Below are 115,343 nucleotides of genomic sequence, written 5' to 3'. Positions count from 1 at the left end.
TGACCTAGACATAGCAACACTTACAATACTCGAAGATTTTTTAGATGATTTTAATGGACCTGTGATAACAGTGTCTCACGATAGATATTTCTTAGACAGAGTATGTAATAAGATATTTGCATATGAAGGTAATGGATTTATAGAGAGGTATAACGGAAACTATGGGGATTACTTATTAATAGTTGAGGAAAAAAATTTATCTACAGTTGTGGATAAAACTCCTAAAAAAGAAAGGCCTCAGCAAAAGAATGAAGAGAAAAAGCAAAAGCAGCTTAAATTTTCTTATAAAGAGCAAAAAGAGTTTGATGAGATTGATGAGGTCATAGAGTCTTTAGAAAACAAGATTCAAGAACTAGATGAGTCTATAGACAGATATAGTTCAGATTTTAGCAAACTTCAAGAACTGTTAGCGGAAAAAGAGGCGACGGAAGCAAAGCTGGAAGAAAAGTATGATAGATGGACTTATCTAAATGAACTGAATGAAGAAATTCAGAGAAATAAGAGCATGAAATAAAGACATATAGTTTGCTATTTAAAGATAAATAAAGATGTTAAATCAAATTATTTATATAATTTAAGAGATGAAAGCACTATTCGTAGATGGACGGTGCTTTTTCTTTTTACCATCAACTTTTATATAAATTCCAAGAAATTCAAGATATTACTTTAGAATTATACCATATTTAGGTACAATATATATATATGAGAAATAAATGATAGTTTATTGGTAAATAAGAATTTGTAGTGCAAATTATGAATATTTTGTGGGGGGATAAAAATGCCGACTTTAAAAAAGATAAGAGACACAATGAAGAAGCAGAAAATCAATGACGAGATTATGGAACAAATGGACTTTGAAGCTGACTGCAATAATCCGCATAACATTATTTCTCTAATTGACAAAATGGATAAATTACTGACAAAGGAACAATGCCTTTCAATTATGGAAGAACAAGGTTGTTGCAAGGGAGGTCAGCGTGACAAGGACTGTAAGGCGTTTGCCTTGGAATACACGGACAAACCTTTTTCTGAAAAACTTGCATTGATGTCAAGTATTCAACATATGATGTCGCCTTGTCTGAATGATGATGGTACATTTACTATTACATTTGGAGGCTATCAAAACGGTGTTCACACTGGCAAAAACACTTGTTCTTGTATTTCGATTAAAAAATTGAAACAGCCTTTTTCTGTTTCACCTACATACTGCGGTTGTTGTGCTGGGCACTTTTTATATCACTATCAAAACGCTTTGGGAGTAAAGTTAAAATTGAAAGAAATCAATTCATCACCACTTAATACAAACGGTGAAAAGCCTTGCAAATTTACCTTTGAAGTTCTTGATTAACTCGGCATTACTAAGCATAATGTGAAGCTTTCAAATTCCAATTTATATAGTAGTTAAAAAGTTATTTGTAGTTTCAAACAGTCTGCAGCTTATAGCTTTAAGGGGGAATTAGCATGAGTGATATAAAATTAATTAATATTACATCAGATAATTGGGAGAAGATATGCTGTCTTTATCCAGGAAAAGAAGGTGCAGAGTATGTTGCATCAAATTCATTCTCTATTGCACAGTCAGTTTTTGAAAAGGGATGGAATATAAGGGGCATTGTAAAAAGTGATTTACTCATTGGATTTACTATGTATGGATTTAGTCAGGAACTACAGGAATATGAATTATGTCGTTTTATGATTGACCATAAATATCAAGGAAATGGATATGGAAAGCAGTCGCTTAAGATTATTATAGATGAGATGTTTAATCAATATAGATGCAAGGAAATATATCTGAGCACGTCTCCAGATAATAAGAAAGGGAAACATATCTATAGGGATGCTGGCTTTGTATTTACCGGGAAGACCTGTGGCGAGGAAGACGATTTTGAAGAAATATTCTGCCTGAAACATTAATATAGATATATTAAAAAAGATGCTACTCCTTTAGAAGATAGCATCTTTTTTATTAGAATATTATATTCGCAAATAAAACTATAATTGGTAAAGTTACTAAAGTTCTCTCAACAAATATTATAAGCAAATTCTTTAACGATACTGGTATCTTAGAGCCTAGAAGGACTCCTCCAACCTCTGACATGTATATTAGCTGAGTGACAGATGTACACGCTATTATGAACTTAGTCATTTCACTTGTTATTGTTGCAGAAGCTAAAACTGAAGGAAGAAGCATATCTGCAAAACCAACTATTAAAGTTTGAGAGGCAGCTACAGCTTCAGGAACTTGTAATAACTTTAATACAGGAATAAATGGTGTTCCTAAGAACTGAAATATTGGAGTGTATTCAGCTATTATAAGAGCTAATGTAGCCATTCCCATAACTACAGGAAGTACTCCAAGCCACATGTCTAAAACATTCTTTAAACCATCTCTACAGAAACTTTGTACATCAGAATTTTTATCCGCTCTTTCTAATGCGTTTTCAAATGCCCAAGAAAATGATGAATGACCCTCTGGAATTACCTCTTGATTTTGATTCTTTTGATTATTGTAGTAGTTATCAGGAATTTTTGATAGTGGAGGTATACGAGGGATTATTATAGCTGCAACGATTCCTGCAAATGACACTGTAAGGTAAAAAGGTATAAATAAATGACTTAATCCAACTTGAGATATTACAACTAAACTGAAAGTTATAGAGACAGCAGAAAAAGTTGTACTAACTATAGCAGCTTCTCTCTCAGAGTAAAAACCATCTTCGTATTGTTTGCTAGTAAGCATTACCCCTAGTGTACCATCTCCAAGCCAAGATGTTATACAGTCTATTGATGAACGTCCTGGAAGGGTGAATATAGGTCTCATAACTTTAGTTAATAAGATTCCACAGAATTCTAATAAACCAAAGTTAAGAAGAAGAGGTAGTAATAATCCAGCAAAGAAAAAGATTGAAAATAGCAGTGTAATTAATTCATCTAAAACAAATCTTCCAGTGGAATCTGACCATATGAATTCTGGACCAACACCTAAAAGTGAAGATATACAGAATACTGTTCCAAGAATTCTCACCATAAGCCAAATGTTATTTACATTGAATATAGAGTTTAAAAATTCATTTTCAACTATGAATTTTGGCTTCATAGCTTTGGTTATGATACTTCCAATAGTAGATATACATATGAGCCCAGTAACTATGTAAACTAAACTTTCGCCCAAAGCATTAGTTAATAAGTTAGATAATATAGCAACGACTATAGTGATATCCCCTTCAGCATTTTTAACTGGAATCATAAATAGCAAGACTCCAATTATAGATGGTATGAGAAATTTTAGAGTTTTATTTAAAGATCTATTAGATAATTTCGCTTCCACGTTTACTCTCCTTTATTTATAAAAATTAATATTTATACAATAATGATTATTTTAATGCATAAAATGAATAAAATCAATAGAAATTTATAGAAAAATGCATATAATTATGCATAATTATAAGAATAGGTTTGAAATTATGCATCAAAGATAAAAGTATTAACCTAAAAATAGGGGTGGCAAAGAGCTTAAAAAAATATTAAACTTAAAAGAGTACCTAAACTAAAAAAGGTATATAAGGAGGAAAAGTATGATATTAATTAAGAACGGTAGGGTTGTTGACCCATATACCAAACGGAACGAGATTCTAGATATCATAGTTGAAGATGAAAAGATAAAGTCCTTAGGGAAATTCTCAGAAGATGATAACTATGATGAAATTATAGATGCTGGTGGGATGATAGCAGCACCTGGACTTATAGACGTTCACGTGCATTTTAGAACACCGGGATTTTCTCATAAGGAAGACTTTGCGACAGGAGCTGCATCTGCAGCAAGAGGCGGATTTACCACCGTAGTATGTATGGCGAATACTAGACCAGTCATTGACTCAGAGGACATATATAAAGAAGTCCAAAAACAGATTGAAAAACTTCCTATAAATGTAGTGCAAGCTGCTGCTATAACTAAGGGATTAAAGGGAAAAGAAATCGTTGATATGAAAGCTCTGAAAGGGGAAGGGGTATTAGGATTTACTGATGACGGACTTCCACTTATGGATGAGAAGGTTCTGTTTGAAGCTATGAAGATGGCAAAGGAACTTAATGTGCCTTTAAGCTTCCATGAAGAAAATCCAGCTTTCATAAATTCTCCAGGAGTAAACCAAGGGAAGATTTCAGAACAGCTTGGATTAGGAGGAGCATCATCTCTTGCAGAAGAAGCTATGGTAGCTAGGGACTGTATGATAGCATTAAACACTGGAGCTAAAGTAAATATTCAGCACATAAGCTCAGGAGCTACAGTGGACATAATAAGAATGTCTAAAGCTCAAGGTGCCGATGTATGGGCAGAAGTTACACCACACCATTTTTCTCTAAATGAAGAGGCAGTTCTAAAGTATGGCACTAATGCAAAGATGAATCCACCTCTTAGAGCAGAAGAGGATAGGATGAAGCTTATAGAGGGACTCAAGGATAACACTATAGAATTAATTGCAACTGACCATGCACCTCATACAGAGGAAGAGAAAAATGTAAGTTTTGGAAAAGCACCAAGTGGTATCATTGGACTTGAGACGTCACTGGCTCTAGGAGTAACCAATCTGGTTAAGGCTAGACATCTAACAATGATGGAGCTTATAGAAAAGATGACTTTAAATCCAGCGAAACTTTACAACATGCCTTATGGAACCTTAAAAGAAGGAGCTAGAGCAGATATAGTTCTTTTCAATGAGGATGAGTTGTGGACTGTAGAGGACTTCAGCTCAAAATCTAAAAATTCTCCATTCATAGGACATGAACTTTACGGGAAAGTAAAGTATACAATATGTAGAGGTAAAGTGGTTTATAGGGACTAGATAGCTAGAATTTTTAAGATACTTAGGAGGTAATAACTGTGGCAAAGGTAATTTATAATAATAAACTTTCAAAAGATATGTACTTAATGAAATTAGAGGGGATCTCTAAGGGAGAAATGGGACAATTTGCAATGCTTAGAGCTTGGGATACATATCCTGTATTATCAAGACCTATAAGCATATATGATATAGATGAAGAAGGAATATCATTCTTATACAAGGTTGTTGGACAGGGAACAGAAATATTCTCAACACTACATGAAGGTGACGATGTAGATGTGCAAGGACCTTACGGAAATGGATTTCCAAAGGTAGAAGGAAAGATAGCATTAGTAGGAGGGGGAGTAGGTGTTGCTCCACTATATTTAACTGCTAAGAAACTAAAGGAATACAATAAAGACAGCATAGTTGACATATACCTAGGATTCAGCGACGAAGCTATACTTATAGATGAGTACGAGAAGGTTTCAGATAAGGTAGTTACAAATGTGGGAGGATTCATAACAGATGATATAGATCCAAATGAGTATGACTACATTCTAACATGTGGACCAGAAATAATGATGAAGATTTTGTGTAAGAAAGCTGCTTCATCAAAGGCAAAGGTTTATGTGTCTATGGAAAACAGAATGGCTTGTGGAGTAGGAGCTTGCCTTGTTTGTACTTGTAAGACTCATACAGGAAATAAAAAGGCATGTAAAGATGGTCCTGTATTCTTAGCTGAGGAGGTATTTGAAAATGAGCAATAGATTAAAGGTAGATTTTGCAGGAGTAGAATTCAAAAATCCAGTGATATTAGCATCAGGAACCTGTGGATTTGGTAGAGAGTATAATGAAATTTTTGATATAGAAAAGTTAGGTGGAATATCCTCAAAAGGATTAACCTTAAACCCTAAGCCAGGAAATGATGGCATAAGAATTTGGGAAACACCTAGTGGAATAATGAACAGTGTAGGATTGGAAAATCCAGGGGTTGAAGGCTTCATAGAAAAGGATCTAGATTGGGTAAACAGCTTAGACCTTGTAAATGTAGTAAACCTAGGTGGAAACACTATAGAAGATTATCTTAAGGGTGTGGAGCTTTTAAATGACCAAAAGCTTGATATACTTGAACTTAACATATCATGCCCTAATGTAAAGCATGGCGGAATGGCATTTGGAACTAATACAGCCTTAGCTAGAGAAGTTGTTAGAGAGATAAGAAAAGTTTGCAAACATAAGCTTGTTATCAAACTTTCTCCTAATGCAGAAAACATAGTAGATATAGCTAAAGCCTGTGAAGAAGAGGGAGCAGATGGAATCTCTTTAGTAAATACATTTTTAGCACTAGCTATAGATATAAACAAGAGAAAACCAGTATTCAACAACGGTTATGCAGGATTGTCAGGTCCAGCTATAAAACCTATAGCACTTAGAATGGTAAACCAAGTTAGCAAAGCAGTATCTATCCCAGTTATGGGAATGGGGGGAATAACTACTTGGCAGGATGCTATAGAGTTCATAATGGCAGGAGCAACTACAATTCAAATTGGAACAGCTTCTTTCATGAGACCAAACATATCATTAGATATAATAGATGGTATGGAAAAGTATATGGAAGAAAATAATATTGAGAGTCTTGATGAAATAAGAGGGATTATTTAAGAAGAGTTAAGAGTGACGTAGTGAAGAGTGAAGAGTTGGACTGATCTGAGGTCAGGGGAAATATAATAAATAGAGAGAGGCAGTGATTGGGTTTTTGCGAATCACTGCCTCTTGTTTTTTATATACTTTTCAAAACATAAAATTGTAATACTATTTGCTAGCTTCTATAAGCTCAACGATTTTGTTTTTGCATCTTGCTCCGCAGCATCCACCTTTAGCTGCACCAGTTGCTTCTTTTACTTTTTCTAAAGTGTCAGCACCTTCTGCTATAGCATTTTTTATAGTTTGGCGTGATATAGCTTTGCATAAACACACCTTAGTAACTTTATCTAATATTTCTTCGTTTAATCCATTGTTCTCCATAGTTATCTCCTTAATCAATATCTATTATTAATTAGTAATAATTATATTTAATCATAAAACTAAAATTAAATCAATGGTAAAATAAAGGTAAATGCTATTTTTCATATAGGCTTTCTTCAGGTAGTTCCTTTAAAGCTAGGTGAACTCTTTTAGAAGGAAGCATATCTTTAAAGGGTGGACTCATAAGCTGTTTCCAACGTCTGCTTCCTGCTGCACCATGAAATAGTTCTAATGCATGTTTTAAGATAGAATAAGAAGATAAACCTTTGGATTCTAAATTTTCCATATAAGGAAGGATGCCATTTAAAATATCGGCTCTTGATACATTATTTTCTTCTTTATCTTCAAAAAAATTATCAATTTTTCTAAGCATGAATGGATTTTCATAGGAGGCTCTTCCTATCATGACACCATCAACATGGTTTAGGTGATGAGTTATTTCTTCAGGAGTTTTTATACCACCATTGATCTCTATATTTAAATGAGGAAAGTCTTCTTTAAGTCTATACACCACATCATAATCTAGAGGAGGGACCTCTCTATTTTCTTTTGGACTTAAGCCTTTTAGAATAGCTGAACGGGCATGAATAGTGAATCTGTCAACTTTTGCACCTTCTATAGTAGTTACAAAATTAACTAAATCATCATAACTATTTAGAACTTCTTTATTGCAAGTTCCTGGAACTAAAATACCACCACCGTCTATGCCGATTCTATGTTTTATGGTTATTGGTTTTGAGGTAGCTTCTCTCATAGCTAGAAGCATTTCTTTTACAAGCTCAGGATAAGCCATAAGGTATGCCCCCATGGCATTTCCAGAAACTCTATCAGAGGGACAACCTACATTTAGATTTATTTCGCTATAATTCCAAGGTTCAGCATTTTTTACAGCTTTATATATATCCTCTGGTTTACATCCTGCAATTTGAAGTGCTACTGGACCTTCTTTAGGGCTAAAGCTTAAAAGTTTCTCTAAATCACCATATATTAAAGCTTGGGCTGTTATCATTTCCGTATATAATAAAGATTTTTTTGTTATTTGCCTTAAAAAAAACCTAAAGTGCTTATCGGTTCTATCTACCATAGGAGCGATACTGACCTTAGGAGTTTTTATGTTTGATATGTATCTCATAGTTACCTCCTTAAAGGGTTTAGAATTATATTTTTTAATATATCATATCAAAGTAGAGTAAAGAAAGGGGAGGAAAATATAATTGCACAAAAACTGTAACATATTGGTAAGGAGTAGTATAAAATGAAATATGGTAGAAATTAAATTGGAGGACTGTATGCAAGATAAAAATCCAAATAGCCTTTTTGGAGCAGATATAAATGAGTATAGCCAAAATGTAAACTTTCCAATACTAGCAACATCTGTAGATTTTTTGTATTTGAGAGCATCAGGGTCAGCAAGCGGAAGATTTAGGATAGATAAAAAATTTATAGACTTTGCAAAACAATCTAGGGAATATGGAATTCCTGTAGGTGCATATCATTATGCTGTTCCTTCAGCAAATCTTACAACTGCTGATTCTCAATGCGATGATTTTATAGCTACGTTGCAAAAAGGATTTGGCGATGGAGATTATGGAGACTTATTTCCAGTTGTAGATGTAGAAGCACCAGTAGATAGATCCATAACAACTGCACAGCTTTTGAACTGGGTTGATAGATTTAGGAAGAGATTTGAGAAACGTACAAGAAGAAGACTTATGCTATACACAGGAGCATTTTTCATAGATATTTATGATAATTTCCTTTATCCAGGAAAGGGATATATATTATCTGACATGCCATTATGGATAGCTATGTACACAAGTATAAAAGGAAACCCTCCTTATCCTATGAATCAAGGTGGATGGACAAGGTGGAGAATATGGCAGTTTAGCGAATCAGGAAAGGTTAATGGTGTTTCATCTCCAGTAGATTTGAACTGGGGGCCAAATGATCTTTCACTTTTGATGCCTCCGCAAAAAGTAAGCAATTTAAATGCAACTAAAATTGGAAATGTTATAACTGCTACATGGACAAAATCTAAAGAAAAAGATATATCAGGATATAATCTTTATTTGAATAATGCATATGCAGGAACTGCTTCAAAGGATGCTACTACTTTTAAAATAGATGCAAGCAAATTCAAGATACCAGCTGGAACACCTCTTATAGTATCCATAGAACCTTTTGATTTAGATAATGATTTTGCAACTAAGAGAACTGAAACTCGTGTAAAAGAAGCAAGATGATATAAAAATAAGGTGCTGCAAATATTTAGTACATTTGCAGCACCTTATTTTTATTGAATGATTAGTTTTTCTGGTACATATCTCATCATTAGGATTCTAAATATATCAAACTCATCTTTATGTAGAGTAAAAGTTATAAGCTTTTTTTCACTTAAGACATTAGTGATTATTATATACACTTTTAAGGGTTTGTTTTTGTCAAAATACCATTGATAAATAGAGGACCAAGAAAAATAAGAATTCACTTCATTGAAACTATTTAATATGGCTAATCCTTTTTTGTATATACAAAAATAAGGAGAAAGTAACTTTACATGTATAGATACATTAAGTATTGTTAAACATGATATAAAGAGAATGCCTAAGCTATAGTTGGTAACTATTGAAAATACCATACATATAAATAGAATTATATAAATGAAGGAAAATAATACTGAAGTACCTAGTGATTTTTTAAAAAGAATTTCATTTTTCCGTAGCTTGAAATTTTTGCTTCTATAAGAATTTAATGACATTACTAATATAAAAACAATAGCAAGTATATTTATAAATGTTGCAAGTATTTCCATGAGTCTCCTGACATTATATTATTTCACTATTACATTATATTCAGGCCATGAAATTAATATCATGATTTTAAAAAAACTTAATGGAATTGACAATATTCACTATATATAATATAATACAACTTAATGAAAAACTGTGATTAGGAAAAGTACTTAAGTCTTGACCTCTCAGAGAGTGGCGATTGGTGGAAAGTCATAGGAATATAGATTAGGGAATATCACCTAGGAGTTGAAAGCTGAACTTATAGTAAGCTGTTCCGTAGTTCTGCGTTAAAGAATAGAGCATGATGGTGCTTGAAATTAGACTTTAGTATACTTAAAGTCAGCCAATGGTGGTATAGCGAGTTTTAACTTCGTCCTTTGGGATGGAGTTTTTTTATTTATCTAAATATAGAATTTACTAAACAGAAAGGAGAATTAAGTTATGTACAAAAAAATAGATTCTTCCAAATCATTCGTAGATATAGAAAAAGATATATTGAACCTTTGGAAGGAAGAAGACGTAATTCAAAAGAATTTTGATTTAAATGAAGGCGGAGAATATTTCACATTTTATGATGGACCTCCAACTGCAAATGGAAAGCCTCACATAGGACACGTACTTACTAGAGTTATGAAGGACCTTATACCAAGATACAAGGTAATGAAAGGTTTCAAAGTTTTAAGAAAAGCTGGGTGGGATACTCACGGATTACCAGTTGAGCTTGAAATAGAAAAGAAACTTGGAATATCAGGTAAAGACCAGATAGAGGGATATGGAGTTGAGAAGTTCATAGGAGAATGTAAGGACAGTGTATTTACATATTCTTCTATGTGGAAGAATATGTCTGAGCAGATAGGATACTGGATAGACATGGATAATCCATATGTTACTTACCATAATGAGTATATAGAGTCAGTATGGTGGGCTTTAAAACAGATGTGGGATAAGGGTCTTTTATATGAAGGACACAAAGTAATGCCATACTGTCCAAGATGTGGAACAGCTTTATCTTCTCACGAAGTTGCACAAGGATACAAGGACGTTAAAGATATTACTTGCATTGCAAAGTTTAAGGTTGTTGGAGAGGAAAACAAGTATATACTAGCTTGGACAACAACTCCTTGGACATTACCATCAAACTTAGCTCTTTGTATAAACAAAGCATACACTTATATAGAAGCTAAGGTCGGAGAAGAAGTTTATGTTATAGCTAAAGATCTTGCTACTAAGGTTCTTGGAGAAGACTATGAGATAGTTAAGGAATTTAAAGGTTCTGAATTACTTGGAACAAAGTATGAGCAGTTAATGCCATTTGGAAAAGTTGAAGGAAAAGCATTTGAAGTAATACATGGTGACTATGTAACTTTATCAGATGGTACTGGTATCGTTCATATAGCTCCAGCTTATGGTGAAGATGACAGTCTTGTAGCTAAGGCTAATGGAATAGCTTTCATTAACTTAGTTGACAGAGAAGGTAAATTCGTAGAAGAAGTTACTCCATGGGCAGGAAAATTCGTTAAGAAGTGTGACGAAAGTATCTGTAAATGGCTTGAAGAAAACAACAAATTATTCAAGACAGAAAAGCACCTTCACTCATATCCTCATTGTTGGAGATGTGACACACCACTTCTTTACTATCCAAAGGAGAGCTGGTTTGTAAGAATGACTCAGCTTAGAGATAAACTTTTGGGAAATAATAACAAGATAAATTGGTTGCCAGACAACGTTAAGACTGGTAGATTTGGAAAGTTCCTTGAAAATGTTATAGACTGGGGAATCTCAAGAGATAGATACTGGGGAACTCCACTTCCAATATGGGAATGTGAATGTGGACATAAAGAATGTATAGGAAGCATAGAAGAGCTTAAGAAGAAAGGTATAAATGTACCTAACGATATAGAACTTCATAAACCATATATAGACAATGTTCATTTACATTGTGAAAAGTGCGGAAAGGAAATGAAGAGAACTGGAGAAGTTATAGACTGCTGGTTTGACTCAGGATCAATGCCTTTTGCTCAATATCACTATCCATTTGAAAATAAAGAAGTCTTTGAAGCTAACTTCCCAGCACAATTTATATCAGAAGCTGTTGACCAGACAAGAGGATGGTTCTATACTCTTCTAGCTATATCTACAGCTATATTTGATACAAATCCATTTGAGAACTGTGTAGTTCTAGGACACGTATTAGATAAGCACGGAATAAAGATGTCAAAGCATAAAGGAAATGTTGTTGATCCTATAGAAGTAATAGAAAGTCAAGGAGCAGATGCTACAAGATGGCATTTCTACACTGCTAGTGCACCATGGCTTCCAACAAGATTCTCTAAAGACGATGTTGCAGAAGCACAAAGAAGCTTCCTAAGCACATTATGGAATGTTTATTCATTTTATATTTTATATGCAGACCTTGACAAATTTGATCCAACAAAATACGAGGATTTTGTATCTGATAATGTAATGGATAAATGGGAAATGTCAAGATTAAACACTTTAGTTAAGACTGTAGATGAAGATTTATCAAACTACAGAATAACTCAAGCTGCTTTAAGCATCCAAGACTTTGTAGATGAATTATCTAACTGGTATGTAAGAAGAAACAGATCTAGATATTGGAGTGAAACTCTAACAGATGATAAGATAGGAGCATACGTTACTCTATACAGAGTTCTTGTGACTTTAACTAAAGTAGCTGCACCATTCATACCATTTGTAACAGAGGAAATATATCAAAATCTAGTTGTTTCATTAGATAAGAAGGCTCCTGAAAGCGTACACCTTTGCAGCTGGCCAGAATATAAGGCTGAAGAAGTTGACAGTGCATTAGAAGCTGATATGGATATGGCATACAAGATAGTTAAGCTTGGAAGAAGTGCTAGAAATAGTGCTAATATCAAGAATAGACAGCCGTTATCAGAAATGCTTGTAAGTATAAGTTCACTTCCAGAGTATTATGGAGCTATAATAAAAGATGAACTTAATATAAAATCAGTACAGTTTGGAGCAGATCTTTCTAAGTATGTTAACTTTGAAATAAAACCAAACCTTCCTGTATTAGGAAAGGCCTATGGTAAGATGATACCTAAGATAAGACAAGAAATAGGAAAGAGAAACCAGATGGAATTAGCTCAAACTGTTCAAAATGGTAGAACTGTTACTATAGATGTTGACGGAACTGAAATAGAATTAAATTCTGAAAATCTTCTTGTAACAATGCAGGGGCTAGAAGGCTATGCATTTGCTGGAGCTGGAGAAGTAGGAGTAGTTTTAGATACTACAATTACTGAAGAGCTTAGAGAAGAAGGGCATGTAAGAGAAATGGTAAGCAAAATCCAAAACATGAGAAAAGAAAGCGGATTTGAAGTTGCAGATAAGATAAACTTATATATAGCAAATAATGATAAGCTTATAGAAGTAGTTAAGAAGTATGCTGATGTAATAAAGAAAGAAACTCTAACTGTAGAAATTGTATACAATGGAGAGGTAGAGTACACTAACTTTAATATCAATGGAGAAAGCCTAGACATGGCTGTTGAAGTAGTAAAATAGCACACATTTAATTTTATGACTTGTGGGATGAAGCGGAATTTTATAGCTTCATCCCTTGTCTATTGTGAATAATAAGGTTTTATGATAAAATATTTAGCTAATGAGAATAATAATAATTAAGAAATAGAGGTGAGGATTATGGCAGCTTCAATAAAGGACGTAGCTAAGGAAGCAGGAGTTTCAATAGCAACAGTATCTAGAGTTTTAAATGACGTTGACGTAGTAAATGAAGACACCAAGAAAAAAGTAAAAGAGGCTATAAAAAAATTAGGATACAGACCTAATATAGTAGCTAGAAGTTTAAAGACTCAAAGAACAAGAACTATAGGAATACTAGTACCAGATATATCAAGCCAATTTTATCCAGAAGTAGTTAGAGGAGCAGAAGACGTTGCAAACATATATGGATACAATATTATGCTATGTAACTCAGATTTGGATATCGAAAAGGAAAAAGAATATCTTAGAGTTATGAAAGAAAAAATGGTTGATGGAGTTATATATATGAGTAGTTCTCTTCAAGAAGAGATACTTGAACTTATAAATGAACTTCAAGTTACAACTGTGCTTGTTGAGTCTAAGGATGAAAAGGGTATAATCCCTAGTGTAACCATAGACAATGAGCTTGCTACTTATGAAAGTACAAAATACTTAATAGGAAAGCAAAATAAAGATATAGCATTTATAGGCGTTCATAAGGACGGAGCAAATGCTTGGTCGGACAGATTTACTGGTTATGAAAAGGCTATTAAAGAAAGCGGACTAAAATTAAACGAAGACATAATTTATTTTGATGACTTAAGACCAAGATCAGGATATGAAGGCATTAAAGCTATGTTAGAAAATGGATCAAAATTTGATTCACTTGTATGTGCTTCAGATGAAGTAGCGATGGGTGCTATTAATGCATTAAGAGATAGTGGAATAAATGTTCCTGGAGATGTAGATGTAGTTGGATTCAATGATATATACGCAGCTTCACTATTCTATCCAAGACTTACGACAATATCTCAACCTATGTATGACATGGGATCAGTAGCTATGAGAATGCTTATAAAGCTTGTCAACCATCAAGAGTTAGAACAAACTCAATTTGTACTTCCTCATGATTTAGTTGAAAGAGATTCTTGTAAATAATAATTTAAAAAGAGTGGATTGTAGAATGTTTTATACATTTTGCAATCCTTTTTTGTTTAAAAAAGTTTAAATCCATAGTAACTTTCTTCTTCATTATAAGAGAAATGAAGATTTTAAATGTAAAGAAAGAGGAAATAAAAGTATAAAAGAGTATATAATTAAAGAGACGATAGTAAGGAGATGATTAAAGTGCATAAAATCCTTGTGGTAGAAGATGACAATATTATAGCAAGTGCTATAAAAAATCATCTGGAGATATGGGGGTACAATGTGGAGTGCATAACAGATTTTAAGGATATCATACCCACGTTTGTAACCTATGATCCTCAGCTTGTGCTCATGGACATATCTCTGCCTTTTTATAATGGATATCATTGGTGCTCTGAAATACGTAAACTTTCAAAAGTACCCATAATATTTATATCTTCAGCAAATGACAGTATGAATATAGTTATGGCGGTAAATATGGGCGGAGATGATTTTATAGCTAAACCTTTTGATTTCAATGTTCTTGTAGCGAAGGTGCAGGCTATTCTTAGAAGAACTTATGATTTTGCTGGTAAAACTAATATTATGGAACATGATGGTGTGATTCTGAATATAAGTGATGCTACACTTCACTATAATGGTGAAAAGATTGATCTTACTAAAAATGACAACAAGATAATGCAGATTTTAATGAATAATGCTGGGAGGGCAGTTTCTCGTGATACAATAATGACAAAATTATGGGAAACAGACAGCTATATAGATGATAATACTCTTACGGTGAATATGACACGTTTACGTAAGAAATTAGAGCAGATAGAAATTACTGATTTTATAATCACTAAAAAGGGAGTAGGATATATGGTGAAGTAAGATGGGTGAGATAAATGGATTTAAACTTATAATTTTTTATATAAAGAGCAGAGTGAAAATTATAATAGCTTTTACACTAATTTCATTGATATTTGCATCAGTTTTTTATCTCTATAGAATTCCGGTGGAAATTGTAGGATATGCTTCGTTGCTCAGTATTTTTGTATGTGCTATTTTTGTTGTTTTAGACTATATTAATTTTTATAAGAAACATAGAAAATTAACTTGGTTTTTTAAAACTATAGTACATGATGCAGAAAATATGCCATATGCAAAGGATATAATCGAGGAGGATTATCAGAGGCTTGTAGAGCTTCTCTATAATGAAAAGATGAGAATTATTTCAGAAGAAAATATAAAGAGAAGTGAACTTGTAGATTATTATACTATGTGGGCTCATCAAATAAAAACACCTATATCTGCCATGAGACTTCTTCTTCAATCGGAAGATAGTAGCCAAAGTTCTACTCTATCTATAGAATTATTTAAGATTGAACAGTACGTTGAAATGGTACTTCAGTACCTTAGAATAGATAGTATGTCTCAGGATTTATTATTAAAATATTATAGTCTTGATGAAATAGTAAGAAAGGCTATTAGGAAATACGCAAAGATTTTTGTAATGAAAAAGATAGCTCTTGATTTTTCAGAATTAGATTGTGATGTACTTACTGATGAAAAGTGGCTGATTTTTGTAGTAGAGCAGGTGCTATCAAATGCTCTTAAGTATACAAAAAAAGGAAATATAAAAATCTATATGGATAAAACTGCTGAAAAGACCCTGGTTATTGAAGACACTGGCATAGGTATTAAGGAAGAAGATATAAATAGAGTTTTTGAAAAAGGATTTACTGGATATAATGGAAGACTTTATATAAAATCAACAGGTATAGGATTATATCTATGCAAACAAATAATGAATAAGTTATCTCACGGAATATCCATTGAATCAGAGATAGACAAGGGAACTAAAGTAAAATTAGATCTTGATACAATAGATTTAAAGATAGAATAGAAACGAGTTTAGTAGAAATTAAAAATTGAACATTACATAAGTGTAAGGTAAAGAGGGGAAGTGTAAGGGCTATCTAAGGCAGTACACTTCCCTTTATTGTTATAATGAACATGATGAATGAGAAGGAGGATTATAACACATGTCAATATTAGAAGTTAAAAATTTAAAGAAGATATATACAACACGCTTTGGAGGTAATCATGTTCAGGCACTATCAAACGTATCATTCTCAGTTGAAGAAGGAGAATACGTAGCAATAATGGGAGAGTCAGGATCAGGAAAAACCACACTCCTTAATATACTTGCATCTTTGGATAAACCAACTAGCGGAGAGGTGTGCTTAGAAGGTAAAAACATAGTTTCCATAAAGGAAAAGGAGATTTCTGCATTTAGAAGAGATAATCTAGGATTTGTATTTCAAGATTTTAATTTGTTAGATACATTTTCAATTCAGGATAATATATTTTTGCCACTTGTACTTTCGGGTAAATCTTTCAAAGATATGGAGCAAAAACTACAACCTATAGCAAAGAAATTAAAGATAGATAAGATATTAAAAAAATATCCATATGAAGTATCAGGAGGACAAAAGCAGAGGGCAGCTGTGGCTAGAGCTTTAATAACAAATCCTAAACTTATTCTTGCTGATGAACCAACAGGAGCTTTAGATTCTCGCACTACAGATGAGCTTCTTAAGCTATTTGCTGAAATAAATGAAGAAGGTCAGACTATACTTATGGTAACTCATAGTACAAAAGCAGCAAGTCATGCAAAGAGAGTTTTATTTATAAAAGATGGAGAGGTGTTTCATCAGATATACAGAGCCTCAAATACATATGAGGAGATGTACCAAAAAATATCAGACACTCTAACTAGTTTAGCAACAGGTGGTGTCAGAAATGAATAAATTTTTCTATCCCAAGCTTGCTGCAACAACTATAAAGAAGAACGGTAAAGTCTATATTCCATATATATTAACATGTATTGGATCTATAGCAATGTTTTATATAATACATTCTATCAGTATCAACACAGGCCTCGATATTATGAATGGAGGAAAGCAGCTGAAGATGCTTCTAAACCTAGGGAAATGGGTCATAGGCATATTTTCTGTAATCTTTCTTTTATATACAAATAGCTTTTTAATAAAAAGAAGAAAAAAGGAGCTTGGGCTTTATAATATCCTTGGAATGGAAAAAAAGCATATATCAAAGCTTATGCTTTATGAAACTTTAATAATAGCAGTACTCACATTAGTAAGTGGTATTGCTATAGGAGCATTATTAAGCAAGTTTATGTTTTTACTGCTTTTGAAGATATTGAATTTTGATGTGACTTTAAAATTTTATATATCAAAAGAGTCAATTTTAAGTACAATGCTTCTATTTATAAGTATTTATGCGGTAATGCTTTTAAATAATTTGAGGCAGATACATCTTTCTAATCCAGTAGAACTTTTAAAAGGAGGGAACGCAGGAGAAAGAGAACCTAAAACAAAATGGATTTTGACATTAATAGGAGTTGTAAGCCTTGGAGCTGGATATTATATAGCTGTAACTACTGAAAATCCATTAAGTGCATTAAATTTATTTTTTATAGCAGTTTTACTTGTTATTGTGGGAACCTATGCTTTATTTACAGCAGGAAGTATCGCTATTCTAAAAGCTCTAAAAAAGAACAAGAACTTCTATTATAAATCAAGGAATTTTATAAATGTTTCAAACATGATATACAGAATGAAGCAAAATGCAGTTGGGCTTGCTAATATATGCATCTTGTCTACAGCAATATTGGTGGTTTTATCTACTACAGTATCATTATATATAGGAATGGATGATATACTTAAAACTAGATATCCAGATGATATTATGATTAGTATTAGCGAAGTTCAGCCAGAAAATATAGAAAAAGTAAATAGCATAATAGAAACTGAAATGCAAAAAAGCGGATTAACTAAAACAGGTGCGTTAAAACATGGATATATAAGTGAAATAGCAATGCAGGAAGATAATAAATTTATTGTAGCAAATAGAGAAGAATCATCTATCACTAATATGAACATATTGCTCTTTATCACAGCAGATGATTATAATCAGCTAGAAGGTAAATCTGTTCAGCTGGAACAAGGTGAAGTCTTAATATGTGCAGATAATAATACGCTTCAAGGAAATAGTGTGGAAATTTTTAATAAGCAGTTCAATATTAAAGGATATATAGAAGACTTAAAAATAAAAAGGGAAATGGAAAATATTGTTAATGGATATTACATTATAGTTTCAGATATAGATTCGATAAATGAAATTAAAGTGGCAGCAGGAGATGAAGAGAAAGGGATAAATTATTATTATGGTTTGGATGTTGAAGGAAGTATGGAAGAGCAATTAGAGCTTACAAATGCTATACAAAGTTCTTTAAACAATAATTCAATAAAGTCAAGTGTGGAAGGAATAGCTACTGCTAGAGAATCATTTTTCTCAATTTATGGAGGATTATTTTTCATAGGGCTTTTCTTAGGATTATTATTTATAATGGCTACAGTTTTGATTATATATTACAAACAGATTTCAGAAGGATATGATGACAAAGAACGTTTTGAGATAATGCAGAAGGTAGGAATGGACAAGAGAGAAGTTAAAAAGTCTATAAATAGCCAAATATTAATGGTGTTTTTCTTGCCTCTTGTTATGGCAGTAATTCATCTAGCATTTGCTTTTAAGATAATTACTAGCCTTTTAAAGATATTTAATTTAACTAATATAAATTTATTTGTGATATGCACAACTAGTACTATATTAGTATTTGCGATATTTTATATAGTAGTTTACTATGCTACGTCAAAGGTGTATTATAGAATAGTTCAGTAAAAAACAAGTCACTACAAAGAAATACTTTGTGGTGACTTGTTTTTTTAATTCATCTAACATTATAGTTTAGAATATATTTGAAAATATAAACTGATTTCTAACCTTAAGATAGAAATCTATAGAATACCTTCTTGTTTTAATAATTCCTCTAGATGCTCAACTTTTGAAGAAAGAAGCATGAAGTTCTTTTTTACTGTGTCTTTGCATAGAGATTCATTATCTAAACCATCCTCCATAGCTTTGATAGCTTCTAAAGCTTCGTCTACTTCCCTTTGAGCGAGTTTTAAAGAGTTTTCATTCATATGTATTTCTCCTTTAATTTAATCTGTTTTTTAGTTCTTCATTATCTAAAGATGGTATAAAAGGTGCTGTAAATGAAAAACTCCTCTTATGACCACAATATTCACATGTACAGTTACAAACATCAAATGGCACATCATCTATAAGTGCTAACAGTTTCTTTTCAGCTATAAAGCTTCCACTGCAAATCTCACAGGGAGTGCTATTTATTATATTATACTCACTTTCGATAAATTCCATTATATCGTTTATTGTCATTAGTGCCATATAAACCTCCAAAATTATGGGATAAAACCATATTTAATATGGTAGCACTGTATTAATTTAAATGCAACCTTAATAAGTTTAAAACCTTCATCATATTATTTAAAGAATAAATGATTTAGGAGGATGTAATATGATAAATTACATATGGTTTTTTATGATTCTTATCGGAGTAATATTCGGCATTTTCACAGGACAAGGACAAGCGCTTTCGGAAGGAATAGTAGGGGCTGCTACTTCTACGGTGGAATTGATTTTTGGGATGATAGGACTTATGTGTATGTGGTGCGGGGTTATGAAGATTGCAGAGAAAAGCGGTCTTATGGACAAACTAGCAAATGTACTTAAGCCTTTTTTAAAACTCATATTTAAAGATGCAGCAAAAGATTCTAAAGCTTTAGGAGCTATTGTTATGAATCTAACTGCAAATATGATGGGGCTTTCAAATGCGGCTACCCCCTTTGGAATAAAAGCTATGGAAGAGATGGATAGGATAAATCCTAAAAAGGGAGAAGCAAGTGATGATATGATTTTGTTCCTTGTGCTTAATGCTGCATGTATACAACTTGTGCCATCAACAGTTATATCTCTTAGAGCAGCTCAAGGGTCTAATGCTCCAGGCATAATAATAATACCTGCAATGATTGCTACGGGGACAGCTGCTTTAGTGGGGATTGTGGCTTGTAAAGTAATGGAAAGGCACTTTTAGGAGGGAAGAATATGAAAGATATATTTCAATATTTATTGTCATCCATAATACCACTAATAATAGTTTTCATAGTAGTTTATGGAATCATAAAAAAGGTTAAGGTATATGAAGTTTTTGTAGAAGGAGCAAAGGATGGGATAAAGATATGCGTGAAAATATTTCCATCACTTCTTGCAATCCTTATAGGAATAAGAATTTTTAGAGACTCTAAAATGCTTGAATATCTCATAAATTTTTTGAATCCTTTAGTTTATAGAATGGGAATTCCTCCAGAAGTTATGCCACTTATTTTGATAAAGCCACTATCAGGAAGCGGAGCTCTTGGGATTTTTACAGATATAATAAAGCAGTATGGTCCTGATACTGTTATAGGACTTATAGCATCAATAATAATGGGTTCTACAGAAACAATATTCTATACACTTACAGTTTATTATGGCTCAGTAAAGGTGAAAAAGATAAGACATACTCTTTTGGCGGCAATAACTGCAGATATTGTTGCTATATTAATGGCTGTAACTTTAGTTAATTTATGATTTAGATAAACAGTATAAAATAACTCTTTTTATGATAAAATATACTTGATTATGAAGAGGATTTATATTATAATAAGTTCAATATAAATTAACAATTAAGAAATATTTAATTTATATTTTTAATAATAAGTTGTAAAATTATACTATAATTAACTAAAATGAGGGGGCTAGTAGCAATGATAGAATTAAATAATGTTACTAAAAGCTATAATGGAACTTACAAGGCAGTAGACGATTTAAGTTTAGAAATAAGAGACGGAGAAATTTTTGGTTTCTTAGGGCCCAATGGTGCAGGAAAGACTACAACTATAAAAATGATTACTGGCATAGCATCCCAAGACAGTGGTGTTATAAAAATAAATGGAATTGATACAAAGGAGAACCCTTTAGAAACTAAGAAGGAGTTTGGATATGTGCCAGATAGTCCTGATATGTTTTTGAGATTAAAAGGAATAGAATATTTAAACTTTATGGCTGATATATATGAAGTAAACTCTAAAACAAGAAAAGAGAGAATTAGGGATTTAGCAAAGAGATTTGATATGGATAATGCACTTAAGGATAAAATTCAAAGCTATTCTCATGGTATGAGGCAGAAAATAGTTCTTATTGGAGCACTTCTTCATAATCCTAATGTATGGATATTGGATGAGCCTATGACAGGACTAGATCCTAAATCATCTTTCTTATTGAAAGAAATGATGAGGGAGCATGCTGATAATGGAAATACTGTGTTTTTCTCTACACATGTTCTCGAAGTTGCAGAAAAGGTGTGTGATAGGGTAGCTATAATAAATAAAGGTAAAATCTTATTCTGTGGAACTTTAGAGGAGATGAAGAATCATTTCAAAGAGAATCAATCTCTAGAAAATATGTTCTTGGAGATGACAAGCAATGAGTAAGATGATATCACTTATAAAAGTATTTTTAAAAACCACAGGAGAAGAAGAAATTTCAATAGGAAAGAAAAAGATACCTCCTATGCTGTTTATGGCACTTATGGTTATAATTATGGTGTTTGCTTTAGGATTCCCGTTTGCTATGATGATTTCTGAGTTATATGATACAGCTTCTCAAATTGGGCAGGAAGGTGTGATTATAGGTCTTTTGGTGTCAATGGCAAGTGTTATGACTTTTATTTTTGGTATAGTCTATGCAATGGCAACATTATACTTTTCAAGGGACATAGAATACCTTTTACCACTTCCATTGAAGCCATTTGAAATTTTAGGAGCAAAATTTAGTACAGTTTTAGTATATGAATATATAACAGAACTAATGATACTTCTTTTGCCATTAGGAGTATATGGTGTAAAATCTAATGCCCCAGTTATGTATTGGATTGTAATGATAGTAGTTTTGCTATTACTTCCTGTACTTCCTTTAGTATTAGCATGCATTATAAATATGATAGTCATGACTTTCACTAATTTAGGAAAGCATAAGGATTTACTTAAAACTATTGGAGCTATAGTTGCAATAGGAATGGGATTAGGCTTCAGCATGTTGATGCAAAAGATGGAAAGCATGATGGTCACGGAAGCTGATGTTATAGAAAAAATTGTTAGTGGAAATAATTCAATGGTTTCAATAGTTACAGCTATATTCCCAACAAGCAAGTTTGCGGCAGAAGCTATGGTGGCAAAGGATCCTTTAAATATACTTGGAAATTTGGCTGTATTTCTAACAATAACAGGAGCAGCTATAGCTATATTCTTTTTTATAGGAAATAAGATTTACTTTAAAGGGGCACTGGGAGCATCAGAAACTTTTTCGAAAAGGGAAAAGCTTAGTGAAGAGCAGCTTTCAAAGTCAACAAATTCAACATCACCTATGAAAGCATATATTTTAAAAGAAATAAGAATGCTTGTAAGAACTCCAATATACTTTTTAAACTGTGTGATTATGAACTTTATATGGCCTCTTTTCTTTATAATACCTTTAATCACTCAGCCTGATATATTCGGCTTAATTGGAGAAAGCACTAATATAATATTTAATAGTGAAATTCAAGGTATTATAATTGGGATGATTGTAAGCGTGATGATTTTCATATGCAATACAAATATGATAGCATGCACCGCAATCTCTAGAGAGGGAAAAAATTTATTTTTTACAAAGTATATTCCAATGTCATACTCTCAGCAGCTTATTGCAAAGGCTTCAGTTGGAATGATATTTGATTTAATCAATATAGTATTTTTGATAGTTTTAGGAATAGTTATGAAAGCGCCTATAAGTTTTGTGATTTTAGCTGTGATATTAAGTTTAATGGTTATAATTGCATCAAATCTTTTAGGAATAATGCTGGATTTAAAGAAGCCTAAGCTAAATTGGGATAATGAGGCTGCTGCAGTTAAGCAGAACTTTACTTCCATGATAGCCATGTTTGGGGCAATGATAATAGCAGTATTGAATGGCATTTTAGTATTTAATTTGTCATGGTCGTTTATGCAAATGTTTATACTTGAGTTTGTAATATTAGCTTTGCTTATCATATTCTCCTTGAAATACATAATGACAAAAGGAGAGATAGTTTATCAGAATCTTTCTTAAGAAATTCTTAAATAAAGAAAATTACGATGTATTTTTAGTGTTTCAAACGTCTAATATATAAAGAAGTAATTTTAAGAGGGAGATTGTATGAAGAAACACAGTGATGTAAGAGTAAAAAAAGATAATACAAAAGAAGTTGCCATGGGAATTGCTTTTGGATCAGGAGTAGGAATTGTTTTGGGTGCTTTGATGAATAATGTTATGTTGGGAATGACAATAGGGGGGACACTTGGCATAATAATTGGAGGAATAATAGGCCTCAGATAGAACGGAATATATATAAAGGATAGAAATGAGTTTTCATATCTATCCTTTTTTATTAATGTAGTATAAAAAGAGATTCTATTCTTCTATTTTATGTATGAGATTTACCATTTCTATTGCTGAAACAGCACAATCAAAACCCTTATTTCCTGCTTTGGTACCAGCGCGTTCAATAGCTTGTTCTATGTTTTCGGTAGTAAGTACACCAAACATAACAGGTATGTCACTTTTTAGGGCAACAGTGGCGATACCCTTAGATACCTCGCTACACGCATAATCATAATGAGTTGTATTGCCACGAATGACAGCACCTAAACATATTACAGCGTCGTACTTTTTACTTTTGGCCATTTTTGAAGCTATAAGTGGAATTTCAAAGGCACCAGGAACCCAGGCTATATCTATGTTTTCTTCGTCTAAATCATGACGTTTTAAGGCATCTAGTGCTCCACCTACAAGCTTAGAAACTATAAATTCATTAAACCTTGCAGCAACTATACCAATCTTTAAATCTTTTGCTATTAAATTTCCTTCAAAAATCTTCATAATAATACTCTCCTTTATAATTAATAATTTAAAATATGACCCATTTTTTCTTGTTTTGTTTTTAAGTAGAACAAATCTTGAGAAGTAGCATTCATCTGAATAGGTACACGGCTTATAATCTCTATACCAAAATCGTTAAGCTCATAAACTTTTTGGGGATTGTTGGTGAGTAAACGCAAGGTTTTAACGCCTAAATCTTTTAAAATTTGAGCTCCTATATAATATTCGCGAAGATCACCATCAAAGCCAAGGGCAATATTTGCTTCTAAAGTATCCATACCATTATCTTGAAGCTCATAAGCTTTTAGCTTGTTTATTAGTCCTATGCCTCTGCCTTCTTGACGCATATATAGAAGAACTCCACGTCCTTCTTTTTCTATCTGCTTCATAGCATAAGCAAACTGTTGTCCACAATCACAGCGCATAGAGCCAAAAGCATCTCCTGTTAAGCATTCGGAGTGTACTCTACACAGTATGTCCTTGCCATCCCCGATATCACCTTTAACTAATGCTACGTGGTGCTCACCATTTAGCTTATTTATATAACCATAGGCTGTAAAATCACCATATTTTGTAGGCATTTTAGTTTTAGCAACTCTTTGAACTAATACATCATGTGTCTTTCTATAGTTTTGAAGATCTTTTATGGTGATGAACTTCAAATTATGCTTTTTAGCTATTTTTATGAGCTCGGGGGTTCGCATCATAGTGCCATCTTGAGCCATGATCTCACAACATAAACCACATTCCTTTAAACCAGCCAATCTCATAAGGTCAACAGTAGCTTCAGTGTGTCCGTTACGCTCTAGAACACCATTGTTTTTCGCAACTAAAGGAAACATGTGGCCAGGTCTTCTGAAGTCCTCGGCCTTTGCATCTTGACTGACACATTTCATTGCAGTTATGGAACGCTCCATTGCAGAGATTCCTGTGGTGGTATCAATGTGATCAATTGATACGGTGAAGGCTGTACAGTGGTTATCTGTGTTATTAGTTACCATTTGTGGAAATTGAAGTTTTGCTGCAATGGTTTGGCTCATAGGCATGCATATAAGACCCTTACCATGAACTGCCATGAAATTTATATTTTCAGTGGTTGCAAATTCAGCGGCACAGATAAAGTCTCCTTCGTTTTCTCTATTCTCATCATCTGTAACAAGAATAATTTCACCTTTATTAAGAGCTTTTAGAGCATCTTCAATAGAATCGTATTTAAACATATTTATCCTCCTTAATATCCAAATTTAATTAAAAAATCTTTTGTTATATTACTTTTATCAATAGTTATAAGCTTTTCTATATATTTTCCTATGATGTCATTTTCTAAGTTGACTGTGTCTCCAACGGACTTTTGAGAGAGTATAGTTTCTTTTGATGTATGTGGTATTACCCCCACTGTAAAATCATTAAGACTAAGTTTTGATACTGTGAGACTGATACCATCTATAGCTATAGAACCTTTTTCTATTATGTAGTTCATAAGCTTAGGAGAGGTTTTTATTGTATACAAAGTTGAATTATCATCTTTCTGTATTCTTGAAATAACACCTGTGCCATCTATATGCCCAGATACAATATGACCACCTAAGCGAGAGTTTACCTTAAGAGCTCTCTCTAAATTCACACAGGAGCCTGACTTTAGATTACCAAGAGATGAACGGAAAAGTGTTTCATTCATAACATCTGCTGTGAAGGTATTAGATGAGAAACCAGTAACAGTCAGACATACACCGTTTACTGATACACTGTCACCTATGTGCAAATCGTTAAAAATTATCTTACCTTCTATGGTAAGAATAGAAGAATGCAAACTTTTCACAACAGATTTTACTGTGCCAATTTCTTCAATTATTCCTGTGAACATCTATTACAAACCTCGCATTCTATAAGAATATCATCACCTAGAATAGTAATATTACTATCTTTAAGGGTGAAAGCCTCCTGAGTAGTTTTAACTCCAGAGCCGCTTAATGGAGTAGCAGCAGTAGAGCCACCAAAAATCTTTGGAGCAATATAGGCTTGGATCTTATTTACTATTCCACATTCAATGGCAGAATAATTTAAAGTACTACCGCCTTCTAGAAAAACGCTATCTACCCCCATAGAGCCAAGTTTAATCATGAGTTCATTTAGATCAACATGATTATGTTTTTTATTAATGTGAATTAGGTTACAACCCATATCAATAAAAGGTTTTTGCTTTTCTTCGTCATAGCAACAGGTAGCTATATATGTTGGAGTATCTTTTGCTGTAGATACTACTTTCGATTCTAAGGGAGTCCTAAGATTTGTGTCACAAATAATTCTTATAGGATTTATACCACTACTTATTCTGCAAGTAAGCAGTGGATCATCATTAATGATTGTATTTACTCCAACCATAATTGAGGAGTATTTACTACGGTCTTTATGGACATTAAGTCTCGCTAAATCACTTGTAATCCATTTAGACTTACCTGTTACGGTGGCAATTTTACCATCCATAGTCATGGCGTATTTCATCACCACAAATGGTTTCTTTGTTGAAATATAATGAAAAAATATTTGATTAAGTTTGTTGCATTGGGGTTCTAAAATATTTTCTTTTACCTCTATGTTGTTTTCCTGGAGAATTTGAATGCCTTTACCTGATACTAGAGGGTTAGGATCTTTAGAACCTATTACAACCTTCTTTATACCACTTTTTATAATGGCTTCAGTACAAGGTGACGTTTTTCCCCAGTGACAGCAAGGTTCTAATGTTACATAGAGGGTAGAATCAATGGGAGAAGTTGTGCAACTGTTGATAGCGTTACGCTCAGCATGGAGTCCGCCAAATTTTTCGTGATAGCCTTGACCTATAATTTGGTCATCCTTTACTATAACAGCTCCTACCATAGGGTTAGGGTTCACTAAGCCACAGCCCTTTTCTGCAAGAGCTAGTGCTATAGACATGTAATATTCATCATTCATATTAAACCTCCTAAAACAAAAATGCCTTGAACAAAAAAAGTTCAAGGCATTCTATAAGCTTATAGATTTCTGTTAAAATAAAAAACCCTGAAATGTAAAACATTTCAGAGCAAATAAAACAAAAGAAATCACACTAATTAAGTGCTTTAGCAATACTGTATCTTCTTTCATCCAGACTTTACTGTCGGCTTCGGAATCTCACCGAATCATGCCATAAAGGCTCGTGGGCTATACCACCGGTAGGGAATTTCACCCTGCCCTGAAGATTATTATTTAATTGATACATATAATATACCAAATTTTTGGTTTTGTCAATTATTTGGCTTTAAATTTCTTATGAAGTGTCTTATTAAATAAATAGCATATAACGATACCGTCAAAGGCCCATTGAATAGCTGTGATAACCCATACAAGGACAACTGAGTATTTTTTAATATATATGAAATAGAACATAAGAGGAAATCTTATAAACCAACTGGATATGAAGGAAACCATAAATGGAGTTTTAGTATCTCCTACACCTTTAAGTGCTCCACCAACTACCATAGATAATCCCATAACTGGCTGTTCTATGGCAGCTACCATAAGACATTGAGTTCCCAATTTTATAACTTCTACTTCCGAACTGGTGATAAACAGTTTAATTAGTACATTAGGTATAAAAAGGAACAGGAAGGAACATACGAACATGAGAGCTGTACCTAAGAATATGGAGGCTTTAGCGTACTCCTTTGCCTTGTCAAAATTCTTTTCACCTATTTTATGACCGACCAAAGTAGTAGCCGCTACAGAGAATCCCCATCCAGGCATGAAAGATATAGATTCTATTGTAGTTGCTATCTGGTTTGAAGCAAATGATATAGTTCCCAAAGAGATTATCATAAAATTACAAAGTAGTCTGCTTATATTAAGAGAAGCTTCTTGTAATGATGATGGACCACTTAGCTTGAATAAATGTCTTAAAGCATCCCTGTTAACATTCTTCAAATAAGAAAAATTAAGTTTTATATCTGATTTATAGTACATATAAAGAGATATAAATACAAAACCTAAAAATTGTGCTATAGCTGTAGCTAAAGCAGCACCTATAACTCCAAGCTCAGGAAGACCAAAACGACCAAATATAAGGGACCAGTCTAAAAATATATTTGTCACATTAACTAAAGCTGATGCTATAAGAGGGGTTCTAGTATTTCCGAATGCCCTTAGTGTTGCATTTAAGGCATTCATAAGCATATTGAAAAAGATTCCTATTCCTGCAATACTCATGTAAGGGGAACCTAATGATACTACATTTTCATCAGCTCCAGCAAAAGTAAGTATATTCTTACTGAAGAATATAAGGCTTGTACTTAAAAGAAGAGCTAATATTCCAGCTACAACAAAACCAAGAGTTGCATATTCCTCTGCTTTTTTTAAGTCCTTTGCTCCAACACGTCGTGCAACAAGTGAAGTTATACCAACTGAAACGCCGACGCCTACAAAAATATTTGAAAATGTATAAATAATTTCGGAACTTAAACCAACACTGCTGACGGCTATATTTCCGCCATATTTTCCCACCATCATGGTATCGAATACACCTATCATCATATAGAGAATGTTTTCACCTACAGCGGGTAAGGCAAGATTCAATACATCCAATATAGTTTGTTTGTGAAGTTTCATTATAAATTCTCCTTTTATCAATAAAAATGTTCCTACAATAATAATATCATTAATTTACAATAATAATCCATAGCAAACAGTATAGATTATTCGTTTATATAAGACAGATTATTGTAAAAATTTAAGGAAAAAAATCTTATTAAATAGGTGGAATATAACATTAACATTTGCTATAATAAAAACATAAGTTAAAAAATGTTTATGATAGACATACATATCTTAATAAAGGGGGATTTTCAAATGGGAAGTAAAGCATTACAAAAGTATCTTACAGAAAATTTAAACGACTTAAAATCTAAAGGACTTTATAATGAAATAAATATACTACAAGGTGCAAATGGACCTATAATAAAGATTGATGGAAAAGAGCTTATAAACCTTTCTTCAAACAACTATTTAGGGCTTGCTACAAACGAAAGACTAATAAATGCATGCATAGAAGCTACAAAGAAATATGGAGCTGGTGCAGGGGCAGTTAGAACTATAAACGGAACATTAGATATCCACAGAGAACTTGAAGAGAAGATAGCTGAATTCAAACATACAGAAGCAGCTATAGCTTTCCAATCAGGATTTAACTGTAATGCAGGGGCTATATCAGCAGTTATGAGTAAAAAGGATGCTATACTTTCAGATGCATTAAATCATGCTTCTATAATAGATGGATGCAGACTATCAGGGGCAAAAATTATAAGATATGAACACAATGATATGGAAGACTTAAGAAAGCAAGCAAAGGCTGCTAAAGAAAGCGGACTTTATGAAAAGATAATGGTTATAAGTGATGGAGTTTTCTCTATGGATGGAGACGTAGTTGACCTTCCAGGAATGGTTAAAGTTGCTGAAGAGTTTGACCTTATAACTTATATAGACGATGCTCATGGTTCAGGGGTAATGGGAAATGGTGCTGGAACAGTTAAGCACTTTGGACTATCAGATAAGATCGATTTCCAAATAGGAACATTATCTAAAGCTATAGGTGTTGTAGGAGGATATGTTGCTGGTTCTAAAGATTTAATAGACTGGTTAAAGGTTAGAGCAAGACCATTCTTATTCTCAACTTCATTAACTCCAGGAGCAGCAGCTGCAGCAATGGAATCTTTCAATATAATGTCAGAAAGCACTGAATTAGTTGACAAGGTATGGGAAAATGGAAAATATCTTAAAGCTGAATTAAAGAAATTAGGATTCAATATTGGACATAGTGAAACACCTATAACTCCATGTATAATTGGAGATGAAAAGTTAACTCAAGAGTTCTCAAAGAGATTATATGAAGAGGGAGTATACGCAAAATCAATAGTATTCCCAACAGTACCTCTAGGAACTGGAAGAGTTAGAAATATGCCTACAGCAGCTCATACAAAAGAGATGTTAGATGATGCTATAGCTATTTATACTAAAGTAGGAAAAGAATTAGGCGTTATAAAATAGTTGAGTTTAACAAAAGATTAAATCTCCTAAAGAAAATGCTTGTGATCTTTAAGAGAAATATAATAAAATTTGTGGGGGTTTTGAAATGAAAAAGATATTAGTAACTGGATCTCTTGGACAAATAGGTTCAGAGCTTGTAACACATTTAAGAGATATATACGGCGATACAAATGTAATTGCTACTGATATAAGAAAGATAGATGGTAATCCAGTAGTGGAAGCTGGTCCATTTGAAACATTAGACGTTTTAGATCCACAAAAGATGTCAGATATCGTTAAGAAGTATAATTGTGATAGTATAATTCACCTTGCTGCACTCCTATCTGCTGTTGCTGAAGCTAAGCCAGCATTAGCGTGGAATATAAACATGGGAGGTTTATTTAACGCTTTAGAAGTAGCTCGTGAAAGCAAGTGCCAATTCTTCACTCCTAGTTCAATAGGAGCGTTTGGACCAAGTACTCCAAAGGATATGACACCACAAGATACACTTCAAAGACCTCAAACAATGTACGGGGTAACAAAGGTTTCAGGAGAACTTTTATGTGACTACTACTATCAAAGATTTGGAGTAGATACAAGAGGAGTTAGATTCCCTGGTCTTATATCTTACGTGGCGCCTCCAGGAGGTGGAACTACTGACTATGCAGTAGACATTTACTATAAAGCATTACAAGAAGGAAAATATACTTCTTATATAGCAGAAGGTACAAAGATGGATATGATGTATATGCCAGATGCTTTAAACGGAATAGTAAAACTAATGGAAGCAGACCCATCAAAGCTTGTTCATAGAAATGCATTTAATATAGCAGCTATGAGTTTCGAACCAAATGAAATTGCAGCAGAAATCAAGAAGCATATACCAAACTTTGAAATAAGCTACGATGTTGATCCTGTTAGACAGGCAATTGCTGATTCATGGCCAAATTCATTAGATGATTCTGCAGCACGTAATGAATGGGGATTTGAAAACAAATATGATTTAAGTTCTATGACAGAAGATATGTTAAACAAACTAAGAGTTAAGTTAAACATAAAGTAATACTAGAAGGCCGGCTCCCTTATGATTTTAAGGGAGCCTTAGTTTTAACATGGAGGATTTATGGAAGAAAAATTTCTAATAGTGAATAGCAAAGTATTGCCAGATATATTCGAAAAAGTAATCTTAGTAAAAGAATTGTTATATACGGGAGAAGTAAAAGATATTTCAGAAGGAGTGAAAACTGTAGGGATAAGCAGAAGTGCTTATTACAAATATAAGGATAATGTCTTTCTAGTTTCGGAAGCTTTAAAAGGCCAAAAAGCAACTATAGCATTATTATTAAACCATGAAGCAGGAGTTTTATCTAAAGTTTTGGATAAGATAGCAGAGAACGGTGGAAACATAATAACTATAAATCAAGATATTCCTATAAATAAGGCCGCAAATGTCACTATAACCTGCGATATAAGTGGACTTAAAATTGATATAAAAGAATTATTAAATAAGATAAATTTGGTAGATAATATACTAAAAAGCAAACTTATTGCAATGGAATAGTGTATTATTGCAAAGAAAGATTTTTTTATCATAGGTGGATAAAAGCATATCTAAGGAGTAAAATGAAAATTGTGAACTAATTATAGAAAGGGTGGGGAAAGATGAATAAAGAAGTTTTTATTTCAAACAGAAAAAGACTTATGGAGAGGTTAGAAGATAACAGCATATTAGTGATGTTTGCTGGACAGCCACCTAAAAAGAGTGCTGATGAATCGTATCCATTCACTCCAAATAGAAATTTTTATTACTTAACAGGAATTAATGAACCTGATGTAGTGCTTTTAGTTCTAAAAAGAGATGGCATAGTAGAAGAAACGGTATTTATAAAAAAAGCAGATCCAGTTATGGAAAGATGGGTTGGAAAAACTATTTCAAGGGAAGAAGCAAAAGCGTTTTCAGGAGTAGATGACATAAAGTATTTAGATGATCTTCAAGGAGAACTTCACAGACTTATATTTGCTAAGGGATTAAAAAACGTTTATTTAAATCTAGAAAAAGATAGTTTTACAAGTAGAACTACTCAAGAAGAAGAGTTTGCTGAAATATTAAAAAATAAATATCCATATGTGGTTATAGAAAATGTATTTAATCATATAAGTGCATTAAGACAAATAAAGTGCAAAGAAGAGATAGAAGCCATAAGAGAAGCTGGAAAGATAACTATAGAAGGCGTAGAAGCCCTTATGAAGAATGCAAAGCCTGGAATGATGGAATATCAACTTGAAGCTTATTTTGATTTCGTGCTTAAACAACATGGAGTTACGGACTATGCATTTAAAACAATAGCAGCAGCAGGAAAGAATGCAACAGTTCTTCATTACTCAGAAAACAACAGTGAAATAAAAGATGGAGATCTTATCCTTTTCGATTTAGGCGCTCAACTAAATTATTACAATTCAGATATAAGCAGAACTTTTCCTGTAAACGGAAAATTCACAGAAAGACAAAAGACTATATATAATATAGTATTAAAGGCTTATGAGGATACTATGAAGGTTATAAAACCAGGAGTACCTTTTGTTGAGCTAAATAAAGAAACAAGAAGATCTCTTGCAGCTAGCCTTAAAGAGATAGGACTTATAAAGAAAGACGAAGAGTTAAGCGAATACTATTTCCATGGAGTAAGTCATCATCTTGGACTTGATACTCATGACGTAGGATCAAGAGAATCTGTTCTAGAAGAAGGAGTAGTTTTAACTGTAGAGCCAGGTCTTTATATAGCAGAAGAAGGCATAGGCATAAGAATAGAAGACGACGTTGTAGTTACAAAGGATGGATGCGAAATTATAACAAGCGGAATGATGAAGACAGTAGAAGAAATAGAAGCATTCATGGCTAATAGATAGAAAAATTCACACTACTTATTGACAAGGTGAGGAATTTTCACTATGATGGAATTAATATTAATAATGCAGTGAAAAGAAGAGTAATAGGATGGTACTATTTACAGAGAGCCGTGGATGGTGAAAGGCGGCAGTAGAAAATCTTATGAAGATGGCCTTAGAGCAGACTTTTCGAGCTAGATTCTAGTTAGGGAAGTACGGGTGCGACCGTTATATTGCAGGGTAATAAAAGCTTATTTATTTAGTAAGTGGAGTTACTTAGTGAGATATTCTTTGGTGACAGAGAATATGAAGTAGAGTGGTAAAGCGTTTATAACGCCTCTATGATCTTTTTATGGATCATAGAGGCATTTTTTATTTTAGTTAAAAAATTCAATAAATATAAAACAGAAGGCAATAATAACTGTAAGAAGAGAGGAGAATTTTTATGTGCGATAAGAAAAAGTACTATATAACAACACCTATTTACTACCCATCTGCAAAGCTTCACATAGGAAATACTTATACTACAGTAGCAGCAGATGCTCTTGCAAGATTCAAGAGATTAACTGGATACGATGTAATGTTCTTAACTGGAACTGATGAGCATGGTCAAAAAATTCAAAGAATAGCTGAGGAAAATAACGTTACTCCAAAGGAGTATGTTGATGAAATCGTAGCAGGAATAAAGGATTTATGGAAGCTTATGAATATAAGCTATGATAAGTTCATAAGAACAACTGATGACTATCACGTAAACGCTGTTCAAGACATCTTCAAGAAACTATATGATCAAGGAGATATCTATAAGAGCTCTTATGAAGGATGGTATTGCACTCCATGTGAATCCTTCTGGACAGAAACTCAGCTTGTAAATGGAAACTGTCCTGACTGTGGAAGACCAGTTGAAAAGGCAAAAGAAGAAGCTTATTTCTTTAAGATGAGCAAATATGCTGATAGATTGATTGAGTATATAGAAACTCATCCGGATTTTATTCAGCCAGAGTCTAGAAAAAATGAAATGTTAAATAATTTCTTAAAACCAGGATTACAAGATTTATGTGTATCTAGAACATCATTTGACTGGGGAATTCCTGTTGAGTTTGATAAAGACCATGTAGTTTACGTTTGGATAGATGCATTATCAAACTATATAACTGCATTAGGTTATGGTTCAGGTAATACAGAACTTTATGACAAGTACTGGCCAGCAGACGTTCATTTAATAGGAAAAGATATATTAAGATTCCATACTATATATTGGCCAATCATGCTTATGGCTTTAGGCTTAGAGCTTCCAAAACAGGTATTTGGACACGGATGGCTTTTAGTTGATGGAGGAAAGATGTCAAAATCTAAGGGTAATGTAGTAGATCCAGTAATTTTAGCTGAACACTTTGGCGTTGATGCTATAAGATACTATCTTCTAAGAGAAATACCTTTTGGTGCTGATGGGTTATTTAACAACGAAACTTTCATTAAGAAGATAAACTCAGACCTTGCAAATGATCTTGGAAACCTTCTTTCAAGAACAGTAGCAATGGTTGAAAAGTATTTTGATGGAACTATTCAGGCTCCAACTGCAAAAGAAGCTATAGATGATGAACTTATATCACTAGCATTAAAGACTCCTAAGCTAGTTGAAAAATCTATAGATGACCTAAAGATTCCAGATGCTTTAGGACACATTTGGAATCTTATAGGAAGAGCAAACAAATATATAGATGAGACAACTCCTTGGATACTTGCAAAAGATGAAGAGAAGAAGGAAAGACTAGGAACAGTTCTATACAACTTAATAGAAACTTTAAGATTTGTAGCAGTGCTTGTAGGACCATTCCTTCCAGATACAGCTTCAGCTATAGAAAAACAAATAAACAGCGATGTTTTATCTTGGAACAGCTTAAGTGCATTTGATGGAACTTCAGCAGGAACAAAAGTTATTAAGGGTTCTGCAATATTTCCAAGAATAGATGTAGAAGCTAAGCTTAAAGAATTCGAGGAACTAAAGGCAGCAAAGGCTAAAGAAGAGGAAAAGAGAGAAATCATCCCTATAAAAGAAGAGATAACAATAGATGATTTTGACAAGATAGACCTTAGAGTTGTTAAAGTTTTAGAGTGCGAGCCAGTACCAAAGGCTAAGAAGCTTTTAAAACTTAAAGTTGATTTAGGCGGAGAGGAAAGACAAGTAATTTCAGGAATAGCTCAGTTCTATAAGCCTGAAGAATTAGTTGGAAAGTATGTTGTACTTGTAGCAAATCTTAAGTCTGTAAAATTAAGAGGAGAATTATCACAAGGAATGATACTTGCAGCATCTACTGATGATGATTCTAAATTATTTACAGTAAGCATACCAGGAGAACTTCCAACAGGAAGCCAAGTAAGATAAATGATTAGAGAGACTGCCATATTTTATGGCAGCCTCTTTTTTAAAATTTAATTTCTTTTGTATATAGGTATGTATTATAATAATAATTATGTGAATTGAGAGACTATAGAAGAAGGTGGAATAAAATATTATGAAATATGTTGTTGGAGCGATAATAGGAGCAGTAATAGGTTATTTAACTAATTGGCTGGCCATAAAAATGCTTTTTAGACCTCATGAGGAGAAAAGAATATTTGGTATAAAGGTGCCATTTACTCCTGGGCTTATACCAAAGGAGCAAAAGAGAATAGCAGCCAGTGTAGGAAGTGCAGTAGGAGAATATCTTCTTACAGAAGAAACTATAATTAATAATTTGAGAAGCGATAAGGTTCAAGAACACATAAGAACATCACTAAAAAGAAAAGTAAATGATATATGTGAGAGTAAAAGAACTATCGGTGATAGTTTTTCATTTATTTTAAAGGACAATTATGAGAAAGTTGCAGAATTCATAAAGGGTAAGATAGTAGCTAATGTAGAGAAAGAATTACATAAACCAGAAATTCAAAATAAAATTTTAGAAGTTTCAGAAGAACAGGTTAAAAGATTTTTAGAAAAGAATCCAAAAGAACTTGAGGAAAAACTTGATATAAATATTACAGATATTATTAGAGATAAGGCAATGGAGCTACTGAAAGTAGAGGATACGAAATCTAAGCTTCAAGAAAAAGTTGCAACAGCATTACAACAGCTTGAAGCAGAAAATATAACCTTAAGGCAGCTTTGTTCGGAAGAGATTATAAGTTATGCAAAGATGTATGCTTCTAATAACAAGGAGAAGATATCATCATACATACAGGAAGTTTTAAAAGAGCCTTGGGCACAAGAAAAATTAAGATCTGCAGTAAATGATGCCATAGGAAGTAATGTAAATCCATTGGTAGCAATGTTTATCAACAGCGAAACAATTTTTTACAAAGTTACGGGATTTCTTGACTCATATCTTCAAGATGAAGAGAAGCAGGATGATATAGTTATAATCCTTGAAAAAGTTATAGATCATATAGGAGATATGACAATATCAGAAATCTTAAATGGAGAAGAGGGTATATCTAAAGTAAGCAGAAGTTTATCAAGAATTATTGAGAATGATACTATAATATCAATGATAGTTGATGGAATAAGCGAATTTATAGATAAAGATAAATCTTTTGATGAAATTATCAATGAAATAAACTCTGATTACTATTCTAAGGTAAGGAAACTCATAAATGAAAAAATAACTAATATTCTTTATAGTTGCGATACTATTAACATGATATCTAATGCTATAAATAAAATAGCGAATAATATTTTAAATTTAAGGCTTAAGGATATACTAGCATCAAAAAAGGAATATATAGAATCTTCAGCAGTAGATGTGTGCCAAGAATTTATAAATGAATTTATACATAATGAAGGGAAAAATATCATAGAAATACTTGATGTTTCAAGTATAGTTGAGGAAGAGATAAATAAATTTCCAGTAGATATGGGAGAGAAGATTATAATTGGGATTGCAAGAAAAGAACTAAGTGCCATAACTTGGCTTGGAGGCTTACTTGGAGGTCTTATAGGAATACTTTCTCCTGTAATATCAACTCTTCTATAAAGACAACTGCCACTTTAAGATTTACTACTTAAAGTGGCAGTATGCTTTTGAATTCAACTATTATAATTTATATCAGACATATAATAATTTTAGTGTCTACAAGAAAAGAGACTATTCATTGCTGCCTTCAATAATTACATTAACAGCTTGCTCGCCTCTATCATTTTCAGTTAAATCAAAAGTAACAGCAGTACCTTCTTCTAAAGTTTTAAAGCCAGATCCCATTACTCCACTGTAATGAACGAAAACATCCTTTCCATCTTCTGTGGTTATGAAACCATAGCCTTTTTGATTGTTAAACCATTTTACGGTACCTTTCATACAAAAAACCTCCTATTACAAATATAACAGTGTATTACCACTATTTATTATTTTCTCATAAAATAATAAATATATGCATAGATATACAGTGAAGTTGTAAAAATTTATTTTATATGATATATAATAGTTATGCCACAGGTTTAAAAGTATAAAATTTGGTAAATAATTTAAGATAGCAAAGATTGCTTAAGGAGAGATTATATTATGAGTTTACATATATTTGATTCCCATGCTCACTATGATGATGAGGCTTTTGATGAGGATAGAGAGCTTGTAATAGGAGATATACATGAAAAAGGTGTAATAGGAGTTTTAAATTGTGGAGCTTCTTTAGAAGGGGCGAGGGAGTCTGTAAAACTTTCAGAGAAACATGACTTTATATATGCTGCAGTTGGTGTACATCCATCTTATGCAGATGTTGTGGATTCCAAAGTTATAGATGAGCTAGAAGAACTTACTAAATACCAAAAGGTTAGAGCTATTGGAGAAATAGGTTTGGATTACTATTGGGAAGAAAATCCATCAAGAGATGTACAGAAAGAGGCATTCAGAGCACAGATGAAGTTGGCTGAAAAGCTTAATATGCCAGTGATAATTCATGACAGAGATGCTCATGCTGATACTTTAGAGATACTAAAGGAATTTCCAAATGTAATAGGAGTCATACACTGCTTTTCAGGAAGCGTTGAGTTTGCTAGAGAGTGTTTGAAGTTAGGATATTATATAGGATTTACAGGAGTTGTTACCTTCAAGAATGCTAAAAAGATAATTGAGGTGGCAAAGGAAGTACCATTAGATAGAATATTGGTAGAGACTGATTGCCCTTATATGGCACCTACTCCATATAGAGGAAAGAGAAATCAATCCTCATACATAATACATATACTGGAAAAAATAGCGAAAATAAAAGATATTTCCATAGAAACTTTAAATAATCACACTATTTCTAACGTAAAAAACTTGCTTAAAATATAAAAATACTATAAAATAAGTACATAGGTTACAAAAAGATTAAATAAAGATTACTTAATTATTAAGAAAATCAGCACAAAAGAGTAACCTACATAAATAGGATATTTGTATACAATCCTCTGACCATATGAAAAACCGCAATCATAATATATTTTTATTAGTTATATGCTGATGCAAGCATTTTTGCACTAGTAGTCAAAAAATGCAAAGAAATTTGACAAGCTTTAAAAGTGCAAGTTATAATAACTCATATGCAATTGCCAGAGGGAGGTAAAATTTATGCTTGAAAAGTTAAAGAAAAATGTATTTAACTACTTTTCAAACGGTCCAAAGGCGGCATTCCTATTAACATTAGTAGTAATAGCTTTGCTTACTACTATATATTCCATGAGGAAAACTCTTGTGGTAGTTATAGATGGAAAAGAAAACAATGTAATAACTTACAAAAGGACCGTACAAGGGGCTCTAAGTGATAACAGTATTGTCTTAGGAGAAAAAGACAAGATTGAGCCTAGCTTGGACAGCCAAATAGGGAAAAATGACGTAATAAATATAAAAAGGGCCGTTAATGTGGCTGTAGCAGTTGACGATAAAGTTCTTAATGTTCTAACAGCTGAGGATTCAGTTGAGTCAATGCTAGAAGCTGAGGGAATAACATTCGAAGAAGATGATAAGATATTACCTTCAAGAGAAACAGCGATAAATGATGGTCTGCAAGTAAATGTGGTAAGAGTAGAAACCAAAACATTCACAGAAACTGAAGATATAGACTTTACTACTGTAGTAAAGAAAGATGACAACCTAACTCAAAGCACAAAGAAGGTTGTTCAAGAAGGACAAAAGGGACAAAAGACTATTACTACAAAAGTTGTTTATGAAGATGGGAAAGAAGTATCTAAAAAGGTAGTTAGTGAAGTTGTAGATAGGGAACCAGTTCAAAAAGTTGTACTCCAAGGTACTTTAGGAGTTTTAAACCTATCAAGAGGTGGGGAGGTTCCATATAGCAAATCCTTAAAAGTTAGAGCAACCGCTTATTCTAATAATGGCGGAGATGGAAATGGATATACAGCTTCGGGTAGAAAGACATTAAGAGATCCAAGTGGATACAGCACTATAGCTGTTGATCCAAGGATCATTCCCCTAGGAACTAGACTTTATGTAGAAGGCTATGGATATGCTATAGCAGCTGATACTGGAGGAGCAATAAAAGGTAATACGATAGATGTATTTTTTAACAGCTCTAGTGAAGTTTATAATTGGGGAGTTAAATATGTTAATATTTACGTATTAAAGTAAAGAAAAAGGAGAGGTTTCTCCTTTTTTTTCTGCCTGTTTTTATATAGTAAAAATAAGCTGGGTAGACTAAGAGAAGAATGTGTATTATTATAGTATAAGAACATTTTTAAAGAAAATGGAAAGGAAGTAGAACTTTGATTAAAGAAGTGATAGTTGTTGAAGGAAGAGACGATATAACAGCAGTAAAAAGAGCAGTAGAAGCTGAAATGATAGCAGTAGGCGGATTTGGAATAAATGAAAAAGTAATAAAGAGAATAAAAGAAGCGCAAAATAGACAGGGGGTAATCGTATTTACAGATCCTGATTTTGCGGGAGAAAAGATAAGAAGAATAATATCTAAGAGAGTCCAAGGAATAAAGCATGCATATATAACTCAAAGTGAGGGTAGAAAAGATGACGATATAGGAGTTGAAAATGCATCACCTGAAGCTATATTGAGAGCGCTCAAAAATGCAAAGTGCAGCGAAAAGCAAAGGGTAGATACTTTTACAATACAGGATATGATGATGTGTAGACTTACTATGGATGAAAGAGCTGCAGAGAGAAGAGACTTTTTAGGAAGAGAGCTTGGAATAGGATATTGTAATGCATCGCAGTTTTTATCTAGATTAAATAACTATGGAATAACAGAAGAAGAGTTTATAAAAGCTGTAGAAAAGATGAATAAGGAAATAGTATAGGAGAGAGAGTATGAATACACCAACAACCAAGGAGTTAGTACAAAAATATAATTTTAAGTTTTCTAAAGCATTGGGACAGAATTTTTTAATAGATGATAAAGTTATTACAGATATAGTTGATGGAGCGGAAATATGTAAAGATGATTATGTTATAGAAATCGGTCCTGGAGTAGGTACATTGACAAGAGTTTTGCTGCCTAGAGCGAAGAAAGTAACATCCATAGAGTTAGATAATGATTTAATACCTATACTTACAGAAGAACTTAAGGATTTTGATAATTTTGAGCTTATACATAAGGATGCTTTAAAAGTTGATATCAACGAGCTTATAGGTGAAGAAAAAAGTGTTAAGATGGCAGCGAATCTTCCTTATTATGTGACTACACCTATAATAACTAAAATGATAACATCAAATTATAACTTAAAATCTTTGACTATAATGATTCAAAAGGAGGTAGCTGAAAGAATAGATGCTGAACCTAATTGCAAGGAATATGGATCACTTTCTGTTTTAGTACAGTTTTATTGTGATACTAAAATAATAAGAAAAGTATCACCAGCTTCTTTTATACCAAGACCAAAAGTTGAGTCTATAGTAATACGATTAGATAAGTTAGCAGAACCAAGGATAAAAGTTAAGGATGAAAAGTTGTTTTTTACTGTTGTAAGAGATTCTTTCAACATGAGACGTAAAACTTTATGGAATGCCTTAAAGCCAATAGGACTTCCAAAAGAAAAGATGGAGAAAGCATTTGAAATAAGTGGGATAGATCAAAAGCGTAGAGGAGAGACTTTATCTATCGAAGAGTTTGGAAAATTGAGTGATGCGATATATGATATGAGAAAAGCTGATTAAACATCGGCTTTTTTCTAATTTTAGTAAAGTTTTCCGTAAATCTACATATAATATAAATGAATAAATATAAAGTGGAGGGAAAACAGTTGGCAAATAAAAAGTCCTACAGTAGATACTTTATAATACTACAAGAGGATGAAAAAGGTCATTCTATATCCCCAGATAAGCAATCTTCTGGATATGCCAAAATTGAGATGAAGAATGATAAATGCAAGGTGTCCTTTTATGTTCAAAATATAAAAAGAGAAAAAATAAGTTGCTATATGTTTTTGATAGCAAACAAGAAGGATTGCAAAAAGATAGTCAATTTAGGGTTATTGAACATAGATGACAATGGTAGAGCAGATATAACCTATGAATGTACAGCAGATAATATAGGAGATTCTAATATTTCTATGGATAAAATCGGAGGAGCAGCTATAGGCAAATTTATAGGTGGAAGACCTATATTTGTAATGAGTGGCTTTGCGTCAACGGAAATTCCAGATAAATGGAAAGAGTATACTATATTAGACTGCAAGAAAAAGGAAGTAAAGGAAGAAGTTAAAAAGGAAGAAGTTAAAGAAAAGAAGGCTGAAGAGAAAGAGGAAGTTAAAGAAAAGAAGGCTGAAGAGAAAGAGGAAGTTATTGAAAAGAAGACTGAAGAGAAAAAAGAAATTATTGAAAAGAAGTATGAGGAGAAGAAAGAAGTTAAAGAAAAGAAGTCTGAGGAGATCAAGGAAAAGAAAGAAAATAAGTGTGACTCAGAAAATAAAGATAGAGCTGAAGATCCAGTAGAAGAGAAGAAAGAAGAAAAGGAAACAGTATCTAAAGAAGAAATTCTTGAGGCAGATGCTGGTGAGGAAAAATTAGTTAAAGAAGTAGAAGAAAACATCGTTGAAGAACAAGCTGAGAATGTTGTTGCTAAGATAGATAACCCTCCTATAGAAAGAGAAAAAACAGAAGAGAAAAATGAATTTGATGAGTATGAAAGAAGCATAGAGAAATCTAAACCAGATTCTGAGAGAAAAGAAAATGAATCTAACAAAGAAAAGGTAAAGGAAATAAAGGAAGAAGCGGATACTAGCAAGGAGATTCCAAAGGATACAGCTGGCGAATTTTTCAAGTCTATAATGGATGGATTTGAAGAAGTTAAGGGTGTATGTAGTGAAATTAAAAATTGCAGATGGTATAAGATACCTGTGAAAGACTTAGAAGCAATGTGTAATATTTCAAACTACAACAAATACACAGTAGTTTATTATCCAATGATCAATTATTATCCATATATAAAGAAATACGAATATTATATGATGGGATTAAAGTGTGACAGCGAAGGAAATCTCAAATATTTAGCTTATGGACTACCTGGAACTAAAAACAAAGAAGAGCAGCCATATGGCGGAAGAACAGGTTTTGTTACTTGGGCACCTATCTCAGTAGATGAAATGCATGAAAGTCATATAGGATATTGGATAATGTTCTACGATTTTAAGAACTCAATAATAGTTGTACCTATGAAATAAAATTTATTCCCTCTGAGATTGCAGGTCTTAGAGGGAGCTTTTATATAGTAATAATTAGGAGGTGTAATATGAAACACTTTCAAATAAATAAAAAAAGACTAGGAATAACTATAATAATAATAGGACTAATTATGATACTTTTAGGTTTTGAGTCTCTTTTTCACAAAAACATAAGAAATGCTGTATTTGTAGAGAATGACATGGGTAAGCTTCAAGAGCAGACTGTTTTAGATGGAGATGTAGCGTATTTTATGCCCAATAACTGGAAGGTAGAAGAAAAAGAATCAGAAAAAAATCATATATTGTATCACAGTGATTTTAGCTGGAATGATGATCAAATAAAGGGTTATATAGAAGTCTGGCAAAACAACATAGCATTAGATACTTTTATGACTAGCATAAAGAATACTGCACTTAAAAATAAAGAGTATAAAAATTATGATAGCAGAAAAACCCAAATAAGCAGTATGGATGCTTATGAGGTATCGTATATTCAGAGTGATAATGGAGAAAGCTATGATACTTATGAATACTATATGAATGGAAAAGATTATGTAGTAAAACTGATTTTCTTGACTCCAGAAAATACGACAAATAAAAGTTACACTTCAGTATTTAAAGCTTTATCTGAGAAAATAGTAATGAAAAATTAATTTGATTTACAATATATATAGTATTATAATTTTATTAGACAAATAAAGAGAAGCCTAGGCTTCTCTTATTATTTATATGGGATAAGGGGGAGAATATGAAACCTGTTATTTTTGAGATACTAGGAGTTGAAATTTACGGTTATGGACTTATGATAGCATTGGGGATAATTGCTGCATTAGGAATACTTTTTAAGCTTTCACGAGATAAAGGATATAATGAAGACAAAGTTTTTAATATGGCGTTAATATCTATAATATTAGGAGTCCTTGGAGGGAAAATTTTATTTATAATTACAGAATTCAAAAATATTATTAATAACCCATATATTTTAAAAGATTTTGGAGCTGGATTTGTTATATATGGAGCTATAATGGGTGGAGCGATTGGAGTATATGCATATTGCAGAAAACAAAGGTGGAATGTTCTAAAAGTATTAGATATAGTAGTTCCAGGAGTGGCTATAGCTCAAGGTTTTGGAAGAATAGGATGTCTTTTAGCAGGATGCTGTTATGGAGCACCAACTGCATTACCATGGGGAATAACATTTCATGAATCACCTTTTGCAGTAAATGAAGTGAGCCTTCATCCTACACAGGTATATTCAAGTTTATTTGATTTTGCATTAGGTATTTTTTTATTATGGTCATTAAAGAAATATAAGAAGCCAGGAAAGACATTTTCATTGTATGTTATACTATATAGTATAGGAAGATTTTTGGTTGAATTTTTAAGAAATGATCCAAGAGGAAATGTGGGAGTATTATCTACATCACAATTTATAGCTATATTTACGCTCATAATAGGAATAGTGGTTTTCAATATAGATAAACTTAAAGGGAGACGTGTTACTAATGAGGAAAAATAAATCTATAATCCTTCTTATGATATTTATTTTGGCACTAACTTTTAGTGGATGCTCAAAGATTGACAATCTCAAGATTAAGATGGGACTTAAAAATAATGATTTTGAGTATATATCAGAAAATAAAATTGAAAAAATAGTGATTCAAAGCACTAGAGACGAAGGATTTAGATGTGTTGTAACTGATAAAAAAACTATCAATAATATACATGATATATTATCCAGTGCTAAGGCGGTAGAAGGAAAGACAGATTTAGATTCTGACTACATATTCGAAATTTATGAATGGGGCAAAGAGCCTCATAGGTTTAACTACGTAGTAGGTGTACAGGATAAAAAAATGGGGAATTTCTATAATGATAATGAGTCATACGTTGTGTCTAAGAGAATAGATAATGACATAATAAGAAACTTATCAGTTCTTAGAAAACCTAGAGATTTCTCCGTACTTTATTATAGGATGATAATGCAGTTTTTAGATGAGAATAAGTATCTTTTTGAAAATAGCAGCAATATAGGAATAAATATAAAAGATGATATAGAAGTAGCAAAATATATATTATCTATAGATGTTGAAAATTTTAAAGATGATTTAAAAGCTGAATTTCCTAATGCGGAATTGGTTAAGGATAATAAGGAAGAATTTGATACTGTAGTTAATATAAAAACCTATGGTTACAAAGAAAAGGTATATAAATGTATCATCACTGTAAAATATAAAGGTTCCAACAAAGAGAGTAAATTTTATGCTCTATGCCAAGTAGAGGATAATTCTTGGAACATACAAATAAGTGACAAAAAGCAGGATGATTTTTAATGCTTTAGGAGGCGAATAAAAATGGGAAATTGTTCAACATGTCCAAGTAGACAAAGTTGCGGATCAAAAGATTCATCAAAAAGCCAAAACTGTGGAGGAAAACAAACTCCTAAGTATGGTAAGGTATCAAATATAATAGGAGTTATAAGCGGAAAAGGTGGGGTTGGAAAGTCAACTGTAACAGGAATAATGGCTATAGAGCTTGCTAAAAAGGGCTTTAAGGTCGGTGTTCTTGATGCTGATATAACAGGTCCATCAATGCCAAGATTCTTTGGAGTAAACGAAGAACGTGCTATGATGATGCCTACAGGAATAGGAGATGAAACAAAGTTCATTCCTGTAGAAACTGAACTTGGAATAAAGGTTATTTCAATAAATCTTCTTACAGAAAAAGAAGAGCAGCCAGTTATATGGAGAGGACCGGTTATAAATGGTGTACTTAATCAGATGTTCATGGAAACTGCATGGGAAGATCTAGATTATCTTCTAATAGATATGCCTCCAGGAACAGGTGATATTGCGCTTACAGTTATGCAGAGTTTTCCACTTACATCAATGGTTATAGTAGCTACACCACAGGATATGGTATCTATGATAGTTAAGAAGGTTGTAATAATGGCTGAAAAGCTTGGAGTGCCAGTTAAAGGCGTAGTTGAAAACATGTCTTACATAAGATGTGGAAAGTGCAATGAAAAGATAAGGATCTTCTCTAAGAAGAGTGCAGAGGAACATGCAGAATATTTAGGAATTCCTCTTATAGCAGAACTTCCAATAAATCTAGATTTATCAGAAAGTTTGGAAGCTGGCAAAGCAGAAGAATATATAAAGAATAATTTAGAATACGAAAGTTTAATAAAGAGTCTTCTATAATTAAAATAAAAAATGCATCATGGGAAACTGTGATGCATTTTTTATTTGCAGATACATAAAATCTAGATATATGAAAATAATATTAAATGTAATTTAGTTTAAGGAGGTTTTGACATGAAAGCTAATGTTGATAAGGATACATGTATAGGATGTGGACTATGTCCTTCAATATGCGGTGCTGTATTTGAAATGGATGATGATGGAAAGGCAAAAGTCATAGTTGATGAGGTGCCAGAAGGACATGAAGATGATGCTAAGGAAGCAGAAGCAAGCTGTCCAGTTAATGCTATATCAGTAGAATAACATTAAAATAGAGAGATCATAAAAATGATCTCTCTTTTTTTATCTATAATGTTTTAATTTTTCATTAATAGTTAGGCCTGTATTCTTTTCATCAATTCTTATAACAGTTATGACTCTTTCTATACCCAGCTTGAAAGGTATTCTGTGAATGATTTTGATTAGATCAAAAACTTCATCATATTGACCTTCTATAGTAGTGCTCATAGCTCCTACTTCATACTTTAATCCACTACATTTTATATACTCTATAACCTCATCGACAACCTTGTACATCTCTTCTTCAGAAACAGCAGGAATTAGAGGCATTACAGCTACATCGGCAATAACCATTTCAATTATACCTCCTTAATTAAAGTTGATTTTAATCTTTTTATAGGAAGCATTTTTAATATTATTATACATATAAGTCCTTCAACAGATATGAATACTCCATTAACTAAAAGGGAATAAGGAATTGGAGTCATTCCAGCATCTATGGCATAGCTTCCAAAAAAGATTACACCTGATAAGAAGTGACATAAAAATCTTCCGAATAATGCTACGACAGTTCCTTTTATATAGTTGTTTTTAAAGAAACCAACTAAGCCTAATGACATATAAGCTAAAGGATAATCCAAAAGCATTTGAACAGGTGTAAGTATAAATGGATCTAAAATAAGATTTAATAGACCAAATATAAAACCTGTAAGAAGCCCTATGGATGGTCCATAAACTATTCCCATAAACAATATTGGTACCATGCTTCCTAGAGTTACACTACCACCTTGAGGCCAGCGATAAACTCTTAGAACTTGAAGTACACATGCTAATGCAATAGCTAGTCCTATTTGAGCTATAAGTTTAGCACTAAATTTTATCTTTTTTACTTTAGCAAATACTATACATAAAACTAGTATAGCTATTAAAAGAATTACAGTTGATGGACGAGCTAACACATAAAAAAAGCTTTCTTTAAGGTTTCCTAACTGTCCGACAAATTTGTTGATACTTTCTAACATTAATATTAACCTCCTATTTTAGCTAGGACGTAGAAATAAAAAGAACTTCATTCTCTAGGAATGAAGTTCTTTATAATTAGTAAACTAACTACAAGTCACTTTGCTTTCCTACGCTGGCATTATCCAGTTCAGGTACGAGGGTCAATGATGAACTCATCTCTCAGCCTAAAGGCACCCCTAGCTCTTTATATTTTATTTATAAATTTATAATATACGTATAGTTACAAAAAGTCAATTATTGGATTAGAGGTAAAGATCATTGTAGACAACTTTAAACACTTCTAAAGCTTCTTCTATTTTATTTTTGAGAAGCTTTTTCTTCTTTAAATACTCAGCTTCACCTTCATCCGTAAGAGTGTAAATTTTTTGGAATTTTTTCTTTGGGTCGTCCCATTCACCTTTCACTAAATCATTTTTCTCTAGTTTTTTTAAAATAGGATATATACCTCCTGTACTAGGAATCCATAAACCGTTAGTATGACTTCCTATTTGATGAGCTATCTCATTACCATTGGATGGTCCTAAACTTAATATATATAGAACATACAATGGAAGAAGACCCTTAGTAAAAACTTGACCTACAGCTTCATTTTCTTTTTTTACTTTTTTTAGTTCAGCAAGCTTTTTTTTGTATTCTTCATACAGCTTCTCTTCTTCGGACTTAATGTTTTTATTATCTATCATAATTAATAACTTTCAGCTATAGCAACTCCAACTAAACCAGCTCCAGTATGAACACCAGCAGTAGGGCTTATGTCGGAGAAGTAAGTTCCTTTTAAATTTGGATCATCTTTTATTTGAGAATACACAAACTTTGCTTGATCTTCAGCACCACCATGCATAACACATACAAAACAAGGACCTTTAGCAAGTGATTCTTTAGCAATTGATATAAGCTTGTTTAAGCCTTGTTTTTTGCCGCGAGCTTTGCTATAGATATAATAAACTCCATCTTCATTAACAGAAATTATGGGCTTTATATTTAGAAGCTCTCCTAAAGTTCCGGCAACTTTTCCTATTCGACCTCCAGCTTTTAAATAAACTAAAGTGTCTATTACGAAAAACATTGATGTATGAGACTGATATATAGGAAGTTCTTTTACAATAGTATCAAAGTCAAATCCTTTTTCTATCATTTCAGCACATTTAAGAACTGTAAGACCAGTTCCTATTGATAGAGTTCTTGAGTCAAATACATGAATTTTTAGTTTAGGATGATTTTCTGCAACTAAATTTATTGCATTAAAAGTTCCAGACAGTCCACTAGATATAGATATAACAATAGCATGAGTGAAGCCTTCTTTTTCCACTTCACTAAATGTATCGTCTATTGTCTGTAAATCTGGAAGAGATGTTGTTGGGATCTCTTCTGGCAACCTAGAATATACTTCAGATGGCTCTATGCTTATTCTATCTAGATATTCTTCGTTTTTATATATTATTTTAAATGGTAACATTTTTATATTATATTTTGAGTAAGTTTCGGATTTTAAGTCGCTAGTGCTATCACATATTAAAGCAATTTTATCCATAGATTTAAAATTCCTCCTATATTTAATATAAGATAATTATATCACAATTGATAACTATATCAATAGTGATATAGTTGTGAAATTATATTTCAATTTAATTTAACAACTAAGTTATTTTTAATAACTGATTATAAAAAATATGATATAATATTATTATAAGGAAAGACAATAAAATAAAGTGTTGTGGTAAAATATGTTATAAGAAAAAGCAAAACAATATTTGGGAGAGTGAAATTAAATTTCAAAAAATGGTCTAAAAATTGAATGAAAATTCTAATTAGAGTGGAGGATAAGTTGTGTTAACTTATGAAATTATAGCTAGATTAATTATGGCGGTAATAATCGGAGGAGTAATCGGATATGAACGTCAGAACAAAAATAGACCAGCAGGCTTTAGAACTCATATTTTAGTATGTTTAGGAGCCACTGTTATATCGCTTATTCAATGTTTTAATGTAAATGATGCAATTAGAATGATACAGGCAGATCCAGCTTTGGCTAATGTAGTAAAGGTGGACATGCAAAGGCTTGGGGCTCAAGTTATATCAGGAATAGGTTTTTTAGGAGCAGGTACTATAATACACGAAAAAGGATCTATAAAGGGACTTACAACAGCTGCATCATTATGGGTAGTTGCATGTATAGGACTTGGCATAGGAATGGGATACTATTTCTTAGCTGGAGCATCTACTATAACCGCTGTTTTGGTATTGGGAATATTAAAGAAATTTGAAAAAAAATATATGATGACTTACAATGAATTAACTCTTCAAATTGAGCATTTAAATGATAAAGTAGTTTATCACGATATATCTCAATTTTTTAACAACAAAAATATAAAGATTTTAAGAGTTGATTTTTCTATAAATGAAGAAGATGATGATGCTAGGTATACTGAAAGTGAGTACACTATAAGACTGAATAAAGGGCTTAGCCCATCTAAACTTGCTGAAGAATTAGTATCAGCAGATGTAGGGGTAAAAAGAATTGTTAGATGTGAATATGCATAAACCTATGTACGGGTTTATGTTGTAAATATAAAATAAATGGGTGTTGAATGAGAACATACAACACCCTATTTTTATATTAATTTTTAGCTATTTTAGTAGAAGAGTCTATTATGTTCCATATAGTATTGCCGGGATTTAAAGGGATCGTATTACCATTGTCATCCTTTAAGACTGTAGAATCCTTTTCTTTGTACCATTTTGCAGATTTAATTTTTCCATTTGATAAAACAAAGCTGTTTCCAGAACCATTTAGATCAATATCTACGTGTTTACCATCCTTATTTAAGGTTATTTTAGTAAGTTGAATTACCACGTTCTTAAAACCTATAGGGGATCCAGTCTCTCTATCAATTGCAGCTTCATCATCCATGACTTTATAATATTTTCCGTTATTAAAGGTGTATGAGGTTTTATAGTATCGATTTATTGGAAGTTCTATATAGTTACATTCTTCTAAAGAATCTTTTGACCAGTAATCTTTATCGAATTTTAAATTACAAGTTGGAATATTAGAAAAACTTTTTTTATTTATTGTACTTGTAATTTTTGATGATGATGTATAAAGATTATGAGGAGCTTTGCGCACAGAGTCTCTCCAATAAGAGCTGCTGTTAGCCATTTCATCCATAGACATAAGATTTTCTGACTTGACACAGGCTAATGCCTCATCGCTACCGCCACAGTGAGCAAATGGAAGGTTGTATTCTTCTGATATATCTATGAAATACGGTCTAAGACTTCTTACAGGACCAATAACTTTTGCATCATTCTTTTGAAAAAGAGCAATAAATCTAGAAATACCTCCTTCTGCCATAGTCTCATAAACTATATCGGCATCATTTAAGCCACTTTGAGGACGTGAAGCTTTAGAATTTTCTATGACAACCATAAACGGAGTTTGATTTTTGACGGTAGAACTTATTTCTTCACCAGTAAATAGGCTTTTGACTGATGACGAAGGATTTCTTTCATTATGTAACATTGCAGAAGTTTCTGCAGTAGCTTCCTTAGTATTAGATGGTTCTTTTTTTTCAGCCAATGAACAACCGAATAAATTTATTGAAATGCCTAAGGTTAATGCTAAAATTAAAGTTTTATTCATATTAAAAACCTCCCTTAAATTTATGATATATTTAGTATTTATATGAAAGATGAGTTTGATTTATGAATAGGTGAGAAAACTTTGTATTGTCAACAGGAGGTAATGTGCAAGAAATCTATGTAGAGAAAGCTACAGACGATTAAAGAGAGAATTTCAAAAAAAAATATGTTTATATGAATTGCTATGAGAAAGTATGTTTAGTATAATGTATCAAGTTGATACTAGATATTGTGTTTGGAGGGATACTTTAATGCTACATGTTGTGAAAAGAGATGGACGTAAGGTTGAATTTAACTCTCAAAAGATAGCTGATGCTATAAAGGGAGCATCAGAGGAAATTGCTTATGGGTTGAAAGAAAGCGAAATAATAGAGATAACTAAAGACGTAATAAAAGAAATTGAAAATCGTGAATTAGATGAGATAACAGTGGAAACTATACAAAATATTGTTGAAGATACTTTGGCTTCTTTAAATTATGGTGAAGTCAGCAGGACTTATAGTAATTATAGACAAGAAAGAACAATGGTTAGAGAAATCAAATCAGATCTTATGAAAGCTATAGAAAAGATTGGTGTTGAAACTGATAGGGATAATGCTAATGTAGGAAATAACTTTAGTTCAAAATTATTAAGAATAGCAAGTGAATCAAATAAGTGGCATAACTTAGCTTCTATGCCTAAAAATTTAGCAAAAGCTCATGAAAATGGGGATTTATATTATCATGACTTAGATAGCTACAATTTGACTACAAATTGTTTACATATACCAACTAGAGAAATTTTAGAAAGAGGCTTCAATACAGGATATGGAACTATAAATCCTCCTAAAAGAATAGAGTCAGCTGCAGAACTTTCATGTATACTTCTTCAGTCAACTCAAAATGATATGTTTGGTGGACAGTCACATCCGGATTTTGATAATGACATGGGTATTTTTGTAGAGCCTACTAGAAAAGAAATAAGATGTGAATTAGAAGGGTATGGACTTACAGGAAGTCAGCTTGAGGAATTAACTGAGAAGAAGCTTAAAAAACAAATTCATCAGGCTATGCAGGGAATAGTATACAATCTAAACACTATGCATTCAAGAGCCGGTTCTCAGGTACCATTTAGTTCAGTAAATGTAGGAATACCTGAAAACCATGATAGTGCTATGATATGTGAGATATTCCTTTTAGAATATGAAAAGGGACTAGGAAAGGGAGAGCAACCTATATTCCCTAACATAATCTTTAGAGTTAAGGAAGGTGTCAATAGAGAAGTAAGCGATCCATATTATTATCTATATGAGCTAGCATGTAGAGTAGCAAGCAAGCGTATGAATCCGACTTTTATGAATATAGATGCTGATTTTAATAAAGATTATTATGATAAAGGTGTGGTTCCAGCAACTATGGGATGCAGAACATACATCATGTCTAATGTGAATGGAGAGCCAGGAACTAAGGGAAGAGGAAATATAGCTCCAACAACTATAAATCTTCCAAGAATAGGCTTGTTAGCAAAAGGTAATGTAGATAAATTTTTTGAGATGCTTGATGTAAGATTGAATCTAGCTAAGGAAGCTTTAATGCATAGATATGAAGTTCTTAAAAACTTAAGGGTTAAAGATCTTCCATTTGTTGCAGGACAAGGACTTATGAAGGGTTCAGAAGGATTAGAGCCAAATGATTCAATAGAACCAATATTAAAGCAAGGGAGCTGGAGTATAGGCTTCATTGGTCTTGCAGAGACTCTTACAGCTCTTACAGGAAAACATCACGGTGAGGATGAAAAATCTAGAGAATTAGGAGTTAAGATTATATCTCATATGAGAGATTACACTGATAAGCTTATTGAAGAAACAAAGCTTAATTGGAGTACTTATGCAACTCCAGCAGAGGGATTAAGCGGAAAGTTTATTCTTCAAGATAAAAAGGTATTTGGAGAGGTAGCAGGTATTACGAATAAAGATTACTACACAAATAGCTATCACATACCAGTAGGATTCCCTATTTCTATAAAGGATAAAATAGATATAGAAGCTCCATATCATAAGCTATGCAATGCAGGCCATATAACTTATATAGAAGTAGATGACCGTCCAGATGGAGAAACTATAATGGATATATTAAATTATGCATATAAAAACACTAATATAAGTTATATGGGAATAAACTTTCACATAAGATACTGCAAATCCTGCGGAACATATTTAGATACAGGAGATATAAAGTGCCCTAAGTGTGGAAGTAATGACATACAGGGAGTATCTAGAGTTACAGGATATTTAAGCCTTGATGAGAGATTTGGTCCTGGGAAGCATGCAGAAAGACATGATAGACTAACTCATACAACAAAAGAGAGCGGATATAGAGATTGTGAATAGATTAAAGTTAAGAAGTCTTTATCTAAGAATGTGAATTTTGTTATCTCATACTTAAAAAGATGTAAGGGATGACAACTGTTAACTATTAGATAAACGAATTAGCCCTTGCTGATGCGATATAATTCAGCAAGGGCTAATTTTTATATGAACTTATCCTTTGGCATTTTTGCCATAAGAGTTAAGACTAAATCAACCAATAGATATATAGATAAGATTATAGAGATGGAATTAGAGATATATATGCTTCTCATATATATATTGTTTATTATAGGCTGAAGTATATATATGGCTGCAAATACTAGAATAATCCAAAAAGCTGAAAAAAGAAGACATACATATCCATTTATGTTTAAAGGAAGATCAGCATAATCCCAATATTTTAGTCCTAATAGATGATCTAATAAAAATCCGGATATGTACTCTACAGTGCTTGGAACAATAATGCTCATAATTCCCAAAAACCATAGGCTTGAATTGTACCTTTGAAGCACTATTATTATAGTCATAGCAAAACCGTACATGGGTTTAAAAGGTCCTATAAGAAATCCATTTTTAGAAAAACTGCCACACATAACAAGGCTATATAGGCCCTCTACTATCCAACCTAAAAATGAATATAGAACAAAATAAAAAAGCAGAGAATAAATGTTTATAGCAGGAAATTCTCTGTTTAATAATTCCATAAGTACTCCTCCCTATACTAAAATTGAGTATAAGGTTAGTATTTCCCAGCTATTATTATTTATTCTCTGATTATAAATTTATATCATATTATTTTAGGTATTTTTCAAACCAGTTAGTGATTTCAGTAAGTCTTCTTATTCTGTGCTTTGGCTTACCACTTCTTGAAAGTTCATGATTTTCTCCTCTAAACATGCATAGTCGAGAATCAATTCCATGATACTTGAGTGCTGTGAACATTTGTATTCCTTCAGCTAGCCAGCATCTATAATCTTCTTCTGAATGTATGAACAGTGTTGGCGTTGTAACCTTATCTGCATACTTAAGAGGAGAATGGAACCAAAGTTTCTCATAATCATTCCAAGGGGTAGCCCCTTGCTGATCATCTACGAAATAATATCCTATATCTGTAGTACAGAATTTAGAAATCCAATTTGATATGCTTCTTTGAGAAGCAGCAGCCTTAAATCGATTTGTATGACCTATTATCCAGTTAGTCATAAATCCACCATAAGAACCACCAGTAACACCTACATTTGAACTATCTATATTAGGATATTTCTTTAGAACTTCATCAGTAAATCTCATAAGATCATCATAATCAATAGTGCCATATTTTCCTCTTATATCAGCAAATGCTCCACCATGGGCATCACCGCCTCTAGGATTACAGAAGAATACAAAATAGCCTTCATTTGCCCAGAACTGCATTTCATGATAAAATACATCGCCATAAATACCCTTAGGACCGCCATGAATATCAAAAATAGCTGGATATTTTTTAGTTTCATCAAAGTCAGCAGGCTTAAGAACCCATCCTTCTATATTGATACCAGGAACAGTTTCAAATGTAATACTTTCAGGTTTTATTACCTTAAGTTCGTCTTGTACCCATTGATTAAAGCTTGAAAGTTGAGTTTCCTTTCCACAATCCATTTTGTAAAGTTCTTGAAGTTTTTGATCTCTAAGAGCTATCATTAAAATTTTTCCGTTTTTAACATCGTAACAGTCAACAGAGCCTTTATTAGAACTTACTTTTTCAATGTTTCCATTTATATCTATTCTATTAATGTAAGAACTGTCTATTTCAGTTGTTATAAAATAAAGATATTCCCCATCCATCACCATGGTCTTCCCGCCGCCATAACGACAATCAGTGCCTACAGAATTCCATGTACTTTTATCAAGATCATCTGTTAAGAGTACTTTTGAGAAATCTCTTAAACTTATCAAATAGAATTTGCCATCCTCATTGATTCCATATTTTTTCATGTCACTTCCTAAAACTATTAAAGTATCATCATTTATGAAGTCAACATAGCTGTAAGAGAAGTATTCATCTTTATTTATATGATTAAGAGAATTTTTAGTTAAATCATAAAGGTATAAGTTATCATTTAAAGGAGCTTTATCCTTGAAAGAGCTGCCAGTAAAAACAATCTTGTCCTTATTTTTATTTAAATGAAGGGCTCCTATAGAAGTATATTCATCTGTTATAGCAGTAACTTTATTTGAACTAACTACATATTTATATAGTCTATGTCTTTGCTTGTTTATAAAACCGCTTCCATTGCTCCAGAAAGGAATTTCATCTAAAACTTCATAATCTTTTTCATCTTTCCTTAGCTTAAGTTCGTCTTCTTTTTCATCATCAGATAACTTGGATAGATCATTGGAACCTATTTTATGCATTGAAGTGAAAATGAAAGTATCTTCATCTATTTCATATATGGAAGATACAAGTTTTGGAATTTTAAAAGCTTTTACAGCTTCTCCTCCATGTATGTTTATTTTGTAAAATTGAGTAAACTCATGACCGCTTTCAAGCTTCTTTTTATCCCTTGCATCTCTAGATGATGGAAAAAGAATGGTTTGATTATCAGAAAGCCATATGTAGCTTCTTTCATTATCGCAGGCAGTAAGTTGAGAGCATGTCTCGTTTTCGGAATTATAAAGCCATAAATTAGAATTATAGCTGTTATCCTCTACATTAGCATTTGAAACTACGAAACATGCACTATCTCCTTTTGGTGAAAAATTCAATGAAGAAAGAAATTTGTATTTTATAAAGTCCTCTAGTTGTATATTTCTCATTTTTACTTAACCCCCTTTAAAAGCATAATAATTTAGAAAATTCTAATTATAATTATACATTAAATATATAGAAATAGACTACAGGAAAATATTATCTATACTAGTCTGTGTAAAAAGTGTACTGATAGAAATTAAATTATCTGAAGTGTATAATATAAGAATGAAATACATGGAGGGAATAAATATGAAGAAAGATAAGACTGTTAGGCTTTCAGGCATTCTTCCAGAAAGCCTTGTGAATGGTCCTGGAATAAGAAGAGTATTTTTTGCTCAAGGATGCTTACATAACTGTAAAGGCTGTTTTAATTCTGAAACTCATGATTTTAATGGTGGAGAAGAATTTGATATGGACAAACTTATAGATGAAGTTAAAGTTAACCCTATGCTTAAAGGAGTAACTTTTTCAGGCGGTGACCCTTGGGAGCAGGCGGATAAATTTGCATATATGGCAAAACAATTTAAAGATCATGGATTGAATGTATGGTGTTATACAGGATATAGCTATGAATATATATTAGATCATATGGATAAGAGAGAGGGTTGGAGAGAGCTTTTAAATAATATTGATGTTTTAGTTGACGGAAAATTTGATGAAACGAAAAAAATAGAGGGATTGAAATTTAAAGGTTCTAGCAATCAGAGAATAATAGATATAAAAAATAGCGATAAGGAACATATAATTTTAAAGTACTAAATGAAAATATTCTTATGTCATAAAAATTAAAATTTAGCACAATCTAAGGATATATAGATGGTAAGGAGGAATTTTTATGAATAAGAGAGTTATAAAATTAGTTGCTATAGCTATAATATTAACTTTAACACTTACAGCCTTGCTTAATAGCAATATACGTTTAGGAGAGGCAATACCAACTTGGTTTATGAAATAAAGCTATTGGATTAAATATAAAAATAAACTATACTAATGACTAGAGGGGAAATCTCTCTAGTTATTATTTTTTACAAAAGGGGGATGGGACATGGAATTTAAATTAAATGACAATGGCTGTTCATCAGCAGAATGCGTTATTGTTCCAGTATTTGAAAATCAAGAATTATGTGTTAGCTGCGAAGGCATAAAGAAGATGATAAATTCAGTGAGAAATAGTGAAGCTTTCAAAGCAGTAAAAGGAGATATATATCATTTTACTAACATTTCTGAAGAAACTATAAAGCATATACTTCTTGTGGGGCTTGGAAAGAATGAAGAGATAACTTCGGAAGATGTGAGAAAGATATTTTCTAAAGTTGTAAAAAAAGCTAGGGAATTAAAGATTGCTAGTGCATCAGTAAAATTTTTTACTACAGATGGATTGTGTAAAAAAGGTACAATCAAAGCTATAGCAGAAGGAATGGCTCTTGCTGATTATAGTTTTGATAAATATAAGACTAACAAGAGTGAGATCACTTTAAAAGAAGTTTCTATAGTTGATATTAATGATGAAGATAAAGAGATTCTAGAGTCTGCATTAAAAGAAGGACTTAGTCTTATCAAATCAACAGTATTTGCTAGAGATTTGGTGAATGAACCAGCGAATACAATCTACCCAGAGACTTTGGCTGAAAGATGCATAGATGCAGGAAAAGCATATGGTTTTGAAATTGAAGTACTAGATGAAAATCAAATAAGGGAATTGGGAATGGAAGCTTTCTTAGCAGTTGGAATGTCTGCTTTTAACAAACCAAGATTTATAATCATGAGATATTTTGGAAACAAAGAGGATAAAGAAAATATACTTGGATTGGTTGGAAAAGGTCTTACTTATGATGCAGGTGGATATTCACTTAAGCCTACTCAAGGTATGGTAGACATGAAGAGTGATATGGGAGGAGCTGCGGCTGTAATCGGAGCAATGTGTTCTATAGCTGAAATGAAATTAAAGAAAAATGTAGTTGCAGTAGTTGCTGCTTGCGAGAATTTAATTTCTAATGATGCCTACAAGCCAGGAGATATAATTTCATCTATGGCAGGAAAGACTATAGAAGTAGTTAATACTGATGCAGAGGGTAGGCTTACTTTAGCAGATGCTGTCTACTATATAACATCTAGGGAAAATGTAAATAAGGTTATAGATGTAGCAACTTTGACAGGGGCTGTTTTAGGAGCTCTTGGAACACTAACAACAGGAGTTATAACTAATGATGAAGCTTTCTATAATGACCTTTTAAGTGCAGGTAAGCGTTCAGGAGAAAAATTCTGGCAGCTTCCGGCTTTTGAAGAGTACAAAGAACTTCTTAAATCAAAAGTAGCAGATTACAAAAACTCTGGTGGAAGATTTGCTGGAACTATAACAGCTGGCCTATTTATTGGAGAATTTTTGTACAAACCAATGCCATGGCTTCATCTTGATATAGCAGGAACAAGTTTTGTAGATGGAGCTAAGGACTACTTAACAGCAGGAGGAACAGCTGCACCACTTAGAACACTTTACTACTTAGTAAGAGAAAACTAAAATTTAAAGAAAAGGAGAGCATTTTGGGCTCTCCTTTTTTATGCAATTATAATTTAAAAAAGTAAAAATATAAATTAATTAGAGCATAACTTTATTGACTATTTTTAAAAACCAATATATAATTGATAATAATAATCAATATCAATTATCGAAGGAGGCATTTATGCTATTTATAATTACACTTTTAGTTTTATTGGGATTAAGTTGTATTTTTTATAAACAAATAAATAAATACAGCAGTATAATTTACTTAGTTTCAATTATTATCACTACACTTTTAATTTTTATTAATAAAGGTAATTTTTCAGGGTATATTCCTGATTTTTTGAGAAGAAATTTCTTAAATATATTTACAAAAGGGACTTTTTCTTTAGCATTATTTACGATAGTTATGTTTACTGGTGTTATTAAAAATACTTCTCCTATAAAAGGAAGATTAATGAGAATAAGAGGAGAACTTTCTATAGTAGCTTGTATACTTGTTTTAGGACATAACATATTATATGGGATAAAATATTTCCCTGCTCTTTTTATTAATCCTAGTTCTTTATCTACATACAAATTGATGGCTACTATAGTTTCTTTAATAATGATTACTTTAATGATTCCTCTTATGATAACATCTTTTAAATGTGTAAGAAAAAAGATGCCTTATAAAAAGTGGAAAAATATTCAGAGAAGTGCATATGTCTTTTATGGGCTAATTTATGTACATATGATGCTTTTATATATTCCAAAGTTTGAGAAAAAGTATTTGGACATAATTCTTTATACAGTTATGTTCCTTATATATTTTATATTAAGAATAAATAAATATTTTAAAGATAAATCTAAAAAGAACAAAATATATTCTTAAAATATACCCCTTTCATTAATAAAAAAAGAACAGTAAGTATTATCAATACCTGCTGTTCTTTTTCATGTAACTTATACTTATATTATTTGAAGTTCCACTCATAGTAAAATTCATCTAAAAACTTCAGCATAAAGTCATGTCTTCTCTGTGCTAATTCTTTTGCTGTTTCCGTATTCATAAGATCTTTTAGCTTTAGGAGTTTCTCATAAAAGTGATTTATAGTATGATTTTTAGCATTTTTTACTTCATCTAAAGATGAAAAATCCATAGGTTTTATATTGGGATCATACATAGGTCGATTTTTATGACCACCGTAAGCAAAGGTTCTTGCTATTCCAATTGCACCAATGGCATCCAATCTATCAGCATCTTGAACAACCATACCTTCTATAGTCTTTTGAGTAGAATCAACTACACCACCCTTAAAAGACATAGTTCTGATTATGGTTAAAATATGATTTATTGAAGCTTCATCTATATTTTGTGATCTAAGAAAAGCTTCAGTTCTAGATGTATTTGTTTCAGTACCCTCAGAAAACTTCCAGTCATCTATATCATGAAGAAGAGCTGTCATCTCAACAATAAAACTGTCAGCCTTCTCTTTAGATGCTAAAAATTTTGAAGTGTTATAGACCCTTTCTATATGAAACCAATCATGACCGCTGCCTTCCCCATATAATTTATCATGCACAAACCTTTTTGTAGTTTCAATAATTAAAGCTTTATCCATAAGCAATCCTTTCTATGCAAATGTGCATTTAAAAATTTTATAAACAATCATATTGAGCTTATAAAAACAATTCTAACATAAAAGATTATCTCAGGATAATGTAATTTTGATTGTTAGAGATTTTAATACGCAAATCTTTCTTAAGAAAGTTTATCAATAAGCTTAAGATTATCTAAAAGTTAAGATATTTCTTGATTTGAAGTTATTTAAAAATTGTATGAGATAAATCTCTATGATAAAATATTAGCTATATTAATTTAGGGTTATCTAAAGGTTAGCCGTTATAGATTTCTCCACTGTAGGTGTAATATAACAATTGCTATGCTACTAGAAATCAGCTTATGAATTAATAAATTTATTGAGAATAGGATGGGAAACTTATGACAAGTAAATATTTCGCACAAAACTTATTTGGAATTAAGGGATTAAACATTGCTTGGTATGGAGTGATAATAGGGTGTGGTATATTAATAGGAACTATTATTGCTGGAAGAGAAGCGAACAAACAAAGGTTAAAGAGTGATTTAATATCTGATTTTCTACTTTTTGCATTGCCTATATCTATTATAGGTGCTAGAGCTTATTATGTAATATTCCAATGGGAACAATATCAATACAATCCTATAAAGATTTTTTCTATATGGGAAGGCGGAATAGCTATCTATGGAGGTGTCATAGGTGGGTTTATAGCTGCAGTATTATTTTGCAAATTCAATAAATTCCCGTTGATGCGTCTAATAGATATAGTTGTACCTAGTCTTATTCTTGGTCAAGCAATAGGACGTTGGGGGAACTTTGTCAATCAAGAAGCCTTTGGAAATCTCGTTACAAATCCTAATCTTCAATTTTTTCCATTTGCTGTGTACATAGATAAACTAGGAGAATGGCATCAAGCTACATTTTTTTATGAAAGTATGTGGAATTTAGGAGTGTTTTTAATTCTAATAGCATTTAGGTATCGTAAGAAGATTAAATTCCATGGACAACTTTTAGCTATGTATTTTGTTGGATATGGACTAGGCAGGCTATGGATAGAAGGTCTTAGAACTGATAGCTTATATCTTTTCCCTGGCTTTAGGGCTTCACAAGTACTTTCACTTATACTGATTATTATAGGAGCAATAATGTTGATATTCCATAAAAAATTAATGTTATCTTATTCTAATGATTATAAAGGCAAATATTCATTAGAGTAGATAATACTACAGTGAAAATATTTTTATAGATAAATAAAAAAATAACCTTAGTTTAAGGTTATCTTTTAGTGGTTAGTGTTAGGATAGCGTTATTTTTAAATAACGCTATCTTTTTAGAGTTTATAACCCATGTATTAAAACAAAATTTTGAACGTTTTTCTAGAATTCTGCAGTTCCAGTAGTTCTTGGGAATGGGATAACGTCTCTGATGTTGCTCATTCCTGTGATATACATGATAAGTCTTTCAAAGCCTAATCCAAAACCAGCGTGTTTTGTTCCGCCGTATTTTCTAAGCTCTAAATACCACCAGTAATCTTCCTTATGAAGTCCAAGCTCTTCGATTCTCTTTTCAAGAACGTCAAGTCTTTCTTCTCTCTGACTTCCACCGATGATTTCTCCTATACCAGGAACTAAGCAGTCAGTAGCAGCGACTGTCTTTCCATCATTATTCATTCTCATATAGAATGCTTTGATCTCTTTTGGATAGTCAGTTACAAAAACTGGTCTCTTAAACACTTCTTCTGTTAAATATCTTTCATGCTCAGTTTGTAGGTCAGAACCCCATGATACTGGATATTCAAACTTCTTGTCAGCCTTTTGTAAAAGCTCTACAGCTTCAGTATAAGTGACTCTTCCAAAATCAGAAGAAACTACATTAGTTAATCTATCTAATAATCCCTTATCAACAAATGAACTAAAGAATTGCATTTCCTCAGGACATTCGTCCATAACATACTTGATAACATATTTAAGCATATCTTCTGCAAGTTCCATATCATCTTGAAGATCAGCAAATGCTATCTCAGGCTCAATCATCCAGAACTCAGCAGCGTGTCTTGCGGTGTTTGAGTTTTCAGCTCTAAAAGTTGGTCCAAAAGTATAAACGTTCTTGAATGCTAAAGCGAAACACTCAGCGTTTAACTGACCAGAAACTGTAAGGTTGGTTTCCTTTCCGAAGAAATCTTCTTTAAAGTCTATAGATCCATCTTCAGTTTTTGGAACATCCTTAAGGTCTAAAGTTGTAAGCTGGAACATTTCTCCTGCACCCTCACAGTCGCTTCCAGTTATTATTGGAGTATGAGTATATACAAATCCTCTTTCTTGGAAGAATTTGTGTATAGCATAAGCTGCTACAGATCTTACTCTAAATACAGCAGAGAATGCGTTGCTTCTTGGTCTTAAGTGAGCTATTGATCTAAGATATTCAAAGCTGTGTCTCTTCTTTTGAAGAGGATAATCAGAGTTTGACAATCCTTCAACAACTATAGTAGTAGCTTTTATTTCAAAAGGCTGCTTTGCCTGTGGAGTAGCAACTACCTTTCCCACAACTGTTAATGATGAACTTATAGGAAGTTTTGCAATCTCCTTAAAGTTTTCTAGAGAGTCATCAAAAACTATTTGAAGGTTTTTAAAAAATGTACCATCATTTAATTCTATGAATCCAAAAGTCTTAGAATCTCTAAGTGTTCTAATCCAACCGCATATAGATATTTCGCTATCTATATATTTGTCACTGTTTCTATAAAGTTCTTTTATAGATATCTTTTCCATTGTAAAAACTCCTTTCGATATTTAATATAATAAAAAAACCTTTCATCCCTAAAAAATATAAGGGACGAAAGGTATAATTCCGTGGTACCACCCAATTTGCTGAAAACAGCCGCTCATATCTGCACAATGTAATGCAGCTCAACGTATAACGGGTTGACTCCGTCTAAGTCTACTCTCTAAAAAGATTTCGGTTAGAAGCTCCGAGATGTTCTTCAATATAAGTTTCATACAAGGCTTTCACCAACCCTTGCTCGCTAAGACTACCTCTTATATTTACTCTTCTCATCACAGCCATAATATATTATATACAATATATTATAACCATGTTATAAAAAAAATCAACTATTATTAACTGGGTGTTCAGCATTATTTGGACAAATTTAGAAATCATAAATCGAAATGAAGGATTAAGAAGATTCATATTTGTCTTTGTCTAATATTATTAAGGCTCTTGTAAGCTCTTCTGTATGTTCTTTTTCATCTTTTGTTATATGACGGATTAGGTTGATTAATTTTTCATCACTAAGGTGAGAAATAAGATCTTCATAAAGAATTATAGCTTCTAATTCTCCCTTTATAGCATCTCTAATATTTGTAAGCAAATTATTTTTAGTGTTTTTGAAGTGAATTTCATCTTTATACTTATCTTTCAAAGATATTTGAATGTGCTCAGAAGCTTCTTCTGATAATTTACATTCTTCTTCATCTACGGATCTTAGTGCATCTAGAAATTCCATATAATGATGTTTTTCTTCTTCTCTTATGTGGTGGAAGAGGTCTTTAACTTCCTTGTTATCAGTAGCACTTATAAAACTAGTATAATCATTAATCGCAACCAGCTCGGCAATCATTCCTTCTCTAAGAAGAGTTTGAATGTCTTTTAAAAGGCCTTGAGGCTGCCTATCAGTTGTATAACTCATAAAATCTCCTAAAAATTGTTAGTATATAATATTATATTCATTATATTATAATAGAGTTACATAAAATAAAGCTTAAAATATAAAAATAAAGTATTAAGTATGATGAAACTAAAAATACAAAAAAGTTACAAATAAAAATTATTTTACCAAAATTAGGTTGAAAAAAAAACAAAAATGTGAAATAATTTTAATATGCCATTTAACATGTATAAAATAATACATTCAATAGCTGGAGGCTTTTATGGATAAGAAAATTTCAGATGAAGTAAACAGTAAAATTGAACAAGTTGATAACATAATATACAAGGATTTAAATAAAGCATATGAAATAGCTAACGAAGCATATGAAATGTCAAAACAATATAATCTTCGCTTACAGCAGGGAAAATCATTGATGGCATTGTGTAAGGTGTTTAGGGCAGAAGGAAAGATAAGTCAGTGTTTAGAGTATGCTTATGAAGCTCTTGGAATTTTTAGTGATTTAGGCAATAAAGAAAAAAAAATTCAGGCTCTAAACATGATATCTATATGTTATTATTATAGCAATGTATATGATAAAGCTACTCAATACTTATTTGAGGCTTTAGAATTATGCGAAGATATAAGAGATGATTTCATGTTAAGCTATATTTTAAATAATATTGGGGATATATATAGAGAATCAAAAAAACTTGCTGATGCTTTAGAGTATTATAATAAATCTTATAAAATATGTGAGGGTTCAAAATTTAGTTGGAATAAAGGCTACATCTTAAAGAATATAGGAAAGGTTTATTTTGATATGGGAAAATTTGATGAAGCAATGGAGTGGTTTTCAAAGAGTTACTATATGGCAATAAAATGTAAGGATTATGTTGAACTAGGACAGATAGAAAGTCAGATGGGAAACGTTTATGTAAAATTAGAAGATTACAACAAAGCTAAAGCGTGTTACCAAAAATCCTTAGAAAGATTTAAAGCAACAGATGGAAGAAGGTATGAAATAGATTCCCTAATAGGTCTTGGAAGGATAGAATTAAAGAAAAAACCTAAGAATGCTATAAGCTATTTTGAGAAAGCTATTGAAGAATGTGATGAAATAAGTGATGATAGAAAATTAAGTTATATTTATTCTATACTTGCTAATTATTATGAAGAAAATGAGAATTATAAGCTTGCATTGGAGTATGAAAAAAAGCATTATAATATTAGTGAAAAAATAAATACAATAATGATTGGATATAAGCTTGAAATAATAAAGTTTGAGCTTGCAAAAATAAATATAAATTCTAAAATAGAATCATTTAAGACCATAAATGAGCAACTGGAGGAAGAAATACATAATCATGAGGAGAAATTAAAAGAATTAACTGCATTAAATGATTCTTTAAAGGAAAAAGCAAATTATGACCATCTTACAGGACTAGCAAATAGACATTTTATAGATACATACATGAATAACTTATGGGCTGAATGCAATGAGAAAAACCAAAGTATCTTTGTCATGATTATGGATATAGATGATTTTAAAAGATTTAATGACCATTGGGGTCATGCTGAAGGTGATGAATGCTTAAAGAAAGTAGCTGCTATACTTGATGAAAATAATTTATCATTAAAGTCTTTCACTGGAAGATATGGGGGAGAAGAATTTATATTCTTCAAGAAAGATATAACATATGAAGAGGCTTTAAATATAGGAGAATTTTTTAGAACAAAAGTTAGTGAATTGAATCTTAAGTATAACGAAAATTATGATGAAAATGTGACTTTAAGCATAGGCGGGGTTATAGGGTATACTTCTGATTTAAGGGATATAAAAACTGCAATAGATATGGCTGACAAACAGCTTTATGTTTCAAAAAATATGGGTAAAAATATAGTTAATATTGTTTCAACAACAATTAATAACTATTTATAAAATAGAGGAGGGTAGAAAGTAAACAAATTACTTTCTACCCTCTTGTGTATTTAATTTAAATTATTTTTATAAAGATACTCCAAATTGGTTTAAGCGCCTTCTTTTAAGAAACGGTATTGGGCCATATATAGATTATAGTAGTAACCTTTAAGTTTTAAAAGTTCATCGTGAGTACCGGCTTCAACTATTCTTCCATCATCTATAACCATGATTTTATCACAGTCACGGATGGTTGATAATCTGTGTGCTATTACAAAAGAAGTCCTTCCTTTTAATAGCTTATTTATACCATTTTGAACTAACATTTCCGTATAAGTATCAATATTAGAAGTAGCTTCATCTAATATTAATATTCTTGGATTAGCAAGAAGGGCTCTTGCAAAAGAAATAAGCTGTCTTTGTCCAACTGAAAGCCTAGAACCTCTTTCATTCACTTCAGTTTCGTAACCATCTTCTAGTTTCATTATAAAATCATGAGCATTTACAGCTTTAGCAGCAGCTATTACTTCGTCATCTGTTGCGTCAAGTCTTCCATATCGGATATTTTCTTTTATTGTATCAGAGAAGAGGAAAGTATCTTGAAGCATTATTCCCATCTGACCTCTCAAAGATTCCAATGTAACAGAACGCACGTCTATTCCATCAATCAATACTGAACCGTCGGTGACATCATAAAATCTGCTTAAAAGATTTATTATAGTAGTTTTACCAGCACCGGTAGCTCCAACTAAAGCTATGCTATCTCCAGGATTAACTTTAAAAGAAACATTTTTCAAGACTGTTACATCATCGTCATCATAAGCAAAGGAAACTTCCTTAAATTCTACAGTTCCTTTTATCTTTGGCATCTCACTAGCGCCATCTGATGATACGATATCAGGTTCAACAGACATTATCTCGAAAATTCTTTCAGCTGCAGCAAAGTTGGTTATTAATGTGTTATAGAAGTCTGAAATATTCATTATAGGACGCCAAAGCATAGTTATATACATCGAAAATGCTACCAAGGTTCCTATAGATATATCTGAAGATACAATGAGTTTTGCTCCAAGCCAGTAAACTAATATTGTTCCAACTCCCCAAGATAATTCGACTAAAGGCCAAAATAAATCGTTTAGCTTTACAGCGCTATTGAAGGAATCCATCATTTCAGAAACCATATTATGAAATCTTGATTCTGATTTTTTCTCTTCTGCGAATCCTTGAACAACCTTTATACCAGAAAAATCTTCATGAGTATAGGCATTAACATTTGAACGCTTTTGTCTGTAAGATAACCAACGGCTTCTAGATTTAGCTTCTATTGAGAATAAACCTAGACCTAATACAGGAAGTATTATCATTGCAGCCACAGCCAAATTAAAGTTTAGAGAAAACATTATAATTGTTACAAATACCAGACTTAAAAGTTGAGGTATAAAGCTGGTTATGCTTGTAGCAAATAAAGACTTTAATGCATTTACATCACCCATTACACGAGCTAAAACTTTTCCAACAGGTCTGTTATCAAAGAAAGAAAAGGAAAGCTTCTGAATGTGACTATAAAGATCATGTCTTATAGTTATTAGGATACTGTTTGTAACCTGAGACATCATTATTATTCTGATCCTTGCAGCAAATAATGAAATCAAGTTAACTACCATAAGCCCTAAAGCGATGACGACGAGGCCACCTATATTTGAGTTAGGAACAAAGTCATCAAGGGCCATTTTCAGCAGGTAAGGATTTATAAGACCACATGCTGTTACGAATATCATAAGAAGTATAACTATAGCTACTTTTCCTTTAAAAGGTTTTAAGTAGGAAGCTAGTTTTTTTAATATATATCTTCTAGAATGAAATTCTAGTTTTTCATCTTGATTTGTAGAATTTCTAGCCATTAAACCACCTCTTTCTCTTCAGCCTCTATGAAGTCCTTAAACTGTTCACAGTAAATTTCGTAGTATTTACCTTTTTGTTTTAAAAGCTCCTCATGAGTACCACGTTCTACTATAGTACCGTGGTCCATGAATATTATTAAATCTGCACTTTTAACAGCAGATATTCTATGAGCTATTATAAATGTTGTTGCTTTGGACTTATTTTCATTTAGATTTTTTAATAGTGTAAATTCTGTTTCCATATCTAAGGCTGAGGTTGAATCATCTAATATTAAGATTGAGGAATCCTTTACTAGGGATCTTGCTATACACAATCTTTGTTTTTGACCACCAGAAAGGCCTATTCCTCTTTCCCCGATTATGGTATCATAACCGTCTTCTAATTCATTTATAAATTCACTTGCACAGGAAAGAGAGCACGCTCTTTCGATTTCATACTTAGTTGCATCAGTTTTACTAAAACGTATATTTTCTTCTATTGTATCTGAAAACAAAAATGTATCTTGAGGTATGATAGACATAGTCTCTCTTAATTTTTGAAGATTATAGTTTTTTACATTAACTCCATCAATGTTAACTTCACCGCCACATACGTCGTAATATCTGCCAATTAAGTTAACTAAAGAAGATTTACCTGAACCTGTAGTTCCCATGATGGCTATAGTAGAACCAGCCTTTACATCAAGATTTATATCGTGAAGGATTATTTCATCATTATATTTAAATGAGACATCCTTAAATGATATATCTCCAGAGATTTTTTCGGGATTATATTGATTTACTTTAGGAGAATGAATATCAGGTTTTTCATCTAATATCTTGAATATTTTTTTGGCAGAAGCACTGTTTTCGGCAAGCATATTAGATAATTCTCCCAAGTTCCTCATAGGCCATATTAGGTTTCCTATATAACCGTTGAAGGCAACAAGGGTTCCAATAGAAACACCTTCACCCATAACTAGATAGCCTCCAAATGTTATCATAATTACGATCGAAAGATTGGTTAAAAACTCTATAGATGGAAGGTGATTTCCGACTATATGAGCTTGTTTCATATTCAAATTATAGTAAGATCTATTCATGTTTAGGAATTTTTCCTTTTCATAACCTTCTCTTGCAAAGGCTTTAACGAGTCTTACACCAGCTATATTTTCCTGAGCTGTAGTGTTCATAACAGCATTTTGGTCACTTATCTTGTCATATACAGCTGAGATTTTCTTTTCAAACTTCATTGCTATAAAAGCTATAGGAAACATGATAATTATACAGGCAACAGCTAGTTTAGCGTTGAGATAAAATAAAGCGGCTGAGCCTAAAACAAAGTAAATGATATTTTCAACGAACAATCTGAGTCCGAAAGAGACTGTTCTCCAAATAACTTCTACGTCTTCACCTATTCTAGACATTAATTCACCTGTATTTGTATTATCAAAATAAGTAAAGGGAAGACTTTGTATGTGATTAAACAATTCACATTTTATATCATGATTTACTTTAGTTGATAAATAGTCAAAAACAAATTCTTTAATATATCCAAGAATAGCTCTTCCTAGGGTTATGCCTAAAAGGGCAGCAAGTATAGGTGTAAGCAAGGAACCGTTTCCCCCTATGAGAACCTTGTCTACAATTTCTTTTGTAAGGTAAGGATTGAACATGTCCAATAGAATGTTTAAAAGCATTGCTATGGATGGAACAATCAGTAAGATTTTGTACTTTAGTACATACTTGAAAATTCTCTTCATTTAATTTCCCCCTTTTTGTCAAAAATAAAAGACCATGGTTATCCATGGTCTAAAATATGCATTTGAGCATAAAAAAGCCATGGATATTATAACCCATGGCTTCTAGAAGACTTTTTTTCAAATAATTAAAAATAAGTTCCACAAGAGATAGGGTTATATTTAAACTCTAAATTAATTGCACATGCTGATGCGTTCATTATAAATAACATTTTCCTACCTCCTTTTCTTATAAAATAAATACTACACTAATAGAATATTACCATAGACGAGCTATGTCAATTAATAATTTTAAAAATTAAGACAATTCTGTACTAATACAGAAGTTATAAAAAATAGGAAACCTTTTGATGAAGTGAAAATTGTATTAGTGAGAATAAATGGTTTCTAGAATTGTGGAGAAATTAATGATAAAAGCTACAAACCTATATGATTTTAGATATACAAAAAAGCACTGGAATCTAAAAATTACCAGTGCCTTTGAACTTTTCACTATTATCTCTTCACTCTTAACTATTCTTGAAGGAACATTTCTCCAACTTTAACCACATCTCCAGCGCCTACTGTCAAGAGAAGATCTCCCGCAGACAATTTTTGTTTTGCTATTTCAAGAGCTTCTTCATGAGAATGAACATTGATGCATTTTATACCATTTGCACGGATTTTATCTCCAAGCATATCAGAGTTTACGATACCACTATCTTTTTCTCTAGCAGCATAGATATCCATCAGTATAAGTTCATCAGCATCATTGAAAGACTCAGAGAATTCATCTAGTAGAGATATAGTTCTTGAATAAGTGTGTGGCTGGAATACGCATACAATTTTATTGTGTGGATATTCCTTGGAAGCCTTTAGGGTGGCTTTTATTTCTGTTGGATGATGAGCATAGTCGTCTATAACGGTTATTTCATCTTTAGAACCCTTTAATTCAAACCTCTTGTGAGCTCCTTTGAAGCTTTCAAGACCTTTTACTACAGCTTTAGCATCAATTCCTAAAACTATTGATGACGCAACTGCACTTAAGGCATTTAATACATTATGACTTCCAGGCACATGAAGGTGAATAGTATATAGCTCTTTTCCTTTATAGAAAACACTAAAAGAAGAACCTCTTCCATTAAAGTGTATATCCTTAGCAATAATATCACCTTCATTTAATCCGAAAGTTAAAGTATTGCAAGAAGCTGTTTCTAAAACTCTCTTTACCCTAAAGTCATCAGCATTTCCTATGGCATAGCCGTCTTTAGGAATTATAGAAACAAATTTCTTAAAAGTAGCTTCTATATCATCTATGTCTTTATAGAAATCTAAGTGATCTGCATCTATATTTAATATAACTCCTATATAAGGGAAGAATCTTAAAAATGATGCTTTGTACTCACAAGCTTCAGTTATGAAATATTCACTTTCTCCTGTTCTAAAGTTGCCTCCTATTATGTCTAAATCAGCACCAACTAATATTGTTGGGTCAAGTTCAGCGCTAAGAACTATATGAGAAAGCATAGATGTACTTGTAGTTTTTCCATGGGTTCCTGATATAGCAACGTTATACTTATGACCCTTCATTATATAACCTAGAAACTCTGCTCTATCCATTAATGCAATATTATTATTTCTAGCAAATAAAAGTTCAGGATTATCTGAAGGTACAGCCGCCGTATAAACAACTAAATCAGAATTTTTTACGTTATCTGCACTGTGACCTATATAGATATTTGCACCGTGCTCCTGTAATCTCATAGTTATTTCTGACTCTTTCATATCAGAACCAGAAACTTTAAATCCATTTTTAAGAAGTATAGCAGCAAGTCCACTCATGCTTATGCCGCCAATACCAATGAAATGAACTTTTTTATTAGTATCTTTTAAAAAGTCAAAAGGCAAAGTTCTCACTCCTTATGATAAAAATATCTTCTTCTAGATAATTATATACACATTTTCAAGAAAAAAACACAAAAATTATTTAAAACATTAGAAAATCAATATCATGTAACGGATTTTGGCAATAATAATATTAATAAATAAAAATTATGGTAATAAATCGAAGAATTTATTTATTTCCTTGATATATTTCAACATATGAAATAAAATAAGTAGTGAATAATAATTGAAATAAATAGAAAATAATTCGTTGATTAATAAATTATAGAAGGTGGTACTCATGGATAAGTTCTCAAGAAATGGAAGAGTTGTAGCTATAACAAAAATTTTGTCAGAAAACCCTAGCAAGATAGTAAGTTTAAATTCATTTTCAGGAAAGTTAAATGCAGCTAAATCTACTATAAGTGAAGACATGGTTATAGTGAGAGATACTTTAGAAAGGTTATCTTTAGGAAAAGTTAAGACTATATCTGGGGCTGCAGGTGGAATTAAATTTATAGGTGATATAAGCAATGAGAACAAAGTGACATTTGCTAATAAGCTTTGTGAGGCATTAGAAGATAAAGATAGAATAGTTGCTGGAACTTTTATATATATGACTGATATTATGTACAATCCAGAGGTTATAAGCAAGGCTGGATTAATTCTTTCGACTTTTTTTCAAGAAAAAGATATAGATTATGTAGTTACAGTAGAAACTAAAGGTATTCCCCTAGCCTATGAAGTAGCTAGAAACTTAGGAGTTCAGCTTGTTATAGTTAGAAGAGATAATAAGGTTACAGAGGGACCCACTGTCACTATAAACTATGCTTCAGGTTCCACAGGAATGATACAAAATATGTCGTTATCTAAGAAATCATTACATAAAGGCAGTAAATGCATATATATAGATGACTTTATGAAATCAGGAGGAACTGCCCTAGGAATAAAGGAGCTTCTTAAAGAGTTTGATAGTGAACTTTTAGGAATGGCTGTGCTTATAGATAATATAGAAACTAACAATAAATTGGTTGACGATTACGTTTCTATAATAGAATTTAAAGGATTGGATAAAGATAAAAAAGCAATATTAAGACCATCCATATTATTCCAAGAATAAATGTTCAAAAAATTTCCGCAAAAAAAGAGGGAATCTCGAAGAAATGCAGAAACTATATGGTATAAAGCATCTTGGAGGTGGATTTTATAATGCAAATTACAGACGTAAGAATTAGAAAGATAGCTGCAGAAGGGAAAATGAAGGCTATTGTTTCTGTAACTTTTGATAATGAATTTGTTGTTCATGACATTAAAGTTATAGAAGGCCAAAATGGACTGTTTATTGCTATGCCAAGTAGAAAGACTCCAGACGGAGAATTTAAGGACATAGCACATCCAATCAACACTCAAACTAGAGAAAAGATACAGATTGCAATCTTAACTGAATATGAGAAAGTTAAGAATGAGGATGTTGAAACTGTAGATGCGGTAGTAGAAGAATAGAAATAAAAAGGAGTTTTTTTTGCTCCTTTTTATTTTTTTGAGATTGTATATATTTACATAAATCTAATCTATTAAGCAATGAGGTTGAAAACATGCTGTTTATAAAATATAATATAACAAGGAAATTGATGAAATGATGTTTTTTACAAAGCGTCAAAATAATCCATAAAGAGGTGTAAGAATGTATAAATATGCTATTATATTAGCTGCAGGAGAAGGAAAGAGAATGAAATCTTCTACTCCAAAAGTGTTACATAAGGTTTGCGGAAAAGAAATGGTAAACCATGTCATAGATACTATGAGAAAGTCAGGTATTGATGAAGTTAATGTTGTTATCGGAAAAGGTGCTGACAAAGTTAAAGTTGGAACAGAAAGCAGAAATGTATCATACTCATTTCAAGATAAACAATTAGGAACAGGTCATGCAATAATGTGTGCGAAAGAATTTCTTAAAGATAAAGAAGGTGTAGTAGCTGTATTTGCAGGAGACGCTCCTCTTATCAAAGGAAGCACAGTAAAAAATCTTATGGAGTTACACAATGCAGAAGGAAATAAGGCTACAATTCTAACTTCATTAGTAAATGATCCAACAGGATATGGAAGGATTATTAGAAATAATGGGAGTGTAGAAAAGATAGTAGAGCATAAAGACTGTAATGAGAAAGAATTAAAAGTTAACGAAATAAATTCAGCTATATATACATTTGACATAAAGAGTCTTTTAGAATGTCTTGATGAACTAAAGAATGATAATGCTCAAGGTGAGTATTATTTGACAGATGTCATAGGAATACTAAAGAATAAAAATGAAAAAGTTGGAGCTATGGTTGTAGATTTTGAAGAAACTTTAGGAGTAAATTCAAAAGTTCAATTAGCTCAAGTAGAAAATATTTTAAAGAATAGAATAAATAAAGAACATATGGAAAATGGTGTTACAATAATAGATCCGAATAATACTTACATAGGTGCTGATGTAACAATAGAGCAGGATGTTATAATATATCCAAATAATATATTAGAGGGAGCTACAGTTATAAAGACTGGAGCTGTGATTTACCAAAATTGTAGAATAAAAGACAGTGTAATAGAAAAAGAAGCTACTATAGAGAGTTCGGTTATACTGGATAGTAAAGTAGGAGAAAAGACAACAGTAGGCCCATTTGCATATATTCGTCCAGAAAGCACTATTGGAAATCATGTGAAAATAGGAGATTTTGTTGAAATAAAGAAATCCTTTATAGGAGATAATACAAAAGTATCTCATTTAACATATATCGGAGATGCAGAGGTAGGAACTGGATGTAACTTTGGCTGTGGAACTGTAGTTGTTAACTATGATGGAAAGAAGAAAAATAAAACTATCATAGGCAACAATGCATTTATAGGATGTAATACAAATTTAGTTTCACCTGTTGAGATTAAGGATAATGCCTATACAGCTGCAGGATCTACAATAACTAAAGAAGTTCCTGAAGGAAGCTTATCTATTGCAAGAGCAAAACAGGTCAATATAGAGGGATGGGTAGATAGAAAAGGTCTAAGAAAATAACAAAAGATTTGAAATAATAAATATAATAATATTTTAGGAGGTCAAAGGATGATAACTCATGGTAAAAATATTAAGATTTTCACCGGAAATTCACATCCAGAATTAGCTAAAGATATAGCAAGCATAGTTGGTGTTAAAGTTGGAGATTCAAGGGTTGGAACTTTTAGTGATGGAGAGATTTCAGTAGATATAAATGAAACAGTAAGAGGAGCAGATGTATTTGTAGTTCAGTCAACAAGTTCACCTGTAAATAACAATCTAATGGAACTTCTTATAATGATTGATGCCTTTAAGAGAGCCTCAGCAGGAAGAATTACAGCTGTTATACCTTATTATGGATATGCTAGACAAGATAGGAAAGCTAAATCAAGAGATCCTATAACAGCAAAATTAGTTGCTGATTTGCTTACTACAGCAGGAGCAGATAGGGTACTTACAATGGATTTGCATGCATCACAAATTCAAGGATATTTTAATATACCTGTTGATAATTTAATGGGAGCGCCAATCCTATCAAAGTACTTCATAGATAAGGGATTTGCAGAAAAAGACGATGTAGTTGTTGTTTCTCCTGACCTTGGAAGCGTAACTAGAGCAAGAAAGTTTGCAGATAAGCTACATGCTCCAATAGCTATAATAGACAAGAGAAGACCAAGAGCAAATGTATCAGAAATAATGAATATCATAGGAGATATCAAGGATAAAACTTGCATACTTATAGATGACATGATAGATACAGCAGGAACCATCTCTAATGCAGCTAATGCATTAAGAGACCTAGGAGCGAAGGAAGTTTATGCATGTTGCACTCATGGCGTTTTATCAGGACCTGCTATAGAAAGAATAAATGATTCCGCTATAAAGGAATTAGTTATGCTTAATACAGTTAAAAATGATCAAGCAGAAGGAATAAATAAATTTAAATCTATATCTGTAGCCCCTATATTTGGGGAAGCTATAAAGAGAATATATGATGATGTATCTATAAGCAAACTGTTTGAGGGCTAATATATATTAATGAGCTATGTCATAATTTTTTATAGGCATAGCTCATTTTCTTATAAAAAATGAGTAAATGACGTAAAATATTTGTAACATTTAAAAAATATATGTTATATACACCGGATTTTGTGATAAATTAAATATAAAAGCACTATAAGGAGTGAATTAAAATGGATGGTACTATAGGTAAAATATTAGTTGTTGATGACGATGAAAATATATGTGAAGTTATAAAAATGTATCTTGAAAGTTCTGGTTATGACACTATGCTTTGTCATGATGGAAAAAAAGCTCAAGAAGTATATTTAGAATACAAACCAGACTTGGTATTATTAGACATAATGCTTCCTCATGTAGATGGTATTGACGTACTTAAATGGATAAGAAGAGATGGTGAAACTCCAGTTATAATGATAACTGCAAAAGGAGATACTTTTGACAAGGTTCTTGGGCTTGAACTAGGTGCTGATGACTACATGGTTAAGCCATTTGAACCAAAAGAAATGCTTGCAAGAGTTAAAGCTGTAATGAGAAGATACAACGTAGAAGGAAGTGGAAAGGAAACTTTGAACTTCCAAGAGCTTACTATAGATGTAAACTCATACACAGTTACTTATAAAGGTGAAGAGATAAAAATGCCTCCAAAGGAATTTGAACTTCTTCATTATTTGGCAAGTAACAAAAATAGAGTATTTACAAGAGAACAGCTTTTATGTGAAGTATGGGGATATGATTATCCAGGGGACTCAAGAACAGTAGACGTTCATATAAAGAGACTTAGAGAAAAGCTTAATGGCGGAATGAATTGGCAATTAGAAACTGTATGGGGTGTAGGGTATAAATTTGAGGTGAAATAGATGTTAGTGAAAAACAGCTTAGTTTCTAAGATGATAGTCACCTTTACTACTATAATAGCTGTAAGTTTTATAATAATGGCTAGCTTTCTATCAATATGGTTTGAAGGATATTATTTTGAAGAGAGAAAATCTCTTCTAGATAAGCAGGGGAAGACAATTGCGACTTCCGCTATGATATACATAGATGAACAACAGGAATCGGCTCTTAATAGGTTAAAGTCAGACTTGAGCTTTGCACAATCAACCTTAGGAGCAGATATAGTTCTAACAGATGCTATGGGGTATGTATATCAAGTTTCTTCAGATGAGTATAAAAATCTCATGTTTACCAATCTTAATATAAAAGAAATGGATGAACTTAGAGAGGGACGTTCTGTAGAAAAAAAAGGCAAGTTTGATGAACCTTTTAATTCGCCATGTTATATATATATAAAGCCTATTTTTGTATCAGATACTTTTAGAGGAGTAATATTCATGCATACTCCTTTAGATCAGATAAAAACACCTCTTACTAAGGTGTACGCAATCATATGGATGTGTGCGATTTTAGCTATTGTTTTTTCAAGTATAGTTATATATTACTTTGCTCAAAGGATACTAATAACACCTTTATCAAAGATAAATATAGCAGCTAGAAGAATAGCAAAGGGAGAAGTAGAAAGAAGAGCGTATATAAACTCTAATGATGAGATAGGAGAACTTGCCACATCATTTAATATAATGGCAGATTCTTTAGAGCAGGTTGAAAAAAATCGACGAGAATTTATGTCAAACGTATCGCACGAATTAAGATCACCGATAACTTCTATAAAAGGATTTATAGGTGGGGTTCTTGATGGAGTAATTCCTAAGGGAAAAGAAAACTACTATTTAAATATAGCCTATGATGAAATTCAAAGACTTGCAAGACTTGTAAATGATCTTTTAGATTTGGCATCTATGGAATCAGGAAAGTTTTCTCTTAGGATAGTAGAACTTGACATAATTGAAATAGTTAAAGTTTGTGTAATAAAATTTGAACAAAGAATAAATGAAAAAAAGCTAAAAGTGGATGTAATTTTTCCAGAAGACCACATTTATGTAGCTGGAGATAGAGATAGAATGACTCAAGTAGTAACCAATCTTTTAGATAACTCTCTTAAATATGCTAAGGAAAATGGGGTTATTAAGGTAACAATAAAAGATAAAGGCGATAAGATTCATGTATCTGTCTATAACGATGGACCTCCAATAAGGGATGAAGATATAACCCATATATGGGATCGATTCTATAAGGGGGATAAGTCTAGAACTTCTAAAATTAGCACAGGTTTAGGCCTTCCTATAGTTAGAAATATACTTACTCAGCTTGGAGAGGATATATGGATTGAGAATAAGAAGAAAGATAAGGAAGAAGGCGTAGTGTTTACATTCACCTTAACAAAGATATAGATAACAAATTTATATATAAATAATACATTGTTCATACTGAGTTTAAAGTAATAATGTATAATCTCTTTGAAATTATAGGAGGTGTGCTTTATGGATCAAGACGGCAATGAGATAGGGAAGATAACATTTAAAAAGCATGGGAAAAGAAGACAAATTCATAGAGCTATAAAATTAATTATAATAGTGGGAGTAGCATTTATATCAGGTGCTTGCGGAGCCTCTTATGTGATAGACATCAAACTCAGTGCCAATGGTATAACAAATAAATTGTTTTCTGATTTATCATCAGATACAGAAGATGACAAGACATTAAATAAACCTACAGATCAAAAATCTATCATCGATGAGATATCCCCCTATGTAGTTGGAATAAGTACATCAAGAGAAAATTTCACCGATATTGGAACAGGAAAAATAACTTCTGGAGTTATAATGGATAGTGAAGGCTATATAATAACTAATTATAGTAGCGTAGAAAAGGCAGTTGATATATACGTTAAGATAGCATCTCAAGGTATGAAGCCTATAAAATCAAAATTATTATATTACAATAAAGTTATGGATGTCGCTGTTTTAAAGGTAGATGTAATGGGACTTCCTGTCATTAAATTGGGAGATATAAGCAAGGTTAATATAGGCGATAAGGTTATAGCAGTAGGAAATCCTCTTGGTGAGGAAAATTCCCCTTTTGCTACTCAGGGTATAGTAAGCAGCTATTCTAAAATTACTATGAAAGATGAAACTGGAAATAATATCGAATACAAAGGGTTTAAAACTGATGCTAAAATAAATCAATATAACAGAGGCGGACTATTGTGCAATGAGAATGGCGAAGCTATAGGTATAATAGCCTCAAATGCTATTCAGGGCAGCTTTTCTGACAATATAGGGATTGCTATTGATATAAGAGAAATTTCAGAAGTCATAACCAAAAGTAAATCAGTAGAGAGTGGAGAAAAACCAGTTTTAGGATTGAAGGGCGGAGAGATAAAATCTAACAACAAGTCCATGGAAGGTGTTTATGTTCAAGAAGTTGCAAAAGATCAACCTTTGTATAATGCAGGAGTAAAGCCTACAGATGTGATATTAGAATTTGCTGGAAAAAAAGTTAGACAATTTTCTGATTTAACCTCCATACTAAAGGGCTATAATATAGGAGATGAGGTAGGAGTAAAAGTGTGGAGAAATGGTGAGTGCATGAATCTAAAAGTGAGATTAACTGAAAAAAAATAAAAAAATGATATGCTCCCCTTATGATAGACACATAAAATAATAAAATGTCTATCATAAGGAGGAGTATTTTTTATATCAAAAAGAATTTCTAATGAAGTAAAATTGATAACTGCTAAAAATATAAAGTATCTTACCAACAAGTCTATTCTTGGATAAAAAAGTATCAAACAAAAGGCATAGAGACTTTATAGGACGGCCGTGGTAAACGTAAAAAAGAAAGTGAGATGTCTGAGTTAGAAAAGTTAAAATCTAAAATGTATTACTTAAAAGATTCAATTCATATAATGAACTAGAATCTGCAATCACTGATTATATAGATTATTTTAAAAGGATTTAATTTATTAACATAAGCAATTAGTTTATGCAGCTAAGAGAATGAGTCTGTATTTTACAGGACTTATCCATCCTAGTTTCTCTTTAATTCGTTTTTCGTTATAATACTTTATGTATTTATTGTCTCTTTCCGTTCTTCATAGCTATATAACTCTACCACATGAAGTTTAAAATCGAAAGTATATGTTTCATGTTTTCTGAAACGCATTAAGCCTTCATCAGCAAAGGATTTAAAAGCATTTACTTTTTTATATTATATAATTATTATATAAATGATATAATATAAAGATAAACTTAATAGTTACGCAGGAGGATAATAAATGTATTTAATTGTTGGACTTGGAAATCCCGGAGAAGAATATAGAGGCACAAGACATAATGTGGGATTTGATGCTATAGATATTATTTCAAAAAAGTATAATATTGAGTTAAATAGGGTAAAATTTAAAGGTGTTTATGGAGAAGGTTTCATCGATGGTAAGAAGGTTATGCTTCTTAAACCCACTACATACATGAACTTAAGTGGAGAGAGCATTGGTGAAGTTGCAAATTTTTATAAGATTCCCCATGAAGACATAGTAGTTATATATGACGATATAAGTTTAGACATAGGAAAGCTTAGAATAAGGGTAAAGGGAAGTGCAGGAGGTCATAATGGCATTAAAAGCATAATAAGCTGTCTTGGCGGAGATATGTTCCCAAGAGTAAAGGTTGGAGTTGGAGCTCCAAAGGGGAACCTAGTTTCTCATGTTCTTGGGAAGTTTACGCCAGAAGAAAGAACAATTTTAAATAAAGCCTTAGAGGCATCTTCAGAAGCAGCAATAACAATTATGACAAAAGATACTAATGAAGCTATGAACAAATTTAATGGATTTAATGCAGCTGATACTGAGTAAATATTTAAAATAGAAATCATACTAGAACCTTACAAAATAAGGTTCGTTTTCTCATGTACAAGTTAAAATAGGGATTGAGTAAGGCGGTGATTATAGCATGAGACTTGAGGGGCTGATGAAGCCTTTTAAAACAGACAAAAAATATGAAGAATTAATGTTGCAGATAGAAAGAGAAAAATTTCCTATAGGAATATATGGAGTATCTGAGTCAGCGCGTTCATACATAATAAATGGTATATATGAGGGCATAGACAAGCCTTTATTTATATTTACCAGCAGTGATATGGAAGCTAAAAATCTTTATGAGGATTTAAGTTTTTATATAAGTGAAGTATATTACTTACCATCAAAAGATGTGGTTTTTTATAATATAGATGCTATATCAGGTGATTTAAGATGGGAAAGACTTAAAGTTATTAAAGAGATGGTATCTAAAGGTAAAAAGATAATAGTAACATCTATAGATGTACTTAGTTCAAGATACACACCTATAGAACTTTTTAAAGAGTATACAACCACCCTTAAAGTAGGAAAACAGATAGACCTTATTGAATTGTCTGAAAGATTGGTACAATGCGGATATGAGAGAATGGATATGGTTGATGGAAAAGGTCAATTTTCTATCAGGGGAGGCATATTAGATATATTCCCTACCATATCAGTTTATCCATATAGAATTGAGCTATTTGATGATGAGATAGATTCTATAAGGACATTTAATGTAGAATCTCAGAGGAGTATAGATAAGGTAAAAAGAATAGAAATTTTCCCTGCTAAGGAAGTTATATTAAAGAACCAGGATATTTTAAGAGGATATAATGCAATAGAAGAAGATTATCAAAAATTTATATCTCTAAAAGAAAATAAAAAGAATAAGTCTCTTGTAGATAAGATAAAAAAGATAGTAAAAAGAAATTTAGAAGAACTTAAAGAAATATGCTCCTTTGAAACAATTGAGAGCTATATACCGTATTTTTTTGAAAAAACCTCTACATTTTTTGATTATATAGGGGATAGTTACATAATAATTGATGATATTCAAAGATGTAATGGCAAACTTGAGAGTGTGTACACAGAATTTGAATACAGCTATAGTGCATTCCTTCAGAGAGGAGATATACTGCCAAGACAGGGTGAGTTAATGATTCCTAAAGAAATACTTATGGACACATTAGAACTTGGAAAAGTATTTACTATAGAATCTATAGCTAAAAGCACCAGCATACTGAAACCAAGAGCATTAAACAATTTTTCTCAGATAACTCCAAGTAGTTATCATGGACAGCTTGACCTTCTTATCGAAGATATAAAGGATAAGAAGCAAAATGGGTACAAGACACTTATACTTTCAGGCACAAGACCTAGAGGAGAAAGACTAGTAGATACTCTTAGGGATAGAGGACTAGAAGCCCGTTATAGTGATTCTGTAGATAATATAGGATTTGGAGAGGTTGTAGTAACTTTTGGAAACCTTTTAAAAGGATATGAATATCCTGAATTTAAAATCTGCGTTATATCAGACCAAGAGGTATTTGGGAAAGCAAAAAGAAAGACATCAAAGAGAGCATCTAAACAAAAAGGAACTTCAAAAATTAAGAGCTTTGCGGAACTTAAACCTGGTGATTATGTAGTTCATACAAACCATGGAATAGGTGTATATAAGGGGATAAAACAAATAGAAGTTCAAGGAAAGAAAAGGGATTATTTAGATATAACCTATGACAAAGGTGACCAGCTATATGTTCCTGTAGACCAGCTCGATTTGGTTCAAAAATATATTGGCAGCGAAGGCAAGGCACCAAAGGTAAATAAGCTTGGTGGAAGTGAATGGACAAAAGCAAAAGCAAAGGCTAAAAAGTCAATAAATGAGATAGCTGGAGATTTAGTTAAACTATATGCTTCAAGAGCTGCATTAAAGGGATATAAATTTTCAAAAGATACACCTTGGCAAAGGCAATTTGAAGATGAATTTCCATTCCAAGAGACACCAGATCAGCTTACATCCTTAGAAGAAATAAAAAAGGACATGGAATCTGATAAACCTATGGACAGACTTATATGTGGAGATGTTGGGTATGGCAAAACAGAAGTAGCATTAAGAGCTGCATTTAAAGCGGTCATGGAAGGAAAGCAAGTTGCATTTTTGGTGCCAACAACAATACTTGCTGAGCAGCATTATACAAATATGAAAAAGAGATTTTCGGATTTTCCTATAAGAATAGACATGATAAGCAGATTTAGGACGACAACTCAGCAAAAATCAACTTTAAAGTCTGTGAAAGAAGGAAATATAGACATACTTGTAGGAACTCACAGACTTGTATCAAAAGATATAGAGTTTAAAGATTTAGGACTTTTAATAATAGATGAAGAGCAGAGATTTGGAGTTGCTCAGAAAGAAAAGATAAAGAGTTTAAAGAAAAATATAGATGTAGTAACGTTAAGTGCAACCCCTATTCCAAGAACACTACATATGTCACTTACAGGGGTTAGGGATATAAGTGTAATTGAAACTCCCCCAGAGGAAAGATATCCTATTCAAACCTATGTGGTGGAGTATAATGATCAGCTTATAAAAGATGCAATTTTAAGAGAACTAAATAGAAAGGGGCAAGTGTACTTTGTTTATAATAGAGTAGAGGACATAAAGAACATGGCATCATATCTTCAAAAGCTTGTTCCAGAAGCTAATGTTGGTATAGCACATGGACAGATGACTGAAAGAGAACTAGAAAATGTCATGATGAAATTCATGGATAATGAAATAAATATATTAGTGTGTACAACTATTATAGAGACTGGAATAGATATACAGAATGTTAATACTATTATAATTTATGATTCTGATCGAATGGGATTATCTCAGCTTTACCAGCTTAGAGGAAGGGTTGGAAGATCTGATAGAATAGCCTATGCATATTTTACTTATAGAAAGGATAAAATTCTAACAGAGGTCGCTGAAAAAAGACTTAAGGCTTTGAAGGATTTTACAGAACTTGGATCGGGTTTCAAAATTGCAATGAGAGATTTGGAGATAAGAGGTGCAGGAAATATGATGGGTTCTGCACAGCATGGACATATGGCTACTATAGGTTATGATTTATATTGTAGAATGCTTGAAGACACAATAAAGTTAATAAAGGGTGATATAGAAAAGGAACCTATAGAAACAGTTATGGATGTAAAAGTTGATGCTTATATACCTGATAAATATATTGATGATGAAGTTCAAAAAATTGAAATATATAAGAAAATTGCAGCTATAGGCAGTTTTGATGACCTTATGGACATAAAAGAAGAATTAGAAGACAGGTTCTCAACGATTCCGGATCCTGTATACAACCTTATGAATATAGCGTATATAAGGAGTATGGCTAAGAACTTTGGTATCGAAGAGATCAGGGAGAAAGGTCAGGAAGTTGTATTCCAGTTTGATTCTAGAGATAGTTTTAATGATAAGCTTATGAAAGCAATCATGAAAAAGTATAATAAAAATATAATATTTAAGCTTGGAGAAAAGCCGGCTTTTGGTTTTAAACTTCAGACTATAAATAGAGAAGATATGCTTGGTATATTCAAAAATTTAATGGAATACTTAAAGTCGGAAATTGAGTAAAAAATTGTATTATCAGTAATATGATGATATAATTAAGCTGTTTATAAAAATTTAATTTGAAGAACTATATTAAAAACTTTATAATGAAATAAGTGCTTATAAATTAAAATATGAAGCGGGGGAAGTAAAGTGAAAAATACTAAAAAAATAATAGCTGTAGCTCTTGTAGCAATGCTATCAACAGCTGCTGTAGGATGTAATTTGATAGAAAAGACTCCAGAGGCTATAAACAAAAGCGTAGTTGCAAAAGTAGGTTCAGAAAAAATAACTTATGGAGATTTAGATAAAGAATTAGAATATCTAAAGGAGCAATTTACACAACAATATGGTGAAAACTATATGAAGGATAGTAAGACCAGCGAAGCATTCAATAAGCAAAAGAAGAGTATGCTAGATTCTATGGTTCTTGAAAAGGTATATTTAAAGAAAGCTGATGAATTAGGATTAATTTCTGATGAAGAAGAATTAAATAAGGAAATAGAAACTCAATTTGAAACTATGAAAGCTGCTTTTGGAGATGAAGATAAATTTAAGAGTGCGTTAGAGGATTCTAAGCTTACAGAAGATTCATTAAAAACTGCTATAAAGAACAGCTTAATAGCTAAAAAGGTTGAGAATTATATAATAAAAGATGTTACTGTAGAGGATAGTGACATTGAAGCATATTACAATGAAAATAAGGACAGTAAATTTACAACACATCCAGGTGCTACATTATATCACATACTAGTTGATAGCGAAGATAAGGCAAAAGAAATAAAGACAAAGCTAGATAATGGTGGAGATTTCAAAGCCTTAGCAGCAGAATATGGAACTGATGGAACTAAGGATAAAGGCGGCGAGTTAGGTTTTGTAGAATATACTAATACTAGTTATGATGCAGATTTTATGGCAGCAGCAAGCAAGCTTAAAGAGGGAGAGATATCAGGCCCAGTTAAGACTCAGTTTGGATATCATATAATCAAGGCAACTGATTTAAAAACAGATGCAGTAGTTAAACCTCTAGATGAAGTTAAAGATCAAATAAAAACTTATCTTCTTCAAACTAAACAAAACGAAGCGTATACTAAAACTGTAGATGAGTGGAAAAAAGAATTAAAAGTTGAAATAAATGAAAAAAATTTAAATCAATAAGATTTTAAGAAACGAGATCGTTTATAACGGTCTCGTTTTGTTTGTATAGAAGTTTATAGATAGCAAAGTGGAGAAATATAGATAAAAAAATAAAAAACAAACATATGTGTATAATATTCCATTCCTATACAAATAATATTATTACAGCTAAGAAGCTTATAAATTAGAAGGATTTCATAATATCCAAGGAGGTAAAATAATGAAAGCTACAGGCATAGTAAGAAGAATAGATGATCTTGGAAGAGTAGTTATACCAAAAGAAATAAGAAGAACTTTAAGAATCAGAGAAGGAGATCCTTTAGAGATTTTTACTGATAGAGAAGGAGGAGTTATACTAAAGAAATATTCTCCAATCGGCGAGCTTTCTGATTTCTCAAGAGAATATGCTGAGTCATTACAACAATCAATTGGACATATAGTTTTGATTGCAGATAAAGATGCATTTATATCAGTGAGCGGAGCTCCAAAGAAAGATTATCTAGAAAAGAAAATAAGCGATGATTTAGAAAAAGTAATGGATGATAGAAAAGCTATTATATTAGGAGAAGGAGGAAGTAGTAAGAGTATATCTCTTTATAGTGAAGAAGAAATTGCAGAAAAGTATTCAACTCAAGTAATAGCTCCTATAATAGCAGAAGGCGATGCTATTGGTGCAGTAGCAATCATATCCAAACAATCAGGGGAGAAGTTTGGAGAATTAGAATTGAAACTAGCAGAAACAGCATCAGCCTTCTTAGGAAAACAAATGGAACAATAAATGGCAGCATGCTGCCATTTATTTTTTCTTTTAAAATTATTGACATAAATATTAAATATATACCCTCCAAATAAAATTTAGTAATAATACATCAAATTTTAAAATAGAAATACTAATAGTATTATAGAAGAGGAGAAGGGTATATGAAAAAACAATCTTTGCTTAAGGGAACATTAATACTTGGGGCTGCTGGAATAATAGCAAAGTTCTTAGGACTTTTTTTTAGATGGCCGCTGATAATGCTCATAGGTGACGAAGGAATCGGGTATTACCAAATGTCATATCCTTTATATATGTTTTTTATAGGTATAGCATCAGGAGGACCGGTAGCTATATCAAAGCTAGTTTCTGAAAGAAATGCTATGAATGATAAAGAAGGTATAGGAAAGATATTAAAGTCATCTTTAATATTTATGGGCATGCTTGGAGTGGGAGGTACATTGTGTCTCTTATTATTAGCGAAACCTATAATAGGATTTTTAAAATGGGATCCTAAGGCTTACTATTCAATCATAGGAATAGCATTTGCACCTATGTTCATATCTATAGTCAGCTGCTACAGGGGATTCTTTCAAGGACTTCAAAACATGAATCCTACGGCTAAATCTCAAATAATAGAACAAATAGGAAGAGTAATAGTAGGAGTAGGATTAGCTTATTTACTTTTGCCAAATGGAATTGAATTTTCAGCAGGAGGGGGAGCCTTCGGAGCTGCTGCAGGAGGAATATTAGCCTGCATATACTTAACAAAAATGTTTAATAAAGAAAGACGTAGGTTATTTCCTAGAGGATATAAGTTTAAAAGTGACGTTGGAGTGATGGGCAAGCTTATTTATACAGCTATACCAATTTCATTAGGGGCAACTGTAGGAACTATAATGTCTCTTATTGACTCTTTACTAGTTCCACAAAAACTTTTAAGTGCAGGCTTTACTCATAAAGAAGCTACCATGCTATTTGGTCAGCTCTCAGGAAAGGCATCAGTGGTAGTAAATATTCCGTTAACTATATCTATAGCATTAGGAGCATCCCTTGTTCCTATAATATCAGAAGCGTTTATCCTAAGAAGAAAACAAGAAGTATTTGAGAAAATATCTTTGTCATTTAAGCTGTCATTTGCAATAGGGTTGCCATCAGTGTTAGGATTATATGCTTTAGCAAACCCTATAATGAACATGCTTTTCCCTGGACATGCAGATGGGTATGAGATATTAAAGTATTTATCATTTTCTATATTATTTATAATTTTAGCTCAGACTACAACATCAATACTACAAGGTACTGGTCATATCTACAGACCGGTTTTAAATCTTTTTATAGGATGTATAGTAAAAATAGTTCTAACATGGTTTTTGGTGCCTGTCAAATCACTTAATATATATGGAGCTGTAATTGCAACAGTTTCTGCTTATATTGTTGCAGCAATGCTTAATTATAGTTTTATGAAGAAGAAGCTTCAAGTTAAGGTGAATCTAAATGATGTTCTTATAAAACCAGCTTTTGCAAGCCTTGTTATGATAATTGGGGTCATAGCATCTTTCACATTTTTAAGGAATAATTATGTAGGAAGTAGCCTTGCTTGCTTGATATCTATATTTTTAGGTATTATTATATATGTAGTGCTTATTATAATTTTAGGCGTTTTTAGCTATAATTATATAAAAGAGAAACTTTTTAGAAATAAGGAGAAAACTTCATGATAAAAATACTTGGTTTAGGACCAGGTTCTCCTGAAGCTTTGACTTTGGGGACCATAAATATATTAAGGGATTCCTCTAAAAAATATTTTAGAACAGAAAAGCATCCAACCATAGATTATATAAAAGAAATGGGCATTGAATACAGTACTTATGACTTTGCCTATGAAAAGTTTGATAGCTTTGATGAAGTTTACAATTTCATAGCAGAAGATATAATCGAGAAAGCAAAGAGAGAAGAAGTTATATATGCTGTGCCAGGACACCCACTTGTAGCAGAAAAATCTGTAAAACTTATCATAGATAAATGCATTGAAAACGAGATAGAGTATAAAGTTTATCCAGCAGTGAGTTTTGTTGATGTTATGATGGAGACTCTAGCTGTAGACCCTGTAGATGGACTTAAGATAATAGATGCATTTGATATGAATTATCAGACCTTAGACAAGAGATGTGGTCTTATAATAACTCAAGTTTATGATAAATATATAGCATCGGAAGTAAAATTAAAATTAGGTGAATATTATAATGATGATATGGATATATATTTTGTTAGGGCAGCAGGTGTAAAGGAAATTGAATCTATACGAAAGATAAAGATATATGAGATAGATAGACAGGAAGATATAGATTATCTCACATCACTATACATACCTAAAGATGAGAATGCTACAGTTGACTTTAATGATCTTTTGAATATTACATCTATCCTTAGAGGGCCTGATGGGTGTCCATGGGATAGAGAACAAGATTTAGATTCTCTAAAAAGATATATTATTGATGAATGCTATGAAGTCATAGAGGCTATAAAAGATAAAGATGATGATGCTATAGCAGAAGAACTTGGAGATTTGTTATTCCAAATAGTATTTATAGCAGATATAGAAAAAGATGAAGGATTCTTTTCTATGAAGAATGTTATAGAAGGAATATGCAAAAAGATGGTTGATAGACATCCTCATGTATTTGGAGAAGACGACATAGATTCAACTGAAAAAGTTCTTGAGAAATGGGATGATATAAAGAAGAAGGAAAAAGAATACACTTCATACACAGAAGAGCTTAAGCATATTGCCAAATCATTACCTGCTCTTATGAGAGCGGAAGAAGTACAAAAGAAGGCTGCTAAAGTTGGTTTCGACTGGGATAATGTTGATGATGCTATGAAAAAGGTTGACGAAGAACTTTTTGAATTAAAAGAGGTATATAAAGGTAAAGAGGTGGCAAGAATATTAGAAGAACTAGGGGATTTGATTTTTGCTATAGTAAATGTTGCTAGATTTCTTAAGATTAACCCAGAAGAAGCTCTTACAAATACTACCGAAAAATTTATTAAAAGATTTGCTTACATAGAAGAAAATGCGGTATCTTTAAATAAAGATATTAGGCACATGACTCTAGAAGAAATGGATGAACTATGGAATAAAGCAAAAAAACTAGGAAAATAACTAATTTGAGAAGGATTTTTAAAATATATGCAGAATATAATTTAAATGAAACTTATCTCATGTTAAAAGTTATATATATGACATTTACTTGTAGACTATACACGCAAATAGATATATAATATGATAATGTGAGTTAATGAAAATAAAAAATGAGGGAGTTATATATATAATTCCTATATATACTCTAATTTTAAGGAGGAAAAACAAGTGAACAAGGCAGATTTAATTTCAAGAATGGCAGACAAAAGCGAGTTAAACAAGAAACAAACAGAGGCAGCTCTTAAAGCCTTCGTAGAAAGTGTTGAAGAAGCTTTAGAAAGCGGAGATAAAGTACAATTAGTTGGATTTGGAACTTTTGAAACAAGAGAAAGAGCAGAAAGAACTGGAAGAAATCCAAAGACTGGAGAAGAAATAAAGATTGCTGCATCTACAATGCCAGTATTCAAAGCAGGAAAAGAGTTCAAGGATAGAGTAAACAAATAATTTCTATCTATTTTAACCCGGGGGGAACCCTCGGGTTTTTGTTATATAAAGTTAAAGAAGGGAGAGATTTTATATGCGTTTGGATAAATATTTAAAAGTTTCTAGAATAATAAAGAGAAGAACAGTAGCAAAAGAGGCATGTGACAGCGGAAGAGTATCTATAAATGGAAAAGTTGCAAAAGCAGGAACAGATGTTAAGGAACAGGATATAATAGAAATAGCTTTTGCAAATAAATATATTAAAGCAAGAATATTAAATATAGCTGAGCACGTAAGAAAAGATGATGCTAAAGATATGTATGAGATACTTGAAGGCGAAGAAGATAAAGAAGAGTAATATATAAAGGTATTCTTTCATATACTGTATTGAAGTATGTTTGGAGGAATAGTTTTTATATGGAAGGAAAAAAAGAAGTAAAAATAGATGAGAAGAAGGGTAATTTAACATTAGAAAATAGAAAAAAGTTATCTATCACTGGAGTTGTAGAAGTAATAAGTTTTGATGATGAAAAAATTATATTGAATACAAATCATGGTGGACTTCATATAAAAGGTGAAGGGTTAAAGATGAATAAACTAGATGTCCAAAACGGTGAAGTGATTATAGTAGGAACGGTGAACTCATGCGTATATACAGGAGCAAATGAAAAGGTTGATAATAGATCAATATTAAAAAGGCTGTTTAAGTAGGTGATGATATGGTTTTAACTATGACATTACAAGTAAAAATAGTTATATTTAGTATATTAGCAGGGGTACTGACCGGTATCATGTTTGATTTATATAGATTATATAGAGGTTTTACAACTTCTAAAATAGTAATGATAATTGAGGATATATTGTTTTGGATTTTAGCAACAATAGTTGTGTTTATATTCCTACTTAACACAAACTATGCTTTCGTAAGTGCTTATGTATATATATCTATAGGTATGGGGATACTTTTGTATCTAAGACTATTTAGTAAAATTTTGAGAAAGTTTTATTATAAGACATTTAGAAGTATATATAAGGGGATAAGGGTTATAGGGAAGCAGATATCTTATCCCTTTAAGTTATTGTTTTATAATAGGGATTACCAGAAAAAAGATATATAATGATGAAAAATAACTTGAATAAAGTCTGAATAGAATTTACAATATAATTATAATAGATTTATTATAAAATAATCTCTTTTGGTGGGGGATTAAGATGAGAGAGAAATTTACTTTAAAGAAGTTAGTATTAACATTAGTTATTTTATATGCTATAGTTAGTGTTATTGCTCAACAAATAAAGATTACTAAGATTAATCAAGAGATTACAGCGCAAGAAAAACAATTAGAAGAGCTTAAGGATAAGAATGCACAATTGCAGGAAGAAGTAGAATTTTCAAAGACTGATGCTTATCTTGAAAGAATGACTAGAGAAAGACTTGGTTATATAAAGCCGGGAGAAGTGCCTGTACTCAATGATGATAGTTTAAAATCACCATAATTCAAGTCAAAAAATAAAATAATATATTATTAATATTTTAAGGAGGAGTCTTTTTAATATGACCTTAAAGGCAGGAAACATTTTAGAGGGAACAGTAGTTAACATTACCAATTTTGGAGCTTTTATAGAAATCGAAGGAAAGACTGGGCTGGTTCATATATCAGAAGTTGCAGACACATTTGTCAAGGATATCAGAGAGTATTTAAAAGAGCAAGATAAGGTAAGGGTAAAAGTCATTTCTATAGATGACAAGGGAAAGATAAGCTTATCAATAAAGCAAGCTAATATAAATAAAAAATCAGCAAGACCTGCTGAAATTGATTGGAGTGCTGAAAAGCCTAAGACTTCTACTAAAAATTTTGAAGATATCATGTCAAAATTTTTAAAGGATAGTGAAGAAAGATTTCAAGATATAAAGAAGCATCAAGAATCACGTGGCAAAAATTATAGTAGAAAAAGTATAGGCTAATATTATGGCTCTAAGCATTGCTTAGAGCTTTTGTAACATACGCTTTAAAAGTATATCAACAAAACAAATTTTTTTTTACAAAAGTTAAAAAAACATGTTGACACTATAAAAAACATGATATATAATAAAACATGTCGTAAGGCAACAGCAAGATAATAAACATGCTGGAGTGGCGGAACTGGCAGACGCACAGGACTTAAAATCCTGCGGTGCTAAAACACCGTACCGGTTCGATTCCGGTCTTCAGCACCATTATCTTAATATCGCGGAGTGGAGCAGCTGGTAGCTCGTCGGGCTCATAACCCGAAGGTCGTAGGTTCAAGTCCTGCCTCCGCAACCAACATGGCGGAATAGCTCAGCTGGCTAGAGCATTCGGTTCATACCCGAAGTGTCGTAGGTTCAAGTCCTATTTCCGCTACCAATTTTGTTAATAACCTAATAGCTATAGCTAAGTTTATTATATAAACATGCTGGAGTGGCGGAACTGGCAGACGCACAGGACTTAAAATCCTGCGGTGCTAAAACACCGTACCGGTTCGATTCCGGTCTTCAGCACCATTGTTTTAATATCGCGGAGTGGAGCAGCTGGTAGCTCGTCGGGCTCATAACCCGAAGGTCGTAGGTTCAAGTCCTGCCTCCGCAACCAACATGGCGGAATAGCTCAGCTGGCTAGAGCATTCGGTTCATACCCGAAGTGTCGTAGGTTCAAGTCCTATTTCCGCTACCAATTTTGTGTATAGACCTCAATTCTTGAGAAATCAAGTTTTGAGGTTTTTTTATTTTGTAAAGTATTTTAAAAGAAAAATATCTCTGAAACAAAATTCTAATTAGTTATCACAATAATTAATATATACATATAATAATTATTGGTTATAAACGCGTTTAAACTTACTAATTTTATATTAAGAGATTAATATGAAAATCTAAAAAGTTATCAACTTAATCAAAGAAAAATTAAACAATCAACAGTTTATGCTAAATTATTTAGAATGGGGATGTTTTCATGAATACTAAAGAATTTGAAGCTTCAGAAAATTGTTATTGCAATGAGTGCTGCGAAAAAGAACAATGTTCTAGTCGTAAAAGAGAACTTAACTGTGCTTATAGCGTTAGAAATGTATTGAGAGCGATTTTGTATGCGGTAAATCATATACAGATACCAGGCTTTGGAGTGACTGCGGAAATTACAACAGAAAATGGGATGACTTATCCTATAGAGTTTACGAATGGAAATGAAAATCCAATAAGGATAAGTGAAACATCATTGATAAGTAGTACTTTAAATATCTCTATATGTGATATAGCCAAAATTCATATTTTATCTAGTAACTTTGCAGAACCTAAATTTCAAAAATTATTTTTTTTAGCTTTAAATAAATTAATGAGTAATAATAATGGCTGTGGATGTAATAACGGTTGTGAATGTAATAACGGTTGTGGAGAATTTAATGAATCATACTGCATGGGATTTAATAAACAGAAACTATTAAAATGTGATAAAGGGATGCAGCAATATATTAAATGTAATAAGGGTAATATAACTAGTGTAAGTTATGAAGGTGGATTAGAAAAAACAGAATCTATAAATGGAATTTCTAATGTAAATTATGTTGATGTAGTAGGAACGACTTCAATATCTAGCAGTGCTAATTCTGTATTAAACTCTGCTGCATTAATTACAACACCTGCATCTGTAGTTTCATCAGTTATTCCTTCAAATACAACGGTTGTAAATAATGTAGAAGTAAGTGACGTAGACTTAGTATTATCTATAACGTCTGTTCCGGCAACAGTAAGTGCACCTATAAGTGTTACTCCAACAACAGTAGTAACGGGAGTATCTATAGAATCAGAGGATTTAGTAACAGGAATAACTAAGGCTTCTGCAATAGCAAGTGCACCTATAAGTGTTACTCCAACAACAGTAGTAACTGATGTGGACAAAGTTAGTGCACCTATATTGACAGGAATAACAAGTGCCCCAGCGACAGTAAGTGCCCCAATTACAGTAAATCCAACTACAGTGGTTTCTAATGTTACAAAGAATAGTGAAAATGTTTTAACAGGCGTAACAACTACACCAGTAACGGTAAGTGCTCCAATAACTACGACACCAATAACAGTATTGACTAAAGGTGCTGTAGAAAGTGAAGATGTAGTGACAGGGGTAACAAGTACGCTAACAACAGTAAGTGCTCCAATAACAACAACGCCAACTAAGGTAGTTACAGGAATACTTTCCACGAATACAGATGTAGTGACAGGAGTGACAAGCACTCCAGCAACAGTAAGTGCTCCAGTAACAACAACAGCAACTAAGGTGGTTACAGGCGTAACTAATGTAAGTGAAGATGTGGTAACAGGGATAACAAGCACTTCAGCAACAGTAAGTGCCCCAATAACAACAACACCAACAACAGTTGTCAATGGGGTAACTACTGCAAGTGAAAATGTATTGACAGGGATAACAAGCACTTCAGCAACAGTAAGTGCTCCAATAACAACAACACCAACAACAGTGGTAACAAGTGTTACACCAGCATCAACTGAAGTGGTAACAGAAATAACAAGTACCCCAGCAACGGTAAGTGGACCCATAACAACAACACCAACAACAGTTGTAACAAATGTCAATGAAGTAAATTTAACTAATGGTGCTATGACAGGAGTAACAACAACACCAGCAACAGTAGTGGAATCCTTAAATGTAACGACTGGTGCTGCAGTAACTTCTTTTACAAATCCTAAAACAATAAGTGGAGTTGTATCTGGTTTAACAGCGGTTAATAGTGTAACACCAATTTCGGCTCAGATACCATCAATAACATGTGAAAGTACGGGGCAATTACAGATAGTAGTACCAGCTGGAACTATAGATCCAGCAAAAAATTGGCCTGAACATGATGTAAATTTCAATGTTGTAGTAAATGGAAAACCTGTTGTTTTTAACGGAAATAATTTAAATTTTGTATTACCAACAGCTGGTAATATACTTGGAGATGTAACAGGGACTCCGACTGTTAGTGAAGTGAGTGATTTGGGAACGCCAGTTACTTCAAATTTTGTAGAAACAGCTACTGGAAATTCTGGAGAAGTGGTTAAGACGATAGCGCCAGTCTTTACTAAAGGAAGCCTTATAGGAAATGTGACAACAGGAACGGTAAATGATCCAGGAACTCCAACAACTGTAAATACAATTGGAACAGTAAGTGGAACAAAAAACTCAATAAATGCATTAGGAACGGTAAAGACAGGAGCTATAAACAATCCTAGCATCCCTACTACCGTAGAAGTAGTAGAAACTGCTACAGGGGTAGAAGGAAAGATTACTTCGGTAGGAAAAGTGACGGTAGGGACAATAAATGCTCCAGAGGTTCCAACAACAATAGATGTAGTAGAAATGGTAAGTGGTGTATCAGGAAAAGTTAATACTGTAGATACAGTTACAACGGGAATAATAAATAATCCGGCTACTCCAACTACATTAAAGGTAGTTGGAAATATAACAGAGACCACTGAACCAGTAACAATAGTAGATAAGGTAACAACAGGAACCATAAATGCTCCAGATATTCCAGCAACAGTAGATGTTGTAGGCAAGGTAACTGGGGATACAGGCAGTATTAATACAGTAACTTCATTAGCAACAGGAACTATAAATAATCCAGATGTTCCTAAGACGGTAAATGCAATAGGAACAGTAACAGCAGTGGAAGGAACAGTTGATACAGTAGGAGAAGTGACGACTTCAAGTATTAATAATCCAAAGACTCCGACAACAGTAGATGTAATAGGATCAGTAACTGGAGTAGAAGGAACTGTTAATACGGTAGGAAATGTAACAACAGGAAACATTAACAATCCGGAAGAGCCAACAAAGATTTCTGTATTGAGTGATATAACACCAGCGACATTACCTGTAAATGTTGTTGAGTCAGTCTTGATGGAGCAAATAAACAATCCTGATGTTCCAACATCGGTTCAGGTAGTAGGAAATATTACAGAAAAAACAGGGTCTATAAAATCTATCAATAGTATAAATAGTATGCCGGCTAATCAGTTGTTTAGTACAACATCAAAGAACGTAGTTGATTCTGCAAATCTTTCTACAACAAGTACCAATGCATTAACCAATGTAACTCTTAATACAACAAGTCAAAATGTTGTAGAAAGTATTGAGACTGAAATTAATACGTTATGTTCACCATGCCAAGAGCCTATTAACGGGAAGGTATTAGCGGCTTCTAAGGGGATTATGTTAGTAGATAATACTAATGGAGATATTACAGTTTATTCTATATGTGATATAGATACCGTTTCAGTAACAAATGACTAATTTTAAATACTAGAATAACTTTAAAAGGTCTGTATGCTTTAAGTTAAGCATGCAGATCTTTTTGCTTTGTAAGTATTATTGCTGCAACATTGAGAGAATGTATGGATTGATTTGTAATAATAAAAGAATTTTAAGAGGAAAAATTAAATAAATAGTTATTAAGAGTGAAATAAATGAAGAAACTTTGAAATAAAAGACATGTTCCTAAAACTTATCTTCAAAAAATATAAAGGTTTGATTTTTGACGACAATTTTGTTAAAAAAAATAAAAATCTCCAAATAAAAGTTATCCACAAGTATATCCACAATATGTAGATAAAAGTGAATGAAATATACCAATATATTGTGGATATAAAAATATTTTTCCACAAATATCCAAAATGCTTGTGGATAAAATAGTTGTGAATTAGTTGTTTAGTTTTTTACATATATATGAATTTCTGTCCAACGAAAGTTAGAATAAGAGGATAATAAGTGACATTTATTTCCAATCATGTTTGATATAATGAGTCTATGAAACATTAACTTCAGGGAGGGATTAGAAATGCAGATAGGAGCAGAAATTAATACCTATAAGAGAGAACAAGTCTTTAAAGAAGAGAATCAAGGAAGAAAAGCTACGTATTTATATAAAATTATAATATATTTTATATTGAGCATGTTTGTGAGCAGAGCCATATTAATTAATGAAACAGCACCTTTTGGAGTGGCATTAGCGCTAACTATAGTTAAGAGTAAAGATAATAGGCTTTCGCTTTCAATAATAGGTGGAAGCTTAATCGGATATTTAACTTTATTTTCTGCTGTTGATGAAGGAGCTCTTTATATAATGGGATTGATTACAATAGGAGTATTAAACTATGTTTTATCAAAGAGTACCCACAAAAAGAAACTCATTGCTATATTTTCACTTATGTTTTTAGAGATAATTGCTTATAGATATATAATGCATAGCTATAATTTGGGGATAAATGTTTTAATGACAACATTTAATTTAGGATGTATCTTTCCAATATATTTTATTATGGATTATGCTCTATTATGCAGTAAAGAATTAAAAACAAAACACTTATTTTCAAGTGAAGAGATAATAAGTATGACAATAATAGGATGTCTTGTTATTTCAGGTACATGGGGAATGAGCATTTTTGGAATGAGCCTTAGAAATATATTTGGGCTTATTTTTATAATGATTATAGCTTATATAAACGGTAGTGCTATAGGGGCGGCTGCAGGGGTTGCTATGGGAATAATAGTTGGAATGTCTTCTAATAACATGATGAATTTTATAAGTATATATGGAGTATGTGGTCTTATAGTAGGGGTGTTTAAAGAAACTGGAAAGTGGTTCACAGCCCTTGCATATATAGTTATATTTTCTATATTAAAATTTTATTCGGGTATAAATGAAGATGTAAAACTTCTAGAAGGTATTGTAAATATGGGGATGTTTCTTATGATACCAGAAAGAATTTATGATAGATGGTCTTTAGAATTTGATTGGGAAAGAAAACAAGAAGCTATAGGGAAAGATTATATAGATAAGATAAAAGAAACTTTCAATAAAAAGTTAAATAGTTTTTCGGATATATTAGGGTACATGTCTACAACATTAAATGATTTGGTTGATAATGATAAGATTTTCATGCAAAAGAAGAGTAGTGGACTTATAGAAAATTTGGCTGATAAGGTGTGTGGAAGCTGTGATATGAGGTCAACTTGTTGGAAAAGAGAATTTCACTACACCTATGCGGCTTTTGGTGAGCTTATACAAAACTACCAAGAAGATAATGATGTTATGCCTGTGGAGATTGAGAGAAAGTGTATAAAAAGAACAGCATTATCAAAGGTGACTGAGGAAATAGTGAACAGTTATATAATCAGTGAAATGTGGAGAAAGAGATTAAGTGAAGGAAGAGAACTTTTATCTGGACAGATTAGAAATATGGCTACAACTATAAATGGAATAATGGAGGATTTTGATAAAGAAGTTAATTTTGATATAGAGTTAGAAATGATTCTTAGGAAAGCATTAAATAAGAAGGATTTAGGAATAAAAGATATTTTATGCTATGAGGATAAATATAATAGGCTTCATATAAACATGGAAGCATGTCACTGTGGTGGAAATCAAAAATGTATAAAGCAAGTTCTACCTTTAGTAAATGAAGTTAGTGAAAGAATTATGTGCGTAGGAGATGATGGATGTAATATAGATGGAAAAACTGGAAGGTGTAAAATAGTTTTTGAAGAAACACCGAAGTATCATGTTGCAACTTATGTACAGCAATTAAATAAAGAAGGAGAAGCTTTTAATGGAGACAGCTATAGCTTTGAAAAGCTTGCTGATGGCACATATATGACGGTAATTAGTGATGGGATGGGATGTGGATATGACGCTTATAAGGAAAGTAAGGCTTCTGTAGAGTTAATCGAAAAATTTGCAGAATCAGGCTTTGGAAGAGAAGCTACTATAAATACTGTAAATTCTATAATGGGAATAAGATTTTCTGAAGAAGAAAAATTCTCTACATTAGACTTAAATAGTATAGATTTATATGATGGAAACGTAACCTTTATAAAAGTTGGAGCTGGAGAGAGCTTTATAAAATCAGGAGAAGATGTTGAGACTATAAGATGTAAGACACTGCCAATTGGAGTTCTTGATAAAGTTGATTTAGATATAATAGATAGAAAGATAGGTCATGGTGATATGATATTAACGCTCAGTGATGGAATTATAGATGCAGGAAGAAAAGATTGGGTCGCTGACTATTTGAAGAATATTCAATGTAATAATCCTAAAGAGTTAGCTGAGGATATATTAAATAAGGCTAAGGAACTAAGTGGCGCAAAGGTTAAGGATGATATGACTGTAATCGTATCAAAGATATATAGTTTATATTAAAAAGTCTTAGAACTAGTCTTTAGTCAGATTAGTTCTAAGACTTTAATTTTTTATTTTAATTTATGAATATATGATATAATATTTATCATGACGTTTTAGGATGTGAAAATATGAAAGAAAAAGTGTTTAGATATATAGAAGAAAACTCTATGATAGCTAAAGGTGATAGAGTGCTTGTAGCTCTTTCTGGAGGTCCGGACTCGGTATGCCTTTTAAGTATTTTAGAAGAACTTAAAGAAGATTTGAATATAGAAATCCTTGCAGCTCACTTAAATCACTGCATACGAGGTGAAGAAGCAGATAATGATGAGGAATACTCTAGACTTTTATGTGAAAAGCTAAATATTAGATTTTATTCTCAACGAGTTAAAGTTGAAGATATGGCTTCAGAATTGGGTATCTCAAGTGAGATGGCAGGAAGAAAAGCAAGGTATGATTTTTTTGATGATATAAAGAAAAAAGAAAATATAAATAAAATAGCACTTGCACACAATGCTAATGACCAAGCTGAAACTATTTTAATGAGACTTATGAGAGGCACAGGAATGGATGGTCTTGAAGGAATAAAACCAATAAGGGATGGTAAATATATACGACCGATTTTATGCTTAACAAGACCGGAAATAGAAAAGTATTGCAATTTAAAGAAACTTGATCCAAAGATAGATAAAACAAATTTAGAGCCTATTTATGCGAGAAATAAGGTTAGGCTGGAACTTATACCATATATTCAAAAGAATTTTAATGAAGATATAATAAATACATTAAATAGATTTTCAAGTATAACTTCTAGAGATAATAGTTATATGGATGAAATGACTGAAAAGGCATTTGAAAAATATGTATTACTTTCTAAAGAAAGAGCAGTAATAGGGAAAGAGTGTTTTAAAGAGCATAGTGCTATAGTTACTAGAGTAATTAGAAAAGCTATAGAGAACATAGTAAATAGCTTAAATAATTTTCAACAGATTCATATTTTGGATATAATAGATTTGCAAAAGACAAATGGAGGTAAATACATAAATTTACCTATGAATATTGTTGCGGAGAATGCATATGGGGATATAATTTTGAGATTGAAAAATGATGATACTATTGATTATTCTCCTTTGAAAATAGCTTTAAAGAATTTTGAAGAGAAACAATTACAAAAAGGTATATTCATGGGTAAAATATTTAATTATAATATATTTATTAGGCTTATTATGAAGAATAAAAGCATAAATATAAAAGGAAATGATTATACTAGATATTTTGAATTTCCAGTAGATAGTGATATAGTTATAAGACAGAGGGAACAAGGTGATAAATTTGTCCCATATGGCATGAAAGGAAATAAAAAACTTAAAGATCTATTCATGGATATGAAAATTTCAAAGGAAAAAAGAGACAAAACACCAATAGTGCTATTTGATAATGTTATTACATGGATTGTAGGATATAGAACTAGTAATAACTTTAAAATAGATAAAGATACAAAACAAATATTAGAGATTAAAGCTGAATGGGAGGATACCACTTATGATGAATAGTGATATTAAGGAAATTGTTTTTACTGAAGAAGAAATAGGAAAGAAAGTCGAAGAAATGGGGAATGCTATAAGCAGAGATTATGAAGGCAAGGAGTTAATGCTTGTTGGTGTTCTAAAAGGTTCTGTTATGTTCATGTCTGAAATAATGAAGAGAATAACAATTCCTTGTACTATAGATTTTATGGCAGTTTCAAGTTATGGAAATTCTACAAAGAGTTCAGGTGTTGTTAGAATTTTAAAGGATTTAGATCATTCAATTGAAGGGAAAAATATAGTTATAATAGAAGATATAATAGACTCAGGAAACACACTTCAATATCTTATAGACTATCTAAAAGGAAGGGGTGCTGCCAGCGTAGAAGTAGCTTGCTTATTAAATAAGCCTGCAAGAACAGTTGTAAAAATAGATGCTAAATATCTAGGCTTTGAAGTTCCAGATTACTTTTTAGTAGGATATGGATTAGACTATGCAGAAAAGTATAGGAATTTACCATATATAGGTATATTGAAAGAAGAAGTTTATAGATAATTCATACATATCATTATTGTAATGAAAAATCAACTATGATAGAATTTTATAGAATGAGATTTTACTAGAAAGAGAGGGGGGCAACCTATGAAAAAATTTTCAAGCCTAACCATATGGATAATAGTTCTTATGCTTATGGGTGTATCAGCTATGTTCCTATTGGAAACTAATAAATCAAACAATTCAATTGCTTTCAACGAATTTCAACAGGAATGGAAGCAAAATAATATAAAAAGTATAGAAGTTAAAGAAGATGGAATGACTGTAGAGGGAGTTCTTAATTCAGGAAAGACTTTTGTGACAATAGTTCCATCTACTAGATTATATCAATTTATTGGAGCTAACGAAAATACTGCTATTACAGAATCATATGAAGAACCAACTACTTTGCCAGGATGGATTAGCATAATTCCAACAGTAATCCTTATAATAATGTTATTTGGACTTTGGTTTATGTTTATGCAACAGGCACAAGGTGGCGGAGGTGGAAACCGAGGTGTAATGAACTTTGGTAAGAGCAAAGCTAAAATGGCCACCCCGGATAGCAGAAAGGTTACATTTAATGATGTAGCAGGAGCAGATGAAGAAAAAGAGGAGCTTGCTGAAATCGTAGATTTCTTAAAGAACTCTAAAAAGTATATAGACGTTGGAGCGAGAATTCCAAAGGGTGTCTTGCTTGTAGGACCTCCAGGTACAGGAAAAACACTTTTAGCAAAAGCAATAGCAGGAGAGGCAAATGTTCCGTTTTTCAGCCTTTCAGGTTCTGACTTTGTTGAAATGTTTGTAGGTGTAGGTGCATCAAGAGTAAGAGACTTATTTGAGCAGGCAAAGAAAAATGCGCCATGTATTATATTTATAGATGAGATAGACGCAGTAGGAAGACAAAGAGGTGCCGGACTTGGCGGTGGACATGATGAAAGAGAGCAGACTTTGAATCAGCTTCTTGTTGAAATGGATGGATTCGGAGTTAATGAGGGAATCATTATGATAGCTGCTACTAACAGACCTGACATTCTAGACCCAGCACTACTTAGACCAGGTAGATTTGACAGACAAATTCTAGTTGGAGCACCAGATGTTAAGGGAAGAGAAGAAATCTTAAAGGTTCACGTAAGAAACAAACCTCTTTCAGAAGATGTTCAATTAGATGTATTAGCAAAGAGAACTCCAGGATTTACTGGTGCAGATTTAGAAAACTTGGCTAATGAAGCAGCACTTTTAGCTGTTAGAAAAGATAAGAGAATAATTACAATGGAAGAAATGGAAGAGGCTATTACAAGAGTTATAGCTGGTACAGAAAAGAAGAGCAGAGTTATGAATGAAAATGAAAGAAAACTGACGGCTTATCACGAAGCTGGTCACGCAGTTGTAATGAAGCTTTTACCAAATTCTGACCCTATTCATGAAATAAGTATAATTCCAAGAGGAATGGCTGGCGGATATACTATGAGCCTTCCAAAAGAAGACAGAAGCTACACTTTAAAATCTAAACTTTTAGATGATATGGTAGGACTACTTGGTGGTAGAGTAGCAGAGAAATTAATTCTTGGAGATATAAGCACAGGTGCTAAAAATGATATAGATAGAGCAAGTAATATTGCAAGAAAAATGGTAACTGAATATGGAATGAGTGATGTCATAGGGCCTATATCCTTTGGTGAAGAACATTCGGAAGTATTCTTGGGACGTGACCTAGGTCATGGAAGAAACTTTGGCGAAGAGATAGCATCAGAAATAGATAAAGAGACAAGAAAGTTTATTGATGCGGCTTATGAAAAAGCTCAGGAACTATTAAGTGAAAATATATCAAAACTTCACGCTGTTGCAGGAACTCTTCTAGAAAAAGAAAAAATAGATGGTGCAGAGTTTGAAGAAATTTTCATGAACTCTTAAAAAGATAATCCGTAACTTGGTTTAAAACTAGGTTACGGATTTTTTAGAAAATTTACTATTATTAATCTAAAATCACCTTCTTTAATGGAATACTAAATGTTATAATAATCATAGGTTTAATGAAATTTAATAAAAAGGAGGTAAGTTGCTTATTAAGCAACTAATGGGGAATGAAGAGTGATATTGAAATAGCACAAAGTGCAAAGATGGAACCAATTATTAAGGTGGCAGAAAAACTTGGATTAAACGAAGAGCAGATTGAGTTTTACGGAAAATACAAATGTAAAATATCATTAGATGTACTTAAAAGTTTAAATGAAAAAGAAGATGGAAAGTTAATTTTAGTTACTGCTATTAACCCAACTCCAGCTGGTGAAGGAAAATCCACTGTTACAGTAGGCTTAGGGGATGCTTTACGTAAGATGGGGAAAAATTCAGTTATAGCTTTAAGAGAACCTTCTTTAGGACCTGTATTTGGAATTAAAGGGGGAGCTGCCGGCGGCGGATACGCTCAAGTAGTTCCAATGGAAGACATAAATCTTCATTTTACAGGAGATATGCATGCTATAACAGCTGCGAATAACCTTTTATCAGCAGCAATAGATAATCATATACATCAAGGTAATACATTAAAAATAGATTCGAGAAGAATAATATTTAAGAGAGTTTTAGATATGAATGATAGAGCTCTTAGAAATATAGTTGTTGGTTTAGGTGGAAAAGCTAATGGCTTCTTAAGGGAAGACGGATTTATGATTACAGTTGCATCAGAAATCATGGCTATATTATGCTTAGCTAAAGACCTACAAGATTTAAAAGAGAGAATGGGAAATATATTAGTGGCTTACAATTTAGATGGAGAGCCTGTATATTGTAAGGATTTAAAAGTACAAGGTGCTATGGCAATGCTTATGAAAGATGCTATAAAGCCAAATCTTGTACAAACATTAGAAAATACACCAGCATTAATTCATGGTGGACCATTTGCAAACATAGCTCATGGATGTAATAGCTTAACAGCCACAAAAATGGCTTTAAAACTAGGGGATTATGTTGTTACAGAAGCAGGTTTTGGAGCTGATCTAGGAGCTGAAAAATTCTTTGATATAAAATGTAGATTTGGAGGCTTAAAGCCACAATGTGTTGTAATAGTTGCTACAGTCAGAGCATTAAAACATCACGGTGGAGTTAAAAAAGAAGACTTAGGTACAGTAAATGTTGAAGCTTTAGCTAAGGGAATAAAGAACTTAGAGAAGCAAATAGAAAATGTAAAGAGTTTTGGAGTTCCAGTAGTTGTTGCTATTAATAGATTTGTTACAGACGGAGAAGAAGAACACAAGTATATTAAAGAATTCTGTGAATCTATGGGAGTAAAGGTGGCTTTAGCTGATGTATGGGCTAAAGGCGTCGAAGGTGGAATTGCTTTAGGAGAAGCTGTTTTAAAGACTATAGAAGAAGAAAAGAGCGATTTTCATCCAATATATAGCGAAGAACTTTCTATAAAGGAAAAGGTAGCAGCTATAGCTAAAAATATATATGGTGCAGATAGCGTTGCTTATTCTGCTCAAGCAAATAAACAAATAAAAGAATTAGAGCAGTTTGGATTAGATAAAAAGCCTATATGTATGGCTAAAACACAATATTCTTTATCGGATAATCCATCTTTACTTGCAAGACCATCAGGTTTTGAAGTATCAGTTCAAGAGGTTAGAGTATCTAATGGAGCTGGATTCATCGTAGTTCTTACAGGAAATATAATGACTATGCCAGGATTACCTAAAGTACCAGCAGCAGAAAAGATGGATATATTAGAAAATGGAGAAATAGTAGGTCTGTTCTAATAAAAAATAGTAAAACTTTCATGAGAAATAAAATCTCATGAAAGTTTTATTTTTGAATTAATACATCATTTTCTCTATACTCCTTGACAAAATACTGTAAATTGCTAAAATAATATTGTTAAATATTGAATAATTAAATGTTATAAGACTGCATAAATTAAAAAATGAGACTTAAATTTTATTATAAAAGCAGCATTATGCTGCTTTTATAATTATATAGGGGCGGTGTAAATATTATGATTTTACTTATAGATGTAGGGAATACAAATGTTGTTTTAGGAGTATATGACAACGAAAATCAAAGGCTTATAGGAGATTGGAGACTGGCTACAGACAGTAAGAAGACCTCTGATGAATATGGTATAGAAGTTATGCAGCTTTTTGCTCATAAACATTTTGAAGTAAGTGATATAAAGGGAGTTATATTATCATCTGTAGTTCCAAATGTAGTTTATACTTTGGAGCACATGATAAGAAAGTTTTTTGACAGAAATCCTATAATAGTAGGACCTGGAATAAAAACTGGTATAAATATAAAATATGATAATCCAAAAGAAGTAGGAGCTGATAGAATAGTTAATGCAGTTGCAGCTCATGATCTTTACAAAAGACCTGTAATAATAATTGATTTTGGAACAGCTACAACTTTTTGTGCTGTAAATAAAAATGGAGATTATTTAGGTGGAGCTATATGTCCTGGTGTTAAGATTTCATCAGATGCCCTATTTGAAAGAGCAGCAAAACTTCCAAGAGTAGAGCTTGCAAAGACAGAAACTATAATATGTAAGAACACTGTATCAAGTATGCAGGCTGGTATAGTATATGGATATATAGGACAGGTACAATACATAGTGAATAAAATGAAAAAAGAAATGATAGAAATGGGTACTGAGGAGCCTTATGTAATAGCAACGGGAGGATTGGCTAGACTTATATATGAAGAAACAGAATGTATAGATAAGATAGACCCTCTTTTGACATTAGAAGGATTGATTCGTATATATGAGAAAAACAAGGAGTAGATAAAGTGAACATAGGAAAAAATGAATTCCATGAAGGTGTTTTTCTAGCACCAATGGCTGGAGTTACAGATATAGCCTATAGAGGACTTTGCAAACTTATGGGCGCAGACCTTGTATACACAGAAATGGTAAGTGCTAAGGGTTTGCTTTATAATAATAAAAATACTATTGAACTTCTAAAGCTGTCACAGGAAGAAAAACCAGTGGCAGTTCAACTTTTTGGAAATGATCCTTATATATTGGCAAAAGCTGTAGAGGCATTTAATGATGATAATGATGTTTTGCTAATAGATATAAATATGGGATGTCCAGCACCAAAGATAGTGAAAAATGGGGAAGGATCTGCCCTTATGCTTGATCCGCACCTAGCAAGAGATATTATTAAAGAAATGAAAAGAGCATCTGTAAAGCCTATAACTGCAAAGTTCAGAAAGGGATTTTATAGAGAAGACAGCTTGGCATCTGACTTTGCTAAGTACCTAGAGGATGGTGGGGCTGATGCCTTAACCATTCATGGAAGAACTAGAGAACAGATGTATGAAGGAAAGGCAGATTGGAGCATAATAAGAGATGTAAAAAAATCTGTTTCAATACCTGTTATAGGAAATGGAGATGTATTTTCTCCAGAAGATGCCATTAAAATGAAACAAGTTACTGAATGTGATGGGATTATGGTAGCAAGAGGGGCCATGGGAAACCCGTGGATTTTTAGAGATATAAAAGATGCTTTAAATGGCAGTCCTCAAAATAAAGTGTCAGATGTAGAAAAGCTTGATATGTGTATGAAGCATTATAGATTAGCACTTGCTTATTATGATGAATATAGGGCAGTCAGAGAGATGAGAAAGCAAATTGGATGGTATTTAAAAGGAATACAAAATAGCACAGCTGTAAAAAATCAAATAAATATTGAGAATGACAGCAAAAAAGTTTTAGAGATCATAAGCGAATTTAGAAATAGTTTAATATAAGGTGTAAGAATTTTAATTAAGTACTTAACTACAAATGTGGTGAATAGATATATATCATATAAAATTCATTATTAAAGAAAAAATATAAGCATTAGTTAAGTTGACAATAATTATTTTACTGGTCTATAATGTTTTAAATATACAAATGAAACTAGTGAAATGAATTGTAAATAAATAAGCCATAATATATAATGGTTACTATGAAGATTAAAGGGGAGTTAGAAAAATGAGCGAGCAAAAAAAATATGTAATGACCTATGAGGGAATAAAAAAATTAGAGGATGAATTAGAGTTTTTAAAAACTGTAAAAAGAAAAGAGATAACTGAAAAGATAAAAGTTGCTCTAGGATATGGGGATTTAAGTGAAAACTCTGAGTATGATGAAGCTAAAAATGAGCAGGCATTTGTTGAAGGAAGAATAATTCAACTTGAAAATATGCTTAAAAATGCTAGTGTTATAGATGAAAGTGAGATATCTACGGATACAGTAAATATAGGATCTATAGTTAATGTTAAAGATTATGAATTTGATGAAGAAGTAGAGTATTCAATAGTTGGATCAGCAGAAGCTGATGTAATGAAAAATAAAATATCAAACGAATCACCAGTAGGAAAAGCTCTAATGGGCAAGAAAGTTGGAGACGTTGTAGATGTAGTAGTTCCAGGTGGAGTTTGTAAGTATGAAATACTAGGAATAAGAAGAAGTTAATAACGGAGGTAGTACAATGGCTAATGAAGAAATGAACATTAAGGCTGAAGAAGCTAAGTATAGTGAGCAGGAAGCCCTTAGAAGACAAAAACTTGAAGAGCTGCAGGCAGAAGGAAAGGATCCTTTTGACGTATATAAAGTAGAAAGAACTCATACATCAAAGGAAGTAAAAGATAACTACGAAGAGCTTGAAGGGAAAGTAGTAACTGTAGCTGGAAGACTTATGTCAAAGAGAGTTCAAGGTAAAATTGGATTTGCTGATATAAACGATAGAGATGGGAAGCTTCAACTATTCTTAAAAGTAAACAACTTAGGAGCAGAAAGGTTAAAAGAATTTAAAACTTTAGACCTTGGAGACTGGGTTAGTGTAACAGGAGAGATCTTTAAAACTAAGACTGAAGAGATAACAGTTATGGTTAATGAATATGAGCTTATCTCTAAGTCATTAAAGCCGCTTCCTGAAAAATGGCACGGATTAAAAGATCAAGATTTAAGATATAGACAAAGAGAAGTTGATATCATAACTAATCCAGAAGTTAAGGATACTTTTATAAAGAGATCAAAGATAATAAGAGCTATAAGAGAATTCTTAGACAACTTAGGATATATGGAAGTAGAAACTCCAATACTTTCTCCAATAGCAGGAGGAGCAGCTGCAAGACCATTCATTACACATCATAATGCATTAAACATAGACATGTATTTGAGAATAGCTACAGAGTTATACTTAAAGAGATGTATAGTTTCAGGTTTTGAAAAAGTATATGATATGGGTAAGAACTTTAGAAATGAAGGAGTATCTGTAAGACATAATCCGGAATTCACTATGATAGAATTATATGAAGCTTATGCTGATTACAATGATATGATGGTTATAATGGAAAACATGGTTGCATATGCTTGTGAAAAGGTTAATGGAACTACAAAGGTAGTTTATGAAGGAAAAGAAATAGACCTTACTCCACCATGGAGAAGAGCTACTATGGTTGATCTTGTAAAAGAATATGCTGGAGTAGATTTTGATACTATAGCTACACATGAAGAAGCAAGAGCGATAGCGAAGGAAAAACATCTTGAGTTCAAGAAAGATATAAATGACTGTACAAAGGGAGATATATTAAATGCTATGTTTGAAGAATATGCAGAAGAGCATTTAATTCAACCAACTTTTGTATGTGATTATCCTGTAGAAATTTCTCCTTTAACTAAGAAGAAGAGAGGTAAGGAAGAGTATACAGAAAGATTTGAAGGATTCATATATGGAAGAGAAGTTTGCAACGCTTACTCAGAGCTTAACGATCCAATAGTTCAAAGAGAGAGATTTGAACAACAAGCAAAAGAAAGAGAACTTGGAGATGATGAAGCTTACGTAATAGATGAAGACTTTATGAGTGCACTTGAAACAGGAATGCCTCCAACAGGAGGACTTGGAATGGGTGTAGATAGAATAGTTATGTTTTTGACTAACTCATCGTCAATAAGAGATGTAATCTTATTCCCAACAATGAAACCATTATAAGAAGAATATAAAAAGCTCATTAGATCGACAGAAAACCTAATGAGCTTTTCTGCATATTAGGGGGGATTATGTGATAAATATAAAAGAAGTTCATGAATTTATAAATTCAATATATGAAAATGCAGAAAATGCTTATAAAAAATTATCGGAAAGTGAAAAAATAAAATGCACATATACTATATGTAAAGGGAATTATATCAAGATAGGTTCTGAATATAGATATCAGCACTATGGAATACCAATAATAGTTATAGAAGGTGTTGGGGATATAGGATTTAACCTGGATGGGATTTTCTTTGAGTTTTTCTTAGATAGAGATGAACTTGCAAATATGGATTTCAATGAAATTAGTAATAGGCATGTTGAGATTTATGGAGCTGAAGATTGTTCTGTAGATTATTATAAAATTGGTGACAAACTAAGGAATGTTAAAAGAAAAATAGAAGGAAGTACAGAAAATAGTTTTGGAATAGCTTTTTATTATAATAGTTATGATGTAGATAGGGATATCATAGAGGAATTTATGATAGTTAAAAAGGCATTAAAAAAGTAAAAAAAAATACAAAAAAATTAAAAAAACTATTGAAATTATAAAAAAAACTGCTATAATAATATATGTAATAACGTTCCGCGATAGCTCAACGGTGGAGCACTCGGCTGTTAACCGATAGGTTGAAGGTTCGAATCCTTTTCGCGGAGCCATTTTTCTTTTTTGAAACCTAAATAGCGTTAAACATAGATTTAGAGATGATAAGAGTCATCTCTTTTTTTACGACTAATTGAGAATAATATAAATTTTAATGTAACATTTTTATGATTAGCATAGTATATAGTATAAATAGATATAAGTTGAAAATTTGACTTGGGGTGAGGGCATGATATTACTATTAAATGTTTTCGAAGCTATAGGAACTATAGCATTTGCAATATCGGGGGCACTAATAGGTATTGAAAAGAAATTAGACATATTTGGTATAAGTTTTTTATCTATAACTACAGCTTTAGGTGGAGGGATTTTTAGAGATATACTTATAGGGAACACTCCTCCAACAGCTTTTGTAAATCCACAATATATGATAGTAGCAATAATAGTGGCGCTAATAACGTATAAATTTAATAGTAAAGTGAGAAAACTACAAGGAATAATAAGTTTATGCGATAGCATAGGGTTAGCTGTTTTTACTGCAATTGGAGCTAATGCAGCATTTTCAAATGGATTTGATGCACCTTTAATAGTTGTTGCTATGGGAGTATTTACAGGCGTAGGTGGCGGAATATTAAGAGATGTATTTGTGAAAGATATTCCATTCGTATTCAGAAAAGAAGTTTATGCAGTGGCATGTCTCATAGGAGCATTAGCTTTTTATTTCGTAGAGGACATAATACCAAGAGAAGGAGCATTATATGTATGCTTTTTAATTACATTTATTACTAGAATTTTATCAATAAAATTTGATTTGAATTTGCCAGCAAAAAAAGAAGTTTTTGATAGGAAGGCAGTTTAATCTATTGACAATATAAAACTATTTGCTACAATAAGTTTATATAACTAAATATTCATGCGATGATAAAGAAAAGTACTTTATGTGAATCTTATAGAGAGATGATGGATGGTGTAAATCATTAGATTTTTTAAAGGAATGGAGCTTTTGAGCAATATTTTATGAAAGCAGGGCCTATGCCAATAAGGGTGGAACCGCGGATTTATCCGTCCCTTAATTGGTATAGCCTTTTTTATTATAAAAAATTAGGAGGTAGAAAAAATGGCAGTAGAAAAGACTATGGATAAGATAGTAGCTTTATGCAAAAATAGAGGATTTATATTCCCTGGATCAGACATATACGGTGGTCTTGCAAACTCTTGGGATTACGGTCCTTTAGGAGTTGAATTTAAAAATAATGTTAAGAAAGCTTGGTGGAAGAAATTCGTTCAAGAGAGTCCATATAATGTAGGTGTTGACTGTGCAATACTTATGAATAGAGAAGTTTGGGTGGCATCAGGACACGTAGGCGGATTCTCAGACCCACTTATGGACTGTAAGGATTGTAAAACTAGATATAGAGCAGATAAAATAGTTGAAGATCACATGACTGAAAACGGAGCAGAAGTTGCTACTGCTGATGGATGGACTAATGAGGAATTAAAGAAATATATAGATGATAATAACATCTGTTGTCCTAAATGTGGAAAGAAGAATTTCACTGACATAAGAAAGTTTAACCTTATGTTCAAGACTTTCCAAGGAGTAACAGAAGATGCTAAGTCAGAAATATATTTAAGACCAGAAACAGCTCAAGGTATATTTGTAAACTTTAAGAATGTTCAAAGATCATCGAGAAAGAAGATACCTTTTGGAATAGCTCAAATAGGTAAATCTTTCAGAAATGAAATAACTCCAGGAAACTTTACATTTAGAACTAGAGAGTTCGAACAAATGGAACTTGAATTCTTCTGTGAACCAGGAAAAGATTTAGAGTGGTTCGATTACTGGAGAAAGTATTGCTGGAACTTCTTATTAAATCTAGGAATGAATAATGAAAATATAAGAATGAGAGATCACGATAAGGAAGAGTTATCTTTCTACAGCAATGCTACATCTGATATAGAATATTTATTCCCATTTGGATGGGGAGAACTTTGGGGAATAGCTGATAGAACAGACTACGACCTTAAAAAACATATGGAACATTCAGGTCAAGATTTAAGCTATTTAGACCAAACTACAAATGAAAGATATGTGCCTTATTGTATCGAGCCATCATTAGGAGCTGATAGAGTTGCACTTGCATTCTTGGTAGAAGCTTATGATGAAGAAGAACTTGATGGAGGAAAGGATGTAAGAACTGTACTTCATTTCCATCCAGCACTTGCACCATTTAAAGCGGCTGTATTACCTCTATCAAAGAAGCTTTCAGATAAAGCAGGAGAAGTTTATGCAATGCTTAGTAAGAGCTTCCCAGTTGACTATGATGAAACTGGATCAATAGGAAAGAGATATAGAAGAGAAGATGAAATAGGAACACCATTCTGTATAACAGTAGATTTCGATACAGAGACAGACAATACAGTAACTGTAAGAGATAGAGACACAATGGAACAAATAAGATTACCAATTGATGAACTTGTAAGCTACATTAGTGAGAAAATGGAGTTTTAGTATAAGATAAATTTAAAAACAAAATTTTAGAACTAGAATTAAAAGCTGAGGACATTATGGAACTCAGCTTTTGTTTTAAATTTAAGGAGGTGTCCCATGAGTTTTAAATATTTAATGCCTACTAAATGCTATTTTGGTAAAGGTGTAGTTTTAGAATATAAGGATGAGCTAAAAAACTTTGGAGAAAAGGCTATGATAGTAACAGGGAAAAGTTCTTCAAAGAAAAACGGATCTTTAAAAGATATGGAAGAGGCTTTAAGCTTAAACAACATATCCTATATAATATTTGATGATATAGAAGAAAATCCAAGTTTAGAGACTATAGGCAGAGCAGCGGAACTAGGAAAAAAAGAAGATGTAGACTTTATAATAGGTATAGGCGGAGGATCACCAATAGATGCATCAAAAGCAATAGGGGTATTAATAAATAACGTGAACTATAGCTGTGAAGATATACTTGAAGCGCCATACCTCAAAAGTATTCCTGTAATTGCCGTGCCAACTACAGCTGGAACTGGATCAGAAGTTACACCTTATTCCATAGTAACAGATCATAAAGCTAAGACTAAGAAGAATCTAGGACAATTAATCTATCCTGAAATAGCTTTTTGTGATGCTTCTTATATGGTTGAGATGCCATATACTGTTACTGTAAATACAGGAATAGATGCATTTTCTCATCTTGCAGAGGCTTACCTTAATAGCAATGCAAATATTATGTCAGATATATATTGTGAGAAAGGTCTTAAAATTTTTGGAGAATGTCTTCCTAAATTTTTAAGTGGAGAGTTAGATTTAAAGCTTAGAGAAGACCTTATGATGGTTTCAACATTAGGGGGAATGGCTATAACTCAAACAGGAACTTCTCTTCCACATGGCATGGGATATCATTTGACTTACTTTAAAGGCATGGCGCATGGAATGGCAAATGGGATACTTTATGAAGAGTATCTTAAAGTATTTAAAGATAAAACAAGGGTTAATGAACTTCTTTCATTTATAGGGGTAAATTCTATAGAGGAATTGGGAGAAAAGTTCAGGAATATTTTAAAATGGAATGGTATTGTGACAGAAGAAGAAATTTTAAGTTATGCTAAGTCTATAGCTTGCAATAAAGGAAAATTAAAAAATCATCCGGAAGAAATAACGGAGAAAGAGTTGTATAATATTTATTATAGAAGTTTAATTAAATAGAATTATATTGGACGTATCAATCATGTGATAAAGTTTTAGGGGAGTTTAAAAACAAGCATATATGATAAGAATTATCATAAGAAATAATTTAGTATAATATAATATAAGAAATTAAGGGGCAATATGTAGGAGGAATAAATGAAACGAGACTTTAGAGAATTTAAAGATTTTATAAAAGGTTCTAAGGTAGCAGTAGTTGGTATAGGTATAAGCAATTTACCTCTAATAAATTTTCTTGTTAAGCTTGGTGCTGATGTCACTGCCTTCGATAGAAAAGATGAAAGAGATTTAGGAGCGACTTCTGATAATCTTAAATCTATAGGGGTTAAATTATGCTTAGGACAACGATATTTAGATGGACTTACAGGATTTGAAGTTATTTTCAAAACACCAGGAATGAGGATAGATAGCCCTGCCTTAGTTAAGGCAAAAGAAGAAGGAGCAAAGATTACTTCTGAGATGGAAGAATTTCTTAAATATTGTCCTGCTAAAGTTTATGGAGTTACTGGAAGTGACGGTAAAACTACAACGACCACAATAATCTCAAAACTTTTGACAGCAGAAGGGTATAAAACATGGGTTGGAGGCAATATAGGAGCTCCTTTATTTGCAAATATAGAAGATATTAAACCTGAAAATAAAGTAGTTTTAGAATTGTCATCTTTCCAACTTATGACTATGGATGTATCTCCGGAAGTAGCTATAATAACCAACTTAAGTCCAAATCACCTTGATATGCATAAAAATATGAATGAATATATTGAATCTAAAAAGAATATTTTTAAATATCAAGATAAGAATTCATTGCTTATATTAAATAGGGAAAATGACATAACTTATAGCTTTATAAAGGAAGCAAAAGGAAATGTTGAACTTTTCTCAAATACAAGAGTTCTAGAAGATGGAGCATTTTTGAAAAATGATATGCTTTTTATAAAAGGAACTGAAGTATGCAGCAAAAATGATATACGTATAAAAGGAGATCATAATGTTCAAAACTATTTGGCAGCATTTTTGGCAGTAAAGGATGATGTGTCAAAGGAAACTATGAAAAATGTAGCTATGAATTTTAATGGGGTTGAGCACAGAAATGAATTCATAAGAGAAGTTGAAGGCGTAAAATACTACAACGACTCTATTGGATCAAGTCCAACAAGAACTTTGGCTACAATAAGTGTCTTTGAAGAACCAGTTATACTTTTAGCTGGAGGATATGATAAGAAGATACCATTTGAAACTTTAGCTCAAAATGGATATAGTCATATAAAGACATTAATACTTATGGGTCATACAAAAGAGAAGATAAAGAAGGTTTTTGATGATTTAAGAAATGAAAAAGGAATAAATATTCCTATATATATAGTAGAAAATCTTGAAGAAGCTTTATTAAAAGCAAAGGAAATATCAAAGAGTGGAGACTCAGTTGTTCTTTCTCCTGCTTGTGCAAGCTTTGATGCTTTCCCTAACTTTGAGGTGAGAGGAAATAGATTTAAGGAATTAGTAAATAAACTTTAATAAAAAAAATCCTATGTGAATGAGCACATAGGATTTTCTTACTTTTAAGAAAATGTAGAAGAAAAAAGTACAATAAAGTAATTAAAAAAGAAATTCACAAGATTTTAAACTTAATTAAAGATCTTGTGGATTAAGTGTTTTTATTGAATATTTGAAAATGGACTATTTTTAAGTTCTTCTGGAGTGGCTATATCAGATTCTTTAACTTCAGGAATATCAATTTTAGAATCATAGGCATTTATAATCATTTCAGTACTGCAATCCGCAGATTCATTTCCAATATTTATCTTGAATTTAATTTCTGTATAAATAGGAACGTAGTCTTTATTTATATAAGTATCAATAGTCATATCACTTACTTTTAGTGAATCAAACATTTCCTTTGTAGCAGGATCATTTGAAAGATCAGAGCCACTTTCAGAAAAAGAATCTTTAATAGCGGATTTTAAAACGTTATTTAATTCATCACTGTTAAGGGATAGAGAAAGCTGATCTAAAGATTGCTCTGAGCCATTAATTGTTTTTTTGCTTTTGTAAGTTTGGTGTTATTTTTCTTGGCTTCATCAAATGCAACTTTAAAAATATTATTGTACTCTGAAGAAGAATTTGAAAAATTAGATTTTGAAGCGGTTTTTAAAAATTCCTTGCCTTCTTCAGAATCCGTCATATCTATATACTTAGGAAATATATCATTGAATTTAACAAATATCTTTTCTTGAGAAGCATTCATTGTCATGCTGAGCTTCATAATCATTATATCCATAGAAAAATCTGCATAAAATTTAGATTCTTTTGGAATAGCTTTGGCATTTATTTTCATAGTTATAGGAGAAGAGTTGGGAATTGTACAAGAAAGATTTAACGATTCATCTATGTTTTCTATAGAGTTTAGCTTATCTAATGTAGAGTTCAAAATTTCCTCTGTAGATTTTTGTCCGCAAGATGCAAGAAAGAAGATGCAAAGAAAAGCGGAAAATAAACAAATTATTTTTTTCTTCATAATAGAATTACCTCCAAAATATCATAATTAAATTAATTATAACATGTGAAATTTCTGAAAACAATGTTAACATAAAAATACGCTGCCTGGTGTGTCTTTATTAGAATAAATTAGAATTAGTGAGGAAATAAAAGAAATAATAGT

General features: G+C 32.1%; 102 protein-coding genes, 7 tRNA genes, 1 pseudogene, 2 riboswitches and 4 other annotated features (1 of these 116 only partly in view). Of the genes and pseudogenes, 83 read left to right on the top strand and 27 right to left on the bottom strand.

Annotation, left to right across the window (positions count from 1 at the left end; genetic code table 11):
- The 3 genes from KQH81_RS16385 to KQH81_RS16375 form a co-directional block, all read left to right on the top strand.
- Positions 1-514, top strand: partial view of an ABC-F family ATP-binding cassette domain-containing protein gene (locus KQH81_RS16385; RefSeq protein ID WP_230028503.1) — the final stretch only. The gene continues 1,397 nt to the left of window position 1, outside the view; only the last 514 of its 1,911 coding nucleotides appear in the window; its start codon lies off the left edge, out of view; the stop codon is at positions 512-514.
- 264 nt (positions 515-778) lie between these two features.
- Positions 779-1,348: a hypothetical protein gene (locus KQH81_RS16380; RefSeq protein ID WP_027638453.1), complete on the top strand. Its 570-nt coding sequence runs from the start codon at positions 779-781 to the stop codon at positions 1,346-1,348.
- Positions 1,349-1,461: 113 nt separating this feature from the next.
- Positions 1,462-1,914: a GNAT family N-acetyltransferase gene (locus KQH81_RS16375; RefSeq protein WP_035770595.1), complete on the top strand. Its 453-nt coding sequence runs from the start codon at positions 1,462-1,464 to the stop codon at positions 1,912-1,914.
- Between the two features lie 52 nt (positions 1,915-1,966).
- Here KQH81_RS16375 and KQH81_RS16370 read toward each other — a convergent pair whose 3' ends face one another.
- On the bottom strand, positions 1,967-3,328 hold the full coding sequence (locus tag KQH81_RS16370; RefSeq protein ID WP_027638455.1) for a YjiH family protein: 1,362 nt from the start codon (positions 3,326-3,328) through the stop codon (positions 1,967-1,969).
- A gap of 247 nt (positions 3,329-3,575) precedes the next feature.
- On the opposite strand from KQH81_RS16370, the gene KQH81_RS16365 reads away from it, so the two are divergent.
- The 3 genes from KQH81_RS16365 to KQH81_RS16355 are packed head-to-tail and all read left to right on the top strand — an operon-like array spanning position 3,576 to position 6,485.
- The gene (locus tag KQH81_RS16365; RefSeq protein WP_027638456.1) at positions 3,576-4,841 is read left to right on the top strand and encodes a dihydroorotase; all 1,266 of its coding nucleotides are present in this window, start codon (positions 3,576-3,578) and stop codon (positions 4,839-4,841) included.
- Between the two features lie 32 nt (positions 4,842-4,873).
- Positions 4,874-5,590, top strand: coding sequence for a dihydroorotate dehydrogenase electron transfer subunit (locus KQH81_RS16360; protein WP_407647354.1), 717 nt, complete (start codon positions 4,874-4,876; stop codon positions 5,588-5,590).
- A complete protein-coding gene (locus KQH81_RS16355) occupies positions 5,580-6,485 on the top strand; it encodes a dihydroorotate dehydrogenase (protein ID WP_027638458.1) in 906 nt (301 codons plus the stop codon). Before KQH81_RS16360 ends, KQH81_RS16355 begins: the two co-directional genes overlap by 11 nt.
- Positions 6,486-6,635: 150 nt before the next feature.
- Here KQH81_RS16355 and KQH81_RS16350 read toward each other — a convergent pair whose 3' ends face one another.
- Positions 6,636-6,848, bottom strand: a complete 213-nt coding sequence (locus tag KQH81_RS16350; RefSeq protein ID WP_027638459.1) for a (2Fe-2S)-binding protein — start codon at positions 6,846-6,848, stop codon at positions 6,636-6,638.
- 94 nt (positions 6,849-6,942) lie between these two features.
- The gene (dusA, locus tag KQH81_RS16345; protein ID WP_027638460.1) at positions 6,943-7,980 is read right to left on the bottom strand and encodes a tRNA dihydrouridine(20/20a) synthase DusA; all 1,038 of its coding nucleotides are present in this window, start codon (positions 7,978-7,980) and stop codon (positions 6,943-6,945) included.
- A gap of 157 nt (positions 7,981-8,137) precedes the next feature.
- On the opposite strand from dusA, the gene KQH81_RS16340 reads away from it, so the two are divergent.
- The 7 genes from KQH81_RS16340 (at position 8,138) to KQH81_RS16310 (ending at position 19,069) form a co-directional block, all read left to right on the top strand.
- Complete coding sequence (locus KQH81_RS16340; protein ID WP_027638461.1) at positions 8,138-9,091, top strand: glycoside hydrolase family 25 protein; 954 nt, start codon at positions 8,138-8,140, stop codon at positions 9,089-9,091.
- 693 nt (positions 9,092-9,784) lie between these two features.
- Positions 9,785-10,021 (top strand) — a binding site (T-box leader).
- A 60-nt stretch (positions 10,022-10,081) separates the two neighbouring features.
- The gene (gene ileS / locus KQH81_RS16335; protein ID WP_230028502.1) at positions 10,082-13,192 is read left to right on the top strand and encodes an isoleucine--tRNA ligase; all 3,111 of its coding nucleotides are present in this window, start codon (positions 10,082-10,084) and stop codon (positions 13,190-13,192) included.
- A gap of 138 nt (positions 13,193-13,330) precedes the next feature.
- Positions 13,331-14,329 carry a LacI family DNA-binding transcriptional regulator gene (locus KQH81_RS16330; RefSeq protein WP_027638464.1) on the top strand — a complete coding sequence of 333 codons (999 nt, stop codon included), beginning with the start codon at positions 13,331-13,333 and terminating at the stop codon, positions 14,327-14,329.
- 189 nt (positions 14,330-14,518) lie between these two features.
- Positions 14,519-15,190, top strand: a complete 672-nt coding sequence (locus KQH81_RS16325) for a response regulator transcription factor (protein ID WP_027638465.1) — start codon at positions 14,519-14,521, stop codon at positions 15,188-15,190.
- 1 nt (position 15,191) lies between these two features.
- The gene (locus tag KQH81_RS16320; protein WP_027638466.1) at positions 15,192-16,205 is read left to right on the top strand and encodes a sensor histidine kinase; all 1,014 of its coding nucleotides are present in this window, start codon (positions 15,192-15,194) and stop codon (positions 16,203-16,205) included.
- 139 nt (positions 16,206-16,344) lie between these two features.
- Positions 16,345-17,112 carry an ABC transporter ATP-binding protein gene (locus KQH81_RS16315; RefSeq protein WP_027638467.1) on the top strand — a complete coding sequence of 256 codons (768 nt, stop codon included), beginning with the start codon at positions 16,345-16,347 and terminating at the stop codon, positions 17,110-17,112.
- Positions 17,105-19,069, top strand: a complete 1,965-nt coding sequence (locus tag KQH81_RS16310) for an ABC transporter permease (RefSeq protein ID WP_027638468.1) — start codon at positions 17,105-17,107, stop codon at positions 19,067-19,069. Before KQH81_RS16315 ends, KQH81_RS16310 begins: the two co-directional genes overlap by 8 nt.
- 116 nt (positions 19,070-19,185) lie before the next feature.
- On the opposite strand, the gene KQH81_RS16305 is transcribed toward KQH81_RS16310, so the two are convergent.
- On the bottom strand, positions 19,186-19,371 hold the full coding sequence (locus KQH81_RS16305; RefSeq protein WP_027638469.1) for a hypothetical protein: 186 nt from the start codon (positions 19,369-19,371) through the stop codon (positions 19,186-19,188).
- Between the two features lie 13 nt (positions 19,372-19,384).
- Positions 19,385-19,636, bottom strand: coding sequence for a metal-binding protein (locus tag KQH81_RS16300; RefSeq protein ID WP_407647310.1), 252 nt, complete (start codon positions 19,634-19,636; stop codon positions 19,385-19,387).
- A 130-nt stretch (positions 19,637-19,766) separates the two neighbouring features.
- Between KQH81_RS16300 and KQH81_RS16295 the strand changes: the two genes are divergently transcribed.
- From KQH81_RS16295 to KQH81_RS16275, 5 genes are all read left to right on the top strand, one after another.
- Positions 19,767-20,342 (top strand): nucleoside recognition domain-containing protein, encoded by a 576-nt coding sequence (locus KQH81_RS16295; RefSeq protein WP_027638471.1) that lies wholly within the window; start codon positions 19,767-19,769, stop codon positions 20,340-20,342.
- Between the two features lie 11 nt (positions 20,343-20,353).
- Positions 20,354-20,878, top strand: coding sequence for a spore maturation protein (locus KQH81_RS16290; protein ID WP_035770599.1), 525 nt, complete (start codon positions 20,354-20,356; stop codon positions 20,876-20,878).
- 176 nt (positions 20,879-21,054) lie between these two features.
- On the top strand, positions 21,055-21,780 hold the full coding sequence (locus tag KQH81_RS16285) for an ABC transporter ATP-binding protein (protein WP_074845403.1): 726 nt from the start codon (positions 21,055-21,057) through the stop codon (positions 21,778-21,780).
- A complete protein-coding gene (locus KQH81_RS16280) occupies positions 21,773-23,434 on the top strand; it encodes a putative ABC transporter permease subunit (protein WP_099335912.1) in 1,662 nt (553 codons plus the stop codon). The genes KQH81_RS16285 and KQH81_RS16280 overlap by 8 nt, the downstream gene beginning before the upstream one ends.
- A gap of 87 nt (positions 23,435-23,521) precedes the next feature.
- On the top strand, positions 23,522-23,701 hold the full coding sequence (locus KQH81_RS16275; protein WP_027638475.1) for a hypothetical protein: 180 nt from the start codon (positions 23,522-23,524) through the stop codon (positions 23,699-23,701).
- A gap of 75 nt (positions 23,702-23,776) precedes the next feature.
- Here KQH81_RS16275 and ribH read toward each other — a convergent pair whose 3' ends face one another.
- The 5 genes from ribH to KQH81_RS16250 all read right to left on the bottom strand — a co-directional run bounded on the left by ribH (position 23,777) and on the right by KQH81_RS16250 (position 28,864).
- Complete coding sequence (gene ribH / locus KQH81_RS16270; RefSeq protein ID WP_230028501.1) at positions 23,777-24,244, bottom strand: 6,7-dimethyl-8-ribityllumazine synthase; 468 nt, start codon at positions 24,242-24,244, stop codon at positions 23,777-23,779.
- A 20-nt stretch (positions 24,245-24,264) separates the two neighbouring features.
- A complete protein-coding gene (locus KQH81_RS16265; protein ID WP_027638477.1) occupies positions 24,265-25,464 on the bottom strand; it encodes a bifunctional 3,4-dihydroxy-2-butanone-4-phosphate synthase/GTP cyclohydrolase II in 1,200 nt (399 codons plus the stop codon).
- 11 nt (positions 25,465-25,475) lie between these two features.
- Complete coding sequence (locus KQH81_RS16260) at positions 25,476-26,108, bottom strand: riboflavin synthase (protein ID WP_027638478.1); 633 nt, start codon at positions 26,106-26,108, stop codon at positions 25,476-25,478.
- On the bottom strand, positions 26,093-27,196 hold the full coding sequence (gene ribD / locus KQH81_RS16255; RefSeq protein WP_027638479.1) for a bifunctional diaminohydroxyphosphoribosylaminopyrimidine deaminase/5-amino-6-(5-phosphoribosylamino)uracil reductase RibD: 1,104 nt from the start codon (positions 27,194-27,196) through the stop codon (positions 26,093-26,095). The genes KQH81_RS16260 and ribD overlap by 16 nt, the downstream gene beginning before the upstream one ends.
- Before the next feature lie 155 nt (positions 27,197-27,351).
- A riboswitch (FMN riboswitch) is annotated at positions 27,352-27,467 on the bottom strand.
- Positions 27,468-27,511: 44 nt separating this feature from the next.
- Positions 27,512-28,864, bottom strand: coding sequence for an MATE family efflux transporter (locus KQH81_RS16250; protein WP_027638480.1), 1,353 nt, complete (start codon positions 28,862-28,864; stop codon positions 27,512-27,514).
- Between the two features lie 240 nt (positions 28,865-29,104).
- Here KQH81_RS16250 and KQH81_RS16245 point away from each other — a divergent pair, with 240 nt between their 5' ends.
- From KQH81_RS16245 to KQH81_RS16220, 6 genes are all read left to right on the top strand, one after another.
- Positions 29,105-30,298: a glycine C-acetyltransferase gene (locus KQH81_RS16245; RefSeq protein ID WP_027638481.1), complete on the top strand. Its 1,194-nt coding sequence runs from the start codon at positions 29,105-29,107 to the stop codon at positions 30,296-30,298.
- A gap of 85 nt (positions 30,299-30,383) precedes the next feature.
- Positions 30,384-31,340 carry an L-threonine 3-dehydrogenase gene (locus tag KQH81_RS16240; protein ID WP_027638482.1) on the top strand — a complete coding sequence of 319 codons (957 nt, stop codon included), beginning with the start codon at positions 30,384-30,386 and terminating at the stop codon, positions 31,338-31,340.
- A gap of 60 nt (positions 31,341-31,400) precedes the next feature.
- A complete protein-coding gene (locus tag KQH81_RS16235; RefSeq protein WP_022788039.1) occupies positions 31,401-31,838 on the top strand; it encodes an ACT domain-containing protein in 438 nt (145 codons plus the stop codon).
- A gap of 101 nt (positions 31,839-31,939) precedes the next feature.
- A complete protein-coding gene (locus tag KQH81_RS16230) occupies positions 31,940-33,184 on the top strand; it encodes an aminopeptidase P N-terminal domain-containing protein (protein WP_230028500.1) in 1,245 nt (414 codons plus the stop codon).
- Between the two features lie 59 nt (positions 33,185-33,243).
- Positions 33,244-33,507, top strand: a binding site (T-box leader).
- A gap of 101 nt (positions 33,508-33,608) precedes the next feature.
- Complete coding sequence (gene metG, locus KQH81_RS16225) at positions 33,609-35,549, top strand: methionine--tRNA ligase (protein WP_099335913.1); 1,941 nt, start codon at positions 33,609-33,611, stop codon at positions 35,547-35,549.
- Positions 35,550-35,679: 130 nt separating this feature from the next.
- Positions 35,680-37,179 carry a DUF445 family protein gene (locus tag KQH81_RS16220; RefSeq protein WP_027638485.1) on the top strand — a complete coding sequence of 500 codons (1,500 nt, stop codon included), beginning with the start codon at positions 35,680-35,682 and terminating at the stop codon, positions 37,177-37,179.
- A gap of 111 nt (positions 37,180-37,290) precedes the next feature.
- Here KQH81_RS16220 and KQH81_RS16215 read toward each other — a convergent pair whose 3' ends face one another.
- Entirely contained in the window at positions 37,291-37,500 is a 210-nt protein-coding gene (locus KQH81_RS16215; RefSeq protein ID WP_027638486.1) for a cold-shock protein, read from the bottom strand.
- Positions 37,501-37,704: 204 nt separating this feature from the next.
- Between KQH81_RS16215 and KQH81_RS16210 the strand changes: the two genes are divergently transcribed.
- The 10 genes from KQH81_RS16210 (at position 37,705) to KQH81_RS16165 (ending at position 46,315) form a co-directional block, all read left to right on the top strand.
- Positions 37,705-38,475: a TatD family hydrolase gene (locus KQH81_RS16210; protein ID WP_027638487.1), complete on the top strand. Its 771-nt coding sequence runs from the start codon at positions 37,705-37,707 to the stop codon at positions 38,473-38,475.
- A gap of 276 nt (positions 38,476-38,751) precedes the next feature.
- The gene (locus KQH81_RS16205) at positions 38,752-39,768 is read left to right on the top strand and encodes a 3D domain-containing protein (protein WP_027638488.1); all 1,017 of its coding nucleotides are present in this window, start codon (positions 38,752-38,754) and stop codon (positions 39,766-39,768) included.
- Positions 39,769-39,902: 134 nt separating this feature from the next.
- Positions 39,903-40,448, top strand: a complete 546-nt coding sequence (gene rnmV, locus KQH81_RS16200; RefSeq protein WP_027638489.1) for a ribonuclease M5 — start codon at positions 39,903-39,905, stop codon at positions 40,446-40,448.
- Between the two features lie 10 nt (positions 40,449-40,458).
- Complete coding sequence (rsmA, locus tag KQH81_RS16195) at positions 40,459-41,304, top strand: 16S rRNA (adenine(1518)-N(6)/adenine(1519)-N(6))-dimethyltransferase RsmA (RefSeq protein WP_027638490.1); 846 nt, start codon at positions 40,459-40,461, stop codon at positions 41,302-41,304.
- 86 nt (positions 41,305-41,390) lie between these two features.
- Positions 41,391-42,809 (top strand): DUF7922 domain-containing protein, encoded by a 1,419-nt coding sequence (locus KQH81_RS16190; RefSeq protein ID WP_027638491.1) that lies wholly within the window; start codon positions 41,391-41,393, stop codon positions 42,807-42,809.
- 68 nt (positions 42,810-42,877) lie between these two features.
- The gene (locus KQH81_RS16185; protein WP_230028498.1) at positions 42,878-43,462 is read left to right on the top strand and encodes a hypothetical protein; all 585 of its coding nucleotides are present in this window, start codon (positions 42,878-42,880) and stop codon (positions 43,460-43,462) included.
- A 95-nt stretch (positions 43,463-43,557) separates the two neighbouring features.
- Positions 43,558-44,328, top strand: coding sequence for a prolipoprotein diacylglyceryl transferase (locus KQH81_RS16180; protein ID WP_027638493.1), 771 nt, complete (start codon positions 43,558-43,560; stop codon positions 44,326-44,328).
- Complete coding sequence (locus tag KQH81_RS16175) at positions 44,315-45,142, top strand: hypothetical protein (protein ID WP_027638494.1); 828 nt, start codon at positions 44,315-44,317, stop codon at positions 45,140-45,142. Before KQH81_RS16180 ends, KQH81_RS16175 begins: the two co-directional genes overlap by 14 nt.
- 21 nt (positions 45,143-45,163) lie before the next feature.
- Complete coding sequence (locus KQH81_RS16170) at positions 45,164-46,012, top strand: Mrp/NBP35 family ATP-binding protein (protein WP_027638495.1); 849 nt, start codon at positions 45,164-45,166, stop codon at positions 46,010-46,012.
- Between the two features lie 114 nt (positions 46,013-46,126).
- Positions 46,127-46,315: a ferredoxin gene (locus KQH81_RS16165; protein WP_027638496.1), complete on the top strand. Its 189-nt coding sequence runs from the start codon at positions 46,127-46,129 to the stop codon at positions 46,313-46,315.
- 39 nt (positions 46,316-46,354) lie between these two features.
- On the opposite strand, the gene KQH81_RS16160 is transcribed toward KQH81_RS16165, so the two are convergent.
- From KQH81_RS16160 to KQH81_RS16145, 4 genes are all read right to left on the bottom strand, one after another.
- A complete protein-coding gene (locus tag KQH81_RS16160) occupies positions 46,355-46,645 on the bottom strand; it encodes an MTH1187 family thiamine-binding protein (RefSeq protein ID WP_027638497.1) in 291 nt (96 codons plus the stop codon).
- Positions 46,646-46,650: 5 nt separating this feature from the next.
- Positions 46,651-47,313 carry an energy-coupled thiamine transporter ThiT gene (gene thiT / locus KQH81_RS16155; RefSeq protein ID WP_051196219.1) on the bottom strand — a complete coding sequence of 221 codons (663 nt, stop codon included), beginning with the start codon at positions 47,311-47,313 and terminating at the stop codon, positions 46,651-46,653.
- Between the two features lie 88 nt (positions 47,314-47,401).
- A riboswitch (TPP riboswitch) is annotated at positions 47,402-47,502 on the bottom strand.
- 54 nt (positions 47,503-47,556) lie between these two features.
- On the bottom strand, positions 47,557-47,997 hold the full coding sequence (locus tag KQH81_RS16150; protein ID WP_027638499.1) for a PadR family transcriptional regulator: 441 nt from the start codon (positions 47,995-47,997) through the stop codon (positions 47,557-47,559).
- A 2-nt stretch (positions 47,998-47,999) separates the two neighbouring features.
- Positions 48,000-48,845: a DegV family protein gene (locus KQH81_RS16145; protein WP_027638500.1), complete on the bottom strand. Its 846-nt coding sequence runs from the start codon at positions 48,843-48,845 to the stop codon at positions 48,000-48,002.
- Positions 48,846-49,141: 296 nt separating this feature from the next.
- On the opposite strand from KQH81_RS16145, the gene KQH81_RS16140 reads away from it, so the two are divergent.
- Positions 49,142-49,855, top strand: a complete 714-nt coding sequence (locus tag KQH81_RS16140) for an MgtC/SapB family protein (protein WP_027638501.1) — start codon at positions 49,142-49,144, stop codon at positions 49,853-49,855.
- Positions 49,856-49,931: 76 nt separating this feature from the next.
- Here the strand turns inward: KQH81_RS16140 and KQH81_RS16135 are convergent, their stop codons facing one another.
- Positions 49,932-50,957 (bottom strand): DUF3048 domain-containing protein, encoded by a 1,026-nt coding sequence (locus KQH81_RS16135; RefSeq protein WP_035770604.1) that lies wholly within the window; start codon positions 50,955-50,957, stop codon positions 49,932-49,934.
- Positions 50,958-51,207: 250 nt separating this feature from the next.
- On the opposite strand from KQH81_RS16135, the gene KQH81_RS16130 reads away from it, so the two are divergent.
- Positions 51,208-53,325 (top strand): anaerobic ribonucleoside triphosphate reductase, encoded by a 2,118-nt coding sequence (locus tag KQH81_RS16130; protein WP_027638502.1) that lies wholly within the window; start codon positions 51,208-51,210, stop codon positions 53,323-53,325.
- Between the two features lie 140 nt (positions 53,326-53,465).
- On the opposite strand, the gene KQH81_RS16125 is transcribed toward KQH81_RS16130, so the two are convergent.
- Positions 53,466-54,008 (bottom strand): putative ABC transporter permease, encoded by a 543-nt coding sequence (locus tag KQH81_RS16125; protein ID WP_051196220.1) that lies wholly within the window; start codon positions 54,006-54,008, stop codon positions 53,466-53,468.
- Between the two features lie 88 nt (positions 54,009-54,096).
- Positions 54,097-56,100, bottom strand: coding sequence for an alpha/beta hydrolase family protein (locus KQH81_RS16120; RefSeq protein WP_230028497.1), 2,004 nt, complete (start codon positions 56,098-56,100; stop codon positions 54,097-54,099).
- Positions 56,101-56,284: 184 nt separating this feature from the next.
- Here KQH81_RS16120 and nrdG point away from each other — a divergent pair, with 184 nt between their 5' ends.
- The 3 genes from nrdG to KQH81_RS16105 all read left to right on the top strand — a co-directional run bounded on the left by nrdG (position 56,285) and on the right by KQH81_RS16105 (position 59,409).
- Complete coding sequence (gene nrdG, locus KQH81_RS16115) at positions 56,285-56,794, top strand: anaerobic ribonucleoside-triphosphate reductase activating protein (RefSeq protein ID WP_027638505.1); 510 nt, start codon at positions 56,285-56,287, stop codon at positions 56,792-56,794.
- Positions 56,795-57,080: 286 nt separating this feature from the next.
- The gene (locus tag KQH81_RS16110) at positions 57,081-58,553 is read left to right on the top strand and encodes a leucyl aminopeptidase (protein WP_027638506.1); all 1,473 of its coding nucleotides are present in this window, start codon (positions 57,081-57,083) and stop codon (positions 58,551-58,553) included.
- 163 nt (positions 58,554-58,716) lie between these two features.
- On the top strand, positions 58,717-59,409 hold the full coding sequence (locus KQH81_RS16105) for a ferric reductase-like transmembrane domain-containing protein (protein WP_027638507.1): 693 nt from the start codon (positions 58,717-58,719) through the stop codon (positions 59,407-59,409).
- 82 nt (positions 59,410-59,491) lie between these two features.
- Here KQH81_RS16105 and KQH81_RS16100 read toward each other — a convergent pair whose 3' ends face one another.
- The gene (locus tag KQH81_RS16100) at positions 59,492-60,139 is read right to left on the bottom strand and encodes an HD domain-containing protein (protein WP_027638508.1); all 648 of its coding nucleotides are present in this window, start codon (positions 60,137-60,139) and stop codon (positions 59,492-59,494) included.
- 380 nt (positions 60,140-60,519) lie between these two features.
- On the opposite strand from KQH81_RS16100, the gene lgt reads away from it, so the two are divergent.
- Entirely contained in the window at positions 60,520-61,335 is an 816-nt protein-coding gene (gene lgt, locus KQH81_RS16095) for a prolipoprotein diacylglyceryl transferase (RefSeq protein WP_027638509.1), read from the top strand.
- A gap of 159 nt (positions 61,336-61,494) precedes the next feature.
- Here lgt and asnS read toward each other — a convergent pair whose 3' ends face one another.
- Together asnS and KQH81_RS16085 are read right to left on the bottom strand one after the other, a co-directional pair.
- Complete coding sequence (gene asnS, locus KQH81_RS16090; protein ID WP_027638510.1) at positions 61,495-62,886, bottom strand: asparagine--tRNA ligase; 1,392 nt, start codon at positions 62,884-62,886, stop codon at positions 61,495-61,497.
- Between the two features lie 57 nt (positions 62,887-62,943).
- Positions 62,944-63,184 (bottom strand) — a binding site (T-box leader).
- Between the two features lie 109 nt (positions 63,185-63,293).
- Positions 63,294-63,806 carry a ferritin family protein gene (locus KQH81_RS16085; RefSeq protein WP_027638511.1) on the bottom strand — a complete coding sequence of 171 codons (513 nt, stop codon included), beginning with the start codon at positions 63,804-63,806 and terminating at the stop codon, positions 63,294-63,296.
- Positions 63,807-64,047: 241 nt separating this feature from the next.
- Here KQH81_RS16085 and KQH81_RS16080 point away from each other — a divergent pair, with 241 nt between their 5' ends.
- On the top strand, positions 64,048-65,706 hold the full coding sequence (locus tag KQH81_RS16080; protein WP_027638512.1) for a tetratricopeptide repeat-containing diguanylate cyclase: 1,659 nt from the start codon (positions 64,048-64,050) through the stop codon (positions 65,704-65,706).
- Between the two features lie 89 nt (positions 65,707-65,795).
- Here the strand turns inward: KQH81_RS16080 and KQH81_RS16075 are convergent, their stop codons facing one another.
- From KQH81_RS16075 to murC, 3 genes are all read right to left on the bottom strand, one after another.
- Entirely contained in the window at positions 65,796-67,586 is a 1,791-nt protein-coding gene (locus KQH81_RS16075; protein ID WP_230028496.1) for an ABC transporter ATP-binding protein, read from the bottom strand.
- A complete protein-coding gene (locus KQH81_RS16070) occupies positions 67,586-69,328 on the bottom strand; it encodes an ABC transporter ATP-binding protein (RefSeq protein ID WP_027638514.1) in 1,743 nt (580 codons plus the stop codon). The genes KQH81_RS16075 and KQH81_RS16070 overlap by 1 nt, the downstream gene beginning before the upstream one ends.
- Positions 69,329-69,838: 510 nt before the next feature.
- Positions 69,839-71,212 carry a UDP-N-acetylmuramate--L-alanine ligase gene (gene murC, locus KQH81_RS16065; protein ID WP_178310806.1) on the bottom strand — a complete coding sequence of 458 codons (1,374 nt, stop codon included), beginning with the start codon at positions 71,210-71,212 and terminating at the stop codon, positions 69,839-69,841.
- Positions 71,213-71,489: 277 nt separating this feature from the next.
- Here murC and purR point away from each other — a divergent pair, with 277 nt between their 5' ends.
- From purR to KQH81_RS17825, 8 genes and pseudogenes are all read left to right on the top strand, one after another.
- Entirely contained in the window at positions 71,490-72,308 is an 819-nt protein-coding gene (gene purR / locus KQH81_RS16060; protein WP_027638516.1) for a pur operon repressor, read from the top strand.
- Positions 72,309-72,397: 89 nt separating this feature from the next.
- Positions 72,398-72,691, top strand: coding sequence for a septation regulator SpoVG (gene spoVG, locus KQH81_RS16055; RefSeq protein WP_027638517.1), 294 nt, complete (start codon positions 72,398-72,400; stop codon positions 72,689-72,691).
- A gap of 181 nt (positions 72,692-72,872) precedes the next feature.
- Positions 72,873-74,240: a bifunctional UDP-N-acetylglucosamine diphosphorylase/glucosamine-1-phosphate N-acetyltransferase GlmU gene (glmU, locus tag KQH81_RS16050; RefSeq protein ID WP_027638518.1), complete on the top strand. Its 1,368-nt coding sequence runs from the start codon at positions 72,873-72,875 to the stop codon at positions 74,238-74,240.
- A 48-nt stretch (positions 74,241-74,288) separates the two neighbouring features.
- Positions 74,289-75,248, top strand: a complete 960-nt coding sequence (locus tag KQH81_RS16045) for a ribose-phosphate diphosphokinase (protein ID WP_027638519.1) — start codon at positions 74,289-74,291, stop codon at positions 75,246-75,248.
- A 164-nt stretch (positions 75,249-75,412) separates the two neighbouring features.
- Entirely contained in the window at positions 75,413-76,099 is a 687-nt protein-coding gene (locus tag KQH81_RS16040) for a response regulator transcription factor (RefSeq protein ID WP_027638520.1), read from the top strand.
- Positions 76,100-76,105: 6 nt separating this feature from the next.
- Positions 76,106-77,530 carry a sensor histidine kinase gene (locus KQH81_RS16035; RefSeq protein ID WP_230029301.1) on the top strand — a complete coding sequence of 475 codons (1,425 nt, stop codon included), beginning with the start codon at positions 76,106-76,108 and terminating at the stop codon, positions 77,528-77,530.
- A gap of 90 nt (positions 77,531-77,620) precedes the next feature.
- Positions 77,621-78,763: a S1C family serine protease gene (locus KQH81_RS16030; RefSeq protein WP_027638522.1), complete on the top strand. Its 1,143-nt coding sequence runs from the start codon at positions 77,621-77,623 to the stop codon at positions 78,761-78,763.
- Between the two features lie 125 nt (positions 78,764-78,888).
- Positions 78,889-78,954, top strand: a pseudogene (locus KQH81_RS17825) (helix-turn-helix domain-containing protein); the annotation flags it as partial.
- Positions 78,955-79,122: 168 nt separating this feature from the next.
- On the opposite strand, the gene KQH81_RS17820 reads toward KQH81_RS17825, so the two are convergent.
- On the bottom strand, positions 79,123-79,209 hold the full coding sequence (locus KQH81_RS17820) for an IS3 family transposase (protein WP_081670362.1): 87 nt from the start codon (positions 79,207-79,209) through the stop codon (positions 79,123-79,125).
- A gap of 207 nt (positions 79,210-79,416) precedes the next feature.
- On the opposite strand from KQH81_RS17820, the gene pth reads away from it, so the two are divergent.
- From pth to murD, 34 genes are all read left to right on the top strand, one after another.
- Complete coding sequence (gene pth / locus KQH81_RS16025) at positions 79,417-79,992, top strand: aminoacyl-tRNA hydrolase (protein ID WP_027639671.1); 576 nt, start codon at positions 79,417-79,419, stop codon at positions 79,990-79,992.
- 97 nt (positions 79,993-80,089) lie between these two features.
- Positions 80,090-83,608 carry a transcription-repair coupling factor gene (gene mfd, locus KQH81_RS16020; RefSeq protein WP_027639672.1) on the top strand — a complete coding sequence of 1,173 codons (3,519 nt, stop codon included), beginning with the start codon at positions 80,090-80,092 and terminating at the stop codon, positions 83,606-83,608.
- A gap of 129 nt (positions 83,609-83,737) precedes the next feature.
- Positions 83,738-84,742: a peptidylprolyl isomerase gene (locus KQH81_RS16015; protein ID WP_074846043.1), complete on the top strand. Its 1,005-nt coding sequence runs from the start codon at positions 83,738-83,740 to the stop codon at positions 84,740-84,742.
- A gap of 199 nt (positions 84,743-84,941) precedes the next feature.
- Positions 84,942-85,499, top strand: a complete 558-nt coding sequence (gene spoVT, locus KQH81_RS16010; RefSeq protein WP_027639674.1) for a stage V sporulation protein T — start codon at positions 84,942-84,944, stop codon at positions 85,497-85,499.
- A 143-nt stretch (positions 85,500-85,642) separates the two neighbouring features.
- The gene (locus KQH81_RS16005; protein ID WP_027639675.1) at positions 85,643-87,199 is read left to right on the top strand and encodes a putative polysaccharide biosynthesis protein; all 1,557 of its coding nucleotides are present in this window, start codon (positions 85,643-85,645) and stop codon (positions 87,197-87,199) included.
- Positions 87,196-88,644 carry a bifunctional methyltransferase/pyrophosphohydrolase YabN gene (gene yabN, locus KQH81_RS16000; protein WP_099336492.1) on the top strand — a complete coding sequence of 483 codons (1,449 nt, stop codon included), beginning with the start codon at positions 87,196-87,198 and terminating at the stop codon, positions 88,642-88,644. The genes KQH81_RS16005 and yabN overlap by 4 nt, the downstream gene beginning before the upstream one ends.
- A 177-nt stretch (positions 88,645-88,821) precedes the next feature.
- Positions 88,822-89,127, top strand: a complete 306-nt coding sequence (locus KQH81_RS15995; RefSeq protein ID WP_267890574.1) for an HU family DNA-binding protein — start codon at positions 88,822-88,824, stop codon at positions 89,125-89,127.
- Between the two features lie 73 nt (positions 89,128-89,200).
- Positions 89,201-89,464, top strand: coding sequence for an RNA-binding S4 domain-containing protein (locus tag KQH81_RS15990; protein WP_027639678.1), 264 nt, complete (start codon positions 89,201-89,203; stop codon positions 89,462-89,464).
- Positions 89,465-89,523: 59 nt separating this feature from the next.
- The gene (yabP, locus tag KQH81_RS15985) at positions 89,524-89,817 is read left to right on the top strand and encodes a sporulation protein YabP (protein WP_027639679.1); all 294 of its coding nucleotides are present in this window, start codon (positions 89,524-89,526) and stop codon (positions 89,815-89,817) included.
- A gap of 20 nt (positions 89,818-89,837) precedes the next feature.
- Positions 89,838-90,224, top strand: coding sequence for a spore cortex biosynthesis protein YabQ (yabQ, locus tag KQH81_RS15980; RefSeq protein WP_206153173.1), 387 nt, complete (start codon positions 89,838-89,840; stop codon positions 90,222-90,224).
- A gap of 94 nt (positions 90,225-90,318) precedes the next feature.
- Positions 90,319-90,603 carry an FtsB family cell division protein gene (locus tag KQH81_RS15975; RefSeq protein WP_027639681.1) on the top strand — a complete coding sequence of 95 codons (285 nt, stop codon included), beginning with the start codon at positions 90,319-90,321 and terminating at the stop codon, positions 90,601-90,603.
- A 58-nt stretch (positions 90,604-90,661) separates the two neighbouring features.
- Complete coding sequence (locus tag KQH81_RS15970) at positions 90,662-91,072, top strand: S1 domain-containing RNA-binding protein (protein ID WP_027639682.1); 411 nt, start codon at positions 90,662-90,664, stop codon at positions 91,070-91,072.
- A 163-nt stretch (positions 91,073-91,235) separates the two neighbouring features.
- Positions 91,236-91,324 (top strand) — tRNA-Leu (locus tag KQH81_RS15965).
- A gap of 12 nt (positions 91,325-91,336) precedes the next feature.
- Positions 91,337-91,412, top strand: a tRNA-Met gene (locus KQH81_RS15960).
- Between the two features lie 4 nt (positions 91,413-91,416).
- Positions 91,417-91,493 (top strand) — tRNA-Met (locus tag KQH81_RS15955).
- 48 nt (positions 91,494-91,541) lie between these two features.
- Positions 91,542-91,630 (top strand) — tRNA-Leu (locus tag KQH81_RS15950).
- Positions 91,631-91,642: 12 nt separating this feature from the next.
- Positions 91,643-91,718, top strand: a tRNA-Met gene (locus KQH81_RS15945).
- Between the two features lie 4 nt (positions 91,719-91,722).
- Positions 91,723-91,799: transfer RNA gene (locus tag KQH81_RS15940), tRNA-Met, on the top strand.
- A 276-nt stretch (positions 91,800-92,075) separates the two neighbouring features.
- Complete coding sequence (locus KQH81_RS15935) at positions 92,076-95,408, top strand: beta strand repeat-containing protein (protein ID WP_230028495.1); 3,333 nt, start codon at positions 92,076-92,078, stop codon at positions 95,406-95,408.
- Positions 95,409-95,952: 544 nt separating this feature from the next.
- Positions 95,953-98,316, top strand: a complete 2,364-nt coding sequence (gene spoIIE / locus KQH81_RS15930; RefSeq protein WP_027639684.1) for a stage II sporulation protein E — start codon at positions 95,953-95,955, stop codon at positions 98,314-98,316.
- Between the two features lie 110 nt (positions 98,317-98,426).
- On the top strand, positions 98,427-99,848 hold the full coding sequence (gene tilS / locus KQH81_RS15925) for a tRNA lysidine(34) synthetase TilS (RefSeq protein ID WP_099336494.1): 1,422 nt from the start codon (positions 98,427-98,429) through the stop codon (positions 99,846-99,848).
- Positions 99,841-100,377 (top strand): hypoxanthine phosphoribosyltransferase, encoded by a 537-nt coding sequence (gene hpt / locus KQH81_RS15920; protein ID WP_027639686.1) that lies wholly within the window; start codon positions 99,841-99,843, stop codon positions 100,375-100,377. The genes tilS and hpt overlap by 8 nt, the downstream gene beginning before the upstream one ends.
- An 87-nt stretch (positions 100,378-100,464) precedes the next feature.
- The gene (gene ftsH, locus KQH81_RS15915) at positions 100,465-102,270 is read left to right on the top strand and encodes an ATP-dependent zinc metalloprotease FtsH (protein WP_027639687.1); all 1,806 of its coding nucleotides are present in this window, start codon (positions 100,465-100,467) and stop codon (positions 102,268-102,270) included.
- A gap of 170 nt (positions 102,271-102,440) precedes the next feature.
- Complete coding sequence (locus KQH81_RS15910; protein ID WP_230028494.1) at positions 102,441-104,111, top strand: formate--tetrahydrofolate ligase; 1,671 nt, start codon at positions 102,441-102,443, stop codon at positions 104,109-104,111.
- 236 nt (positions 104,112-104,347) lie between these two features.
- Positions 104,348-105,133, top strand: a complete 786-nt coding sequence (locus KQH81_RS15905) for a type III pantothenate kinase (protein WP_027639689.1) — start codon at positions 104,348-104,350, stop codon at positions 105,131-105,133.
- A gap of 5 nt (positions 105,134-105,138) precedes the next feature.
- Positions 105,139-106,104, top strand: a complete 966-nt coding sequence (gene dusB / locus KQH81_RS15900; protein WP_099336496.1) for a tRNA dihydrouridine synthase DusB — start codon at positions 105,139-105,141, stop codon at positions 106,102-106,104.
- A 226-nt stretch (positions 106,105-106,330) separates the two neighbouring features.
- Positions 106,331-106,813: a transcription elongation factor GreA gene (greA, locus tag KQH81_RS15895; protein WP_027639691.1), complete on the top strand. Its 483-nt coding sequence runs from the start codon at positions 106,331-106,333 to the stop codon at positions 106,811-106,813.
- Between the two features lie 16 nt (positions 106,814-106,829).
- On the top strand, positions 106,830-108,332 hold the full coding sequence (gene lysS / locus KQH81_RS15890) for a lysine--tRNA ligase (RefSeq protein WP_027639692.1): 1,503 nt from the start codon (positions 106,830-106,832) through the stop codon (positions 108,330-108,332).
- A 70-nt stretch (positions 108,333-108,402) separates the two neighbouring features.
- On the top strand, positions 108,403-108,885 hold the full coding sequence (locus KQH81_RS15885) for a hypothetical protein (RefSeq protein ID WP_230028492.1): 483 nt from the start codon (positions 108,403-108,405) through the stop codon (positions 108,883-108,885).
- Between the two features lie 74 nt (positions 108,886-108,959).
- A tRNA-Asn gene (locus KQH81_RS15880) sits at positions 108,960-109,034 on the top strand.
- Positions 109,035-109,207: 173 nt separating this feature from the next.
- Entirely contained in the window at positions 109,208-109,837 is a 630-nt protein-coding gene (locus KQH81_RS15875; RefSeq protein WP_207719580.1) for a trimeric intracellular cation channel family protein, read from the top strand.
- A gap of 50 nt (positions 109,838-109,887) precedes the next feature.
- Positions 109,888-110,051: a binding site (T-box leader), on the top strand.
- A gap of 44 nt (positions 110,052-110,095) precedes the next feature.
- On the top strand, positions 110,096-111,490 hold the full coding sequence (locus KQH81_RS15870; protein ID WP_230028491.1) for a glycine--tRNA ligase: 1,395 nt from the start codon (positions 110,096-110,098) through the stop codon (positions 111,488-111,490).
- 96 nt (positions 111,491-111,586) lie between these two features.
- Positions 111,587-112,684 (top strand): iron-containing alcohol dehydrogenase family protein, encoded by a 1,098-nt coding sequence (locus KQH81_RS15865; protein ID WP_230028490.1) that lies wholly within the window; start codon positions 111,587-111,589, stop codon positions 112,682-112,684.
- A gap of 138 nt (positions 112,685-112,822) precedes the next feature.
- Positions 112,823-114,199 carry a UDP-N-acetylmuramoyl-L-alanine--D-glutamate ligase gene (gene murD, locus KQH81_RS15860; protein WP_230028489.1) on the top strand — a complete coding sequence of 459 codons (1,377 nt, stop codon included), beginning with the start codon at positions 112,823-112,825 and terminating at the stop codon, positions 114,197-114,199.
- Between the two features lie 140 nt (positions 114,200-114,339).
- Here murD and KQH81_RS17695 read toward each other — a convergent pair whose 3' ends face one another.
- A complete protein-coding gene (locus KQH81_RS17695; protein ID WP_326839259.1) occupies positions 114,340-114,717 on the bottom strand; it encodes a DUF6612 family protein in 378 nt (125 codons plus the stop codon).
- Positions 114,693-115,199 (bottom strand): hypothetical protein, encoded by a 507-nt coding sequence (locus tag KQH81_RS15850; RefSeq protein ID WP_230028486.1) that lies wholly within the window; start codon positions 115,197-115,199, stop codon positions 114,693-114,695. Before KQH81_RS15850 ends, KQH81_RS17695 begins: the two co-directional genes overlap by 25 nt.
- Positions 115,200-115,343: the final 144 nt, after the last annotated feature.

It is taken from the genome of Clostridium cadaveris (genome assembly GCF_020911725.1).
In the GTDB taxonomy this organism is placed as follows: domain Bacteria; phylum Bacillota; class Clostridia; order Clostridiales; family Clostridiaceae; genus Clostridium_X; species Clostridium_X cadaveris.
Note: the sequence above shows the minus strand (reverse complement) of the source record. Positions and strands in the feature narration are given on the sequence as shown.

Coding starts and splice junctions, on each gene's coding strand:
- KQH81_RS16380 (WP_027638453.1), top strand. CDS start 779: ATGCCGACTTTAAAAAAGATAAGAGACACAATGAAGAAGCAGAAAATC.
- KQH81_RS16375 (WP_035770595.1), top strand. CDS start 1,462: ATGAGTGATATAAAATTAATTAATATTACATCAGATAATTGGGAGAAG.
- KQH81_RS16365 (WP_027638456.1), top strand. CDS start 3,576: ATGATATTAATTAAGAACGGTAGGGTTGTTGACCCATATACCAAACGG.
- KQH81_RS16355 (WP_027638458.1), top strand. CDS start 5,580: ATGAGCAATAGATTAAAGGTAGATTTTGCAGGAGTAGAATTCAAAAAT.
- KQH81_RS16350 (WP_027638459.1), bottom strand. CDS start 6,848: ATGGAGAACAATGGATTAAACGAAGAAATATTAGATAAAGTTACTAAG.
- dusA (WP_027638460.1), bottom strand. CDS start 7,980: ATGAGATACATATCAAACATAAAAACTCCTAAGGTCAGTATCGCTCCT.
- KQH81_RS16340 (WP_027638461.1), top strand. CDS start 8,138: ATGCAAGATAAAAATCCAAATAGCCTTTTTGGAGCAGATATAAATGAG.
- ileS (WP_230028502.1), top strand. CDS start 10,082: ATGTACAAAAAAATAGATTCTTCCAAATCATTCGTAGATATAGAAAAA.
- KQH81_RS16330 (WP_027638464.1), top strand. CDS start 13,331: ATGGCAGCTTCAATAAAGGACGTAGCTAAGGAAGCAGGAGTTTCAATA.
- KQH81_RS16320 (WP_027638466.1), top strand. CDS start 15,192: ATGGGTGAGATAAATGGATTTAAACTTATAATTTTTTATATAAAGAGC.
- KQH81_RS16315 (WP_027638467.1), top strand. CDS start 16,345: ATGTCAATATTAGAAGTTAAAAATTTAAAGAAGATATATACAACACGC.
- KQH81_RS16310 (WP_027638468.1), top strand. CDS start 17,105: ATGAATAAATTTTTCTATCCCAAGCTTGCTGCAACAACTATAAAGAAG.
- KQH81_RS16305 (WP_027638469.1), bottom strand. CDS start 19,371: ATGAATGAAAACTCTTTAAAACTCGCTCAAAGGGAAGTAGACGAAGCT.
- KQH81_RS16300 (WP_407647310.1), bottom strand. CDS start 19,636: ATGGCACTAATGACAATAAACGATATAATGGAATTTATCGAAAGTGAG.
- KQH81_RS16295 (WP_027638471.1), top strand. CDS start 19,767: ATGATAAATTACATATGGTTTTTTATGATTCTTATCGGAGTAATATTC.
- KQH81_RS16290 (WP_035770599.1), top strand. CDS start 20,354: ATGAAAGATATATTTCAATATTTATTGTCATCCATAATACCACTAATA.
- KQH81_RS16285 (WP_074845403.1), top strand. CDS start 21,055: ATGATAGAATTAAATAATGTTACTAAAAGCTATAATGGAACTTACAAG.
- KQH81_RS16280 (WP_099335912.1), top strand. CDS start 21,773: ATGAGTAAGATGATATCACTTATAAAAGTATTTTTAAAAACCACAGGA.
- KQH81_RS16275 (WP_027638475.1), top strand. CDS start 23,522: ATGAAGAAACACAGTGATGTAAGAGTAAAAAAAGATAATACAAAAGAA.
- ribH (WP_230028501.1), bottom strand. CDS start 24,244: ATGAAGATTTTTGAAGGAAATTTAATAGCAAAAGATTTAAAGATTGGT.
- KQH81_RS16265 (WP_027638477.1), bottom strand. CDS start 25,464: ATGTTTAAATACGATTCTATTGAAGATGCTCTAAAAGCTCTTAATAAA.
- KQH81_RS16260 (WP_027638478.1), bottom strand. CDS start 26,108: ATGTTCACAGGAATAATTGAAGAAATTGGCACAGTAAAATCTGTTGTG.
- ribD (WP_027638479.1), bottom strand. CDS start 27,196: ATGAATGATGAATATTACATGTCTATAGCACTAGCTCTTGCAGAAAAG.
- KQH81_RS16250 (WP_027638480.1), bottom strand. CDS start 28,864: ATGAAACTTCACAAACAAACTATATTGGATGTATTGAATCTTGCCTTA.
- KQH81_RS16245 (WP_027638481.1), top strand. CDS start 29,105: ATGGGAAGTAAAGCATTACAAAAGTATCTTACAGAAAATTTAAACGAC.
- KQH81_RS16240 (WP_027638482.1), top strand. CDS start 30,384: ATGAAAAAGATATTAGTAACTGGATCTCTTGGACAAATAGGTTCAGAG.
- KQH81_RS16235 (WP_022788039.1), top strand. CDS start 31,401: ATGGAAGAAAAATTTCTAATAGTGAATAGCAAAGTATTGCCAGATATA.
- KQH81_RS16230 (WP_230028500.1), top strand. CDS start 31,940: ATGAATAAAGAAGTTTTTATTTCAAACAGAAAAAGACTTATGGAGAGG.
- metG (WP_099335913.1), top strand. CDS start 33,609: ATGTGCGATAAGAAAAAGTACTATATAACAACACCTATTTACTACCCA.
- KQH81_RS16220 (WP_027638485.1), top strand. CDS start 35,680: ATGAAATATGTTGTTGGAGCGATAATAGGAGCAGTAATAGGTTATTTA.
- KQH81_RS16215 (WP_027638486.1), bottom strand. CDS start 37,500: ATGAAAGGTACCGTAAAATGGTTTAACAATCAAAAAGGCTATGGTTTC.
- KQH81_RS16210 (WP_027638487.1), top strand. CDS start 37,705: ATGAGTTTACATATATTTGATTCCCATGCTCACTATGATGATGAGGCT.
- KQH81_RS16205 (WP_027638488.1), top strand. CDS start 38,752: ATGCTTGAAAAGTTAAAGAAAAATGTATTTAACTACTTTTCAAACGGT.
- rsmA (WP_027638490.1), top strand. CDS start 40,459: ATGAATACACCAACAACCAAGGAGTTAGTACAAAAATATAATTTTAAG.
- KQH81_RS16185 (WP_230028498.1), top strand. CDS start 42,878: ATGAAACACTTTCAAATAAATAAAAAAAGACTAGGAATAACTATAATA.
- KQH81_RS16180 (WP_027638493.1), top strand. CDS start 43,558: ATGAAACCTGTTATTTTTGAGATACTAGGAGTTGAAATTTACGGTTAT.
- KQH81_RS16175 (WP_027638494.1), top strand. CDS start 44,315: ATGAGGAAAAATAAATCTATAATCCTTCTTATGATATTTATTTTGGCA.
- KQH81_RS16170 (WP_027638495.1), top strand. CDS start 45,164: ATGGGAAATTGTTCAACATGTCCAAGTAGACAAAGTTGCGGATCAAAA.
- KQH81_RS16165 (WP_027638496.1), top strand. CDS start 46,127: ATGAAAGCTAATGTTGATAAGGATACATGTATAGGATGTGGACTATGT.
- KQH81_RS16160 (WP_027638497.1), bottom strand. CDS start 46,645: ATGGTTATTGCCGATGTAGCTGTAATGCCTCTAATTCCTGCTGTTTCT.
- thiT (WP_051196219.1), bottom strand. CDS start 47,313: ATGTTAGAAAGTATCAACAAATTTGTCGGACAGTTAGGAAACCTTAAA.
- KQH81_RS16150 (WP_027638499.1), bottom strand. CDS start 47,997: ATGATAGATAATAAAAACATTAAGTCCGAAGAAGAGAAGCTGTATGAA.
- KQH81_RS16145 (WP_027638500.1), bottom strand. CDS start 48,845: ATGGATAAAATTGCTTTAATATGTGATAGCACTAGCGACTTAAAATCC.
- KQH81_RS16135 (WP_035770604.1), bottom strand. CDS start 50,957: ATGAATAAAACTTTAATTTTAGCATTAACCTTAGGCATTTCAATAAAT.
- KQH81_RS16130 (WP_027638502.1), top strand. CDS start 51,208: ATGCTACATGTTGTGAAAAGAGATGGACGTAAGGTTGAATTTAACTCT.
- KQH81_RS16125 (WP_051196220.1), bottom strand. CDS start 54,008: ATGGAATTATTAAACAGAGAATTTCCTGCTATAAACATTTATTCTCTG.
- KQH81_RS16120 (WP_230028497.1), bottom strand. CDS start 56,100: ATGAGAAATATACAACTAGAGGACTTTATAAAATACAAATTTCTTTCT.
- nrdG (WP_027638505.1), top strand. CDS start 56,285: ATGAAGAAAGATAAGACTGTTAGGCTTTCAGGCATTCTTCCAGAAAGC.
- KQH81_RS16110 (WP_027638506.1), top strand. CDS start 57,081: ATGGAATTTAAATTAAATGACAATGGCTGTTCATCAGCAGAATGCGTT.
- KQH81_RS16105 (WP_027638507.1), top strand. CDS start 58,717: ATGCTATTTATAATTACACTTTTAGTTTTATTGGGATTAAGTTGTATT.
- KQH81_RS16100 (WP_027638508.1), bottom strand. CDS start 60,139: ATGGATAAAGCTTTAATTATTGAAACTACAAAAAGGTTTGTGCATGAT.
- lgt (WP_027638509.1), top strand. CDS start 60,520: ATGACAAGTAAATATTTCGCACAAAACTTATTTGGAATTAAGGGATTA.
- asnS (WP_027638510.1), bottom strand. CDS start 62,886: ATGGAAAAGATATCTATAAAAGAACTTTATAGAAACAGTGACAAATAT.
- KQH81_RS16085 (WP_027638511.1), bottom strand. CDS start 63,806: ATGAGTTATACAACTGATAGGCAGCCTCAAGGCCTTTTAAAAGACATT.
- KQH81_RS16080 (WP_027638512.1), top strand. CDS start 64,048: ATGGATAAGAAAATTTCAGATGAAGTAAACAGTAAAATTGAACAAGTT.
- KQH81_RS16075 (WP_230028496.1), bottom strand. CDS start 67,586: ATGGCTAGAAATTCTACAAATCAAGATGAAAAACTAGAATTTCATTCT.
- KQH81_RS16070 (WP_027638514.1), bottom strand. CDS start 69,328: ATGAAGAGAATTTTCAAGTATGTACTAAAGTACAAAATCTTACTGATT.
- purR (WP_027638516.1), top strand. CDS start 71,490: ATGGATAAGTTCTCAAGAAATGGAAGAGTTGTAGCTATAACAAAAATT.
- spoVG (WP_027638517.1), top strand. CDS start 72,398: ATGCAAATTACAGACGTAAGAATTAGAAAGATAGCTGCAGAAGGGAAA.
- glmU (WP_027638518.1), top strand. CDS start 72,873: ATGTATAAATATGCTATTATATTAGCTGCAGGAGAAGGAAAGAGAATG.
- KQH81_RS16045 (WP_027638519.1), top strand. CDS start 74,289: ATGATAACTCATGGTAAAAATATTAAGATTTTCACCGGAAATTCACAT.
- KQH81_RS16040 (WP_027638520.1), top strand. CDS start 75,413: ATGGATGGTACTATAGGTAAAATATTAGTTGTTGATGACGATGAAAAT.
- KQH81_RS16030 (WP_027638522.1), top strand. CDS start 77,621: ATGGATCAAGACGGCAATGAGATAGGGAAGATAACATTTAAAAAGCAT.
- pth (WP_027639671.1), top strand. CDS start 79,417: ATGTATTTAATTGTTGGACTTGGAAATCCCGGAGAAGAATATAGAGGC.
- mfd (WP_027639672.1), top strand. CDS start 80,090: ATGAGACTTGAGGGGCTGATGAAGCCTTTTAAAACAGACAAAAAATAT.
- spoVT (WP_027639674.1), top strand. CDS start 84,942: ATGAAAGCTACAGGCATAGTAAGAAGAATAGATGATCTTGGAAGAGTA.
- KQH81_RS16005 (WP_027639675.1), top strand. CDS start 85,643: ATGAAAAAACAATCTTTGCTTAAGGGAACATTAATACTTGGGGCTGCT.
- yabN (WP_099336492.1), top strand. CDS start 87,196: ATGATAAAAATACTTGGTTTAGGACCAGGTTCTCCTGAAGCTTTGACT.
- KQH81_RS15990 (WP_027639678.1), top strand. CDS start 89,201: ATGCGTTTGGATAAATATTTAAAAGTTTCTAGAATAATAAAGAGAAGA.
- yabP (WP_027639679.1), top strand. CDS start 89,524: ATGGAAGGAAAAAAAGAAGTAAAAATAGATGAGAAGAAGGGTAATTTA.
- yabQ (WP_206153173.1), top strand. CDS start 89,838: ATGACATTACAAGTAAAAATAGTTATATTTAGTATATTAGCAGGGGTA.
- KQH81_RS15975 (WP_027639681.1), top strand. CDS start 90,319: ATGAGAGAGAAATTTACTTTAAAGAAGTTAGTATTAACATTAGTTATT.
- KQH81_RS15970 (WP_027639682.1), top strand. CDS start 90,662: ATGACCTTAAAGGCAGGAAACATTTTAGAGGGAACAGTAGTTAACATT.
- KQH81_RS15935 (WP_230028495.1), top strand. CDS start 92,076: ATGAATACTAAAGAATTTGAAGCTTCAGAAAATTGTTATTGCAATGAG.
- spoIIE (WP_027639684.1), top strand. CDS start 95,953: ATGCAGATAGGAGCAGAAATTAATACCTATAAGAGAGAACAAGTCTTT.
- tilS (WP_099336494.1), top strand. CDS start 98,427: ATGAAAGAAAAAGTGTTTAGATATATAGAAGAAAACTCTATGATAGCT.
- hpt (WP_027639686.1), top strand. CDS start 99,841: ATGAATAGTGATATTAAGGAAATTGTTTTTACTGAAGAAGAAATAGGA.
- ftsH (WP_027639687.1), top strand. CDS start 100,465: ATGAAAAAATTTTCAAGCCTAACCATATGGATAATAGTTCTTATGCTT.
- KQH81_RS15910 (WP_230028494.1), top strand. CDS start 102,441: ATGAAGAGTGATATTGAAATAGCACAAAGTGCAAAGATGGAACCAATT.
- KQH81_RS15905 (WP_027639689.1), top strand. CDS start 104,348: ATGATTTTACTTATAGATGTAGGGAATACAAATGTTGTTTTAGGAGTA.
- greA (WP_027639691.1), top strand. CDS start 106,331: ATGAGCGAGCAAAAAAAATATGTAATGACCTATGAGGGAATAAAAAAA.
- lysS (WP_027639692.1), top strand. CDS start 106,830: ATGGCTAATGAAGAAATGAACATTAAGGCTGAAGAAGCTAAGTATAGT.
- KQH81_RS15875 (WP_207719580.1), top strand. CDS start 109,208: ATGATATTACTATTAAATGTTTTCGAAGCTATAGGAACTATAGCATTT.
- KQH81_RS15870 (WP_230028491.1), top strand. CDS start 110,096: ATGGCAGTAGAAAAGACTATGGATAAGATAGTAGCTTTATGCAAAAAT.
- KQH81_RS15865 (WP_230028490.1), top strand. CDS start 111,587: ATGAGTTTTAAATATTTAATGCCTACTAAATGCTATTTTGGTAAAGGT.
- murD (WP_230028489.1), top strand. CDS start 112,823: ATGAAACGAGACTTTAGAGAATTTAAAGATTTTATAAAAGGTTCTAAG.
- KQH81_RS15850 (WP_230028486.1), bottom strand. CDS start 115,199: ATGAAGAAAAAAATAATTTGTTTATTTTCCGCTTTTCTTTGCATCTTC.